This is a genomic window from Citrobacter sp. KTE151, assembly GCF_000398845.1.
GTDB classification, from domain to species: Bacteria; Pseudomonadota; Gammaproteobacteria; order Enterobacterales; family Enterobacteriaceae; genus Citrobacter; species Citrobacter braakii.
In genome coordinates this window covers 284746-400088 of record NZ_KB976064.1, presented here as the reverse complement: position 1 = coordinate 400088, position 115343 = coordinate 284746, and the positions used below count along the sequence as shown (strand labels likewise).

The following is a 115343-nucleotide window of genomic DNA, read 5'->3' as shown; positions in this document are numbered from 1 at the left end:
GAATAGCACCGTCAGCGACATACACATAAGCATGACAATGATGTCGTCTTTTGGCGCATGACGCAGCAGATCCACCACTTTATGCGCTTCACTCATGTTCCATGCCACCATCAGCAGCAGGGCGGCCATGGCGGAAAGCGGTAACCAGGAAAGCAGCGGCGCAAGCACCAGCAGGGCGAGGATCACCAGAATCGCGTGGATGACCGCTGAAATTGGTGAGGTCGCCCCGGCGCGGACGTTTGCCGCAGAACGGGCAATTGCCGCCGTGGCGGTGATACCACCGAAGAACGGTGCCACTATGTTACCCAGGCCCTGGCCAATCAGCTCACTGTTGGCTTTATGCTTGGTGCCGGTCATCCCATCGAGCACGACGGCGCACAGTAGAGATTCAATCGCCCCGAGCATCGCCATGGAGAAGGCGGCCGGTAACAGCGCCTGTAACGAACTCCAGCTCAGGGTAAAGTTTGACTCCGGCATGTCCCACGGTAATACCAGTTGCGGCAGCAACTGCGGGATACCGTTACCCTGCGAGCCGTCAGCCAGAATGTAGTGGAACTGAGAACCGATGGTAGCGACATGGCCGCCGGTCAGGTTCACAATCCCCATTACCGCACAGCCTGCCAGCAGTGCAGGAAGGTGGCCCGGCAGTCGGATCCCCAGGCGCGGCCAGAAAATCAGGATCCCCAGTGTCACCACGCCAATTGCGGCATCGCCAACGTTGAGGGTTGGCAGGGCCATAAACAGCGCGCCGACCTTTTGCAGGTAGTGCTCCGGGACATGGGCCATTTGCAGACCGAGAAAATCTTTAATCTGCATGGTACCGATGGTGATACCAATACCCGATGTAAAACCTAACGTAACGGATACCGGGATATATTCGATCAGGCGACCAAAACGGGCGAGGCCGAAAAGGATCAGGAATATCCCGGACATTAGCGTTGCGACCAGCAGGCCTGCCAGCCCAAACTGTTGCGACACCGGATACAGAATCACCACGAAGGCGGCGGTTGGGCCAGATACGCTAAAACGTGAACCCCCGGTAAGGGCGATAACAATCCCAGCCACGGCTGAGGTATACAAGCCGTACTGCGGCGCCACGCCACTGCCTATTGCCAGGGCCATCGCCAGCGGAATGGCAATGATCCCAACGGTTATCCCGGCGATCAGGTCGCGGGTAAAGCGAGAAGCGGTATATTTTTCTTTCCAACAAGCGTCGATGAGGGCGCGGAAAGGCATCACATGTGAGGAAAATAATCTGTTCACAATAATGTTTCATCCATGAGCGCATCATCTGTCAACTAAATGGCAGGTGAAGGAGGCATAAGTCATACAAATAGATGTTGCAGATAAAAAAACCCGCCGCAGCGGGTTTTTGAGCCGGGCTCGATTAATGCTCGAACATAGCAGAGATGGATTCTTCGTTGCTGATACGACGAATCGCTTCGGCCAGCATACCCGACAGGGTCAATGTACGCACGTTTGGCAGTGCTTTGATTTCGTCAGTCAGTGGAATAGTGTCACAGACAACGACTTCATCAATCACTGAATTGCGCAGGTTGTTTGCCGCATTACCTGAGAAGATCGGGTGGGTAGCGTAAGCAAATACGCGTTTTGCACCACGTTCTTTCAGTGCTTCTGCTGCTTTACACAGCGTACCGCCAGTATCGATCATATCATCAACCAGCACGCAGTCACGACCTGCAACGTCACCAATAATGTGCATCACCTGAGAAACGTTCGCGCGCGGGCGTCGTTTGTCGATGATAGCCATGTCGGTATCGTTCAGCAGTTTAGCGATAGCGCGGGCACGCACGACGCCACCGATGTCCGGAGAAACCACAATCGGGTTGTCCAGATTCAGCTGCAGCATGTCTTCTAACAGGATCGGGCTACCGAATACGTTATCAACCGGTACGTCAAAGAAGCCCTGGATCTGTTCAGCATGCAGGTCAACGGTGAGGACGCGGTCAACGCCAACGCTGGACAGGAAATCAGCGACGACTTTAGCAGTAATCGGTACACGAGCGGAACGTACGCGACGATCCTGACGTGCATAGCCGAAGTAAGGAATAACGGCGGTGATACGGCCTGCGGAAGCACGGCGCAGCGCATCAACCATAACGACCAATTCCATCAGGTTGTCGTTAGTAGGGGCACAAGTGGACTGGATGATGAAAATATCACCACCGCGTACATTTTCATTAATTTGTACGCTGACTTCGCCGTCGCTAAAGCGACCTACAGCGGCGTCGCCGAGTGAAGTGTACAGGCGGTTGGCAATACGTTGTGCTAGTTCCGGGGTGGCGTTACCAGCAAAAAGCTTCATATCAGGCACGAGAAGAACCTCAGGCATGCGTCCATTGGTGGAAAGAATCTGCCGAAAACTGTGCGGGCCAGGCAGTATCCTCTCCATGCGGTGTATTAAAGAGCGCGATGCAACGTCTGGAACAGGGTGACGTTGTCACCGCAACTCAGCTTGCCCGGCTTACTCGTCATCTTTCACGTTTCATGTGTGCTGGCATATTTCGCCATCTTCCTGAAACCCGAATGATTTAGAGTAACGCTCTGTGCAATGGGGAGAGGTTGACACCTTTCGCCACAAAGCCTTTGAGCCATTCCGGGGCTTGCTCAAGCACCTGGCGAGCACGAGACTCAGTGTCAAATTCAGCAAAGACACAAGCCCCTGTACCAGTCAGGCGCGACGGCGCGTATTCTAACAGCCAGGAAAGCGCCGCATCAACCTCGCGAAAACGTTTTCTTGCGATAACCTCGCAATCATTGCTGAATTCACATTTTAGTAACGTTTTTATTGACCTTTTTGGCGTGTTGCGCGGGAGGTCGGGATCTTTAAAAATCACTGGCGTCGGAATACTGACTCCCGGGTGGGCGACCAGATACCATTTTTCCTCTGGCTCGACCGGGGTCAGAATTTCACCTACGCCTTCAGCAAAGGCCGCATGGCCGCGCACGAATACGGGAACGTCCGCCCCCAGCGTTAAGCCGAGTCCTGCCAGTTCATCAACCGAAAGTCCGCACTGCCAAAGGTGATTCAGCGCCACCAGGACGGTAGCCGCATTCGACGAACCTCCGCCAAGACCGCCGCCCATCGGCAGGCGTTTTTCGATACTGATGTCGGCGCCGCTCCCTTTGGGAAGGCGATCGCTTTCAGACGCCGCCTTCATCAGCAAGCGCGCCGCACGGACAATGAGATTGTCTTCATGTGCAACGCCTTCCACCGGCGTTAACAGGCGGATTTCGCCGTCGCCACGCAGCGCAATACCTATCGTGTCGCCATAATCAAGAAACTGGAATAGCGTCTGCAAGGTGTGATAACCGTCCGCACGCTGCCCGGTGATGTATAAAAACAGATTCAGTTTTGCCGGAGAGGGCCAGTGGGTCATCATTTCACAATCCAGTTATCCATTTTCAGCTTAATACGCTGATCGCCGTCGGACAGTTCCATGTTTGCCGGCATCGCAGGCTTAATTTTGCTGTCGTAGGCGCTATAGACCACTTTCCAGTTTTTACCGTCTTTGCTGTAGTTCACTTCACTCAGTCGATACTGGCCGTCGAGTTTGTAATCGCTGGCGTCTCCCGGCAGGCCAAGGATCCACTGGCGCAGGCTGTTCAATGGAATAGGCATGCCGGTCAACTTACCAATCATCTCTTCGGCGTCGTCAGCGGTGTAGTGCTTGCCTTTGTTATCGACAAGTTCGACGTTGCCCGGCTGGGCATTGAGTTCCAGTTCAGTGCTGCCCAGGGGATTGGTCAGCAGGAGACGGTAGCGATCCTGTCCGGTTTGTTGCCAGAAAAAGCGGGCATAGACTTTCTGTTGATCGGAAATATACGCAAACGCACCGCGCGTCTGATATTGGTTCAGGGCGCGTACTTCCTGCTGGTGCTGGCGCCACTGTGGAGAGTCAGGGCTTTTGCCGGGACCTTTCGGCGCGTTGAGCGTACAGGCGGTAAGAGCCAGGGCCGCCAACGGCAGCAGGCGAATCAGGCGAAAATCAGGCAGGGTCATAATGATGACAAATCCTTGAGATACGTTGCAGTTATAACTCTTAATGCTAGCGCCGCCATCATACATCGTCTACGTTCAAGTTATCTTAAATCGCTCAAATTTGTGCACTAAGCTATTACTCCAAAAGGGGGCAGTCTCTTTTATTGACCGCACGCATCCTGTATGATGCACCCAGTCTAACCTTATCAACGCTGGTACTATTCCCGCACACATGACCCTTTTAGCGCTTGGTATTAACCATAAAACGGCACCTGTATCGCTGCGAGAACGCGTAACGTTTTCGCCGGATACGCTCGATCAGGCGCTGGACAGCCTGCTTGCGCAGCCAATGGTGCAGGGCGGGGTGGTGCTGTCGACGTGTAACCGTACGGAACTGTATCTCAGCGTTGAAGAGCAGGATAACCTGCAAGAAGCGCTGGTTCGCTGGCTGTGCGATTACCATAATCTTAATGAAGAAGACTTGCGCAATAGCCTGTACTGGCACCAGGACAACGACGCCGTCAGTCATTTGATGCGTGTTGCCAGCGGTCTGGATTCGCTGGTGCTTGGTGAACCGCAGATTCTGGGGCAGGTGAAAAAAGCTTTTGCGGATTCGCAAAAAGGTCACCTGAACGCCAGTGCGCTGGAACGCATGTTCCAGAAATCATTCTCTGTCGCTAAACGTGTACGAACAGAAACAGACATCGGTGCCAGCGCCGTGTCCGTAGCTTTTGCCGCCTGTACGCTGGCGCGGCAGATATTTGAATCGCTCTCCACGGTGACCGTGCTGTTAGTGGGCGCAGGCGAAACCATTGAGCTGGTGGCGCGACACCTGCGTGAGCATCAAGTGAAGAAGATGATCATCGCCAACCGTACCCGCGAGCGGGCGCAAGTGCTGGCGGATGAAGTCGGCGCCGAAGTGATTTCGCTGAGTGATATCGACGCGCGTTTACAGGATGCCGATATTATTATCAGTTCTACCGCCAGCCCGCTGCCGATTATCGGCAAAGGAATGGTGGAGCGCGCGCTTAAAAATCGCCGTAATCAACCTATGCTGCTGGTGGATATCGCCGTACCGCGCGATGTCGAGCCGGAAGTGGGTAAGTTGTCCAACGCCTATCTGTACAGCGTTGACGACCTGCAAAGCATCATTTCGCATAACCTGGCCCAGCGCAAAGCGGCGGCCGTGGAAGCCGAAACCATTGTGGCGCAGGAAACCAGCGAATTTATGGCCTGGCTACGCGCTCAGGGCGCAAGTGAAACTATCCGCGAGTATCGCAGTCAGTCAGAACAGATCCGTGATGAACTGACTGCCAAAGCGTTGGCCGCTCTTCAACAGGGTGGTGATGCGCAAGCCATTATGCAGGATTTGGCCTGGAAACTGACCAACCGCTTGATCCATGCACCAACCAAATCACTTCAACAGGCCGCCCGTGACGGGGATAGTGAACGCCTGAATATTCTGCGCGACAGCCTCGGGCTGGAGTAGCAGCACACCAATCTTATTTTTTACAGGGTGCATTTACGCCTATGAAGCCTTCTATCGTTGCCAAACTGGAAGCCCTGCATGAACGCCATGAAGAAGTTCAGGCGCTGCTCGGGGATGCGGGTACTATCGCAGACCAGGAACGCTTTCGTGCACTGTCGCGCGAATATGCGCAATTAAGCGATGTATCTCGCTGTTTTACGGACTGGCAACAGGTTCAGGAAGACATCGAGACGGCTCAGATGATGCTCGACGATCCTGAAATGCGTGAAATGGCGCAGGATGAACTGCGTGAAGCAAAAGATAAATGCGAGCAGCTGGAGCAACATCTGCAGGTTCTGCTGTTGCCTAAAGATCCTGATGACGAACGTAACGCCTTCCTCGAAGTGCGTGCGGGAACCGGTGGTGATGAGGCCGCGCTGTTTGCCGGCGATCTGTTCCGCATGTACAGCCGTTACGCTGAATCGCGTCGCTGGCGGGTAGAGATCATGAGCGCCAGCGAAGGCGAACATGGCGGGTTTAAAGAAGTCATTGCCAAAATTAGCGGCGAAGGCGTGTACGGTCGACTGAAATTTGAGTCCGGTGGGCATCGTGTGCAACGCGTACCTGCGACGGAGTCACAGGGCCGTATTCACACTTCTGCCTGTACGGTCGCGGTCATGCCGGAACTGCCGGATGCCGAACTGCCGGACATCAACCCGGCCGATCTGCGTATTGATACCTTCCGCTCATCAGGCGCAGGGGGTCAGCACGTTAACACCACCGACTCCGCAATCCGTATTACCCACTTGCCGACCGGTATCGTAGTGGAATGCCAGGACGAACGTTCGCAGCATAAAAACAAAGCGAAAGCGATGTCGGTGCTGGGGGCGCGAATTCGTGCCGCCGAAGTGGCAAGACGTCAACAGGCAGAAGCCTCTGAGCGTCGCAATCTGTTGGGCAGTGGCGATCGCAGCGATCGCAACCGTACCTATAACTTCCCGCAGGGTCGCGTGACCGATCACCGCATTAACCTGACGCTCTACCGTCTGGATGAAGCGATGGAAGGCAAACTGGATATGCTCATTGAGCCAATTGTCCAGGAATACCAGGCCGACCAATTGGCGGCGTTGTCCGAGCAGGATTAATGGATTATCAGCACTGGCTGCGTGAAGCGATAAGCCAATTACAGGCAAGTGAAAGCCCACGCCGTGACGCCGAGATTTTGCTCGAGTTTGTTACCGGTAAGGGACGCACCTTTATTTTGGCTTTCGGTGAAACGGTATTAACCGAGGCGCAGCGTCAACAGCTCGACACATTACTGGAGCGCCGTCAGCGGGGTGAGCCGGTGGCGCATTTAACCGGCGTGCGGGAGTTCTGGTCACTGCCGCTGTTTGTGTCTCCGGCTACGCTTATTCCTCGTCCGGATACAGAGTGTCTGGTGGAACAGGCGCTAGCTCGCCTGCCGGCCTCAGCGTGCCGCATTCTCGATTTGGGAACCGGCACGGGCGCCATTGCGCTGGCGCTGGCAACCGAACGTCCGGATTGCGCGGTAACGGCGGTTGACCGGATGCCGGATGCCGTTGCGCTGGCCACTCGCAACAAACAGCATCTGGGCATCGACAATGTTTGCGTGCTGCAAAGCAACTGGTTCAGCGCTTTGCAGGGACAGCAGTTTGACATGATTGTCAGCAATCCGCCGTATATCGACGAAGGGGATCCGCACCTGGCGCAAGGCGATGTACGCTTTGAACCTTTGTCGGCACTGGTGGCGGGCGATCGGGGACTGGCGGATATTGTGCATATCATTGACCAGTCTCAGCGCGTGTTAACGCCCGGCGGCTATCTGTTGCTGGAACATGGCTGGCAGCAGGGGCAGGCCGTCCGGGACGTCTTTACTCGTGCGGGTTACCAGACGGTTGAAACCTGCCGTGATTATGGCGGCAACGAGCGAATTACGCTTGGACGCATCCCATCATGAGTACCTTCAGTGTGTTACTCAACATTCATCTCATCAGTATTGCGCTTTCCGTTGGCTTGCTGACGCTGCGTTTTTGGTGGCGTTACACCGACTCGCGTCTTGCCTGCGCACGCTGGACGCGCATTGTGCCACCCGTTGTGGATACCGTTTTATTACTCAGCGGGGTGGCGCTAATGGTTAAAGCGCACATCTTGCCATTCACTGAGCACGGGACATGGCTGACTGAAAAGCTGTTTGGGGTTATCATTTACATCGTTTTGGGTTTTATTGCGCTCGATTATCGTCGGGCGCGCAGTCAGCAGGCGCGATTAGTCGCATTTCCGCTGGCGCTGGTGGTGCTGTACATCATCATTAAACTCGCCACCACAAAAATACCGTTACTGGGGTAAGCATGAGGTCGTTAGCTGATTTCGAATTTAATAAAGCGCCATTGTGTGATGGGATGATCCTGGCGTCGGAGTCTATCCGTCTGGATTTTCCAACACAAACTGTCTATGACGAACTGGAACGTCTGGTCAGTCTGGCGCAAGAAGAAATTAGCCAGCTCCTGTCTCAGGATGAGCAACTGGAAAAACTGCTGGCACTTTTTTACGGCGAATGGGGATTTACGGATACCCACGGCGTCTATCGTCTTTCTGATGCACTCTGGCTTGACCAGGTACTGAAAAATCGGCAGGGTAGCGCCGTGTCTCTGGGGGCGATCTTATTGTGGATTGCCAACAGACTGGAGCTGCCGCTGGTACCGGTGATTTTCCCGACGCAACTGATCCTTCGTATTGAGTCGCTCGATGGTGAAATGTGGCTAATCAATCCATTCAATGGCGAAACGTTAAATGAGCACACGCTGGAAGTGTGGTTGAAGGGGAACATCAGCCCGGTCGCGGAGCTGTTTAACGAAGACCTGGATGAAGCGGATAACGCGGAAGTGATCCGCAAACTGCTCGACACGCTGAAATCATCACTGATGGAAGAGCGGCAAATGGAGCTGGCGCTGCGTGCCAGTGAAGCACTATTGCAGTTTAATCCTGAAGATCCGTATGAAATTCGCGATCGTGGTTTAATATACGCGCAACTCGAGTGCGAACATGTTGCGCTGACAGATTTAAGTTATTTCGTTGAACAGTGTCCGGAAGACCCGATCAGCGAAATGATTCGTGCGCAGATTAATACTATTTCGCACAAACAAATTGTATTGCATTGATTAATGACACTTTACCTACCGTTTAAGGCGATCCTATGAAACAAAAAGTGGTTAGCATTGGCGACATCAACGTGGCAAATGACCTGCCGTTCGTGCTGTTTGGCGGAATGAACGTGCTGGAATCCCGCGATCTGGCGATGCGCATTTGTGAGCACTACGTAACCGTTACTCAAAAGCTGGGTATCCCTTACGTGTTCAAAGCCTCCTTTGATAAAGCCAACCGTTCTTCCATCCACTCTTACCGTGGACCGGGCCTTGAAGAAGGGATGAAAATCTTCCAGGAACTGAAACAGACTTTTGGCGTAAAAGTGATCACCGACGTTCACGAAGCCAGCCAGGCACAGCCTGTTGCTGATGTGGTGGATGTGATTCAGCTTCCGGCATTCCTCGCTCGTCAGACCGATCTGGTGGAAGCGATGGCGAAAACCGGTGCCGTTATCAACGTGAAGAAACCGCAGTTTGTAAGCCCGGGCCAGATGGGCAATATCGTGGATAAATTCCATGAAGGCGGCAACGATAAGGTTATTCTGTGTGACCGTGGTGCGAACTTTGGTTATGACAACCTGGTGGTGGACATGCTGGGCTTCAGCGTGATGAAGAAAGTCTCCGGCAACTCACCGGTGATTTTTGACGTTACCCATGCGCTGCAGTGCCGCGATCCGTTTGGCGCAGCAAGCGGCGGTCGTCGTGCGCAGGTTACCGAACTGGCGCGTGCCGGTATGGCGGTTGGTCTGGCAGGTCTGTTTATTGAAGCGCATCCGGATCCAGCCAATGCGAAATGCGATGGCCCATCCGCGTTGCCGCTGGCGAAGCTGGAACAGTTCCTGACGCAGATTAAAGCGATTGATGACCTGGTGAAAAGCTTCGACGAGCTGGATACCGATAACTAAGTGAGTGTGACAGGCCGGAGTTTCCCTCCGGCCTGCTATTTGAAAAGGGTGTCAAGGTCGTCGTCAGGCACCAGACGCGCCATCAATTGTGTTATATCGGCAGAAAAGAAAACGGTCCTGAAGAGGACCGTGGGGTACGTCTAAAATAATAATCAGGCAAATATTGTCATCAGATAGGCGATAAACAGTGCCAGATGCGCTGCACCGTTAAGCACATTGGTGCGTCCGGTGGAGAAAGAGATCTGACACAGAACCAGTGATGAAACCATCACAATCATCTCTGGCGCCCCCAGCGCAAACATCAAATCATTCCCGGTTGCCCATGCAATCAGCGTCACCACCGGTACGGTCAGCGAAATTGTGGCTAACACCGAACCGAAGAATAAATTCATTGCCCGCTGTACCTGATTGCTCAGAACCGCTTTCAGTGCGCCCAGTCCTTCAGGCGAGAGGATCAGTAACGCGACCAGGAAACCCGTAAATGCGACTGGCGCATTCAGTTCAGTCAGCAAGGTCTCAAGCGGGCTGGCGTTCATCTTGGTCACGGCGATAACAGCGATCAGATGAATGATAAGCCAGGCGGCGTGCCACAGATTGCTGTGCGCTGACGGCTTACCGTGATGCGGGTCATCGTCGTCACCCTCGTCTTCATGCTCGTAAATGAACAGACTTTGGTGCGTTTTAGTTTGAATCAGCAAAAATACGCCGTACATCGCCGCAGAAATTAACGCCACCAACAGCGCCTGCGCGGTAGTGAAATTTGCCCCCGGCAACGCCATCGGGAATACCAGTACAATAATGGCCAGTGGGAACAGGGCGATTAAATACTGCTTAATACCAAATAGGTTCATATACTGAGTGGCAAATTTACGGCCACCTAACAGTAATGAAAAACCGACCAGACCCCCGGTTACGATCATAATGATTGAATACAGCGTATCGCGCATGAGCGTAGGTGCGGCATCGCCGGTTGCCATTAATGCGGAGATTAAGCTGACTTCAAGAATAACAACGGACAAACTGAGGATCAGCGACCCATAGGGTTCGCCAAGTCGATGCGCTAATACGTCCGCATGACGGACAACGCTGAATGCGCTGCTTAATATACCAATAAGGGCCAGCGCATTAATACCGATGACCACTGGTAGTGACTGACTGCTCCCCCAGAAGAACAGTACTACCAGCGCCAAAATCGGGAAGACGAGAGAGGTCTCCTTGTGGCGGGTTTTTACCGCCTCATGTGCTTGTGTCATTGCATTAATTCTCCATCTCTGCAGGTATTTATAATTATAAAAAGTATTAAAGAATGTAAAAAATAACAGAAAACGTGGTTTTGTAGGTGACATTTTACGAAATTTTACTACATCACCTGTTTTCCCTCTCAAAGCGGCCAAAAACCAATTTCTTGTTTATAGACTGTTTAATTAACAGAAGGTTAGGTAAAGAAAATTTTTAAAAATGTCCATTATTGGCGTCTCGCCGCATTGTTAACCACACTTAAGGTTTAGCCTAAAAAGAGGAGTTCACAATGCCCTATAAATCTAAAAGCGACCTGCCTGACAGCGTGCAGCACGTTCTGCCAGCCCATGCTCAGGACATTTATAAAGAAGCTTTCAACAGCGCCTGGGAACAGTATAAAGACAAATCTGACCGCCGTGACGATGCCACCCGAGAAGAGACTGCACATAAGGTGGCGTGGGCCGCGGTTAAAAATGATTACCAAAAAGGTGATGATGGTAAATGGCATAAAAAGACGTAACAGTATCAATTATAATGCCTTTATAAACTCGCTTGCATCAGGCGTTAGCGAATCGTGCTACGCCGCGCGGTTACTGGCTTGCAAGCGAGCGGTGAATTGCCTATTGTCCAGCTATTGGTTTCGAAATGAGCAGTAAAAAAGCCCGGAAGGCGTCAAAAAAGTTGTCGCAGGGAAGCAGCAGTGGCGGAGGTGTAAGGTGTTAACGCGTGATTTTTTATTGAATGCCGACTGTAAGACGGCATTTGGTGCTATTGAAGAATCACTACTCTGGTCAGCGGAACAACGTGCAGCCTCACTGGCCGCCACGCTCGCTTGTCGACCAGATGATGGACCGGTGTGGATCTTCGGTTATGGATCGTTGATGTGGAACCCGGCCTTAGAGTTTGAAGAGTCCTGTACCGGCACATTAGTCGGCTGGCACCGTGCATTTTGTCTGCGCCTGACGGCGGGGCGAGGAACGGCGTGTCAGCCAGGACGCATGCTGGCCCTGAAAGAGGGCGGACGTACCACCGGTGTGGCCTACCGCTTGCCGGACGCGTCGCTGGAACAAGAGCTTTCTCTGCTGTGGAAGCGAGAAATGATCACCGGATGCTATCTGCCGACCTGGTGCCAGCTGGCGCTTGATGACGGCCGTACGGTGAACGCGCTGGTGTTTATTATGGATCCGCGCCATCCGCTGTTTGAGTCAGACACGCGCGCGCAGGTGATCGCGCCGCTTATCGCCACGGCCAGCGGACCTTTAGGCACCAATGCCCAGTATCTGTTCTCGCTGGAACAAGAGCTGGTCAAGTTGGGTATGCAGGATGATTGTCTTAATGATCTGGTGATCACGGTCAAACGATTGTTGGGAGAGAACCTGCCGGAAGGCGTTATGCGGCCAGGGTTTGCCTGAACCCGGTGTGGAATTGCATGCCCGAAAGCCAGGTGCTTTTCGGGCATGTCACGCTTAGGCTGCAATATAACTTATTGAATGCTCAAGCGACTGACTGTGGCTGTCGATCAGCACGTTCCAGACGCCGGTATAGGGCACGGTCAACCATGCGTTATCACGATCCTGCACGCTTAAGATGTCGGACTGCGTGTCTTTGACGTGATTTTTTTCGCTCATCAGATGGATGTGACAGCGCTCGGAACAGCGCACAACCACCGTATCGCCACCAAATAACTTTAAACTTGCCTTCACTAATGCCATTTTTTACCCCGTTCTTGAAAACAACGTACTTTCTGTCGAAAGTGCTGCGTGATGTTGTTCACATTTCACTCATTGCATAACACCAAAGGGGGAGCAACAGGATGCTGATTTTGATCAAAAAATGGCATAACGATTAAACAAAAGTGACAAAACACCTCAAAAGGGTTGAACGGGCGTGTTAACGTTCAACGAAACCGCGCCCATCAAATATTAAATCCGGAAATTATCGACACTTTCAGTGCGCTTGCCTGAAAACGGTATATCAGAAGGTCAACACTTTATCTGCAGCCAGCGTCCATTGAGCCAGTTCTACCAGCGTGCCGACGGCCACTCCGTCAACTAACGGCAGCGCCGTGATCCCACGACCATCGGTGCAGGTTTTGCACAGTTTTACCGGAACATTTTGCGCTGTCAGGATCTCCAGCATTTGCTGAATATTGTAGCCCTCCGCGGGTTTCTGACCACGTAATCCTGCGGTTACGGCGTCAGACATTAAAAACAAACGCAGGTCGAGACCGGCTTCCTGTTCGCGCAGGGCGATAGCCAGACGCAGGCTGTTAAATAACGATTCGCTTCCATAAGCCGCTCCGTTCGCGACGATCACTATCTTTTGCATTTTTACTCCTGTTACTGCATGTAAGTGTTAATAACCGACACGTATGTTACACCTATTTCTCAATGCCAGGATAATCCCGAAAAAAGGGGGAGGGGCTGAAAATCAACGCTGAAAACGTTATGGTTTAAGATAACTATGCCACTGTGGCTAATTGATGTAAGAAACCACTAACGATTTGAGCCGTATTATCTGTTCTTCTCTTGCTGTATTCGCACTCTTGCCGCTGGCAGGCGGTACTGCTAACGCGCAGTCGTGCTTTGTGCACCAGGCTGAAAACCCTTTCGATAACAATAGTGATGGCTTGCCCGACCTTGGCATGGCCCCGGAGTCGCGGGCAGGCGAAAAGCATTTTGCCGAAATGGTCAAAGCGTTTGGTGAAGCCAGCATGACTGATAACGGGCTTGATACCGGTGAACAGGCGAAGCAGTTCGCGTTTGGCCAGGTGCGTGATACGGTCAGCGAACAGGTGAATCAGCAACTGGAATCCTGGCTCTCTCCCTGGGGAAATGCCAGCATCGGGTTGCAGGTTGATAACGAAGGCAGTTTTACCGGGAGTCGGGGAAGCTGGTTTGTGCCGTGGCAGGACAATCAGCGTTATCTTACCTGGAGCCAGCTAGGAGTGACGCAACAGGACGACGGCTTAGTCAGTAATGCGGGGATTGGGCAACGTTGGGTACGCGACGGTTGGTTACTGGGTTACAACACCTTTTATGACAACTTACTGGATGAAAATCTGCCCCGCGGAGGCCTCGGCGCGGAGGCATGGGGCGAATATTTGCGCTTATCCGCTAACTATTATCAACCGTTGTCTTCCTGGCAGGATCGTTTTGCAACCCAGCAACAACGGATGGCCCGCGGCTACGATCTGACCGCGCAAATGCGGATGCCGTTCTATCAACATCTCAATACCAGCGTCAGCGTGGAACAGTATTTTGGCGACCGGGTGGATCTATTTCATTCGGGAACCGGGTATCACAATCCGGTGGCGGTGAACCTCGGGCTGAGCTATACACCGGTGCCGCTGATCACGGTGACAGCGCAGCATAAGCAGGGTGAAAGCGGCATTAGCCAGAATAACCTCGGCTTAACGCTTAGTTACCGTTTTGGCGTGCCGTTAAAAAAACAGTTGATGGTCAGTGAGGTGGCGAACAGCCGTTCACTGCGCGGTAGTCGTTATGATGATCCGCAGCGTAACAATTTGCCGACGCTGGAGTATCGCCAGCGTAAAACGCTGTCGGTATTTTTGGCCACGCCGCCCTGGGATCTCAAACCGGGAGAGACGGTGGCGTTGAAGCTGCAGGTGCGTAGTTTGCATGGGATCCGCCACCTGACGTGGCAGGGCGATACTCAGGCGTTGAGCTTAACGGCCGGCAGCAATAACCGAAGCGCGCAGGGCTGGACGATTATTATGCCGAAGTGGGACAGCAGAGAAGGTGCGACGAACCGCTGGCGGTTGTCTGTGGTGGTAGAAGATGAGCAGGGCCAGCGTGTCTCTTCCAATGAGATCACGCTATCACTGACCGAACCGTTTACTAGCGTTTCGGAAAATGATCCTCGTTAACAATGACGCATGCGCGCGTTATCAGAAAATACGTTCCTGGTGCACCCATACCGCGGCTTCAACACGTGATTTGAGCTTCATTTTCTTCAGCATATGCTTCACGTGAACTTTTACCGTGCTTTCGGTGATGTCCAGGCGGCGGGCGATCATCTTGTTAGGCAGGCCCTGGGCGATGAGCTTAAGAATATCGCGTTCGCGCGGTGTCAGTTGGGTAACATCACGGTCGGACGTTGCGCGATTAGCGCGTAGGCTGGCGGCCAGAACCGGCGTTAAGGCTTCGCTCAGCACCATTTCACCGGCAGCCGCTTGCTGCAATGCTTTCAGCAAATCTTCCGGCTCCATATCTTTCAGCAGATAACCGTCGGCACCGCGCTTCAGTGCAGTAACCACGTCTTCTTCATGATTGGATACGCTAAACACGACGATACGGCCTGACAGTGATTTCTCACGCAGCTTGTCGAGTGTTTCCAGACCGTTCATGCCAGGCATGTTGAGATCAAGAAGGATCAGATCGGGATCAAGGGATTCTGCCAGCTCGATACCCTGCTCACCATTGCTGGCTTCGCCGACAACGGTGATATCGGGCGCCATGCTGACAAGCTGTTTTACACCGGTTCGCAGCATCGGATGATCGTCGATCAACAGGATGGTTGCCGGTTCCAGATTACTCATGGGTATCTCCTTGGACTTCTGTGAAGTTTGTTTCGGGAATAAAAGTGACAGCAACTTCAGTACCGCCTGTCTCGCGACGGCGTACACGGCAATCGCCGCGCAAGCTTTGCGCACGGTCGCGCATGATTATCATGCCGTAGTGGTTACTGCGTTCGGCGTTTTCCGGTACGCCGCAGCCGTTATCTTGCACTGTTAGTCTGACCTGCTTACCATTTTGCACCACCGTTACGACCACTTCATCGGCCTGAGAGTGTTTGAGGGCGTTGCTCAGGGCTTCGCGCGCAATTTGTAGCAGGTGAATCGCCTGATGCGAAGGGACCAGACGCGGTGGCAGCTGATAATCCAGCTTAACCGTAAAGCCAAAACGTGCGCTGTATTCCTGACAGCTGGCTTCCAGCGCCGGTCTCAATCCAGGTTCCGTCAGCTGTAAACGGAAGGTCGTTAACAGCTCGCGCAGTTGCGCCCAGGAGGCGTTTAGCTCGTTACGAATCTGACTGAGCAGCTCGCGGCAGTTATCTGAAAGCGCATCGCCCTGCATCTGCAAACAGCTCACCTGCATCTTCATACAGGAGAGCGATTGTGCAATAGAATCATGAAGTTCGCGCGCAATGGTGGCACGCTCTTCCATCACGATCAACTGCTGCTGACGCTCCTGATGCCTGTCGAGTGCAAGCGTTGCGGTCAGTTGCTCAACCAGGGTATCAACCAGTTGCTGCTGATCGTGGCTGAGATGGCGTCCGTACGGCAAAGTCGCGAGCAGGATACCATACTGGGTATGGGCGTCGGTTAGCCGCCATTTCAGCGTGATACCGCCGTCAATGGCGGGTAGCGTACCGCGCGGACACAACTGGCAGCCTTTCTCATCACAGCTGACATTGGACTGGCAGGTAAATTCCTGATGATTATCTTCATCTTCCAGGTCATAGACCCGCAGTTCAATATCATGCAGCAGGGTCAAATTTTGCAGACCGTTCAGTACCGGAGAGAGGCGTTCGCACAACGGCACCTGAGAGTGCAGACGGCGATTGGCTTGCCACAGGAAAGAGAGGATCTGATTTTTGTGCTCCAGACCCGCCGTTTTCTCCTGTACCCGCTGTTCCAGCACCGCGTAACTTTCGGCCAGTTCTTCCGACATATTATTCAGCGCCGAACCCAGCGCTGCCATCTCATTACGCCCACTGATATGTGCGCGTTGGGTAAAATCACGTTGACTGACGGCTCGCGCCATCGCCAGCAGTTGTTTCCACGGCTGTAACAGGCGCACGCGCAGCCAGATAATGGTGAAGACCAGCAGCAACGCCATAAATACGGCCATCAGGCGATGCAGCAAGACGACGCGTTCAATGCGTAACTCGGTGGTATGGTCAAAGGCGGTGACCAGCTTATCCAGTCCGCCCACAAAGCGCCTGACATCCTGCGCTACCGCATCGGGCGTTTGCGCATGCGCAAGCCCCGGTGCCAGTTTGGTGTGCCAGTAATCCTGTAAGGCTTTTAACTGCGCCTGTTGTCCGTCACGCTGCGCGGCACGCGTCAATTCCGGGCTAAACGCCGTTTGCTCCATTTCATCCAGCAGTGGTTGATCGTTGGCGTCCAGCGGTATGGCCGCCAGCAGGCGATAGCTTTGCATGCGTAGCGATCCCGCTTTGTTGATTGCATGCGCGCTACCCTGAACGCCCTGAACCAGCCAGCCAGAGACTGCCATACCCGCCACGCCGATGGCAGTAGACAATAAAACAATCAGCGCCACCTGGTTGACCAGCGTAAGCGGGGAAAGACAACGTTTAAACATGGTGACTTGTTCCTTCGGGTTTTCGTAAAGCCGAAAACCTTATTGAATGACGATTCTGCTGCAGGCAGTGGCGTTATTCTCGGCGATACACTGGAGTATACCCATACCTCAAACGGGCTACCCCTTAATTGCCGCCAGAGGGAGAGATCCTAAACGAGGGGGAGTAGGGGACGACAGAAGCGTGAAAAACCACATCTTTTTTACCGAAGTTATGTACTCATTTAGGATGATGATAAATTTCAGGCATCAATAATGACACCTTTTCCTTTGATTTATATCAACTTACCTCCAGCTGTAAACCCTAATGTGGCAGGCATCGAAACAAGTATCAGAGGTGTCTATGAGTCACTCATCTGCCCCGGAAAGGGCATCTGGAGCTGTAATTACTGAATGGCGGCCGGAAGATCCCGCCTTCTGGCAGCAGCGTGGTCATCGAATCGCCAGCCGTAACCTGTGGATTTCCGTCCCTTGCTTGCTGCTGGCGTTTTGCGTGTGGATGTTATTTAGCGCCGTGGCGGTGAACTTACCGAAAGTCGGATTTGATTTCACCACTGAACAACTGTTCATGCTGACGGCATTACCTTCGGTGTCCGGTGCGCTGCTGCGTGTACCGTACTCCTTTATGGTCCCCCTGTTTGGTGGACGTCGCTGGACGGCGTTCAGCACCGGTATCCTGATCATTCCTTGCGTATGGTTAGGTTTTGCGGTGCAGGATACCTCCACGCCATTTAGTACCTTTATCATTATCTCCCTGTTGTGCGGTTTTGCCGGTGCGAACTTTGCCTCCAGCATGGCAAACATCAGCTTCTTCTTTCCAAAACAGAAACAGGGCGGCGCGCTGGGTCTGAACGGTGGTTTGGGTAACATGGGCGTCAGCGTGATGCAGTTGGTCGCTCCGCTGGTGGTTTCACTGTCAATCTTTGCCGCATTTGGCAGCCAGGGTGTTGAACAACCGGATGGTACGCAGCTGTATCTGGCAAACGCTGCATGGATTTGGGTCCCGTTCCTGGCTGTATTAACGCTGGCCGCATGGTTTGGTATGAATGAACTGGCAACCTCAAAAGCTTCGCTGAAAGAGCAACTGCCGGTGCTGAAACGCGGGCACCTGTGGATTATGAGCCTGCTGTATCTGGCAACCTTCGGTTCATTTATCGGTTTCTCTGCCGGTTTCGCGATGCTGTCAAAAACGCAGTTTCCTGAGGTACAGATCCTGCATTACGCCTTCTTTGGACCGTTGATTGGCGCCCTGGCTCGTTCAGCAGGCGGCGCAATCTCTGACCGGCTGGGGGGGACCCGCGTAACGCTGGTGAACTTCGTGCTGATGGCTATTTTCAGTGCCTTACTGTTCCTGACGCTGCCATCAAACGGTGTCGGTGGCAACTTTATCGCCTTCTTTGCGGTGTTCCTGGCGCTGTTCCTGACGGCTGGTCTGGGGAGTGGTTCAACCTTCCAGATGATCTCTGTTATCTTTCGCAAGCTGACGATGGACAGAGTGAAAGCTGAAGGCGGTTCAGAAGAGAAAGCGATGCGCGAGGCGGCGACCGACACCGCGGCAGCGCTGGGCTTTATCTCAGCTATTGGTGCGATCGGCGGCTTCTTTATCCCGAAAGCATTCGGTACGTCCCTGGCATTAACTGGCTCTCCGGTCGATGCGATGAAAGTATTCCTGATCTTCTATGTCGCCTGTGTGGTTATCACCTGGGCGGTGTACGGACGTCATTCTAAAAAATAAAAAAGTAGTAACTGTTGATTATCCATTGCGCGGTGTTAGACCGCGCTTTTTTTTGCCCGCAATTAGTTACAACATACTTTTATGTTGTGGCACGACAACAGCCTGTTAGAACGGTGCTCGTAATATGCTAAACAGGGGGGATACCCCTTAATACCCACTTATAAAGAATTTAACATTTGTATGATAAGTGAGTTTAAAAAACTTAATAAAATTCAATATGTTGATTGATTTATCGATATCCCACTAAGGGGGTATGTGAAAATCGACCCTTAATTTTCATCCCTGCCTGCCTTGATCGTTATCAATTCTCACGCCCTTTCAGAGCGTTACCTTCGCTCTCAATCAAGCAATGTCGATTTATCAGAGAGCCGTCAGGCTCCTACAGGAGAAAACCGATGAGTAAATTCCTGGACCGGTTTCGCTACTTCAAGCAGAAGGGCGAAACCTTTGCCGATGGGCACGGCCAGCTTCTCAATACCAACAGGGACTGGGAGGATGGATACCGCCAGCGTTGGCAGCATGACAAAATCGTGCGTTCAACCCACGGTGTAAACTGCACCGGCTCATGCAGCTGGAAAATCTATGTGAAAAATGGTCTGGTGACCTGGGAAACCCAGCAAACTGACTACCCACGCACTCGTCCAGATATGCCCAACCACGAGCCTCGCGGCTGCCCGCGTGGTGCAAGCTATTCATGGTATCTCTACAGCGCTAACCGTCTGAAATACCCGCTGATGCGCAAACGTCTGATGAAGATGTGGCGTGAAGCAAAAAGACTGCACAGCGATCCGGTAGATGCATGGGCATCCATTATCGAAGACGCCGATAAAGCAAAAAGCTTCAAACAAGCGCGTGGTCGTGGTGGATTCGTTCGTTCTTCCTGGCAGGAAGTGAATGAGCTGATTGCCGCATCTAACGTTTACACCATCAAAACCTATGGTCCTGACCGCGTCGCAGGCTTCTCGCCGATCCCAGCGATGTCGATGGTTTCTTATGCGTCCGGCGCACGTTATATGTCGCTGATTGGCGGGACCTGCCTGAGCTTCTATGACTGGTACTGTGACCTGCCGCCAGCCTCCCCGCAGACCTGGGGCGAGCAGACCGACGTACCGGAATCTGCCGACTGGTATAACTCCAGCTACATTCTGGCATGGGGCTCTAACGTACCGCAGACCCGTACCCCGGATGCGCACTTCTTTACTGAAGTTCGTTATAAAGGCACCAAAACAGTAGCAATTACTCCGGACTACGCAGAAATCGCCAAACTGTGCGACCTGTGGCTGGCTCCGAAGCAGGGAACCGATGCGGCGATGGCAATGGCGATGGGTCATGTCATGCTGCGCGAGTTCCACCTCGATAACCCGAGCCAATATTTCACCGACTACGTACGTCGTTATACCGACATGCCAATGCTGGTGATGCTCGAAGAGCGCGACGGCTACTATGCTGCTGGTCGTATGCTGCGTGCTGCGGATCTGGTTGACTCTCTGGGCCAGGAAAATAACCCGGAATGGAAAACTGTCGCTATCAACAGCAACGGCGAAATGGTTGCGCCAAACGGTTCAATTGGTTTCCGTTGGGGCGAAAAAGGCAAATGGAACCTTGAGCAGCGCGACGGCACGTCCGGTGATGAAACCGAACTGCAGCTCAGCCTGCTGGGTAGCCAGGATGATATCGCTGAAGTGGGCTTCCCGTACTTTGGTGGCGAAGGCACCGAGCACTTCAGCACAGTCGAACTGGAAAACATTCTGCTGCATAAATTGCCCGTTAAACGCCTGCAACTGGCCGATGGCTCTACGGCGCTGGTGACCACCGTTTACGATCTGACTATGGCCAACTACGGCCTGGAACGTGGTCTGAACGATGAAAACTGCGCGACCAGCTACGATGACGTGAAAGCGTACACGCCAGCGTGGGCAGAAAAAATTACAGGCGTATCACGTTCTCAGATTGTGCGCATTGCCCGTGAATTTGCGGATAACGCAGATAAAACGCACGGTCGTTCGATGATTATCGTCGGCGCCGGTTTGAACCACTGGTACCACCTTGATATGAACTATCGTGGCCTGATCAATATGCTGGTGTTCTGTGGCTGTATCGGCCAGAGCGGCGGCGGCTGGGCCCACTACGTAGGGCAGGAAAAACTGCGTCCGCAAACTGGCTGGCAGCCGCTGGCGTTTGCTCTTGACTGGCAGCGTCCGCCTCGTCATATGAACAGTACCTCCTACTTCTATAACCACTCCAGCCAATGGCGCTATGAGACGGTGACTGCGCAGGAACTGCTGTCTCCGCTGGCAGACAAATCCCGCTATAGCGGTCATTTGATTGACTTTAACGTTCGCGCTGAACGTATGGGCTGGTTACCGTCTGCGCCGCAGTTAGGGACTAACCCGCTGTATATCGCGAAAGAAGCGCAGAAAGCAGGTATGACGCCGGTGGACTACACCGTTAAATCCCTGAAAGAAGGTTCTATTCGCTTTGCGGCAGAGCAGCCGGAAAACGGTAAAAACCATCCGCGTAACCTGTTTATCTGGCGTTCAAACCTGCTCGGTTCTTCCGGTAAAGGCCACGAGTACATGCTCAAGTATCTGCTGGGTACTGAACATGGTATTCAGGGCAAAGATCTCGGCCAGCAGAGCGGCGTGAAGCCAGAAGAAGTGGAATGGCAGGATAACGGACTGGACGGCAAACTGGATCTGGTCGTTACGCTGGACTTCCGCCTGTCGAGTACCTGTCTGTATTCCGATATCGTGCTGCCGACCGCTACCTGGTATGAAAAAGACGATATGAATACCTCGGATATGCATCCGTTTATTCATCCTCTGTCTGCGGCCGTTGACCCGGCCTGGGAATCGAAGAGCGACTGGGAAATCTATAAAGCCATCGCCAAGAAATTCTCTGAAGTTTGTGTGGGCCACCTCGGTAAAGAAACCGACGTCGTTACGCTGCCGATTCAGCACGACTCCGCCGCTGAACTGGCGCAGCCGCTGGACGTGAAGGACTGGAAAAAAGGGGAATGCGACCTGATTCCAGGTGTTACGGCGCCGCACATCATGACCGTTGAGCGTGATTATCCGGCAACCTACGAGCGTTTCACCTCCATTGGTCCGCTGATGGAAAAAATTGGTAACGGCGGTAAAGGGATTGCCTGGAACACCCAGAGCGAAATGGATCTGCTGCGTAAGCTCAACTACACCAAGGCTGACGGTCCGGCGAAAGGCCAACCGATGCTGGATACCGCAATTGATGCAGCTGAGATGATCCTGACGCTGGCTCCGGAAACTAACGGTCAGGTTGCCGTTAAAGCCTGGGCGGCGCTGAGTGAATTTACCGGTCGTGACCATACGCATCTGGCGTTGAATAAAGAAGACGAAAAAATTCGTTTCCGCGACATCCAGGCGCAGCCGCGCAAAATTATCTCCAGTCCGACCTGGTCAGGTCTGGAAGATGAACATGTGTCTTATAACGCCGGTTATACCAACGTTCATGAGCTGATCCCATGGCGTACGCTGTCTGGTCGCCAGCAGTTGTATCAGGATCACCAGTGGATGCGTGACTTCGGTGAGAGCCTGCTGGTATATCGTCCGCCAATTGACACCCGTTCGGTGAAAGCGGTGATCGGCGAGAAATCTAACGGTAACCCGGAAAAAGCGCTCAACTTCCTGACGCCGCACCAGAAATGGGGTATCCACTCCACCTACAGCGACAACCTGCTGATGCTGACGCTGTCTCGCGGTGGTCCGATTGTGTGGATGAGCGAAGTTGATGCGAAGGATCTGGGTATCGAAGATAACGACTGGATCGAAGTCTTCAACAGCAACGGTGCGCTGACGGCGCGTGCAGTTGTCAGCCAGCGTGTGCCGGCCGGGATGACCATGATGTACCACGCGCAGGAACGTATCGTTAACCTGCCGGGTTCTGAAATCACCCAGCAGCGCGGCGGGATCCACAACTCGGTAACCCGTATTACGCCGAAACCAACTCACATGATCGGTGGTTATGCGCAACTGGCATACGGCTTTAACTACTACGGTACCGTCGGTTCAAACCGCGATGAGTTCGTAGTTGTACGTAAGATGAAGAACATTAACTGGTTGGATGGCGAAGGCAATGACCAGGTACAGGAGAGCGTAAAATGAAAATTCGTTCACAAGTCGGCATGGTGCTGAATCTCGATAAGTGCATCGGCTGCCACACCTGTTCAGTGACCTGCAAAAACGTCTGGACCAGCCGTGAAGGTATGGAGTACGCCTGGTTCAATAACGTCGAAAGTAAGCCTGGCGTTGGCTTCCCGAATGACTGGGAAAACCAGGAAAAATGGAAGGGCGGTTGGATCCGTAAAATCAACGGCAAACTGCAGCCGCGCATGGGTAACAAAGCACTGCTGCTGGGTAAAATCTTTGCTAACCCGCATCTGCCGGGCATGGATGATTACTATGAGCCGTTTGATTTTGACTACCAAACGTTGCACAACGCCCCAGCAGACAGTAAGGCGCAGCCGATTGCCCGTCCGCGTTCGCTGATCACCGGTCAGCGGATGGATAAAATCACCAGCGGTCCGAACTGGGAAGAAATTCTGGGGGGCGAGTTCGAAAAACGCGCCAAAGACCAGAACTTCGAAAACATGCAGAAGGCGATGTACGGTCAGTTCGAAAATACCTTCATGATGTATCTGCCGCGTTTGTGTGAGCATTGCCTTAACCCGGCGTGCGTGGCGACCTGCCCAAGCGGCGCTATCTACAAGCGTGAAGAAGATGGCATCGTGCTGATCGACCAGGATAAATGCCGCGGCTGGCGTATGTGTATCACTGGCTGCCCGTATAAGAAGATCTACTTCAACTGGAAGAGCGGGAAATCTGAGAAGTGCATTTTCTGCTACCCGCGTATCGAAGCCGGTCAGCCGACCGTTTGTTCCGAAACCTGCGTAGGCCGTATTCGTTACCTCGGCGTACTGCTGTATGACGCAGATGCGATCGAAAGTGCGGCAAGCACGGAGCACGAGAAAGATCTGTACCAGCGTCAACTGGATGTGTTCCTCGATCCGAACGATCCGGCTGTTATTGAACAAGCGCTGAAAGATGGTATTCCGCTGAGCGTCATTGATGCCGCACAGCAGTCGCCGGTTTACAAAATGGCGATGGACTGGAAGCTGGCGCTGCCGCTGCATCCGGAATACCGCACGCTACCGATGGTCTGGTACGTGCCGCCTTTGTCACCGATCCAGTCTGCCGCCGATGCGGGTGAGCTGGGCAGCAACGGTATTCTGCCGGACGTTGACAGTCTGCGTATCCCGGTTCAGTACCTGGCGAACCTGCTGACCGCAGGCGACACTCAGCCGGTACTGTTGGCGCTGAAACGTATGCTGGCGATGCGTCACTACAAACGTGCGGAAACCGTTGACGGTAAAGTTGATACCCGTGCGCTGGAAGAGGTGGGCTTAAGCGAAGCGCAGGCACAGGAAATGTATCGTTATCTGGCGATTGCTAACTACGAAGATCGTTTCGTGGTACCGAGCAGCCATCGTGAACTGGCACGTGACGCGTTCCCGGAGAAAAGCGGTTGTGGCTTTACCTTCGGTGACGGTTGCCACGGTTCTGATACTAAATTCAATCTGTTCAACAGCCGCCGCATCGACGCTGTCGATGTGACCAGCAAAACGGAGCCGCACCAATGATTGAACTTGTCATTGTTTCGCGTCTGCTCGAGTACCCGGATGCTGCCTTGTGGCAGCATCAGCAGGAACTTTTCGATGCACTCGCGTCATCTGAGAACCTGGATAAAGAGGATGCCCAGACTCTGGGCATTTTCCTGCGCGATCTCACCGCGCAGGACATGCTGGATGTGCAGGCAAGCTATAGCGAACTGTTTGACCGTGGCCGCGCCACCTCGTTGCTGCTGTTTGAGCATGTACACGGCGAGTCCCGCGATCGTGGTCAGGCTATGGTTGACCTGATGGCGCAGTATGAACAGCACGGTCTGCAGCTCGACAGCCGCGAACTTCCCGATCATCTGCCACTGTATCTGGAATACCTTGCGCAGTTGCCGAAAAGCGAAGCATTAGGGGGGTTACAGGATATCGCGCCGATTCTGGCGCTGCTCAGCGCTCGCTTGCAACAGCGTGAAAGCCGTTATGCGGTGCTGTTCGATCTGCTGTTAAAACTGGCGAATACCGTTATTGACAGCGATAAAGTGGCTGAAAAAATTGCAGATGAAGCGCGTGACGATACCCCACAAGCGCTGGATGCGGTCTGGGAAGAAGAGCAGGTGAAATTCTTCGCCGATCAGGGGTGTGGTGAGTCGGAAATTTCCGCTCACCAGCGTCGTTTTGCCGGGGCCGTTGCGCCGCAGTATCTGAATATCACCACCGGAGGACAGCAATAATGCACTTCCTGAATACGTTCTTCTTTGACATCTATCCGTACATCGCGGGTTCTGTCTTTCTGATTGGCAGTTGGCTGCGTTATGACTATGGGCAATATACCTGGCGCGCGGCTTCCAGTCAGATGCTGGATCGCAAAGGGATGAACCTGGCGTCAAACCTGTTCCACATCGGGATCCTGGGGATTTTTGCCGGGCACTTCCTTGGCATGCTGACACCACACTGGATGTATGAAGCGTGGCTGCCGCTTGAAGTGAAACAAAAGATGGCGATGTTCGCGGGTGGTGCCAGTGGTGTGATGTGTTTGATTGGCGGCGTCCTGCTGCTGAAACGCCGCCTGTTCAGCCCACGTGTGCGGGCGACCACTACCGGAGCGGACATTCTGATCCTCTCCCTGCTGGTGATCCAGTGTGCGCTGGGCCTGCTGACCATTCCGTTCTCCGCCCAGCATATGGACGGCAGCGAGATGATGAAGTTGGTGAACTGGGCGCAAACAGTGGTGACCTTCCAGGGGGGGGCGTCTCAATATCTGGATGGCGTCGCGTTCATTTTCCGTATGCACCTGGTGCTGGGTATGACGCTGTTCCTGTTGTTCCCGTTCTCGCGTCTGGTACACATCTGGAGCGTTCCGGTCGAATATCTGACGCGCAAATACCAGATTGTTCGTGCGCGTCATTAATCGGTTATCTGTGTAAGACAAAACCCCGCTCCGGCGGGGTTTTTTTACGACTAATTGCCGGATAAGCATTGTGCATCAGGCAAATTGCCGACCCGAATTGGGCTTGATCGAGGGACATTACAGATGGATGGGATGCTGGTGCTTTATGAGGTGATGGTGGTGGGGGAAGGATTACTCAGCGCGGTGCGCTTCGCCCTTCGGGTCGTTGCCTGCGGCAACGCTTTCTCGCTAACGCTCGAATCGAACCTTAGTCGAGGCTTCTCATCCTTCCCGTCCGGGCAGAATATGAGGCATTACAGATGGATGGGATGCTGGTGCTTTATGGGGTGATGGTGGTGGGGGAAGGATTACTCAGCGCGGTGCGCTTCGCCCTTCGGGTCGTTGCCTGCGGCAACGCTTTCTCGCTAACGCTCGAATCGAACCTTAGTCGAAGCTTCTCATCCTTCCCGCTGGGGCAGAATATGAGGCATAACAGAGGGATTGGATGCTGGTGCGTTATGAAGTGATGGTGGTGGGGGAAGGATTCGAACCTTCGAAGTCGATGACGGCAGATTTACAGTCTGCTCCCTTTGGCCGCTCGGGAACCCCACCAGGGGTATACTAATTTTATGAATCTATCGAAATGAATGGTGGTGGGGGAAGGATTCGAACCTTCGAAGTCGATGACGGCAGATTTACAGTCTGCTCCCTTTGGCCGCTCGGGAACCCCACCACGGGGTAATGCTAGTTACTGGCCTGCTTCCGTTGGAAGCGGGGCGCATCATATCAAATGATGCGCCCCTGTAAAGTATTCCGTTGATAAAAAAGAACTGGTTGCCTGATTTTTACGCGTAAAGATGTAAAGGTAACCAATTCAATTATCAATCGATTACAGAATAATCGTTCGGTTACCGTAAACAAAGACGCGTTGAGCCAGAACCTGATACAGCGCGCGGCTTAATACATTTTTCTCAACGTCGCGACCCGCACGCATCATGTCTTCCGCGGTGTAGGTGTGATCCACATGAATTACGTCCTGCATAATGATTGGGCCTTCATCGAGGTTATCATTCACGTAGTGGGCTGTTGCACCGATGATCTTCACACCGCGCTCATAAGCCTGATGGTAAGGGCGAGCGCCAATAAACGCTGGGAGAAATGAATGGTGAATATTGATAATCTTATTCGGGAAGCGTGACACAAATGTTGGCGTCAGAACGCGCATGTATTTTGCCAGCACGACATAGTCAGGTTGGTGCGCGTCGATAGCGTCGGCCATTTTCAGGTCATGTTCGTCACGCGTTAAACCTTCGTGGCTGACCAGCTCAAACGGGATATCAAACCGCTCAACCAAAGGTCGCAGCGTCTCGTGGTTGCCGATCACAGCGGCGATTTCAACATCCAGCCCGCCATAATTGGCCTTCATTAACAGATCACCCAGACAATGTGCTTCCTTGGTGACCAAAATGACGATACGGCGGCGTCCTGCTGGCGTTAATTCACGAATGGAGCCATCTGGAAGGGCACTATCCAGATCGGCAAGCAGCGTGACGTCGTTAAAAATACCCTCCAGTTCGGTACGCATAAAAAAGCGCCCGGTACGGTGGTCCACGAACTCATTGTTCTGCACGATGTTCAGTTCATGCTTGTAACAGATATTCGTAATGCGCGCGATCAGACCTTTTTGGTCCGGGCAAATAGTACGCAGCACTTTTCGTTGTAATGAATGCATTTGCAGCGGTGATCCTGTTGAGAATGTTTGCAAAATTGATACTGTCGGGCGTTGATTAGCCGCAGCACTTTTTAAATTTTTTACCGGAGCCACAAGGGCAGGTATCGTTTCGTCCAATTTGAGGGCGTGTACCGTCTATATAGTACCACTGACCGTTTTCTTTTAAAAAACGAGAGCGCTCGATAATTGCACCTGTTTTACCTTGTTCAGAAAATCGCGCAACAAAGCTGACATAGCCGATATTTTCTGTGTCTGCCGTTTGTTGTTCAAAAACGGTCAGCCCGAGCCATTCGGTGTGGCTAAATCCTGCGATAATGTCGTCGCGAAACGCGGCTGCATGACAGTCCGGATGCCAGGTCTTGATAAGGTAATCTGCGTCTTTCATCACAAAAGCACAGTAACGAGAACGCATGAGGTGTGACGGCGTAGGTGCTACTTGCGCGCCGGACACATAACGGTAGCAACATAGGCTATACTCGACAGCGCTACCACAGGGACAAAGCTGAGACACAAAGTACTCCCTGGAATAAAAAAACGGCGTAAAAACGCCAGGGTAGCACTATGTTAACTGAGCGGTAGCGATGTTGCTACGTCTGCAAGCCAGGGGAAGTTTGTACGTACAATGAGAAAAATAAAAATTGGGCTGGCGCTAGGTTCCGGCGCGGCGCGAGGTTGGTCGCATATTGGCGTTATTAAGGCCCTAAAGCATATGGGCATTGATGTTGATATTGTGGCAGGGTGTTCCATTGGTTCGCTGGTTGGTGCAGCCTACGCATGCAATAAGTTACCTGCTCTCGAACAATGGGTTTGTTCTTTCAGCTATTGGGATGTCTTACGTCTGATGGATCTCTCGTGGCGCAGGGGCGGTTTACTGCGTGGTGAACGGGTATTCAATCAGTACCGTAATGTCATGCCGGTAGAAGCAATTGAGCAATGCACTCGCCGTTTCGCAACTGTGGCTACTAATCTGAGTACGGGTCGGGAGCTCTGGTTCACGGAAGGTGATTTGCACCTGGCTGTTCGGGCCTCCTGCAGTATTCCTGGTCTGATGTCCCCTGTAGCGCATAATGGTTACTGGCTGGTCGATGGCGCGGTGGTGAATCCCGTTCCTGTATCCTTAACTCGCGCGATGGGCGCTGATATCGTTATTGCCGTCGATCTGCAACACGATGCGCATCTTATGCAGCAAGATTTACTCTCCTTCAACGTCAGCAGTGATGCCGAAACGGGTGATGATGTCGACGCGCTTTCATGGCGTGCCCGACTGAAAGAGCGCTTGAGCAACATAACGGCCAGGCGTGCGGTAACCGCGCCGACGGCGATGGAGATCATGACGACTTCTATTCAGGTTCTGGAAAACCGTCTGAAACGTAACCGCATGGCCGGTGACCCGCCAGATATCCTGATTCAGCCGTTTTGTCCGCAAATATCCACGCTGGATTTTCACCGCGCCAGCGCAGCAATTGCTGCTGGACAACTGGCGGTCGAGAAGAAAATGGATGAACTTCTACCCCTGGTGAAAACCAACATCTAACGCATTTTTTATCAACACTTAAGCAAATTCTGACAGGCGTGAGTAGCAATAGCATGCCACTATTTACTAAAGCCAGTCAGGGGGGAGAATATGACGCAGCCATTGGTCGGAAAACAGATTCTTATCGTTGAGGATGAGCCGGTATTTCGCTCACTCATGGACTCATGGTTTTCCTCTTTGGGAGCGACAACGGCGGTAGCTGGCGATGGACTTGAAGCACTTGAATTACTCGGGCACTTTAACCCCGACCTGATTATCTGCGACCTGGCTATGCCACGAATGAACGGCCTTAAGCTAGTAGAGTATCTGCGTAATCGTGGCGATCAGACCCCCATCCTGGTGATATCAGCGACGGAAAACATGTCTGATATAGCCAAAGCACTGCGATTGGGTGTGGATGATGTGCTGCTAAAGCCGGTAAAGGACCTGAACCGCCTGCGCGAAACCGTCTTTGCTTGTCTGTATCCGAATATGTTTAATTCACGCGTGGAAGAAGAAGAGCGGCTGTTTCGCGACTGGGATGCGATGGTTGGTGATCCCGCCGCTGCAGCGAAGCTGTTACAAGAATTACAGCCTCCTGTGTCGCAAGTTATTTCACGATGTCGGATCAACTATCGTCAATTGGTAGCCGCCGATCAGCCGGGGCTGGTACTGGATATTGCACCGCTATCGGACCATGACCTTGCGTTTTATTGTCTGGATGTGACGCGGGCAGGGGATAATGGCGTTCTGGCAGCATTGTTACTGCGGGCGCTATTTAACGGTTTGCTGCAGGAACAGCTCGCGCATCAAAATCAACGATTGCCGGAGCTCGGTGCGTTATTGAAACAGGTTAACCATTTATTGCGCCAGGCTAATTTGCCCGGACAATTCCCTTTGCTGGTGGGTTATTACCACAGCGGATTAAAAAACCTGATTCTGGTATCAGCAGGGCTGAATGCGACATTAAATACAGGTTCCCACAATGTACAAATCAGCAATGGCGTTCCGTTGGGAACCTTAGGGAATGCGTATCTTAATCAACTGAGCCAACGTTGCGAATCCTGGCAATGCCAAATTTGGGGGGCCGGTGGTCGGCTGCGCCTGATGTTGTCTGCAGAATGAACAACCGAGTGGAGTGAGAATGAAATTGACTCACTCCCCTCATGCTGTGAGTGCTACTATCAGCGCCAGATTTATTCGTATTTATCTTAATTATACCGACGCGCGTCCTTTTCAGACCAGAAGCTTGTCGCGGTACTGATATACTTGGATGCGATACAGATTGATGAACACGTTCAATACATGAACAGTCCAGGAGAGTTTTAAATGGCTGCCCTTAATTCAAAAGTCAAAAAGGCCGTTATCCCGGTTGCGGGATTAGGAACCAGGATGTTACCGGCTACGAAAGCAATCCCGAAAGAGATGCTACCGTTGGTTGATAAGCCATTAATTCAGTACGTCGTAAACGAATGTATTGCTGCGGGCATCACTGAAATTGTACTTGTAACTCACTCGTCTAAAAATTCGATTGAAAACCACTTCGATACCAGCTTTGAACTTGAAGCTATGCTGGAAAAACGTGTAAAACGCCAGCTTCTGGAAGAAGTGCAATCTATTTGTCCGCCACATGTCACTATTATGCAGGTGCGTCAGGGACTGGCCAAAGGTCTGGGCCACGCGGTATTGTGCGCGCACCCGGTGGTTGGCGATGAGCCCGTTGCGGTTATCTTGCCGGACGTCATTCTTGACGAATACGAATCTGATTTATCACGCGACAACCTTGCCGAAATGATTCATCGTTTCGATGAAACAGGCAGCAGCCAGATTATGGTTGAGCCGGTAGAAGATGTTACCGCTTATGGTGTTGTTGATTGTAAAGGCGTTGAATTAGCGCCGGGCGAAAGCGTACCGATGGTTGGCGTTGTTGAAAAGCCGAAAGCGAATGTGGCGCCATCTAATCTGGCCGTCGTGGGGCGTTACGTCCTTAGCGCGGATATCTGGCCTCTGCTGGCAAAAACGCCTCCGGGAGCCGGTGACGAAATTCAGCTGACTGATGCTATCGATATGCTGATTGAAAAAGAAACGGTTGAAGCTTATCACATGAAGGGCAAAAGCCATGACTGTGGTAATAAGCTGGGCTATATGCAGGCGTTCGTTGAATATGGTATTCGCCATAATACTCTCGGCGCTGAATTTAAAGCCTGGCTGGAAGATGAGATGGGTATTAAGAAGTAACCTGCTGGTATTATCAGGTCTGAACGGTGCTGTTAATCCAGCACCGTTTTTTTATACCTAAACTGGGTAGGGACTGTGCGAAGTACAGGTAAAAAAAATCCCGCCAGTGGCGGGATTTTAAGCAAACTATTTCTGAATTATTCCTTGATTAAGAAATCGTCCAGTTGTTTACCTTGTTCTTCCATCGCTTTTTTGATCACTGCCGGCGTACGACCCTGACCAGTCCAGGTTTTAGTTTCACCATTTTCGTCAACATAGCTATATTTAGCCGGACGTGCAGCGCGTTTAGCTTTGGTGCCAGATTTAACAGCAGCCATGCTATTCAGCAGTTCGTTCGGGTCAATGCCGTCAGCGATCAGCATTTCACGATATTGTTGCAGTTTACGAGTACGTTCTTCAACTTCAGCAGCTGCAGCGCTTTCTTCTTCACGGCGCTCGCTAACAACAACTTCTAATTTTTCCAGCATTTCTTCAAGCGTTTCCAGAGTACATTCTCTTGCCTGCGCACGAAGAGTACGGATGTTGTTCAGAATTTTAAGTGCTTCGCTCATTGTAGTAATCTCAAACTTATATTGGGGGTGGTTTGTTGAGCTAATAATAGAGCGATAAATTCAGTTGTGCAATAGCCAGGAATGTAAGGAATTCAAAATTGCGCTTTATTTAGTATCAGAATTAATTTATCTGTCTTAAATTCACCGCGACGTTGGGCATAAAAAAGGCTTATTGGTGAGGGGGCTTCTCAGCAGCTGAGAGTAAAAATTCAAGATTCAGGTCACATTTCATGGTGTACAAATAGTATCTCTTTGCAGTGATTTCAACCTTTTGTATTAGTTTTGCTTACATGAATTCGCTAATACATGGCGACAGTGGGTAGATTCAATAACAATAAGGGAAGGGTTTCTTTATTGTCGTAAGAAGATAAGCGGTATGGATAAACTTCATGAGCACTATTTGTGAAAGAGTGTGTATATACCCGTCCAGTTTCAGGCTACCTGGGCTATGACTGGAGTGTACTAGCGCTCCCATGTCACTTAAAGGATCGGTTATTTAGGCGACACTGAGCGAGTCTGAACGCCTATTTATACGCCTATGCAGGCAACGCTACACCGACACGTTCGTGAAATATGGTACAATCCTGCCCATATTTATTTCCCCGGGTGAGGGCCTACGGTCAATGGCACAGCTATATTTTTACTATTCTGCAATGAATGCCGGTAAGTCGACTGCATTGCTGCAATCTTCGTACAATTATCAGGAACGTGGGATGCGTGCCGTGGTATATACAGCGGAAATTGATGACCGCTTTGGTGCTGGAAAAGTAAGTTCACGTATAGGTCTGTCGTCACCTGCAAAATTGTTTAACCAAAATTCATCATTGTTCGAAGAGATTCGGGCTGAGAATGAGCAGCAAAGAATTCACTGTGTACTGGTTGATGAGTCGCAGTTTCTGACTCGACAGCAGGTTTATGAATTATCTGAAGTTGTCGATCAGCTGGATATTCCCGTGTTGTGCTACGGCTTGCGTACCGATTTTCGTGGTGAGTTATTTGGCGGCAGCGAATACCTGTTGGCGTGGTCAGATAAACTGGTTGAATTAAAAACCATTTGTTTCTGTGGGCGTAAGGCCAGCATGGTGTTGCGTCTTGATCAGGCAGGACGACCTTATAACGAGGGCGAACAGGTGGTGATTGGCGGGAACGAACGCTATGTATCGGTATGCCGTAAACATTATAAGCAAGCACAGTCTGAGGGCTCTCTGACGGCGATACAAGAACGACACAACCACGACTAACTCTACGCGCTTCTGGGCGCTTATTAGCACAGGGTAGGCTGCGACATTCGCTAATGTTCGCTACCCTGTCAGACACTCTCCTGACGCTATTCTCGCATCCTCCTAAGCATCCTTTTACAGGTTCACCCTTTAAACGTCGCTGAATTGGTCATGTATCGATTCTGATAACGTAAGATGTAAAAAAACGGCCCCAATTCGGGACCGTTTATGGTGAAACTAAAACTTATCTGGATGAATTAAGCGGATTTCTTCGCTTTCTTCTCAGCTTTCGGAGCAGCTACTGCTTCAGTCTTAACGGCGGTTTGATCTTCGCTGTATTCACGACCGTAGTAGGTATCCATCAGGATCTGTTTCAGTTCAGAAATCAGCGGGTAACGCGGGTTAGCACCAGTACACTGGTCATCAAACGCATCTTCAGACAGTTTGTCCACGTGTGCCAGGAAGTCAGCTTCCTGAACGCCAGCTTCACGGATAGACTTAGGAATACCCAGTTCAGCTTTGATTTCGTCCAACCAGCCCAGCAGTTTCTGGATTTTTGCAGCAGTACGGTCGCCCGGTGCGCTCAGACCCAGATGGTCTGCGATTTCAGCGTAGCGACGACGAGCCTGCGGACGGTCGTACTGGCTGAATGCAGTCTGTTTAGTCGGGTTGTCGTTCGCGTTATAACGAATAACGTTGCTGATCAGCAGGGCGTTCGCCAGACCGTGAGGAATGTGGAACTGAGAACCCAGCTTGTGCGCCATTGAGTGACATACACCCAAGAAGGCGTTAGCAAACGCAATACCGGCGATGGTTGCTGCACTGTGTACACGCTCACGCGCTACCGGGTTCTTAGAACCTTCGTGGTAGGACGCTGGCAGGTTTTCTTTCAGCAGTTTCAGCGCTTGCAGAGCCTGACCGTCGGAGAACTCAGAAGCCAGCACGGATACGTAAGCTTCCAGAGCGTGAGTGACGGCATCCAGGCCACCGAACGCACACAGGGACTTAGGCATATCCATCACCAGGTTGGCGTCAACAATAGCCATGTCCGGAGTCAGCGCATAGTCTGCCAGCGGATATTTCTGACCAGTTGCATCGTCAGTAACAACCGCAAACGGAGTAACTTCAGAACCGGTACCAGAAGTGGTGGTGACGGCAACCATCTTCGCTTTTACGCCCATTTTCGGGAACTTGTAGATACGTTTACGGATGTCCATAAAGCGCAGTGCCAGTTCTTCGAAGTGGGTTTCTGGGTGTTCGTACATAACCCACATGATTTTCGCGGCATCCATCGGGGAACCGCCACCCAGCGCGATGATCACGTCTGGTTTAAAGGAGTTAGCCAGCTCAGCACCTTTGCGTACAACGGTCAGAGTTGGGTCAGCTTCCACTTCAAAGAACACTTCGGTTTCAACGCCAGCAGCTTTCAGCACGGAGGTGATCTGGTCAGCATAGCCATTGTTAAACAGGAAGCGGTCGGTCACGATCAGAGCACGTTTGTGACCATCGGTAATCACTTCATCCAGTGCGATTGGCAGAGAGCCACGACGGAAGTAGATAGATTTCGGAAGTTTGTGCCACAACATGTTTTCAGCTCGCTTAGCAACGGTTTTCTTGTTGATCAGGTGCTTAGGACCAACGTTTTCAGAGATGGAGTTACCACCCCAGGAACCACAACCCAGAGTCAGGGAAGGCGCGAGTTTAAAGTTGTACAGGTCACCGATACCACCCTGAGAAGCTGGGGTGTTAATCAGGATACGTGCGGTTTTCATCATCTGACCAAAGTATGCAACACGTTCAGGCTGGTTGTCCTGGTCGGTGTACAGGCAAGAGGTATGACCGATACCGCCCATCGCAACCAGTTTTTCAGCTTTAATAACGGCGTCTTCGAAGTCTTTCGCACGGTACATTGCCAGCGTCGGAGACAATTTTTCGTGAGCGAACGGTTCGCTTTCGTCAACAACTGTCACTTCACCGATCAGAATCTTAGTGGTTTCTGGTACGGAGAAGCCTGCCAGTTCAGCAATTTTGTATGCCGGCTGACCAACGATAGCCGCGTTCAGCGCGCCATTTTTCAGGATAACGTCCTGAACGGCTTTCAGCTCTTTGCCTTGCAGCATGTAGCCGCCGTGAGTCGCGAAACGCTCACGTACTGCGTCGTATACAGAGTCAACGACAACAACGGACTGTTCAGAAGCACAAATTACGCCGTTATCGAAGGTTTTAGACATCAGAACAGATGCAACAGCACGCTTGATATCAGCGGTTTCATCGATAACCACAGGGGTGTTACCTGCGCCTACACCGATTGCCGGTTTACCGGAACTGTATGCTGCTTTAACCATGCCTGGACCACCGGTCGCAAGGATCAGGTTGATGTCCGGGTGGTGCATCAGCGCGTTTGACAGTTCTACGGAAGGTTGATCGATCCAGCCGATCAGATCTTTCGGTGCGCCAGCAGCAATTGCTGCTTGCAGAACGATATCAGCCGCTTTGTTAGTGGCATCTTTAGCACGCGGATGCGGAGAGAAGATGATGGCGTTACGCGTCTTCAGGCTGATCAGTGATTTGAAGATTGCAGTAGAAGTCGGGTTAGTGGTTGGAACGATACCGCAGATGATACCAATCGGTTCAGCGATGGTAATGGTACCGAAAGTGTGGTCTTCAGCCAGCACACCACAGGTTTTTTCGTCTTTATATGCGTTATAAATGTATTCGGAAGCAAAGTGGTTTTTAATCACTTTATCTTCGACGATGCCCATGCCAGATTCGGCAACGGCCATTTTCGCGAGAGGGATTCGAGCGTCTGCGGCAGCCAGAGCGGCGGCACGGAAGATTTTGTCAACCTGTTCTTGAGTGAAACTGGCATATTCACGCTGGGCTTTTTTTACGCGCTCTACAAGTGCGTTAAGTTCAGCGACATTAGTAACAGCCATAATGCTCTCCTGATAATGTTAAACTTTTTTAGTAAATCATCTGCTCGATACGAGAGTATAGACAGATCGACGAAAATTTGTGTAACGTTTTGAAAATCAAACGGTTAATTAACGTCCACTTTACCTTGATTTACTAAAAGAGCTTATACGCTAGCGCCACTTAATTCTAACGCGCTACCTCCAGGTGGTGTAAGCAGATTACTCACTTCTGAGTAGTAATTGCGTGATCTGGATCAAAATTTCGCAAAGCTGACACCTTTCAGCAGGCCCTTTTAGCGTTTATCGGTAAGTGTTAATGAATTGGTGGGGTGAATGCTATTAACATTAGCATATTTAATACATATTAATAACACTAAGTATTAGAAGTGTATTTACGTAGATATACACAGATAGAAGGTGAAGTATGCTGACAAAAGGCGTATCTTCAGCGCGGATTTTATCAATTTTTATGACTCATTTTATCCGGCTAACGCTTCGGAGCTAACCGTGATCCAAACGCTATTTGATTTTCCTGTCTATTTTAAATTTTTCATTGGGTTATTCGCATTGGTTAACCCGGTCGGGATCATCCCTGTCTTTATCAGTATGACCAGCTATCAAACGGCTGCTGCGCGAAATAAAACCAACCTTACGGCAAACCTGTCGGTTGCCATCATCCTGTGGACTTCGCTGTTCCTTGGTGACGGTATTCTGCAGCTCTTCGGAATCTCGATAGATTCGTTCAGGATTGCCGGCGGCATTCTGGTGGTGACTATCGCAATGTCGATGATTAGCGGAAAACTGGGCGAAGATAAGCAAAACAAACAGGAAAAATCAGAAACAGCAATCCGCGAAAGTATCGGCGTAGTGCCGCTGGCATTGCCGTTAATGGCGGGGCCGGGGGCGATAAGCTCAACTATTGTTTGGGGTACGCGTTATCACAGTGCGATTAACCTGTTTGGTTTTTTTGTGGCGATTGCGTTGTTTGCCCTGTGCTGTTGGGGACTGTTCCGCATGGCACCGTGGCTGGTACGGCTGCTGGGCCAAACCGGTATCAACGTCATTACGCGTATTATGGGATTGTTGTTAATGGCCTTAGGGATCGAATTCATTGTGACTGGAATCAAGTCCATTTTCCCCGGTTTACTTGCCTGATATTCCTCTTCGGCATCAACGGAGCCTCTTTCGGCTCCGTTTCCTTTCGTTATTAGTAAAACTTCTCACTAAAGTTGAAAATCAGTATAGAAATATAAAAATACCTGATGGTTATTCATTGATTTATTCATCCATTTTATGGATATAACACTCAATGGTCCATCAGAGGGATCCCGATGTCACTGTTATTTTATTAACATCATACTCTGGGGCTTGCTGAAGGATTATCGAAATGTTATTAGTTATTTCAGCGTTTTTTTTAGATGAATGTGCTAATTAATAACCAATTGTTAAATTTATGTGTATTTTGGCGTGGTGTTGACACAGGACTGGGGGGTTAACACTGCGTGTGATGCAATATATTGATTTTTATCGTTTTATTGTCACAATCTTTCATTCGTAAGACTTTTTTAGTGAGATTTATTTCCAATAAAAGAGAATTGGTTAACAAATTTGTAAAATGTATTGGCGGTTAAGAAACGCATTTGATACTTTCCGGCCAGGTATTATGCAGAAGAATTCACGTTGATGAGAATCATTTTCAATTAGTTTCTCTCAACAGGGTAATAACGTGTTTCCGGCAGGGGAGGCACGTAGATAATCGACGCAAGGCGGTCATACGAATCGCCAGAAATAAATAAAGTCGGTGATAGCAAGCAGTAAAACAAGAAACTACCTGACGGCAGAAAATCTCCGGTGCCGTACAGGGATCCTGACAGGATTAACAGTCTGGTTAAAAAACCAGCCATAATAATGAGGGAGTACAAACACAATGACTAACATCACTAAAAAAAGTTTAGTAGCTGCGGGGATCCTAACTGCGCTAATCGCTGGGAATGTTGCTACGGCGGCAGTTGTGCCAGCAGGTGTGCAGCTTGCTGAAAAGCAGACTCTGGTGCGTAATAACGGTTCGGAAGTTCAGTCACTCGATCCACATAAAATCGAAGGTGTACCTGAATCCAATATCAACCGTGACCTGTTTGAAGGTTTATTAATCAGCGATGTCGATGGCAAACCATCGCCTGGCGTGGCTGAAAAGTGGGAAAATAAAGACTTTAAGGTGTGGACATTCCATCTGCGTAAGGACGCTAAGTGGTCTGACGGCACGCCTGTTACCGCGCAAGATTTCGTGTATAGCTGGCAACGCCTGGCTAATCCAAATACCGCGTCACCGTACGCCAGTTATTTACAGTACGGTCACATTGTCAATATTGACGATATTATCGCCGGCAAAAAGCCGATCACCGATCTCGGTGTCAAAGCTCTCGACGATCATACATTTGAAGTCACCCTGAGCGAGCCGGTTCCTTATTTCTACAAATTGCTTGTGCACTCATCCGTTTCTCCGGTTCCTAAAGCAGCGGTTGAAAAATACGGTGAGAAATGGACCCAGCCCGCTAACATCGTCACCAACGGCGCCTATAAGCTGAAAGACTGGGTGGTCAACGAGCGCATTGTACTTGAGCGTAACACCAACTACTGGGACAACGCCAAAACGGTTATTAACCAGGTTACCTACCTGCCAATTTCTTCTGAAGTGACTGACGTTAACCGCTATCGTAGCGGCGAAATCGACATGACCTATAACAACATGCCGATCGAGTTATTCCAGAAACTGAAAAAAGAGATCCCGAACGAAGTTCACGTTGACCCGTATCTGTGCACCTATTATTACGAAATCAACAACCAGAAAGCACCGTTCAACGATGTTCGTGTTCGTACCGCCCTGAAACTGGCGTTGGATCGTGACATTATCGTCAACAAAGTTAAAAACCAGGGGGACCTGCCGGCGTATAGCTTTACCCCTCCTTACACCGATGGCGCGAAACTGGTTGAACCAGAGTGGTTCAAATGGTCTCAGGAAAAACGCAATGAAGAAGCGAAAAAACTGCTGGCTGAAGCCGGGTATACCGCTGAAAAACCGTTGACCTTTGACCTGCTGTATAACACCTCAGATCTGCATAAAAAGCTGGCCATCGCTGCGGCATCTATCTGGAAGAAAAATCTGGGCGCCAACGTGAAGCTGGAAAACCAGGAATGGAAAACATTCCTCGATACGCGCCATCAGGGTAACTATGATGTTTCGCGTGCAGGCTGGTGTGCGGATTACAACGAACCAACATCCTTCCTGAATATGGTGCTGTCTGACAGCTCCAACAACACCGTCCACTATAAGAGCCCGGCGTTTGATAAGCTGATTGCGGATACGCTGAAAGTGACTGATGAAGCGCAGCGCAGCGAACTGTATTCGAAAGCGGAACAGCAGTTGGATAAAGATTCTGCGATTGTACCGGTTTATTACTATGTTAACGCCCGCCTGGTGAAACCATGGGTTGGCGGATACTCCGGTAAAGACCCGATGGATAATATCCACGTTAAAGACTTGTATATTATCAAGCATTAATGGCAAGACGTGGGGCAATCATTTTGCCCCACAGTGTCTTTTTTCTTCGAACTATTAACACCGCTTTACCTGAACGTCGGGCTAGAAGAGGTGTAAAGGCACACGCCAGAAGGTACGGGCAATGTTAAAATTTATATTACGTCGCTGTCTGGAAGCGATTCCGACGCTGTTTATACTTATTACGATTTCATTCTTTATGATGCGCCTTGCGCCGGGAAGCCCATTCACCGGGGAACGCGCGTTACCGCCAGAGGTACTGGCTAATATCGAAGCGAAATATCATCTTAACGATCCTATCTCGACGCAGTACTTCAGCTACCTCAAGCAGCTGGCGCATGGCGATTTTGGGCCATCTTTTAAATATAAAGACTATACAGTAAACGACCTTGTGGCCTCGAGCTTTCCGGTTTCTGCGAAGCTGGGAGCTGCGGCCTTTATTCTGGCGGTCCTCGTTGGCGTTAGCGCAGGGGTGATAGCCGCGCTGAAACAAAATACGCGTTGGGACTACACGGTGATGGGGGTGGCAATGACCGGGGTGGTTATCCCCAGTTTCGTGGTCGCTCCCTTATTGGTCATGATATTTGCTATAACCTTGAAATGGCTGCCCGGAGGCGGCTGGAACGGCGGGGCGTTGAAATTTATGATCCTGCCGATGGTGGCCTTGTCACTGGCTTATATCGCCAGTATCGCCCGTATTACCCGCGGTTCGATGATTGAAGTGCTGCACTCTAACTTTATTCGTACCGCGCGCGCTAAAGGGTTGCCGATGCGGCGGATTATTTTCCGCCATGCGTTAAAACCTGCGCTGTTGCCCGTGCTGTCCTATATGGGACCAGCATTTGTCGGCATTATTACCGGTTCGATGGTTATTGAAACCATCTATGGTTTGCCGGGCATTGGCCAGCTGTTCGTCAATGGCGCGTTAAACCGCGACTATTCGCTGGTCCTGAGCCTCACCATACTGGTAGGGACGCTGACCATCGTGTTTAACGCGATTGTTGACGTGCTGTATGCCGTTATCGACCCGAAAATTCGTTACTGATACTGGAGCTCGCTATGATGTTAAGTAAGAAAAACAGCGAAGCGCTGGAGAATTTCAGTGAAAAGCTGGAGGTCGAGGGCCGCAGTCTGTGGCAGGACGCGCGTCGACGCTTTATGCATAACCGCGCGGCGGTAGCAAGCCTGGTCGTGCTGGTGATTATTGCGCTGTTTGTGACGCTGGCGCCGATGCTGTCGCAGTTTACCTACTTCGATACCGACTGGGGTATGATGTCCAGCGCGCCGGATACAGAATCTGGACACTATTTCGGCACCGACTCGTCAGGTCGAGACCTGCTGGTTCGTGTGGCGATTGGCGGTCGCATCTCGCTGATGGTCGGCATTGCCGCGGCGTTGGTCGCGGTAGTTGTCGGCACGCTATACGGTTCTCTGTCGGGCTACCTCGGCGGTAAAATCGACTCCGTGATGATGCGTCTGCTGGAAATCCTCAACTCCTTCCCGTTCATGTTCTTCGTGATTCTGCTGGTCACTTTCTTTGGGCAAAATATCCTGCTGATTTTTGTCGCTATTGGGATGGTATCCTGGCTGGATATGGCGCGTATTGTGCGTGGGCAAACGCTGAGTCTCAAGCGCAAAGAGTTTATTGAAGCAGCGCAAGTGGGTGGGGTATCTACCGTGCGCATCGTTATCCGTCATATTGTGCCGAACGTGCTGGGCGTGGTGGTGGTGTACGCTTCGTTGCTGGTGCCCAGCATGATCCTGTTTGAATCCTTCCTGAGCTTTTTGGGTTTAGGGACGCAGGAGCCGTTAAGTAGCTGGGGGGCGTTGCTGAGTGATGGTGCCAACTCGATGGAAGTCTCACCATGGCTGCTGCTGTTCCCGGCAGGCTTCCTGGTGGTCACTTTGTTCTGTTTTAACTTTATTGGCGATGGCCTGCGTGATGCCCTCGACCCGAAAGACCGTTAAGGAGTGCAGCCATGAGCGTAATTGAAACCTCAACCGCGCCGCTCGCGCAACAACAGGCTAACGCACTGCTGAACGTTAAAGATCTGCGCGTGACGTTTGCCACTCCCGACGGCGATGTGACTGCGGTAAACGATTTAAACTTTTCTCTGCGAGCTGGAGAAACGCTGGGTATTGTTGGGGAATCCGGTTCAGGGAAATCGCAAACGGCCTTTGCCCTGATGGGCCTGCTGGCGGCAAATGGCCGTATCGGAGGTTCCGCAACCTTCAACGGACGTGAAATTCTGAATTTACCGGAACGTGAGTTGAACAAACTGCGCGCCGAGCAAATCTCGATGATTTTCCAGGACCCGATGACCTCTCTCAATCCGTACATGCGAGTCGGTGAGCAGTTGATGGAAGTTCTCATGCTGCATAAAGGCATGAGCAAAGCGGAAGCCTTTGAAGAATCTGTAAGAATGCTGGATGCGGTGAAAATGCCGGAAGCGCGTAAGCGTATGAAAATGTATCCGCATGAATTCTCCGGCGGGATGCGTCAGCGCGTAATGATCGCCATGGCACTGTTGTGCAGGCCTAAATTACTGATAGCCGATGAGCCGACTACCGCGCTCGATGTTACGGTACAGGCGCAAATCATGACCCTGCTGAATGAACTGAAAAGCGAATTCAACACTGCGATTATCATGATCACCCACGATCTGGGAGTAGTTGCCGGTATTTGCGATAAAGTTTTGGTGATGTACGCCGGACGTACCATGGAATATGGCAGTGCGCGGGATGTCTTTTATAAGCCCGTTCATCCGTATTCGATTGGTTTGCTGAATGCCGTACCTCGTCTGGATGCCGAAGGGGAAGAGATGCTGACTATTCCGGGCAACCCGCCGAACCTGTTGCGTCTACCAAAAGGCTGTCCATTCCAGCCGCGTTGCCCGCATGCGATGGAAATCTGTAGCAGTGCTCCGCCACTGGAAGAGTTTAGTCCGGGCCGCCTGCGCGCCTGCTTTAAACCGGTGGAGGAACTGGTATGAATGCGGTCACCGAACAACGAAAAGTGCTCCTTGAAATTGCCGATCTTAAAGTCCATTTCGACATTAAAGACGGTAAGCAGTGGTTCTGGCAGCCGTCTAAAACCCTGAAAGCGGTTGATGGCGTGACTCTGCGACTGTATGAAGGTGAAACCCTGGGCGTGGTCGGCGAATCAGGCTGTGGAAAATCGACTTTTGCCCGTGCGATTATTGGCCTGGTGAAAGCCACCGATGGAAAAGTCGCCTGGCTGGGTAAAGATTTGCTGGGCATGAAACCCGATGAGTGGCGGGAAGTGCGTAGCGATATTCAGATGATTTTCCAGGATCCGCTGGCATCACTGAACCCGCGCATGACCATCGGTGAAATCATTGCCGAACCGCTGCGGACTTATCATCCGAACCTGTCTGGTCAGGAAGTCCGCGACCGTGTGAAGACGATGATGATGAAGGTAGGGTTGCTGCCAAATCTGATTAACCGCTACCCGCATGAGTTTTCCGGCGGTCAGTGTCAGCGTATTGGTATTGCCCGGGCGCTGATCCTCGAGCCGAAGCTGATTATTTGCGATGAACCGGTTTCGGCGCTGGACGTATCCATTCAGGCCCAGGTGGTGAACCTGTTACAACAGCTCCAGCGTGAAATGGGATTATCGTTAATCTTCATTGCTCACGACCTGGCGGTGGTGAAACATATCTCCGATCGCGTGCTGGTCATGTATCTCGGACACGCGGTGGAATTAGGGACTTATGATGAGGTGTACCATAATCCGCTGCACCCTTATACCAAAGCGTTGATGTCTGCAGTGCCGATTCCCGACCCGGATCAGGAAAGGAACAAGGTTATCCAGTTGCTGGAAGGCGAATTACCGTCGCCGATTAATCCTCCTTCCGGCTGCGTGTTCCGTACGCGCTGCCCGATTGCCGGACCGGAATGCGCAAAAACCCGCCCGGTTCTCGAAGGAAGTTTCCGTCACGCAGTTTCCTGCCTGAAAGTAGACCCGCTATAATCCTGAGGGCTGACAAAGGTCAGCCCTTCTTTTTGGTGAGGTATATGTGTCAGGTTTAGTCTCTTCTGTCCGCCGCGCGCTCTATCGCAAATTATTCGATTTAAACACCCGTTCAGGGCGTCGCTTTGAAGGTATGTGTGCGCTGTTCGCCTTGCTCAGCGTTATTGTTATCTTCATTGAGTCCGGCGTCGGGACGCAATACCATTTAACCTTCGAGGAATGGCGCATTTTTGTCTGGCTGGAGGTCTTTATTACTCTGGTCTTTACTCTCGAATATTTTCTTCGCTTATGCAGCTGGGCCAATCCCGCTAAATATGTGTTTAGCTTCTGGGGGATTATCGATCTGGCCACCATTCTACCGCTATACGTGATGTGGCTATGGCCTGAAATCAGTTTGAGCTATGTCTTCGCCTGGCGAGCGATGCGTGTCCTGCGCGTCTTGCGTATTCTCAAGCTGCTGCGTTTTATGCCTTCTCTGCGAGTGTTCTGGTATGCGTTAAAAAGCGCCCGTCATCAACTGATGTTGTTCTATTCCTTTATTGCCATTCTGATGGTTGTTTTCGGCGCGATGATGTATCTGATAGAAGGGCCCAAATATGGCTTTACTACGCTGAATGCGTCTGTGTATTGGGCAATTGTTACGGTCACCACCGTCGGCTACGGTGACATTACACCGCACACGCCGTTGGGACGCATGGTGGCGTCAGTGCTTATCCTGATTGGATACTCTGTGATTGCGATACCGACCGGATTGATAACCACACACATGAGCAGTGCATTCCAACAGCGAGGATATCAGCGTAGATGCCCGCAGTGTCAGCAGGCGCAGCATGAACATAGTGCGCAGTTTTGTAACCGCTGCGGAAGTAAACTGCCGGGCTAAAAATGAAAAAAGCTGCGAGAGCAGCTTTTTTGTTTGTTACTCGCGCCAGAGAATATGGCAGAGTTTGTGATCTTTTTCGCGACATAATAAAACGCGCGCAAAAATATCGTTAATCTCGCCGTCTTCTGTATCTGCCAGACCAATCACCACTTCAGCAAAGAAGTCAGGGTTCAGGTCAAAATCAACATGCTCCTGCCAGTCTTCTGCAGGGTCGAATAACTCGGCACCACCGCGCTCTTCAAACTGTAAATTAAACAGAATGATGTCGGCTGGATCCAGGTTGTCCGCAGCCAGTTCGAGAAAAATATCGTAAGCCTGCTCAAGCGTTTCGTCTTCAGTCAGGCGATTGTTCAAATCCATATCCATAGTGACTACCTGTTTACTGTCTGATGGGCACGTTTTACAGCAACGGACTAAAGAAGTAAAACAGTCGCTCAGCGATCCGCTGCCAGAGTGGTCGTTTTACCCACAAACGGGCATCAAGCAGACGAGAACGTGAAATATAATCATCCTGTACTGCTGCGAGATCGCCACCGAATCCGGCATCATCAATGACCAGCGTGATTTCAAAATTGAGCCACAGACTGCGCATATCCAGGTTAACGGTACCGACCAGGCTCAGCTCGCCATCGACCAGTACGCTCTTGGTGTGCAGTAAGCCACCTTCGAACTGATAGATTTTAACGCCAGCCGCCAGCAGCTCAGTGAAAAAGGCCCGGCTTGCCCAGCCAACCAGCAGGGAATCATTCTTGCGTGGAAGAATAATACTGACGTCGACCCCGCGCTGTGCCGCCGTACAGATCGCGTGCAGCAGATCGTCGCTGGGAACGAAGTAGGGCGTGGTCATAATTAAATATTCACGTGCCGAATAAGCCGCGGTTAACAGCGCCTGATGAATCAAATCTTCAGGGAAGCCAGGTCCCGAAGCGATTGTGTGAATGGTGTGGCCGCTGGCCTGCTCAAACGGCATGATATTGACGTCTGGCGGCGGGGGCAGAATGCGCTTGCCGGTCTCAATTTCCCAGTCGCAGGAATAGACGATGCCCATAGCGGTGGCTACCGGGCCTTCCATTCTCGCCATCAAATCCACCCATTGCCCGACGCCTGCATCTTGTTTGAAGAAACGGGGATCGACCATGTTCATGCTGCCGGTATAAGCAATATAGTTATCGATCATGATCATTTTGCGGTGCTGACGCAGGTCCATACGGCGTAAAAATACACGCATCAGGTTTACTTTCAGCGCTTCAACAACCTCGATACCCGCGTTACGCATCATCGCGGCCCATGGGCTGCGAAAGAACGCCACGCTACCCGCGGAGTCCAGCATCAGGCGGCAGTGAATTCCACGCCTTGCGGCAGCCATTAATGACTCGGCGACCTGATCGGCCATACCGCCTGGTTGCCAGATGTAGAACACCATCTCGATGTTGTGACGCGCCAGTTGAATATCACGGATCAATGCCTGCATCACGTCATCTGAACTGGTGAGCAACTGCAGTTGATTTCCTTTAACGCCAGCGATTCCCTGACGACGCTCGCACAGCTTAAATAAGGATGACGCGACGCTGCTGTTTTCCTGCGCAAAAATATGCTTACAGGCTTTTAGATCGTTCAGCCACTTGGCCGTTGACGGCCACATTGCCCGGGCGCGTTCGGCGCGACGTTTACCAAGGTGGAGCTCACCGAAGGACAGATAAGCAATGATCCCTACCAATGGCAGAATATAGATGATCAAAAGCCAGGCCATTGCGGAGGGCACTGCGCGTCGTTTCATTAGAATGCGTAATGTTACGCCAGCAATGAGTACCCAGTAACCCAGAATGACCAGCCAACTCACCACGGTGTAGAAGGTTGTCATAAATTTAAAAATCCTTTTGAAAGCGTATTGTTAAGAGTTTACGCATCAGGATTAATCTGGCAAATAAAAACACGGGAAAACCACTGGTCTGCATTCGGTGTGGCGTTATAATGGCCGTTCAGTGACTGAAAGAGTAGTAAACATGAAGCGTAGTAGAACGGAAGTGGGACGCTGGCGGATGCTGCGTCAGGCTAGCCGCCGTAAAGCACGTTGGCTTGAAGGACAATCGCGCCGTAATATGCGTATCCATACCATCAGAAAGTGTATTCTCAACCATCAACGTAACTCGTTGCTGTTTGCGATCCACAACATCTGATCTCAAAAGGGCACCGCTGGCGGTGCCCAATGTCTGCTTTTCGTTTTGTTTTTAAAATACTTTTTTGTACGGTTTTACTGAGACCTGCGCATAAACACCTGCCGCTACGTAGGGATCGGCTTCCGCCCACGCCTGCGCGGCTTCTAAAGATTCAAATTCTGCGATCACCGTTGAGCCGGTAAAGCCTGCGGCGCCCGGGTCGTTACTGTCAACCGCTGGCATGGGACCCGCCGTGAGCAAACGGCCTTCGTCATGAAGGAGTTGCAGACGAGCCAGATGAGCAGGGCGTACGGAAAGACGTTTTTCGAGAGAGTCTGCGATATCTTGAGCGTAAATAACGTACAGCACGGGTAGAGCTCCTTGAACGGTAAAAGGTCATATTTACGTTATTGGAAAGGCCTGGTAACTGCAACGGAAAGATAACTAATATGTTAAGGCCATACTTTGAAAATGGTTTTTTATCATAAAATCGCGTTTTAAATGCCAGTTAGCTTCACGGTCTTATTGAATATGATTGCTATTTGCATTTAAAATCAGGGCCTGGTTTTTTTACTGAAACGATTATGACTTCAATGACCCTTGATTTACCTCGTCGCTTTCCCTGGCCTACGTTACTTTCTGTCGGCATTCATGGTGCTGTAGTGGCAGGTTTGCTGTATACCTCGGTACATCAGGTTATTGAACTGCCTGCGCCAGCGCAGCCGATCTCCGTTACGATGGTTGCGCCTGCCGATCTTGAACCGCCTCAGGCCGTTCAGCCGCCGCCGGAACCTGTCGTCGAGCCTGAACCGGAGCCAGAACCGATCCCCGAACCGCCAAAAGAAGCGCCGGTAGTGATTGAGAAACCGAAGCCCAAACCTAAGCCGAAGCCAAAACCGGTGAAAAAGGTGGAAGAGCAGCCGAAGCGTGATGTTAAACCAGCAGAGCCGCGTCCGGCATCCCCGTTTGAAAATACGGCGCCTGCTCGTCCAACAACCAGTACCGCTCCGGCAACCACTAAACCGGCGGTGAGCGTACCATCGGGTCCGCGAGCCTTAAGTCGTAATCAGCCTCAATATCCGGCACGTGCACAGGCGTTGCGCATTGAAGGCCGTGTGAAGGTCAAATTTGACGTGGCCTCGGATGGCCGGGTTGAAAATGTGGAAGTTCTGTCCGCACAGCCTGCGAATATGTTTGAGCGTGAAGTGAAAAATGCGATGCGCAGATGGCGTTATGAAGCCGGTAAGCCAGGTTCCGGGCTGGTGGTGAATATTGTTTTCCGCCTGAACGGCACAACACAGATCGAGTAAGCATCAGGCCGGATTTGGCGTTACGACGCCAAATCCGGCAGAATGATTGCCGGATGGCGATGCTTGCGCGTGCTATCAGGCTAGGGAGGGAATCGGCCGCGGTTTACCGTCTTTATCAACGGCAACGTAGATAAACAGGGCTTCGGTAGCTTTATAGCGCTGGCCGATAGGTTCTGAAGCGACTTTCTTCACCCAGACTTCAATATTAATGCTGATCGAGGTCGTCCCGCGTTTCACGCAGCGTGCATAGCAACAAACCACATCGCCCACGGCAACCGGGCGCAAAAAGCTCATTCCTTCAACCCGCACCGTTACCACGCGACCATGTGCGATCTCTTTGGCCTGAATAGCGCCACCTATATCCATTTGCGACATCAGCCAGCCGCCAAAAATATCACCGTTCGCGTTGGTATCGGCAGGCATAGCCAGAGTGCGTAAAACCAGTTCGCCCTGGGGAGTGTTATTCGTTGTTGTCATTGTAGAACCGACTATAGAGAAAGATTACAGGCGCGATGCTACTAGAATTTACGCGCTGAGAACAGAGGGGATGCGGCCTGCGGGGCGGAAGTAAGCCTGGTTGCTGGCAACAAGGAACGCGAAGGGATAAAAATTCGCCAGATCCGGAGATCTGGCGAGCATTTATTACGATTTATCTTCCTGCGGAAGGTGGCGGTAAATATAGACTCCGCTCAGTAACGTAAATAGTAAAGTCAGGGCGGTCAGGCCGAACACTTTAAAGTTGACCCAAATATTCTGCGGTAGCCAAAACGCGATATAGATATTCGCCAGACCGCACAGGATAAAGAAGACGGCCCAGGCGAAGTTAAGTTTTGTCCAAACCGGCTGTGGCAAGCTCAGCTCTTTACCTAACATGCGCTGAATCAGCGGCTTTTTCATTACCCATTGGCTAACCAGCAGCGCACCGGCAAACAGCCCGTAAATCACCGTTACTTTCCACTTAATGAATTCATCATTGTGGAAGAAAATGGTCAGGCCACCGAACACGGCTACCAGAACAAAAGTGATTAATGCCATCTTCTCGACCTTGCGATAGCGGACCCAGCTGTAAATCAAAACCACAGCCGTCGCAACAATCAGCGCCGAGGTCGCCGCGTAGATGTCATAGAGCTTATAAAAAGCAAAAAAGACAACCAGCGGTAAAAAATCAAGAAACTGCTTCATTCTTCGATTCCGTCATCAAAAGCACCGGGTACAAGCCCGGAATGCGTTCAGGGTTTATTGGCGAATTAGCATGTACAGGCGGAACAAATAGATCAGCAATACGGCGGAGATCATATTGCTCAGCGTATTCGCCAATACCGCGCCTACATTTGGCGTAAGTACCGCAAAACTTGGCGCAAAAAGCAACAACAACGTTTTTGCCAACAGCCAACCGATCACTGCTGGTGCAACCAGACGCATATTCGACCACGCCAGACGCATACTGTTGCGCATCGCGGCAAAGACACCCATTTTGTCCTGTACTAACATCACCGGTGCAAGTGCCAGCAGGATAGCCAGCAGAATACCGGGTACTACCACCAGCATAATACCGATTTGCACCAGCAGAGTAGTCAGAAAAATCAGAATAAACAGCTTCGGCAAAACCGGCGCGCTGGCACCGATGGCGCGTAACGCGCTGACCCGATGACCGGCTGAAATCAGCTGAATCATCAGGATAATGCCTCCGGCGAGGATGGCATTACCAATCAGACCGGAAAACGTCGACGCCGCGGAAGCGCGTAGCAAAATTTGCTGTTGCTCCGGGGTCATGTTTTGCACCAGATCGAACAATCCCACGCTGCTGGTTAACTGATCGCCTTCACTAAGTTGCGCAATTTGTGCGTCGGTGGGAGAAAAGGCATGCCCTAACACCACCGTGATAAACGCGCACAACAACGATACCAGCAAGATGGTAATGAATTGATTACGGAAAAAGTTTCCCGTGTCACGGTAAACGGATTTCGCCGTGATAGACATGCACTCTCCTTGAGTTTTGCAGGTGTTCATTTGTGGGCAATTGTACCCTGGATAACTCTACAGTGGCAGCATCGCGCGGTGTATGGAAAAGCATATCTTTGTAAAGCCCCGGTAATTTTTGACTATGACTTCAGCGTCATGCAAGAACGTTGGTTGTTCTCTGCGCATCACGAACAAATAACCATCGCTATTCTGCAACGGAGGTCAGGTACTTGCGTGGCGAAAATATATCAAAATTGATCTGAATTAGGTTAACCAGGATTTTGAATGCAAGTTCTAACTTAATCTGGATCAATAAATGTTAAATTATCAAAGTCAATGTGATCCAGGTTAGATCACTTATTACTCCAATGTGGGTATATTCGTTCCGCTTTTATAACCATAACGATGGAGCGGACATGAAAAAATTAACAGTTGCAGCAGTGGCTTTAACAACTCTTCTCTCTGGTAACGTATTTGCGCATGAGGCCGGAGAATTCTTTATTCGTGCAGGTTCTGCCACCGTCAGACCGACGGAAGGCGCGGGTGGTACGCTGGGAAGCCTGGGTGGCTTTGATGTCAGCAATAACACGCAGTTGGGTCTGACATTTACCTACATGGCAACCGACAATATCGGTGTTGAATTACTGGCAGCCACGCCGTTCCGCCATAAAATTGGCACTGCCACAACAGGTGATATTGCGACCGTTCACCATTTACCACCAACCTTAATGGCACAGTGGTATTTCGGCGATTCCAGCAGCAAACTGCGTCCGTACGTTGGTGTCGGTGTGAACTACACCACCTTCTTTGACGAAGGCTTTAACAATAACGGCAAAGAAACCGGTTTATCTGACCTGAGCCTGAAAGACTCCTGGGGCGCAGCAGGGCAAGTGGGTATGGACTATCTGATTAACCGCGACTGGCTGATTAACATGTCGGTCTGGTACATGGATATCGACACCACCGCGAGCTACAAACTGGCTGGCGCGCAACAGCATGACAGCGTCCGCCTCGATCCGTGGGTGTTTATGTTCTCCGCGGGTTATCGCTTCTAAGTCCGTGATTAAAATACGGAAAAGCTGATCGTTCCACGGTCAGCTTTTTTATTACCAGTTTATTTCTTCCTGCCTTTCTCCCCGTCGATGTAATGCTACTCTTTAAGCAAACTGGCTTTGAGGGTATTGACGATGATGTTGACTCGCCACCTGCTACAACAAAAAATCACACTTTTGGAACCTTTCACCGGAGATGAAACGGCAGAGTTCGCCGTGAGTGCCGCGCGTGATTTATTGAATTTTATGGATAAAATTGAAGTGCTGGAGAAACGCATTGCGACTCCGGTTAAACTACCTTATTGCAGCGCCAGTCCTGTTTGTGAGATCGAAGCGGGCTACGCTGCAGGCGTGAGCGATTGTCGTGAGGCCATTCGTCGGGCGGGGTATCCGATTGAGGGTGATGATTAGTTTGCATTTATGTTAACAAAAATGTGCTTTTATTGTATAAGTCTGTAACGCACACAACGGCGGGCTTCTAAGGCATCAGCTTAGGGACGGTTAACATTCTCAATCAACATACAGCGCAGTTATGCAACGACATAAACGGGTAACCGGTTTGGCAATATGTTAACTATCAGGGTGAACTCGTGAAGATTGTGCAGGACAAGCTCAGAAACAGGCAGGCACTGCTGGTATCAGGGCTCATTACGTTGATATTTACGTCGTTGTTTCTGTTTATAATTTATGAGCAGCGGATGGCTGCAGTCAGTGACGGTGTTAACCGCATGCAAGCGCGCATGATGGACATTTTTAACGATAATGAGCTGATCGCCGATGCGATTGGTGAGCGCTATCACCATATTAAATCGGGTGAGCAATGTGGCGATATTTCACAATTTGTTCCCCGCAATGAGATTGAATGGGGAATTAACGCCGACCCAAAGCGTCTGCATTCGGTAACGGGGACAATTATTGCCCAGCAAGCCAGCCACAACGCGCTGTGTATGTATACGGCGGCGGAGTTTATTCGCGGTATGGTTAACGAGCTAAATCCGGGCAGCTTCGATGCTCATCGTTATATTATCGCCAAAAATTCAGATTATTTTTACTGGTTTATGGCTTCCGATTCGCGCAACTTCAGTTTCTCAAATTCTGAAATGGCGCGGGATCTCACCAACTTTTTCTATCCGCCGGTCGATTTCTATACCCGACTGTTGCAAAAAAACGTCAAAAACAAAGCCCTTAGTTCAACGAACTTCTATACCGATAAAATTACCGGTGAAAAAGCTTACAGCGTGGTGAGCTATATCTACGATCTGTCTGGCAAAGAGATATCAGACCAAATCGTGGCCTATCTGGTTTATGACCATTCAAAGCCCGAATTGCAGGAAGCGTTGGCTCAAGCATTTGACTACCAGCTCCCACCAGAGCTGAATGTGGAATTGGTAAATTTGACCAACAATGAAAGTCTCTGTTTATCCGGTAAATGTACAGGTCAATCCCGTTTTTTAGTGCGCAATTTTTCGGAGAAATATGCGCTGCACTATTCGCTTTCATTAGGCCGTTTTATGACGCGCGATACCCATGCCGGGATCGTGATCCTGCTGGCGCCGTTCTTTTTCATCATGATTAGTTTCTCGCTAAAATCATGGCTGAACGAAAGCGACCTGAAGGTGTATATAGACACCCTGACTGGTTGCTTTAATCGCCGAATACTCGACATCATCAAGCGCCGAGATTTATCACACTGTTCGGTGGTGCTACTGGACTGCAATAAGTTCAAGGCCGTCAATGATACCTGGGGTCACGCGGCAGGCGATCGTGCGCTGCAAATTATCGCCAACAGGATGTTATCAAACACCCGCACCAGTCACGATATTGTGATTCGTACCGGCGGGGATGAATTTATGATCCTGCTGTTTCGCTCGCAGGCAACTGATGCCATCGCAATTGCTCAACGTATCAGCGGGCAGGTGACCAGCCATGTATTTGTAGTGGACGGTCATACCGTGCCATTGTCAGTATCGTGGGGGATTGCAGAGGTGAACGGTGAACTGGATGTGGCTATTCAGAATGCAGATAGCGCCATGTATAAAATGAAGCACACGAAAGAAGCGTAAAACCGCCAGAAGTCTCTGGCGGTTGTTTTAGCTTACTGCCGGGTGGCGGCTTTCATCGCGCTGACAAAAGCTTTCAGCTCAGCCAGCATCTGTTCCGGTGCCGCAACATTTTTCTCAATAATTTTCACAATTGCCGAGCCGGAAATAGCGCCAGCAGCGCCAGCGTCAATCGCGCCGGTTACCTGTTCAGGTGCAGAGATACCAAACCCCTGTAAAGAAGGCGGAGCATCATATGCTTTCAACTTTTCGACCAGGTGATGCAGCGGTAACGCCGCTCGATTTTCTGCACCGGTCACGCCCGCACGCGAAAGCAAATAGGTATAGCCGCGGCCATGAGAGGCTATCTGGCGCAGCAGTTCTTCATCAGCGTTCGGTGGGCAGATAAAAATTGGCGCAATGTTGTGGCGGAGCGCCGCAGCTCTGAATGGTGCGGACTCCTCAACGGGAACATCGGCCACTAACACGGAATCCACGCCCACTTTTTCACACTGGGCGTAAAACTCGTCAATGCCCTTGCTAAACACCAGGTTGGCATACATCAGCAAGCCAATGGGAATCGTAGGGTGCTTCTGGCGAATCAGCGCCAGCATTTCAAAGCATTGCGACGGCGTGACGCCGGTGGCAAACGCACGCAGGGTAGCTTCCTGAATGGTTGGACCATCAGCCAGCGGATCGGAGAACGGAATACCGAGCTCAAGGGCATCAGCACCGGCTTCAATCAGCGTATCAATGATTTTCAGTGACTGCTCAACAGACGGATCGCCCAGGGTTACGAAGGGGACAAAAGCACCTTCTTTGCGGTCCTTCAGCTGTGCAAACAGGTTTTCGTAACGTTCCATCAGATTTCCCCTCGCGCTTTCAGAATATCGTGTACGGTGAAAATGTCTTTGTCGCCGCGACCGGAGAGATTAACCACCAGTAACTGCTCTTTTTCCGGGTTTTCACGCATCATTTTCAATGCGTGAGCCAGGGCATGGGAGGACTCCAGCGCCGGAATAATCCCCTCGTGCAGACACAGCGTTTTGAAGGCCTCGAGCGCTTCGTCGTCGGTGATCGAAACATAATCGGCGCGACCAATGCTGTTCAGATACGCATGCTGCGGCCCGACAGACGGGAAATCCAGCCCCGCGGAAATAGAGTAAGACTCTTCAATCTGTCCTTCTTCGGTCTGCATCATCGGGGACTTCATGCCGAAGTAAATCCCGACACGACCATGCTTCAACGGTGCGCCATGTTCCCCTGATTCAATCCCATGGCCGCCAGGCTCGACGCCAATCAGACCGACGCTGGTTTCATTAATAAAGTCCGCGAACATACCGATGGCGTTAGAACCGCCGCCCACGCAGGCGATAACCGCGTCCGGCAGGCGACCTTCTTTTTCAAGGATCTGCGCTTTAGTTTCCTCGCCGATCATGCGCTGAAATTCACGAACAATGGTCGGGAAGGGATGTGGACCCGCCGCCGTACCGAGCATATAGTGCGCGGTATCGTAGCTGCCAGACCAGTCGCGCAGCGCTTCGTTACAGGCATCTTTCAGCGTTGCAGAACCGCTGTGAACCGGGATAACTTCAGCCCCCATCAGACGCATACGGAAAACGTTTGGCGACTGGCGTTCAACGTCTTTTGCACCCATATAAATACGGCATTTCAGCCCCAGCAGTGCGCTGGCGAGAGCTGATGCAACACCGTGCTGGCCCGCGCCGGTTTCGGCGATGATCTCCGTTTTCCCCATACGTTTCGCCAGTAATGCCTGGCCCAGCACCTGGTTGGTTTTGTGCGCGCCGCCGTGCAGCAAATCTTCACGTTTGAGATACAGCGTAGTGTTGGTGCCTTGAGTAATGTTCTGGCATTTGGTCAGGGCAGTTGGACGACCAGCATAGTTTTTCAGCAGGTCTGTAAACTGCGCCTGAAATTCAGGATCCTTTTGCGCGCTGACAAAAGCTTCTTCCAGCTGGCGCAGGGCAGGCATCAGAATCTGTGGCACATACATACCGCCAAATTCACCAAAATACGGATTGAGTAATGTTGTCATGTCCTTTTCCTTAATATGCGCGCAGCGTCTGAAAGACCGAAGCCAAAAGACGTGCATCCTTGATGCCCGGCTGTGACTCTACGCCAGAATTGAAATCGAGACCGGCACAGCCGGTTTTTGCCGCGTCAACGCAGTTATCAGCGCCGAGTCCGCCAGCCAGTAAAACGTTATCCAGCGATTGTCCGCCTAAAAGTGACCAGTCGAAGCGTTGACCGCTGCCGCCCTGACCATTGTCGAATACGTATTTATCGACGTGCTGATAATCACGAGCTGGCAACGTTTCGCTGACGCTTAAAGCCTTCCAGATTTGCACCTGTTCGGGTAGCGCGTCGCGCAGGGCGTCAACATAGGCCTGGTCTTCGCTACCATGCAATTGCACGGCTGTTAGCCCCAGAGCCACCGCTGTTTCACGCACGTCGGTGATCTCTGCGTTGCGAAATACCCCGACATATTGCAGCGGTGCGCCGGTCATGACCTCGCGCGCGTGTTCAATGCTGACCGCGCGTGGCGATGTGGACACAAAAATCAACCCGCCGTATATGGCACCCGCTTCGTATGCCGCGTTTGCATCCTGAGCCCGGGTTAAACCGCAGACTTTATTTTCGCCGAGCAGAACGCGACGCACGGCACCATGCAGATCATCATGCGACATCAACGCAGAGCCAATCAGAAAACCGTTGGCGAAGTGGCTGAGTTCTCGCACTTGACCATAGGTATTGATACCGGACTCGCTGATGACGGTTACGCCATGACCCAGTCGCGGCGCAAGTTGGCGGGTGCGATTCAGATCAATCGACAGGTCGCGTAAATCACGGTTGTTGATACCGACCACTTTGGCACCCAGTGCGATAGCACGCTCCAGCTCTTCATCGTTACTGACCTCGGTCAGTACGCCCATTTTCAAACTGTGGGCGACGGCGGCGAGTTGACGATATTGCTCATCATCAAGTACCGACAGCATCAGCAGACAGGCGTCCGCCTGATAGAAGCGCGCCAGGTAAATCTGGTAAGGATCGATAATAAAGTCCTTACACAGAATCGGTTGCGGTGCGATGCGGCTGACGATGGGCAGGAAATCAAAGCTCCCCTGGAAATATTTCTCATCGGTCAGTACGGAAATCGCGGAAGCATATTGTTTATATACGCCCGCAATCTGTGCCGGGTCGAAGTCATCACGGATCACGCCTTTTGACGGAGACGCTTTTTTGCACTCCAGAATAAAGGCGGTGCGTGCACCTTGCAGCGCATCGTAGAAATCACGAGAGCTGGGTTGAACATCATTCTGAAAGCTGGCCAGCGGTTGTTGCTGTTTGCGGGCTTCTACCCAAATCGCCTTGTCTGCGACAATTTTCGCTAAAACGGTTTGCATCATTTACCCTCTTGCTGCCAGTGCAGTGACACGGTCATAGGCCGCGCCGCTGCGCAGTACATTAATCACGGTTTGCGCATTGGCTTTTAAATCTTCTTCACCGTGCAGGCGCATTAACATGGCGACATTCGCGGCAACAGCAGCTTCATGAGCGGCTTCACCTTTACCTTGTAACAAGCGACTAAGAATGTCACGGTTTTCTTCCGGCGTGCCGCCAGCCAGCTGTTCCTGGTGGTAAGGCGTCAGGCCAAAGTCTTCCGCCGTCAGTTGATAGCTCTTGATTTCGCCATCATGCAACTCTGCCACAATGGTCGGTGCATGCAGGGAAACTTCATCCATGCCACCGCTGTGCACCACGGCTGCCCGCTGATACCCCAACACGCGCAGCGTTTCGGCAATCGGCAGCACCAGTTCCGGACTGTAAACGCCGATCAGCGCCAGCGGCGGATGTGCCGGGTTAATCAACGGGCCGAGGACGTTAAACAGCGTACGGGTTTTCAACTGTTGGCGTACCGGCATAGCATGGCGAAAACCGGTGTGGTATTTCGGCGCAAACAAGAAACACACACCGAGGTCGTCAAGTGCCTGACGGGATTTATCGGCGTTCATATCCAGATTGATGCCAAAAGCCGCTAACAGATCCGAAGAGCCCGACTTGCTGGAGACGCTGCGGTTGCCGTGTTTGGCGACTTTCAGTCCGCAAGCGGCCGCCACAAAGGCGCTGGCGGTGGAAATATTGATACTGTTGCTGCCGTCCCCGCCGGTACCGACAATATCGGCAAACAGATAATCAGGTCGCGGGAACGGGGCGGCGTTTTCCAGCAACGCGGTTGCCGCACCGGCAATTTCATTCGGGTGCTCGCCGCGAATTTTCATGCTCACCAGCGCCGCAGCCAGTTGTTCCGGCTTCAGTTCACCGCGTACCACGGCGGAGAACAGCTGGTGGCTTTCCTGCTGAGACAGCGTCTGTGCCTGATACAGTTTCTCCAGAATAGGTTGCAGGGTATTGGTCTGTTCGAGTTTCTGTTGCGCCCAGGCCAGCGTTTGCTCCAGCAGACGTGCGCCCTGGGTGGTGAGAATGGATTCTGGATGGAACTGGAAGCCACATACACGATCGGTATCGTGACGTACCGCCATCACCATGCCGTTAAAGTGGGCGTTGATGGTCAATCCGGCCGGAACGTTGCTGCCAACCAGCGAGTGATAGCGCGCCACCGGCAGCGGATTTGCCAGACCGGCGAACATTGCCTGACCATCGTGTTCAATGCTGGACGCTTTGCCGTGCAGGATTTCCCCCGCCTGTCCCACGTATCCACCATAGGCCTCAACAATGGCCTGATGCCCCAGACAAATGCCGATGATTGGCAGCTTGCCGCGCAGGCGGGTTAACAGCTCCGGCATGCAGCCCGCTTCGCTTGGCGCACCTGGACCTGGAGAGAGCATCAGCACCGGATTTTTCATGGTCGCTAAGCGGTCTATTAATGTCTGGGCCGGAATATGGTTGCGGTAAATCACCACGTTATGACCGTTTGTACGCAGCTGATCTGCCAGGTTATAGGTAAAAGAGTCGATATTATCGAGCAGCAGAATATCAGCCATTAGAAGGTCTCCTGTGCGTGGTGTGCGGTGGCGATAGCACGCAGAACCGCACGCGCTTTATTACGTGTTTCATCGGCTTCTGACTGCCCAACGGAATCCAGAACAATTCCGGCGCCAGCCTGTACGGTGGCAATACCGTCTTCCACGAGGGCGGAACGAATCACAATACAGGTATCCAGATCGCCATGGGCCGTGAAGTAACCTACTGCACCGCCATAGCTGCCGCGACGACGGCCTTCGGCCTCGGCGATAAGTTGCATGGCGCGAACTTTCGGCGCTCCGCTTAGCGTACCCATGTTCATACAGGCGCGGTAAGCATGCAGCACATCCAGATCGCTACGCAGCTCGCCGACTACGCGGGAAACCAGGTGCATAACGAAGGAATAACGATCCACTTTGGTGAGATCAGCAACGTAGCGGCTGCCGGGCGTACAGATGCGCGCCAGGTCGTTACGCGCCAGGTCTACCAGCATCAGGTGCTCGGAAAGCTCTTTATGATCGGTACGCATCTCCAGCTCAATACGGCTGTCGAGATCGCGGTCCAGTGAACCGTCCGCACGACGACCGCGTGGGCGGGTCCCGGCAATCGGATAGATTTCAATCTGCCGGCTGGTGGCATCGTATTTCAGCGAGCTTTCCGGAGAGGCGCCGAACAGTGTGAAATCGTTGTCCTGCATAAAAAACATGTACGGGCTAGGGTTACTTTTCTTCAGCACATAGTAGGCCGCCAGCGGTGACGGGCAGGGCAGCGAGAAACGACGGGATGGAACCACCTGGAAAATTTCGCCAGCGCGAATGGCTTTTTGCATACCACGAACCACGGCGGCAAACTCTTCATCGCTCTGATTGCATTCGCAGCGCATGTGCGGAACTTCAGTGACGGGCAGCGGCGGCGTAGGTTCGGTAAGCTGCTGGCTCAGTTGCGCCAGACGGGCATTAAGACGCTGTTTTTCTGCATCGCTGGGGGTAAATATGCTGGCCTGAATGCGGGTGCTTTTCTTCTGATGGTCGATGACCATGAGCGTTTCTGCCAGATAGAAGCAGTAGTCAGGGCAACGGTTGCCCGCTTCAAGCTGAGGTAAATCTTCAAAACCGGCAACCAGGTCGTAGGAAAACAGACCGCCGAAGAACATCGCTTCACGCTCTTGCGCAGGAACATGAACCAGCTCCTGCAATAAACGGAAGGCATCAAATACGGACAGGGAACATAAGCGGGCGTCTTCATCCAGCAGCGGGCTAACGGCAGGGAATCGCAGATGGCGACCATTCGGCTGTTGTTTGTTCTCAACACCCGCTGGCAGGGCAGCATCCAGCAGCGGCAGCAGCGATGCGCCGTTGGCGGATAATGCCTGAATGGTGACAGTGTCACCGATGGCGGTAATGCGTAATGCGCTGTCGACCAGCAGCAAGCTCTTCAGATCGTCTTTGCTGTCGATATCGGCAGATTCCAGCAGCAGCGTTGCCGGACGTGCGCCACACACCTGATGAAACAGCGCCGTCGGATTTTCACGGTAGGCGGCATCGCAGGCAAGCAGTTCAAGTGTCGGTTTTTGTGTTTGCATCGTTATTCTCATTAATTTTGTTCAAAAAAAAGCCCGCTCATTTGGCGGGCCGGGTATCTGGTTGCATATTGCAGACGTAAGACACTGCCCGAAATCAGGAAGTGCGCCACCAACCGTGCAGAACAAATGTTGCTTTCATCTCAGATACCTTCTTCATGTGAACTTGCGTACTAGTTAACTAGTTCGGTGGAATAAAGTCAACACCTGATTTCAGTATATTTGTCTAAACCGCTATGATGGGCGGGTTAAGACATTTAGTGAAACGGGAGCCGCATTGAGCGACACGAATTACGCAGTGATTTATGACCTGCACAGTCATACTACAGCCTCCGATGGGCGATTAACGCCAGAAGCCTTAGTACACCGTGCGGTAGAGATGCGAGTCGGTACACTGGCGATCACCGATCATGACACCACGGCGGGTATTGCGGCGGCAAGAGAAGAAATTTCACGTGCGGGTTTAGCGTTAAATTTGATCCCTGGCGTCGAGATATCAACAGTCTGGGAAAACCATGAGATCCATATCGTGGGTCTGAACATTGATATCGCCCATCCAATGATGTGCGAATTTCTGGCGCAGCAAACGGAACGTCGTCAGCAGCGCGCGCGCCTGATTGCTGAACGACTCGACAAAGCGCATATTCCCGGCGGGTGGGAAGGGGCATTACGCCTGGCTGATGGCGGGGCGATCACTCGGGGGCATTTCGCGCGTTTCCTGGTGGAATGCGGAAAAGCCAAAACCATGGCGGATGTCTTTAAAAAATATCTTGCTCGTGGGAAAACCGGTTACGTTCCGCCACAGTGGTGTACAATAGAACAAGCTATTGATGTCATTCATCATTCTGGCGGTAAGGCAGTTCTGGCTCATCCTGGGCGGTACGATCTTAGCGCTAAGTGGCTGAAAAGACTGGTTGCGCATTTTGCTGAACATCACGGCGACGCGATGGAAGTGGCACAGTGCCAGCAGTCTCCCAATGAACGCACCCATCTGGCGACGCTTGCGCGTCAGCATCAACTGTGGGCATCGCAAGGGTCTGATTTTCATCTACCCTGCCCATGGATTGAGCTGGGTCGTAAACTCTGGTTGCCCGCAGGCGTAGAAGGCGTCTGGCAACTTTGGGAACAGCCCGAGACCACAGAGAGGAAAGTATGAGCCAGTTTTTTTATATTCATCCCGAAAACCCACAGCAGCGACTGATCAATCAGGCCGTTGAAATCGTGCGTAAAGGAGGGGTGATCGTCTATCCAACTGATTCCGGCTATGCGTTGGGTTGCAAAATTGAAGATAAAGGCGCAATGGAGCGCATTTGTCGCATCCGTCACCTGCCGGACGGGCACAACTTTACGCTGATGTGTCGTGACCTGTCCGAACTGTCGACCTATTCGTTTGTCGACAACGTGGCCTTCCGTTTAATTAAAAACAACACGCCGGGCAACTACACGTTCATCCTGAAGGGGACGAAAGAAGTACCACGTCGACTGTTGCAGGAAAAACGTAAGACCATTGGTTTGCGTGTACCCTCGAATCCGATTGCGCTGGCGCTGCTGGAAGCGCTGGGCGAGCCTATGCTCTCTACATCACTGATGCTGCCGGGCAGCGAATTTACCGAGTCAGATCCGGAAGAAATCAAAGATCGTCTGGAGAAAGTGGTGGATTTGATTATCCACGGTGGATATCTCGGCCAGCAGCCAACCACGGTTATCGATTTAACCGATGATTCCCCGGTGGTATTGCGCGAAGGCGTTGGCGACGTTAAACCTTTCTTATAAGGGCGCGAACCGCTATACTACGCGGCCTTAAAATGGCGCTGACTGGCGCCGTTGATTCTCCTGTTCGACGCCTGTGAAGGCGACATCTAAAGGAAGCTCTATGAGCGAAAAGTTACAAAAAGTGCTGGCGCGCGCTGGCCACGGTTCTCGCCGTGAAATTGAATCCATAATTGCCGCGGGTCGCGTGAGCGTTGATGGCAAAATTGCCACGCTCGGCGATCGCGTTGAAGTTACGCCGGGTCTGAAAATCCGTATCGACGGTCATCTGATTTCGGTGAAAGAATCTGCGGAGCAAATCTGCCGTGTTCTGGCTTATTACAAGCCAGAAGGTGAACTGTGTACCCGTAACGACCCGGAAGGTCGTCCGACCGTGTTTGATCGTCTGCCAAAACTGCGCGATGCGCGCTGGATTGCCGTGGGACGTCTGGACGTGAATACCTGTGGTTTACTGCTGTTTACCACCGATGGCGAACTGGCGAACCGTCTGATGCACCCAAGCCGCGAAGTTGAACGTGAATATGCGGTGCGTGTGTTTGGTCAGGTTGATGACGCAAAACTGCGCGATCTGAGTCGTGGCGTGCAGCTGGAAGATGGTCCGGCCGCATTTAAAACGATCAAGTTCAGCGGCGGTGAAGGGATCAACCAGTGGTATAACGTCACGTTGACCGAAGGGCGTAACCGTGAAGTCCGTCGCCTGTGGGAAGCCGTGGGCGTGCAGGTAAGTCGTCTTATCCGTGTACGTTACGGTGATATCCCACTGCCGAAGGGCCTGCCGCGTGGCGGCTGGACGGAACTTGACCTCGCGCAGACCAACTATTTGCGTGAACTGGTGGAACTGAAGCCGGAAACCACCTCTAAAGTTGCCGTCGAGAAAGATCGTCGCCGTATGAAGGCAAACCAGATCCGCCGTGCGGTGAAGCGCCACTCTCAGGTTGGCGGCAGCCGTCGTCCTGGCGGTCGCAGCAACAACGGTTAATCATGAGTAGGCCTGATAAGCAACGCGCCATCAGGCGCGAGCGTGGAGCCGGATGCGGCGTAAGCGCCTTATCCGGCCTACTATCAGTAATCGATCCCCATCTGGGCTTTCACACCCGCTTCAAAGGCGTGCTTAACCGGCCGCAGTTCGCTGACCGTATCCGCTAACTCCAGAATATCGCGATGACATCCACGACCGGTGATAATGACCGTTTGATGGGCAGGGCGCGCGTTTAGGGCATTGATGACCTCGTCGAGCGGCAGATAGTCGTATGCAACCATATAGGTCAGCTCGTCCAGTATCACCATATCCAGCTCAGCGTCGGCCAGCATCCGCTTGCCGTGTTCCCATACGGCCATGCAGGCTGCGGTGTCGGACTCGCGGTTCTGCGTTTCCCAGGTAAATCCTGTCGCCATGACCTGAAACTCAACGCCGTGGGGTTCGAGTAAGTTTCGTTCACCGTTTGGCCACGTCCCCTTAATAAATTGCACTACGCCGACTTTTTTACCGTGGCCTACTGCGCGCGTGGCGGTACCGAACGCGGCGGTGGTTTTACCCTTACCATTTCCGGTGAACACAATAATAATCCCGCGCTCGTCTCTGGCGGCGGCAACACGGGCGTCAACCCGGTCTTTTACGCGCTGCTGGCGCTGCTGATAGCGTTCTTCACTCATTGGGCGATTCCTGGTTTACGGCCCGGCTGGGCATCGAAAGTCATACCGGTTTTACGGCGGCTGTCATCGCCCATCAGCCACAGGTACAGCGGCATAATATCGGCGGGGGTTTTCAATTTTTGCGGATCTTCCGTCGGGAACGCGCTGGCTCGCATGCCGGTACGCGTTCCACCAGGATTGATACAGTTTACGCGCAGGTGGCGGTGCTGATATTCATCAGCCAGAACCTGCATCATTCCTTCGGTAGCAAATTTGGAGGTGGCGTATGCCCCCCAGTTGGCGCGCCCCTGGCGACCGACGCTGGAGGAGGTAAAGACCAGCGATCCGGCATCGGATTTGAGCAACAACGACAGCAATGCCTGAGTCAGCATAAAGGTGGCGTTTACGTTTACCTGCATCACGTCCTGCCATACCTGCGGGTTTTGCTCGCTCATCGGGCAAATGTCACCGAGCAATCCGGCATTATGCAATACGCCATCCAGACGCGGGAAATGCGCGGCAATGCGCTGTGCGAGCTGGTGGCATTCGTCAGACGTACAGGTGAGCAGATCCAGCGTGAACCAGTGTGGTTGCGTACCTTTTTCTTCGGCGATGGAGCGGGCAACTTGACGCAACTTTTCTTCGTTACGCCCTAACAGAATCACGGTCGCGCCGTAACGCGCGTAGGTCTGTGCGGCTTCACGCCCGATACCATCGCTGGCACCGGTGACCAGAATAATGCGGTCCTGTAGAAGATCTTGTTTCGGTTGATAATGCACGGCTACTCCTCGGCGACGTCCTGGCCATCTCGTTCGCGATAACTTTTGGGCTTTATGCCTTAAACCCTGTTCTTTTTCAATCAGCCAAAGGCAATAACACCGCAAAATGAACGCGTTGTCATGCTTTTTACTGAATGGATGAAGCAAGACGGGTTAACAAGGCTGTTGTACACTGAGCGAAAGTAGCGTTGTTTAACCAAGGTGGGTCACGTGGAATTGTTGTCTGAATATGGGTTGTTTTTGGCAAAAATTGTCACTGTCGTGGTGGCTATTGCGGTGGTAGTTATGCTGATCGTAAACGCGACACAACGCAAACGTCAGCGTGGGGAATTGCGGGTCATTAATCTCAGCGATCAATATAAAGAGATGAAAGAAGACCTGTCGCTGGCCTTATTGGATGGGCATCAGCAAAAATTCTGGCATAAGGCGCAGAAAAAGAAACACAAGCTTGAGGCGAAGGCCGCTAAGGCAAAAGCGAAACTGGGAGACAGTACGTCATCTGATAAACCACGGGTATGGGTACTTGATTTTAAAGGCAGTATGGATGCCCATGAGGTCAGCGCATTACGCGAAGAGGTGACGGCAGTGCTGGCGGTCGTTAAACCCCAGGATCAGGTCGTGGTTCGTCTGGAAAGTCCGGGCGGCGTAGTACACGGCTATGGCCTGGCCGCGTCCCAGTTACAACGTCTGCGCGATAAGCAGATCCCGCTGACCGTTACGGTAGATAAAGTCGCTGCGAGCGGCGGATATATGATGGCTTGCGTGGCGGATAAAATTGTCTCGGCGCCGTTTGCTATTGTCGGCTCTATTGGCGTTGTGGCACAGATCCCGAACTTTCACCGCTTCCTGAAAGGGAAAGATATTGATATCGAACTGCACACAGCCGGACAGTATAAGCGTACGCTGACCTTACTTGGTGAAAACACGGAAGAAGGGCGGCAGAAATTCCGCGAAGACCTGAACGAAACCCATCATCTGTTTAAAGATTTTGTACAGCGCATGCGTCCGGCTCTGGACATTGAACAGGTTGCCACGGGTGAACACTGGTTTGGTCAACAGGCGCTGGCAAACGGGCTGGTGGATGAGATCAATACCAGTGATGAGGTGATCCTCGGACTGATGGACGGTCGTGACGTATTGAACGTACGTTATCTGCAGCGTAAAAAACTGATGGACCGTTTTACCGGCAGTGCCGCCGAGAGCGCCGATCGTTTACTGATGCGCTGGTGGCAGCGGGGGCAAAAACCGCTGATGTAAAATTGTAATTGCCGGATGAGGCGCAGCCGTCATCCGGCAAATCATTTCTCGTGTTAATCGATCAAGTGATACTTTTCAGAAAGTACGTGCGCCAGATGTTTAAACATATTAAACACCGCCGTACTTTTGGGCGTCGGTAGCCCTTGCTCGTCTAAAAAGTAATCTCCGCTGAAAACCAGCACGCCATTTCGCTGCGTTACGCCGGTGGCGACAATCCCCGCCAGCGTGTCCTCATGCTCACGAATGATTTTGTTGGCTTCAATCAGCAGTGTTTCGCGATCGATGGGTTGAGTGTCTTTATGCATTATTTACTCCTTAAACAAGGACATTAGTCTACGCCGAGCCCGGCTTATGGGCAAATATTCCCTGACTTAAATGAAGGTCTTACGTCAGTGTTGCAAGTGGCGAGATTTGTTTTTGCATGCTAATAAAGTTGCGTAACGCATTTTATCAGGTACAGTGTGACGCTTTCGTCAATCTGGCAACAGATTTGCTTGACATTCGACCAATACTCCGTCGTGCTATAGCGTTTGTGAGCGAAAAAGCCTGTTAACTCAGTTACATGAGAGTTACATTACAAGCGCGAATCAGTTTAAGGGTTGATATCCGCCGACGCAGAGACCATATCGATGTCTCGTCGCCAGTGGAAGGTGAATCAACGTGCGACGCATTCTGGAAGAATCAAATTAGGTAAAGGTGAATATGGGTAAAGCTCTTGTCATCGTTGAGTCCCCGGCAAAAGCCAAAACGATCAACAAGTATCTGGGTAATGACTACGTGGTGAAATCCAGCGTCGGTCATATCCGTGATTTGCCGACCAGTGGCTCAGCAACTAAAAAGAGCGCCGACTCAACCTCCACCAAAACGGCTAAAAAGCCCAAAAAGGATGAACGTGGCGCTCTCGTCAATCGTATGGGTGTTGACCCGTGGCACAACTGGGATGCGCGCTATGAAGTGCTGCCCGGTAAAGAAAAAGTTGTTTCTGAACTGAAGCAACTGGCTGAAAAAGCCGACCACATCTATCTCGCAACCGACCTTGACCGCGAAGGGGAAGCCATTGCGTGGCACCTGCGGGAAGTGATCGGCGGCGACGACACCCGCTACAGTCGCGTGGTGTTTAACGAAATTACCAAAAACGCTATTCGTCAGGCGTTTGAAAAACCGGGCGAACTGAACATCGACCGCGTCAATGCGCAACAGGCGCGCCGCTTTATGGACCGTGTTGTGGGCTATATGGTGTCGCCGCTGCTGTGGAAAAAAATTGCGCGAGGCCTGTCAGCAGGCCGCGTACAGTCGGTTGCCGTGCGTCTGGTGGTTGAGCGTGAACGCGAAATCAAAGCATTCGTTCCTGAAGAGTTCTGGGAAATTGATGCTAACACGACGACGCCAGGCGGCGACGCGTTACCGCTTGAGGTGACGCATCAGAATGATAAACCGTTCCGTCCGGTCAACCGGGAACAAACGCTTGCCGCCGTTAGCCTGTTGGAAAAAGCGCGCTACAGCGTTCTGGAACGTGAAGATAAGCCGACCAGCAGCAAGCCGGGTGCGCCGTTCATCACCTCCACCCTACAGCAGGCCGCCAGCACGCGTCTGGGCTTCGGCGTGAAGAAAACCATGATGATGGCGCAGCGCTTGTATGAAGCGGGCTACATCACTTATATGCGTACTGACTCAACCAACCTGAGCCAGGATGCGGTGAACATGGTTCGCGATTACATCAGCGATAATTTCGGCAAAAAGTATCTGCCGGAGAGCGCGAACCAATACGCCAGCAAAGAGAACTCGCAGGAAGCGCACGAAGCTATCCGTCCTTCCGATGTCGCCGTTCAGGCGGAATCGCTGAAAGATATGGAAGCCGATGCGCAAAAACTGTATCAGCTGATCTGGCGCCAGTTTGTTGCCTGTCAGATGACGCCTGCTAAATATGATTCCACCACGCTGACGGTGGGAGCGGGTGATTTCCGTCTGAAGGCGCGTGGTCGTATTCTGCGCTTCGATGGCTGGACGAAAGTGATGCCTGCGCTGCGTAAGGGCGATGAAGACCGCATTTTACCAGCGGTGGATAAAGGCGATACGTTGACGCTCATCGAACTGACACCTGCGCAACACTTTACCAAACCGCCTGCGCGCTTCAGTGAAGCTTCGCTGGTTAAAGAGCTTGAAAAACGTGGGATTGGTCGCCCATCCACGTATGCATCGATCATTTCTACGATTCAGGATCGCGGTTATGTTCGCGTTGAGAACCGTCGCTTCTACGCTGAAAAAATGGGTGAAATCGTCACCGATCGTCTGGAAGAAAACTTCCGCGAACTGATGAACTACGACTTTACCGCGCAGATGGAAGACAGCCTCGACCAGGTGGCAAATCACGAAGCCGAATGGAAGGGCGTACTCGACAACTTCTTCACTGATTTTACTCAGCAACTGGATAAAGCCGAGAAAGATCCTGAAGAGGGCGGTATGCGTCCGAACCAGATGGTGCTGACCAGCATTGATTGCCCAACCTGCGGACGCAAGATGGGTATTCGTACCGCCAGCACTGGCGTTTTCCTGGGTTGTTCTGGCTATGCGCTTTCCCCGAAAGAGCGTTGCAAAACCACCATTAACCTGGTGCCGGAAAACGAAGTGCTGAACGTGCTGGAAGGCGACGATGCGGAAACCAACGCTTTGCGCGCCAAACGTCGCTGCCAGAAGTGCGGCACGGCGATGGACAGCTACCTTATCGATCCTAAGCGCAAGCTGCATGTATGCGGTAATAACCCTACCTGTGATGGCTATGAGATCGAGGAAGGCGAATTCCGCATCAAGGGTTATGACGGTCCTATCGTTGAGTGCGAGAAATGTGGCTCTGAAATGCACCTGAAAATGGGACGTTTCGGCAAGTACATGGCGTGTACCAACGACGAGTGCAAAAATACCCGTAAGATCCTGCGTAACGGTGAAGTTGCTCCACCGAAAGAGGATCCGGTTCCGTTGCCGGAACTGCCGTGTGAAAAATCTGATGCGTATTTCGTGTTACGTGATGGTGCTGCAGGTATCTTCCTGGCGGCAAATACGTTCCCGAAATCTCGTGAGACACGTGCGCCGCTGGTTGAAGAGTTGTACCGCTTCCGCGATCGTCTGCCGGAAAAACTGCGCTATTTGGCAGATGCGCCGCAGACTGACCCAGACGGCAACAAGTCGATGGTTCGTTTCAGCCGTAAAACCAAGCAGCAATACGTTGCTGCGGAGAAAGACGGTAAGGCGACCGGCTGGTCCGCGTTCTTCGTTGACGGTAAATGGGTAGAAGGGAAGAAATAACAGCATTCCGGCTGAATTTCTCCTCAAAGGGTCGCGTAAGCGGCCCTTTTTGTTTCTGGCGTATTATTTTTTGTCATCCCTATACAGCTCACATAGAAATGATATAGTGGTTATAGTTAACACACTTTTTATTATTAAATCGTATTAGCAGCGCCAACGAGCCTGCTCTGAAACGATGATTTGATGGCGCAAATCGGGATGGCTTAACATGAAATTACAGCAGCTTCGCTACATTGTTGAGGTGGTGAACCACAACCTTAATGTCTCCTCAACGGCGGAAGGGCTTTATACCTCGCAGCCAGGTATCAGTAAGCAAGTTCGTATGCTGGAAGATGAACTTGGCATCCAGATTTTTGCCCGTAGCGGTAAGCACCTGACCCAGGTTACGCCAGCGGGGCAGGAAGTCATTCGAATCGCGCGAGAAGTTTTGTCGAAGGTGGACGCCATTAAGTCCGTTGCTGGCGAACATACCTGGCCGGACAAAGGCTCACTGTATATCGCCACCACGCACACTCAGGCGCGTTACGCTTTGCCGAACGTCATTAAAGGCTTTATTGAGCGTTATCCTCGCGTCTCATTGCATATGCACCAGGGGTCGCCGACGCAAATCGCCGAAGCCGTCTCGAAAGGGAATGCAGATTTTGCTATCGCGACGGAAGCCCTGCACCTGTATGACGATCTGGTGATGCTGCCTTGCTACCACTGGAACCGTTCGATTGTCGTTACGCCGGACCATCCGTTGGCGGGCAAATCCGCCGTATCCATTGAAGAACTGGCGCAGTACCCGCTGGTGACCTACACGTTTGGATTTACCGGACGTTCGGAACTGGACACCGCGTTCAACCGTGCGGGGCTTGAGCCGCGTATAGTTTTTACCGCGACCGATGCCGATGTCATTAAGACCTATGTACGCCTGGGCCTCGGCGTGGGGGTAATTGCCAGTATGGCGGTTGATCCTGTCTCCGACCCTGACCTGGTGCGCGTTGATGCCCATGATATCTTCAGCCATAGCACCACCAAGATTGGTTTTCGTCGCAGCACTTTTTTACGCAGTTACATGTATGATTTTATTCAACGTTTCGCGCCGCATCTGACGCGTGATGTGGTGGATACTGCGGTGGCGCTACGTTCCAACGACGATATTGAAGCTATGTTTAAAGATATTAAATTGCCTGAGAAATAATAACGGCTGTTACCTCGTCGGTATCCTCAAACATAAAGCGATACCGACGGCAGAGTCTGAATCTATTCAATATTTTTCCTCTATATATTAACCATATATTGTTTATGGTAAACACTTGCTAAAGTAGTTTCAAATTAGTAAGGTCGCCAAAAATCCCTCTCAAATATTTATAACCGATCAAATAATTAATTTATTTATCAGGTCGAGTATGAAAATTATCTGGCTTTTTTTGACCTTTTTTATTAGGATTCCTCCTATCTGATGATTAATTGTACCGATTGTTTGGTGCTTAAATGATAAGTGATTTCGATAGTATGAGGTTAGTGATGCCTTCAGGAAACCAGCCAGCACGCCGGGATCCCGTCATGAAACGTAAAGCCTGGTTCGCTGTGTTTCTTGGCTCTGCCGTGTTCTGGATTATTGTCGCGCTCGTGGCCTGGAATGTGTGGGGGTAGGTCATGTCCACACTGGAACAACGCTCCACCGTGATGCCATCTCCGGATGATCATGAACAAGAGAGTCAACGCAGCGCAGAGAATAAGCCGAATATTCCAGCGACCTGGAAACTCTCTCCTGAACAACGGGCGTTTATCGATCTGTTTGCGGATGATGATGAACAGAAACAATAATTGATACGAATTTTATAATTATTATTAGTCCGTTGTCTTGTACTGCAAATATTTTATTCCGGGCAATCGTGATAAGCCATGCTTATCACCGTATTAACCTTGACCGCTTAAACCTTTCTCCTCGCCAGATACTTCAGTTCCCCCTTTGTAGCTCTTCACTTTTATCAATTTGAGTTGTTATCAAAGCGTTACATTTTGTTTGTGTTATCTTTAATACTAACCCTGAGGAAAACCAGGGGATCCAACCCTGTCATTAAGGAGGAGCTATGTCGTCGACCCTACGAGAAGCCAGTAAGGACACATTGCAGGTTAAAGATAAAACCTACCGTTACTACAGTCTGCCGCTGGCCGCTAAATCACTGGGTGATATCACCCGTTTACCGAAATCGCTAAAAGTTTTGCTGGAAAACCTGCTTCGCTGGCAGGACGGTAATTCCGTTACCGAAGATGATATTCATGCGCTTGCGCATTGGCTGAAGACCGCCCATGCCGATCGAGAAATTGCCTATCGACCTGCTCGTGTTCTGATGCAGGATTTTACCGGCGTACCGGCGGTGGTCGATCTCGCCGCCATGCGCGAAGCGGTGAAACGTCTGGGTGGGGATACGGCAAAAGTGAACCCGCTTTCGCCAGTGGATCTTGTCATTGACCACTCGGTAACGGTGGATCGTTTCGGTGATGATGATGCTTTCGAAGAAAACGTGCGCCTGGAAATGGAACGTAACCATGAACGTTATGTGTTCCTGAAATGGGGACAGCAGGCATTTAGTCGCTTCAGCGTTGTACCGCCGGGTACGGGGATTTGCCACCAGGTTAACCTTGAATATCTTGGCAAAGCTGTCTGGAGCGAGTTACAGGACGGTGAGTGGGTGGCTTATCCCGATACACTGGTCGGTACCGATTCCCATACCACGATGATTAATGGTCTCGGTGTGCTGGGCTGGGGCGTTGGAGGCATTGAAGCTGAAGCGGCAATGCTGGGTCAACCGGTCTCAATGCTGATCCCGGATGTTGTGGGCTTTAAACTGGTGGGTAAACTGCGGGAAGGTATCACTGCCACCGACCTGGTTCTGACCGTCACCCAGATGCTGCGTAAGCACGGTGTAGTCGGTAAATTCGTTGAATTCTACGGTGATGGGCTGGACACCTTACCTCTGGCCGATCGAGCAACCATTGCGAACATGGCACCGGAATACGGTGCAACCTGCGGTTTCTTCCCGATCGATGACATTACCCTTGAGTATATGCGTCTGAGCGGGCGCAGTGAGGAACAGGTTGAGTTGGTCAATGCCTATGCCAAAGCGCAGGGAATGTGGCGTAACCCAGGGGATGAACCTGTGTTTACCAGTTCGTTGGAGCTGGATATGGGCAGCGTAGAGGCAAGCCTTGCTGGACCGAAGCGTCCGCAGGATCGGGTGGCGCTGGCTGATGTGCCGAAAGCCTTTTCGGCGAGTAATGAACTCGAGGTGAATAGCTCGCTGAAAGACCGTCAGCCAGTGGACTATACCATGAGCGGTCAGCAGTATAAGCTGCCGGACGGCGCGGTGGTGATAGCCGCTATCACCTCTTGTACCAACACCTCAAACCCAAGCGTATTGATGGCGGCGGGGCTGCTGGCGAAAAAAGCCGTCACGCTTGGTTTGAAACGTCAGCCATGGGTGAAAGCCTCGTTGGCGCCAGGATCGAAGGTGGTTTCCGATTATCTGGCAAAGGCTGGGTTCACTCCGTACCTTGATGAGCTAGGATTTAATCTTGTGGGTTATGGCTGTACCACCTGTATTGGCAACTCTGGACCCTTACCCGATCCTATCGAAACAGCCATCAAAAAAGGCGATCTTACGGTTGGGGCAGTGCTTTCTGGAAACCGTAACTTTGAAGGTCGTATCCATCCGCTCGTGAAGACCAACTGGCTGGCGTCTCCGCCGCTGGTGGTAGCCTACGCGCTGGCGGGGAATATGAATATCAACCTGACGAAAGATCCGTTAGGCCATGACAGAAAAGGCGATCCTGTTTATCTGAAAGATATTTGGCCGACAGCCAAGGAAATTGCCCGCGCCGTTGAGCAGGTCTCTACCGCCATGTTCCATAAAGAGTATGCTGAAGTCTTTGAAGGCACGCCAGAATGGAAAGCAATCCAGGTTGATCGCGCTGATACCTATGGCTGGCAGTCTGACTCGACCTATATCCGTTTGTCACCGTTCTTCGATGGTATGCAGGCTACGCCGGATCCGGTTCAGGACATTCACGGTGCGCGTATTCTGGCGATGCTCGGAGATTCTGTTACCACCGACCATATTTCTCCTGCCGGCAGTATTAAACCAGACAGTCCGGCGGGGCGTTATCTGCAAAGCCATGGCGTTGAGCGTAAAGATTTTAACTCCTACGGTTCGCGACGCGGGAATCATGAAGTGATGATGCGTGGTACCTTTGCCAATATTCGTATTCGCAATGAGATGGTACCTGGCGTGGAAGGTGGCATGACGCGTCATTTGCCGGGAACCGAAGTGGTGGCTATTTATGATGCGGCCATGCAATACCAGCAGGAGAACGTGCCTCTGGCGGTGATTGCCGGGAAAGAGTATGGTTCCGGCTCCAGCCGTGACTGGGCGGCGAAAGGCCCACGTTTGCTGGGCGTTCGCGTGGTTATCGCAGAGTCTTTTGAGCGAATTCACCGTTCTAACCTGATTGGCATGGGCATTTTACCGCTGGAATTCCCGCAGGGCGTCACGCGTAAAACGCTGGGATTAACCGGTGAGGAGGCGATCGATATTACGGACCTACAAAACATTAAACCGGGGGCGACAGTTCCGGTGAGTATGGTACGCGCAGATGGGCGTAAAGAGGTGATTCTATGCCGCTGTCGCATTGATACCGCGACGGAGCTAACGTATTACCAAAACGACGGCATTCTGCACTACGTGATTCGTAATATGTTGAATTAAAATGCAAAAAAGCCTGCGAGAGCAGGCTTTTTGATAGGCGGTGACAACGATTATTTGCCCAGCAAATGTCCCATCTTGGCGGCTTTGGTGTCCAGATAATGTTCATTTTTTGGATTACGGCCCACGATCAGCGGCACGCGTTCAACAATATTGATTCCCGCTTCGGTCAGGATTTCTACTTTCTTCGGGTTATTGGTCAGCAAACGTACCGCATCCACGCCCAGCAGCTTGAACATATCGGCACACAGCGTGAAATCGCGCTCGTCTGCCGCAAATCCCAACTGATGATTCGCTTCAACGGTATCATAACCCTGGTCCTGCAACGCGTAAGCGCGGATTTTGTTGAGCAGGCCAATGTTGCGTCCTTCCTGACGGTGATAAAGCAGAATACCACGCCCTTCTTCTGCAATGTGGGTGAGGGCCGCTTCGAGCTGGAAACCGCAATCGCAACGCAGGCTAAACAGCGCATCGCCAGTCAGACATTCGGAGTGGACGCGCGCCAGGACAGGTGTTTGGCCTGTGATATCACCAAAAACCAGTGCGACATGATCGTGTCCGGTTGCCAGTTCTTCAAATCCCACCATCAGGAAATCACCCCAGGGGGTTGGCAGTTTGGCTTCTGCCACACGTTTAAGCTGCATGTAATTCTCCAGATTATGCTGGCACTCGTCGTGCCTTCGCCTGTCGGCTTCTGTTCTGTATTACACTATTTTGCCATAAGGCAACGACGTTCACCTAATCGCGACCACGGATTCGCTTTTGGAATGGCACAAAATTGTCAATTTTCCCGACGTGTGAATTTTTCAGTTATGATTGTGATACTTATCGACGAAAGGAGAGGCAATGCTGTCTATTGCAAAGCGCACCGCAGTGGGGACCGGACTGCTACTTATCATGCCGGTTGCCGTATGGGTATCAGGCTGGAGCTGGCAGCCGGGGCACAATGTCTGGTGGTTAAAGTCCTTGTACTGGGTAACGGAAACGGTGACGCAGCCGTGGGGAATTATCACTCACGTTGCGCTTTGTGCATGGTTTCTGTGGTGCCTGCGTTTTCGTCTTAAAGCCGCGATAATGTTGTTTGCTATTCTGGCAGCGGCGATTTTAGTGGGACAGGGCGTGAAGTCCTGGGTAAAAGACAGGGTGCAAGAACCGCGACCTTTTGTCGTGTGGCTGGAAAAAACGCACCATATTCCGGTTGATGAGTTCTACACTTTAAAACGTAAAGATCGTGGGCATTTAGTCAAAGAACAATTGGCCGAACAGCAGGATATTCCAACGTTTTTACGCAAGCACTGGCAAAAAGAAACGGGTTTTGCCTTTCCGTCCGGACATACGATGTTTGCCGCCAGTTGGGCTTTACTGGGCGTAGGGCTGTTATGGCCGCGCAGACGAACGCTGACGATTGTGTTTTTGCTGATTTGGGCGACCGGCGTGATGGGCAGCCGCTTGCTGTTAGGCATGCACTGGCCCCGTGATTTGGTGGTGGCAACGCTGATTTCGTGGCTGCTGGTGACGCTGGCAACCTGGGTTGCACAGCGGGTATGTGGACCATTAACCCCACCAGTGCTGGAGAAAAAAGAAATCGCGCAGCGAGAACAAGAAAGCTAGCGATGATTGATTTTTCAAATTTTGCCCTCAAATCAGAAAGTGGAAAGCGCTTTTCCGTTTCGCACTCGTTGTGAAAATGGTAATTTAAAGGGCTCAACGCGGTAAGTTGGACACGATTTATTCGCTCAAACCACATAACGGGAAGTAATGTGAAATATTTACTCATTTTCTTACTGGTGTTGGCGATTTTTGTTATTTCGGTGACATTGGGTGCGCAAAACGATCAACAGGTTACGTTTAATTACCTGCTGGCTCAGGGTGAGTATCGTATCTCTACGCTGCTTGCTGTATTGTTTGCCGCAGGGTTTGCGATTGGTTGGCTAATTTGCGGCCTTTTCTGGCTGAAGGTTCGTGTGTCTCTTGCGCGCGCTGAACGTAAAATCAAACGACTGGAAAACCAGCTTGCGCCTGCGACCGACGTTGCGGTATCTGCCGATTCGTCGGTTGTGAAGGAATAATTATTTATGTTGGAGTTGTTGTTTCTGCTTTTACCTGTAGCTGCTGCCTATGGGTGGTATATGGGTCGCAGAAGTGCGCAACAAACCAAGCAGGATGAAGCTAACCGCCTTTCTCGTGACTATGTCGCCGGGGTTAACTTCCTCCTGAGCAACCAACAAGATAAAGCGGTGGATCTGTTCCTTGATATGCTAAAAGAGGACACAGGCACCGTTGAGGCTCATCTCACCCTCGGAAACCTGTTCCGCTCTCGCGGTGAAGTCGATCGCGCAATCCGCATCCATCAAACGTTAATGGAAAGTGCCTCGCTGACCTACGAGCAGCGTTTGCTGGCCGTGCAACAGCTGGGGCGCGACTACATGGCCGCAGGACTGTACGACCGCGCGGAAGACATGTTCAATCAGCTTACCGATGAAACTGATTTTCGGGTTGGTGCATTACAGCAACTGTTGCAAATTTATCAGGCCACCAGCGAATGGCAAAAAGCCATTGATGTCGCAGAGCGTCTGGTAAAACTCGGCAAAGACAAACAGCGTAATGAGATAGCCCACTTCTACTGCGAACTGGCCTTACAGCAAATGGGTAGCGACGATATGGATCGCGCCATGACGCTGTTGAAAAAAGGCGCCGCGGCAGACAAAAACAGTGCACGGGTATCCATCATGATGGGTCGCGTGTACATGGAAAAAGGTGATTACGCGAAGGCGGTTGAAAGCCTGCAACGGGTCATTTCCCAGGACAAAGAGCTGGTCAGCGAAACGCTGGAAATGCTGCAAAGCTGCTACCAGCATCTGGGGAAAAACGATGAGTGGGCGGAGTTTTTACGTCGGGCCGTCGAGGAAAATACTGGTGCCGCCGCCGAACTGATGCTGGCGGATATTCTTGAGGCGCGTGAGGGGGCTGATACCGCTCAGGTCTATATCACTCGTCAACTGCAACGTCATCCTACGATGCGCGTGTTCCACAAGCTGATGGATTATCATCTCCACGAAGCAGAAGAAGGGCGTGCCAAAGAGAGCCTGATGGTTCTGCGCGATATGGTCGGAGAGCAGGTACGCAGTAAACCGCGCTACCGCTGCCAGAAGTGCGGTTTTACGGCGTATACGCTTTACTGGCACTGTCCATCCTGCCGTTCATGGTCAACCATTAAGCCCATTCGCGGACTTGATGGGCTGTAATTTTCAAAAAAAACCTCATTTTAGTTACAACATACTATTGGTGTGTAATCGATCCATCCTCAACCTCCGCTGCCGGTTCGCCTGGCAGAAATGTAATCGCGCCTGTTAATTTTCTATTACCGCAGGTAGAATGCACGCCGTTTACCCATTTCGCGCCGCCGTGGGCGCCCATCCTCAAGAAGGTCTGGTCATGACGTTTACTGCTTCATCTTCTTCTCGTGCTGTTACCGATTCTCCTGTCGTTGTCGCTCTCGATTATTCTAATCGTGATAAAGCATTAGCTTTTGTCGACAGAATTGATCCTCGTGATTGCCGTTTGAAAGTGGGCAAAGAGATGTTCACGCTTTTTGGGCCTCAGTTGGTTCGCGATCTACAACAGCGTGGTTTTGACATCTTTCTTGATTTGAAATTTCATGATATTCCCAATACCACCGCGCATGCAGTTGCCGCTGCTGCCGAACTTGGCGTCTGGATGGTTAACGTTCACGCTTCTGGCGGGGCGCGTATGATGACTGCAGCCCGTGAAGCCTTAGTGCCTTTTGGCCAGGACGCGCCGCTGCTGATTGCCGTGACGGTTCTGACCAGTATGGAAGCCAGCGACCTCACCGATCTCGGCGTGACGTTGTCACCTGCGGATTATGCTGAAAGACTGGCGCGCTTAACCCAGAATTGTGGTCTGGACGGTGTCGTATGCTCAGCGCAGGAAGCGGTGCGATTCAAGCAGGCGTTGGGCCAGGCATTTAAGCTGGTGACGCCGGGGATTCGTCCTGAAGGCAGCGAGGCGGGCGATCAGCGTCGTATTATGACACCGGAACAGGCGCAATTAGCAGGTGTGGATTACATGGTGATTGGTCGTCCGGTCACCCAGTCGGCCGATCCCGCGCAGACGCTGAAGATGATCAATGCTTCCCTGAAACGAGGTGCGTAAATGAACGACTCAAACTCTCGTCTGGTCTACTCTACCGACTCCGGGCGTATTGATGAACCGAAAACAGCGCCTGAGCGTCCAAAAGGCGATGGCATTGTTCGTATCCAGCGCCAGACCAGTGGTCGCAAAGGGAAGGGCGTGTGCCTGATTACCGGTATTGATCAAGACGATGCCGAACTGACCAAATTAGCCGCAGAACTGAAGAAAAAGTGTGGTTGCGGTGGAGCAGTGAAAGATGGCGTGATTGAAATTCAGGGGGATAAACGCGACCTGATTAAATCGCTGCTGGAAGCTAAAGGAATGAAAGTTAAACTGGCTGGCGGTTAATAAAAAAGCCACGGAAAATTTCCGTGGCTTTTTTATAATACAGACCTGAAAAAGTAAACGTATTATTATATCGAGCCGTTTAACCGTAGATTATTTACCCACCTGGTGGCCAATAATACCACCTACTGCAGCACCACCCAGCGTACCCAGCGTGCTACCGTCAGTCAGGACTGCACCACCTATTGCACCTGCACCAGCACCGATTGCGGTGTTACGATCTCGTTTGGACCAGTTAGAGCAGGCACTCAGCGACATTGCCAGAGTAATCGCCAGAATGGCAGCGGTCATTTTTTTGCTCGTTACTAACATAATACTTTCTCCTGAATTATTGATTCACGGAATCCAGTGTTCTTTAAGGATAGCGTCAAATTAAGACTATCGAAGATATTTCCGTGAAACCGTTTAGCGAAGTCATTACAAACACTATCCTGAAGTTGGAGGTTCGTTCCTGTTATATCGCTAACATTAATTTTACGACTTTATCCTGTTAACGACAGGTAAAAAGTCTTAATTGGATTGTCAGATAACTCTCAGAGAGCAGATGATTTGTCTGCTGACAAACCATCTACTGAAGATTTTATGCGTGGGCATCAATGATATTGACGATTAATCCTGAATGTTCGAGCTGCATTTGTACGCTGGCGCTGAGTCTGGAGTCCGTTACTACGCGGCTGAATCGCTCTAATGGACCCAGCGTGTAAGGGTGAATGGCGTCGAATTTTGAGCTGTCGGTCAACACAATAACTTCTGCGCCTTTTTCCAGCACCGCGTTAACCACGTCAGAACGCATCATATCGCGTCCGGTAAAACCGGTATCAGCCTGCCAGCCGTCAATGCCGATAAAGGCCTTACTGAAGTGTACCTGCTGGATAAACTGGCGAGTTAAGGGGCCGACCATGCTCTCACTTTTTTTCTGGTAAATTCCACCGAGAAGAATCACTTCACAGGGCGTTTCTTTGAGCAGATGAGCAATGTAGCTGCTCACGGTGATGATGGTGACATCTTTTTGCTCGGCCAGCGTTCTGGCCAGAAGTGCATTGCTGCTGCCATTCTCAATGAATACGGATTCGCCTGGACTGACCAGAGATGCAGCGAATTCAGCCAGTTCACGTTTCAAAGTGAAATTGGTCATCATGCGCGTTTCAACATCATCGCTGTTCAATGAAACAGCAAAACCGTGGGCTCGGCGTAAGTAACTCTGTTTTTCCAGCGTGTTCAGATCCTGTCGAATCGTCACTTCGGAGACACCGGTGACTTTTGCCAGATCGGCGACGCTCATCTGACCTTTATCGGTCACCATCTGCAAAATAGATTGTTGTCGGGAATTCATAGTATTAATTTTATTGCGATATAGTATCGGAAATTAAACGGAAACTGCATTATCTGCAGTTTGCTGATAGCAGCGACATCAAAAGATCACTGTCATCAGATCTCCCATGGCGCCTTCTGCTTTTTCGCCAAAGATTCGGCATCTTCTTTGACCGTGTTTAACAGTTCAGCTTTCAAAATTTCAAGATTGTGGATGGCTGAGTGGTAATCACCTGCAACGAGGATATCCAGCACGGTATCAATACGTTCGGCCAGACGCTGAGCGTCGATATCAGACATGGTCGTCATCCTAATGGCAATAGAGTTTGAATTTCATGATGCAGAATTTCATGGCAAAAGAGAAGGGAAAAATAGTATTAACCTGAACGATTGAAGAATATTATATATTCTGTGATTACATGCGGATAGCGTCGTCATGTAATGTCCATTTATGGCTATTCATCACCTTCATTCCCTCTGCATTAGCGCATTTTTTTACTCAGATGGCGGCGATACCAACGTTCAAATGCGGCGGCTGGCATTGGTTTGGCGAATAAAAACCCCTGACGCTCATTGACGCCATTTTTGGTCAGAAACGCATCCTCTTTCGCGCTTTCCACGCCTTCGGCGATGACCTGCAGGTTGAGCGCCTGCGCTACCGCAACTATGGCCCGTACCAGCGATTGTGAAATGGGTTGTTTGTGGATCTCTCTGACAAAGGTCTGATCCAGTTTAATGGCATCTAGCGGGAAGCGGGCCAGTTGAGACAGCGACGAATAACCGGTACCAAAATCATCCAAATGGATTTGCGCTCCCAACTGGCTAAACTGCTGAATGACTGACAACGCCAGTTGCTCATTTTCTATCAAACTGCTTTCCGTTAATTCAACATCGATGGGGCAATACTCAAAGTTGAGCTCGTGAAGTACCTGCTTAAGTGCGGTAAAAAGCGTCTGATCGGCGAGCTGGCGGGCAGAAACGTTTACCGCCACGCGCAGGTTTATTCCCTTGTCGCGCCATTTCGCGACCTGGCGCACAACGTCGAGAATAACCCAACGCCCCAGCGGGACGATGAGCCCCGATTCTTCGGCGTAGGATATAAACTCCAGCGGTGGAATGAGGCCGCGTTCCGGAGATTGCCAGCGAACCAGCGCCTCCAGGCTGCGCACTTCACCGCGCCAGGTTATCTTTGGCTGATAATGGATAACCAGTTGATCGTTATCCAGCGCCTTACGCAGATTAGTATCCAGCCACAGATATTCAAATACCCGCTGATTCATTTCCGGAGAAAAAACACAAAACTGCCCACGGCCGCCTTCTTTCGCGGTGTACATGGCTGTATCCGCGTTACGAATGACGCTCTCGCAGTCCTGACCATGCTGAGGCGCGAGGGATATACCAATAGAGCATCCGGTATAGACTTCAATCAGACCGATGCGGAAGGGCTGGCGCAGGCGCGTCAGAATGCGCGATGCGGTGGCTTCCAGTGTGCCCTGGGATGTTTCGGTGGCAAGAACAATGAATTCATCGCCGCCAAACCGCGCCAGGATCTGGTTGTCTTCGAGGCAACTGAGGATTGCCAGCGACACGCTTTGTAGTAGCTGATCGCCAAACATATGCCCGTAGGCATCGTTTACCTTTTTGAAGTTATCCAGATCGAGGTACGCAATACCGACCTGCGTATCGCCCGCGTTCTCAATCGCATTGCTGATCAGTTCATGAATTGCGTTGCGGTTTGGTAATCCAGTGATGGAGTCGGTATTCGCCAACACCCGCAGTCGTTCCTGCGCGCGGCGTTCTTCAGTGATATCGGTCCCGGAACAGATCAGAAAAATTTCGTTCTTGCCGCTACCGTTATGCACAAATTTATTGCGAAAAAGAAACAGACGCTGGCCTTTGCAGGTCTTGACCCAGCGTTCAACCTCATACGAGTTACCTTCGCGAAAAAAGACCTCAATATTGCGCCGTGAAGCCGCCGCTTCACGACGGCTCATAAATAATGTGAATACACTTTGACCAATGACTTCACGTTCTTTGAGGCCGGTGTACTCCTCGCACAGGCGATTAAACCGCTGAATGTTGCCCATGCGGTCAAGAATGACAATAACGGAATTGGCTTCGGAAACGACTTGTTCGGCAAAAGAGAGGCCGTGGGCTAGATCGCGGGCGACGGAAGGGGTGTCATCCCAGGCTGATGCGCTACCAGCCCATTCGCGCTTATTGATTTTTCGACCGACCAGATGCACGGGAATGTCGTCATCTTCAATGGGCAACGTCATTAGCAGACTTGACGTGATCACCGTCAACTCGCGAATGCGATCGGCTTGTTCAGGTAATAATTCGATGGTCTGATCAGCTTCTGACGCTTCGTCGATAGAGAAATGCAGGATGTTGCAATCCTCTGACAAACGCCAGTAGGGGTTATGAGTGCCCACATAGCTATACAACGTAACCAGCTCCCGGACGTCTTTCATCATGTGTACTATCCCGTTTAAAGCGCATAGAGCCTCAAAAGTATGGGTAGCCATGATTCATTCGGGGTGATTATGGCTGAACGTATTGTTTTTTTTATATATTTATGTTTAATCCAGAATCCGTAAAAAGCAAAGCCAGCGGAACTGAAAAAAGTAAAAAAATAAAATTGACCGAATGAAAGAAGTGTAGTGCGGTGGTGGGAATTTGGGCGGGAAAAAGAAACGACCTTTCACAAAATGAGAAAGGTCGCTGGATTGATACGTGTTACGCGGCTGGACGCGCGATAACGCTGCGGGTTTCCATGCGAACTTCGGCGATGGTTACGTCAATCACATCCGTGACTTTGTAAACCACTTCACCTTTAATTTGCACCGTGCCGCTTTCCTGGCTGCATACCAGCTCGTCCCGAACGGCGTGCAGGAATGGGGCAGGAATAAATGCGACTGCGCCATTATCAACTAAACGTACGCGCATACCGCCGCGGCTGACGTCAATTATCTCGGCCGCAAAGCGGGTATCGGTCCCGGCTTTGTCACTCAGGAAACGGGCGTATAACCAGTCGCCCACATCACGCTCAGCCATCCGGTTCAGGCGACGACGTTCCGCCATTTGCACCGTGGTATCATCCCCAGGGCGGGCGATGGTTTCACCTTTGATGACGGCCTTAAGCAGACGGTGGTTAATCATATCTCCATATTTACGAATAGGAGAGGTCCAGGTGGCATAAGCCTCCAGACCCAGCCCAAAGTGCGGCCCTGGCTCGATACTGATTTCAGCGTAAGACTGGAAGCGGCGAATTCGGCTGTCGAGGAAACCAGAAGGCTGCGCATCCAGCTCGCGGCGCAGTTTGCAGAAACCTTCCAGCGTCAGGACTTCCTCGGCATCAACGTGCATACCATGGGTTTTTAGCAGCGCGGCCAGAGCGTCGGCGTTGGCCGGGTCGAATCCCATATGGACGTTATAAATCCCGAAGCCGAGCTTGTCGCGAAGCACGCGGGCGGCGCAAATGTTTGCCGCAATCATGGATTCTTCCACGATACGGTTTGCGATGCGGCGTGGCTCAGCGACGATGTCCAGGACTTCACCTTTTTCACCAAGAACAAAACGGTAATCCGGGCGATCTTTAAATACCAGAGCATGGTTATGACGCCATTCACCGCGGCTCAGGCAAATACGGTGTAGCAGACGGATTTGTTCAGCAATCGCGTCATTTGCAGGCTGCCAGTCACCGGCACCTTCCAGCCAGTCGGAGACGTTGTCGTAGACCAGCTTCGCTTTCGACTCAATCGTCGCTGCGAAGAAGGTGATGTTGTCTTCAATCGCGCCATCTGCGGTGATGGTCATACGACAAGCCAGAACCGGACGCACTTCGTTCGCGCGTAAAGAGCACAGATCGTCAGACAGTTCGCGTGGTAGCATCGGGATATTGAACCCCGGCAGATAGTTAGTAAACGCGCGAATTTTTGCTGTTTTATCCAGCTTGCTGCCTTCTGCAATCCAGGCCGTAGGGTCGGCAATGGCGACAGTTAATTGCAGTTTGCCGTCGGCCAGCTCTTCAGCATAAAGCGCATCGTCCATATCTTCGGTGCTGGCGCTGTCGATGGTGACAAAGTTGAGGGCGGTTAAGTCCTGACGAACCAGACCTTCATCCAGCATCTCAGTTGCCACACCGTCCGGCGCTTCTTTTTCGAGATTATGGCGTGCCAGCGTGACCCACCACGGGACAAAGTGGTCATCAGCAAAAGTGATAAATTGGGTTAACTCGGCATAGAAGGTGCGATCGCCTTTCAGCGGGTGGCGACGCATTTCAGCGACGGCCCAGTCACCTTCTTTAAAATCGTGCTCAACGCCGCGGGCGGCACGGCAAGGGATCGCTTCTTTCAGTAACGGATGATCCGGCACAATGGACAGACGATCATTTTTGCCCTGAACTTTACCCACGAAGCGCGTCAGGAAGGGTTCGATCAGTTCTTCCGGCTCGGCAGATTCACGATCTTTTTCTGTATGGATAACCGCAACAATGCGGTCGCCATGCATCACTTTTTTCATCTGCGGCGGTGGAATGAAATAGCTTTTTTGTGCATCGACTTCCAGGAAGCCAAAGCCTTTTTCCGTGGCTTTTACCACCCCTTCAGCACGTGGCGTCTGGGAATGCAGTTGCTGTTTAAGCTGCGCTAGCAGCGGGTTGTCCTGAAGCATAATTGTCTATTTTCGTGGCTAAAAGAGCGGCTGACAGTTTTACGCGATTCTCTCAGTTGCGGCAAGCGCTCTTTCAGTAAGTGGATCGGTTAATAAGTCTCGCCCAGCGCGATTTTCAAGCGATTCAACCATCCGCACAATCCGCTCCAGGCCAGCAGGTTAATCGCTTGTTCAGAAGAGATGCCCTGATCGAACAAAGGGGTTAACAGCGCGGCGCTAAAACGGTCGGGCGCTCGGGTTAGCCATTGTACCGCCTGCAGGGTGACGCGCTCAACCGGATGTCGCTGTTCCCAACGCTGTAATTCACGTTCCTCCTGGCGAAGCAGGGCGATAACGTTGGCTAATTCATTGGCTGTATGTGCCTGTTCATTAAAGCAGGCCACGCTGCCGTTAATCCGTGACGTCATTAGCGCCGCCAGTGAAAATGCCTGCACCGGTACTGCGCTGCGCCGGGTACTGGAAATCAGTGTCGTGAATAAATCTAAAATGACCGGTGAATGGATCAGTAATGGCACCAACGCTTGCAGTTCATCGGGAAAATGTCTGGCCGTCGTCTCGTCCTGATCAGGATATTTTTCGATTGGGAATGGCGCAGCGTGCCAGGTAGCGTTTGTTGCACTAAATGACGAAGCGTGAGCGAATTGCTGTATATCCAGCACCGGTATTCGGCGTACCGGATGTCCAAACCAGGCCTGAAACAGGGCCACGGTCCGGGCCTGAAAACCGACGAAGCCGATAATTTGATTCATCAAAATACTATCGCTGGTGGTCAGCCCGACCGCATCCAGATGCTGGCGATCGCGTGCGCCTATCACGTCAGGAGAGCTGGCAAGTTGGCGAGCATATTGGGTAATTTGCGCCAGCCGATGGTTACTTTCCCGTGACGAGTCAGGACCAGGAAGCGGTGTTAACCGCGCGGCATAGTGATTGCACAATCGCTGGACGCCATACACCTGAGCGACGGTTAGCGCCGTACTCATCCGTTCATAGGCGCTGAATGTGTGCATCTGATTCAGGTTTACGTGAACCGGGAAGAGAACCTGGGCAAGGTTACGGGCAGGGGTTAACCAGGATTGAAAAGGCAAAAGGGCGTCATCAGGTATCGCCAGATCCAGTAAAAAGCAGTCGTCGACATGAGCAGCTTCCGGCACCAGCGGCAGAATATCTTGCGGATGCTTGCTGGATTGCGTCTCATGATACCAGTGGCTTTTGCCTTCAATTCGGCGTTGTTCCATGGGCGGTCCTTGGTCTAAAAAGTGGCGACCCGGACACGTCGTCTACTACTACGCCGGATCGTTTGCGCTGCAATATCCTGACGTAAGCAGAAGAGTGGATGAAAGATTGTTCCGTGATAATAAATATCAGAAAAGCATATATGGCGGCGGGCAGAGGAGAGTCATGGGCGGGGCAAGACCGCCCATAGAAGACTTACGATTATTTCAGTTCCAGCTCGTTCATTGCCGCGATACTGAAGCCACCATCTACGTGAACGACTTCACCAGAGATGCCGGCAGCGAGATCGGAGCACAAAAATGCTGCGGAGTTGCCCACATCTTCAATGGTTACAGTGCGGCGAATCGGCGTAACCGCTTCACAATGCGCCAGCATTTTACGGAAATCTTTAATGCCGGAAGCGGCGAGTGTACGGATAGGACCGGCAGAAATAGCGTTCACACGCACCCCTTCAGGACCCATCGCATTAGCCATATAGCGGACGTTCGCTTCCAGTGAGGCTTTTGCCAGGCCCATCACGTTGTAGTTAGGGATGGCGCGCTCTGCGCCCAGATAGGATAGCGTCAGCAGCGCTGAGCCTGGGTTCAGCATGGAACGGCAGGCTTTTGCCATCGCCACAAAGCTGTAAGCACTGATGTCATGAGCAATTTTGAAGCCTTCGCGGGTGACTGCATTCACATAGTCGCCATCCAGTTGGTCTGCGGGCGCAAAACCAATGGAGTGCACGAAACCGTCGAATTTCGGCCAGGCTTTGCCCAGTTCGGTAAACAGTGCATCAATGCTGGCGTCTTCCGCCACATCACACTGCAGTACGATGCTGGAACCCAGTTGAGCTGCAAATTCTTCGACGCGGCCTTTTAGTTTGTCATTCTGGTAGGTGAGCGCCAGTTCAGCCCCTTCGCGATGCATTGCCTGAGCGATACCCCAGGCGATGGACAGTTTGCTGGCAAGACCCGTTACCAGAATGCGCTTACCGGAAAGAAAACCCATAGCTTTAATCCTTATGGTCATTGCTTATTTTTAGCAATCAATGAGTTATGATCACAATTTGAAGGTGTTTCGAAATGGGGCAGCAATTATATCCCACTCATTGTGCCTTGTAGAATAGTTATCATCCCTTACTGATAATCACTTTTCATTACACATGAGGGTTTTAACACTTTCCCTGGTTAAGTCTCATTCATTCTGCGAAGCGCGGGGGGATGGAGAAAATACAAGGCTTTAAAGGCATCTCAATGGTATTATTAACTGCTAGCTTATGTTTTAAAACATAGCAATGTAGGAACTTTCTTAAAACAAAAAATATGACCGTATTCAGTTCGTTATGATATATTGTTTTTATCGATCGATATTGATACATTGATCGTTATTATTGATTGATTGTGATTAAAAGTGCATTATCAGGAAGTTATGATCAATTGGAGTGGTCTTATGCACTATCATTTCATCGCGGAACCGATGAGAGACACAACTGATACGTTACTGGGTGTTGAGATGAGCGTCCGGTTTGCTTCAGATACGGTTTCGCCGATACATCCAGAGTTCATCATTTCAGCGTGGAATAGCGAACAAAAACGTAATTTCATGCTCGAGCAAATTCGATTAATTGCCGAAAAGCGTAATTGGTTTGAGAGCCACAACCTTTTCTGTACTCTGAACCTCATTGATGAAATGGCGCTGCTGGCAATTGGCGACCCGAGCGTCAAATCGGCGCTACATGCCATGCCTTTTGTTGCACTAGAACTTTCAGAGCGTTTTCTGACGAATACCGTATGTCTGAATAATCTGCTGATTAATTCACTTTGCGACGGTCCAAACGCATTATGGCTGGGCGATCTGGGCTCCGGCAGCATTGGGGCCAGTCCGCTGGTTTGCGGTCGTTTTGATGTTGTGAAGTTGGATCGTGGTTTTTTCCTGGATCAGGCTGAAAAACCGATGTTCCCGGTGCTAATTAAAAACATCCGCGAATATTGCGACCGCATTGCGGTGGAGGGCGTGGAAACCAAACAGCTTATCGACGAAGTAGGCGCGACTGGTGTTTGGGTGATGCAGGGATCCCTTTTCCCTTCGGTCGCGTTTAGCGAGGTTGATACACTGCTCTTACCAAATGTTTGTCACTGATTGCAAAATTGCCCTCCGGTTGAGGAGGGCTGCATCTGCTAGCGATCTTTTCGCCACGCGTCAGCGGTAAGCGCTTCGCCGAAATGACCGGCGATCAGGCGACGGGTCAACTCATGCAACGGCGAGGCCAAAACATCTGCTGTACTGCCGCGTTCAACCACTTCACCCTGGTGCATGACTAATACCTGATCGCTGATGTGCTTCATCATGCCGATGTGCTGAGTCACATAGATATATGAAATCCCCTGTTTTTCCTGTAGTTCCAGCATCAGATTGATGAGCTGCGAACGCATCGACATGTCCAGAGAGGCCAGGGCTTCGTCGGCGATAATGACTTTGGGTCGCAAAATGAGCGCTCGGGCAAGGCCCAGACGCTGTTTTTGTCCCGGAGCCAGCATATGCGGGTAATAACTCACATGGTCAGGCAACAGACCGACCATCCGCATGGTCTCGATGATCTGTTTGCGGCGCTGTTCAGGCTCGAGGTCGGTGTTCAGACGTAGCGGAAAATCGAGGATCTGCGAAATACGTTGCCGTGGGTTAAGCGACGTTGACGGATCCTGGAAAATCATACGGATACGCTGACTACGGAATGAATAATCACCATATTTTAACGGGTGATCGTCAATCAGCAGCTCACCGCTGGTGGGCTCAATCATACCGGCCAGCATCTTCGCCAGCGTAGATTTACCGGAACCATTTTCACCTATAACGGCGAGCGTCTGACGCTCGCGCAGGGTAAAGCTCAGGGGCTTAACGGCCTCAACGGTCTGACGGCGGAATAAACCCGTCCGGTAGCGAAAGGTTTTGCTCAGATTACGAACTTCGAGCAGGGTTTCTACCATCTCACTCTCTCTCCATGTTCAGCGGGAAATGACAGGCGTAGAGATGATTCTTTGCTCCGGTCAGTCTTGGGGTTTCGATACATTCGCGCTGAGCATAAGGGCAGCGCGGCCCCAGACGACAGCCTATAGGTAATTGTTCCAGCAATGGAATGGCTCCTGGCATGGTATTCAGGCGGCTTTTGTGCGGCATTGCGCTACCAAAATCAGGAATGGCGCGAATCAACGCTTGGGTATAAGGATGATGCGGAATAGTCACCAGTTCTTTACTGGGCGCAGTTTCCACCGTTTGCCCACAGTACATCACGTTAATTTTGTCAGCCCACTGGCTGAGCATTTGCAGGTCATGGCTGATCAACAAAATGGTGGTATTGCTGTTTTGGTTCAGTCGGGTCAGCAGGCGGAAAATTTGCGCCTGAGTGGTTGGCTCCATCGCGTTCGTTGGTTCGTCGGCAATCAGTAAACGCGGCTGATTAGCCAGGGCGATTGCGATCATCACTTTCTGGCATTCGCCGTCGGTCAGTTCATACGGGAAGCTGCGCATCGCATCTTTATGATCTTTTATCCCGACGCGGTGCAGGAGTTCAATCGCGCGGCGTTTACGCCAGCCGATACGCTGCCACCAGCGGCCTTTATAAGTCCATGCCGGAATATTTTGCATCAGTTGTCGTCCAATGCGCTCAGACGGATCGAGACACGATTGCGGTTCCTGAAAGATCATGGAAACGTTATGGCCGACCAGCTTGCGTCGTTCACGCGCGGAAAGGCGCAACAGATCGATATCATCAAAGCGCATGCGGTCTGCGGTTACGCGCCAGTTATCTTTCGCGACGCCGCAAATGGCCTTGGCGATCAGGCTCTTGCCGGATCCAGATTCACCAACCAGTCCGCGGATTTCACCTTCATTGAGGGTCATGCTGACGCGGTCAACCGCCTTCACCCAGTCGTCGCCGGTTCTGAATTCAATGGTCAGGTTGCGGATATCCAGTAATGGCATTATTCCACCCCCGCAATAATTGCCCGGCGCACGCCATCACCCAGCAGGTTAACCAGCAGCACGCTTATCATAATCGCCGCACCTGGCAGCATAACCGTCCACGGTGCGACATAAATCAGCTCCAGCGCGTCGCCAAGCATGGCTCCCCATTCTGGTGACGGCAACTGTGCGCCAAGGTCGAGAAAACCCAGCGCAGCGATGTCCAGAATCGCCATCGACAGCGCACGGGTGATTTCAGTGATAAGTCCGGCGGTAATATTGGGCAGAACGGCAAACCACAGGATATTGAGCGTGGTTGCGCCGTCCAGGCGAGCGGCGATAACGTACTCTTTTTCCAGCTCGTCATGCACCATGCTGTAGACGGAGCGTACCATGCGCGGCAGCAGCGCCAGCCAGACGGCAAACATCGCGTGTGTCAGATGCGGTCCGGCAAAGGCCACCACAATAATCGCCAACAGCAGCGAAGGGATCGAGAGCAGGGTGTCCAGAATGTGGTTCAGCACCGCGGAGCGCAAACCGTGCGTCGCGCCGGCAACCACGCCCAGTAACAGGCCACATAGTGTGGCGGCGAGGGTGACGACAAACGCGCCGCCAACGGTCGGGGCCGCGCCGCTGAGCAGGCGACTTAACACGTCACGCCCGAGATCGTCAGTTCCGAGGAAAAATGAGACTTCGCCATAGCGCGACCATGACGGAGGTAAAAGCTGATAGCCGAGAAACTGCTGGTCGATGCCATAAGGGGCAAACCAACCACCAAAAATACACAGAATCGCCAATCCTGCGCAGCCATACAGGCCGATCATCGCAGTCGCATCGCCGTAAAAATTGCGCCATGTGGTGCGCAGCGTACCCGGCGGGCGCTTTTCGCTGTAGACGCTATCGTAAGGCATACCATTCCTTATGTTTCAGAGGGTTAGCCATAGCACCCAAAATATCAGAGATGACGTTAACGATGATAACCAGTGAGCCAATCACCATGACGCCCGCCGAAATTGCCGCGTAATCCTGCTGGCGAATTGCGTTAATCAGCCAACGGCCAAGACCTGGCCAGCTAAAGACCATCTCGGTGATCATCGCCAGCGTCAGCATGGTGGAAAACTGTAAGCCCAGACGCGGGATCACCGGCGGAAGGGCGTTGTGCAGAACGTGACGGCGCAGAATGGTTAAGCGTGACAGACCGCGCGTGGCGGCCGCTTTAACGTAGTTTTGATCAAAGACCTCAATGGTGCTGATTCGCATCAGGCGAATAACTTCCGTGGTAGGGGCGACGGAAAGCGTCAATACCGGAAGCACCATGTGACGGATTGCGCTGACCAGCATTTCATCGCGCCAGGGCGAGTCGGAGATCCACGCATCAATAATGGCAAATCCGGTAACGGGCTTCACTTCATAGAGAAGATCAAAGCGTCCCGAAACGGGAAGCCAGCCGAGAGTCAGTGAGAAGAGCAACGTCAGCAACAGCGCCAGCCAAAAAACCGGAATGGAAAAGCCCATCAACGCTAAGGCGCTGATGCAGCGGTCCTGCCATTTGTTCCGCGTGATGCCAGCCAGCATACCAACGGGGATCCCAACCATCAGCGCAAAACCAAAGGCCAGAATGCACAGTTCCATCGTCGCCGGGAACACCTCCTTCAACTGTTCTGAAATCAACTGACCGTTAATACTGGATACACCAAAATCCCAGTGAATGAGGCCATTGAACCAGAATACCCAGGCGTTCCACAGCGATGCACCCTGTAACGGCGCATGAGGCGTGAAGTAGCTCAGGCTGAATCCAATAAAGGTCAGGAAGAAGAGGGTGACCAGCAGCAATAAAAAACGACGCAGGGTGAAGATAATCATGGCTTTTTCACCTCATCTTTCTTTTCCCTGGAAACCCCGGCAAAAGATGCATTGCCGAACGGACTCAACACCAGTCCTTTGATATCGTAACGATAAGCCTGTAGACGCAGTGAAGAGGCCAGCGGCAGGATCGGTAACTCTTTCGCGAGAATATTTTGCGCTTCGTCATAGGCATCAATTCGCGATGAGAGTTGCTGCGAAGAGAGGGCTTTGCGCAGAACACTGTCAAATTCCGGATTACACCAGTGGGCGAAGTTAGTCTGCGAGTTGATGGCGGCGCAGCTTAGCAACGGTCGGAAAAAACTGTCAGGATCGTTACTGTCCGTCGCCCAACCGGATAACGTTAGATCATGGTTCATATCCATTAATCGCGCCTCCTGAAAACGACCTTCAACCGGAATGATTTTAACTTTCACACCCACCTGAGCCATGTCAGCCTGAATCAGCTCGGCGGTTTTCAGTGGACTGGGGTTCCAGGCCTGAGAACTGGTGGGTACCCAAAGCTGTAATGTCAGGTTCTCCAGCCCCAGTGCTTTTAACTGCTCGCGCGATTTTGCCGGATTGTACTCTGTAATTTTAGCTTCGTTGTCATAAGCCCACGAGGCGCGAGGCAAAATAGATGCTGCGGTTTCCGCCGTCCCGTAGTAGATGGACTGCATCAGCCGTTGGTTATTAATGGCCAGCGCCAGCGCATGCCGCACGGCGGGATTATCCATCGGTGGTTTATTGGTATTGAATGCCAGATAGGCGATGTTCATCCCCGGGCGCAGGGTCAGACGCAGGCGCGGGTCATCACGCAAAATGCTGAGCTGACTGGCGGCAGGCCAGGCCAGAACATCACACTCACCGGTCAGGAGTTTCGATAGACGTCCGGTGCCACCAGAGCCGAGGTCCACAACCACCTGCGGCATCAGAGGAGTACCACGCCAGAATTTTTCATGGCGCTGCAGTCGAACATATTGCCCTGCGCGATTCTCCGAAAGCTGGTACGGTCCGGTGCCGACGGGTTGTCTGTCGAGCAGTTCCTGGCGATCCTGTTTTGCCAATTTAGCCGCATATTCTGCTGACATCACGGAGGCATAATGCGTGGCGAGGTGCCACATGAAGGAGGCGTCGGGCTGAGTTAAGCGGAACTCAACGGTGTTGTTGTCCAGCTTGCGTACGCTTTGGACGTTATCGGCGAACTGTAGGCTGTCGAAGTAGGGGAAACTGCTACCGTTTACATTGTGCCACGGATGCTGGCGATCAAAGATGCGCTCGAAGGTAAACACCACGTCGTCTGCATTCAGTTTGCGGGTGGGGGTGAACCAGGCCGTCTTCTGAAACTGGACGTCACGACGCAGATGGAAGCGGTAGGTTGCGCCGTTATCCAGCACCTCCCAGCTTTCAGCCAGCTCAGGCACCAGTCGATAGGTGTACGGATCGACATCGAGTAGTCGGTCATACAGCTGGGCTGCCAGGGTGTCGACGATAAGACCGCTGCTCGCTTTTTGCGGGTTAAACGTATTGACCTGCCCGCTAACGCAATAGACAAAGCCGCTGTCACGAATATCAGCATGCGAAGCCTGTTCAGGCGCGGCAGCAGCCTGACCACTCAGAAATCCAGCCATCACGATCAGAGATGATAAAACCAGGCGCATAATTTTAAAGGATTATAAATAAAGGGGCTATCTTACTAATATTTAATGACATTTGCCATTACCGTTTGTGTTTGGGAGTAACAGGCTCGATAAGCGCGAGTTCAACACCGCGACATGGTCAAAATTCATACCTGCTATCCACTTTGAATCTACTCTGTTAACTATCTTAGCATTTTCATGGCCCATCTGACTTGCTATAAACGCGGTGCAGGATGTGGACAGTTGGCGTAATTTGTTACGGTTTCCTCGCTGTGACAAAATGCATAAGCGATTACAATGCGTTAGTGTACGAATCAAAGGGAATATTTAATAAATGAGCAACTTAGCGGATTACGTCAATGCTATAAAAATAGGCAAAAATGTTATTTGTATTGAGGATGTCAGTAAACGGGATGACATGGCTGAAGTTGAGATTATAAATAAGACATGGCTTCATGATTCGGGAGTGGTTATTCGTTGTTCTCGCGAAAATGAATTGGTTATAAATTCATCAAGTTCCTGTCCAGAATGCAGCATTAGATGGCATGTCGTTGATGCGGCAGGTCAGGATATTTGTCCACTGGAGAAAACATTTCACAATGCTTGCCAGGAATCGTACTGGTTAAAAGTAAATCGTCAAACGCATCTCCCGGTGTAAACGCTGAGCTAACCAATCACAGCGATGCCAAGCCGCTCCATGAGCAACGATGCCTGGTAGTTGTCTAACTTAACGCCTTGTAAATCAACACCCCGAATATCTAAGTCACCTAACTCCGAATTGGTCAGATCGCAATGTGTGAAGTTTGCTGCTCGCCAGTCGAAAGTCGAAAACTCGCCGCCGGAGAGATCTGAACCACTGAACGTCGCACCCAGTACCTGAGTCCCCATCCAGCGGTTTTCCCATAGCTCACACTTTTCCAACACGACTTTCGAAAAATTGGCGTAGCTTAGATTGGTATTAGTGATATATGCGCTGCAAAACCAGGTGCGCGTGGTGATCATATTCATAAAGCTTGCACCGCGGAAATCTGCCATTGATAAATCACAGCTTTTGAAAATGGCATCTTTCAGCATTGCGCGACTAAAATTGCATCCTTTCTGACTTTCGCGATCATAGAACTGGCAGCCGATAAATTCAGTGCCGCTCAGGTCGGCACCTGAAAAATCGCAGTTAAAAAATGTACTATTTTCAACTTTCTCACCGGTGAAGCGATTTCTGTCAATTTTTTCGCCAACTAATGCCAGAGTCATATCTATGCCTGTGTTTTTATACAGTAATGACGCCATGGTAAACCTTATGACGTTATGCGTCAAACCCGCCAGTATGACACCTGCAAATGCGTATTAGATCTGATGTTTCTTAAGCAACGCGCGTAGCTGATGGTAAGTCAGACCCAGTAATTCAGCGGCTTTTTTCTGATTAAATTTCGCCTGCTGCAAACTGGTTTGTAGAAAGTCTTTCTCTTGTTGCTGCTGGAATTCACGCAGATCCAGCGGTAATGCTACAGATGTCTGCTTTGGTGGTGCTGCCTGTGGCTGCGCAACGTGGCGGCGGAAGGGGTCAATGATGATCTCATCCAGCGGGTAATCGCTGGTACCGTGCCGGTAAACGGAGCGCTCCACGACGTTTTTCAGTTCACGAATATTACCCGGCCAACGGTAATGGAGGAGGGTTTCTCTGGCCTCGGCGCTAAATCCAGGAAAAAGCGGTAACCCGATCTCGCGGCACATCTGAATGGCAAAGTGTTCGGCCATTAACATGATGTCGCTTTGACGCTCGCGTAGTGGGGGAAGTTGCACCACGTCAAAGGCCAGACGATCCAGCAGGTCCGCGCGAAAAGTGCCTTCACTGACCATACGTGGCAGGTCGGCATTGGTCGCGCAGACCAGACGCACGTTAACCTGCAAGGGCTGGCTGCCGCCGACGCGTTCCAGCTCGCCATACTCAATTACGCGCAGCAGTTTTTCCTGTACCAACATTGGTGCGGTCGCCAGTTCATCAAGAAACAGCGTGCCGCCGTCAGCGCGTTCGAAACGTCCTGGATGGCGTTTTTGCGCACCGGTAAACGCACCGGCTTCGTGACCAAACAGTTCGGAATCAAGTAAGTTCTCGTTCAGGGCCGCGCAGTTAAGCGAAATAAATGGGCCCTGCCAACGGCTGGAGAGGTAGTGCAGGCGGTTGGCAATAAGCTCTTTCCCCGTACCTCGCTCACCGATAACCAGTACAGGTTTATCCAGCGGCGCCAGATGAGAAACCTGTTCCAGCACTTCAATAAAGCTGTTCGCTTCGCCCAGAATATTGTCTTTGTATCCTGCCATGATGAAATTCACCACTTATTAGTGTTATTCACCAATTTACCCTAATTCCCCCGTCAGGTAAAATTAGATATTTACATTAAAATCAATCGTTTAAAAAGTTGGCACGCCAAGTGCATTACGAAAACAGCAGGGCATAGCCCGATATCAGAACAGTAAGTGAGGATTACATTATGGGTATTTTTTCTCGTTTTGCCGACATCGTGAACGCCAACATTAATGCGTTGCTGGAAAAGGCTGAAGATCCGCAGAAGCTGGTGCGGTTAATGATCCAGGAAATGGAAGATACGCTGGTTGAGGTGCGCTCAAACTCCGCACGCGCTCTGGCAGAAAAGAAACAATTATCTCGCCGTATCGAACTGGCCAGCGCACAACAGGCAGAGTGGCAAGAAAAAGCCGAGCTGGCGCTGCGTAAAGAGAAAGAAGATTTGGCGCGTTCTGCTTTAATCGAAAAACAGAAACTGACTGATCTGATTGCTTCTCTGGAGCATGAGGTGACGCTGGTTGACGATACGCTGGCGCGAATGAAAAAAGAGATCGGTGAGCTGGAAAATAAACTCAGTGAAACCCGTGCTCGTCAGCAGGCATTGATGCTGCGCCATCAGGCTGCGAGCTCTTCGCGTGATGTTCGTCGTCAACTGGACAGCGGTAAGCTGGATGAAGCGATGGCACGCTTTGAATCTTTCGAGCGTCGTATCGATCAGATGGAAGCTGAGGCCGAAAGCCATAACTTCGGTAAACAGCAGTCTCTGGATCAGCAATTTGCTGACCTGAAAGCAGATGATGAAATCAGCGAGCAGCTGGCGCAACTTAAAGCCAAAATGCAGCAAGATAAGCAATAATAACATCTGGCGGCGCCCGAACGCGCCGCCGCTCATCACCTGTAAGGAGTACTCATGAGCGCGCTATTTCTGGCTATCCCATTAACCATCTTTGTGCTGTTCGTTTTACCGATTTGGCTCTGGCTGCATTACAGCAACCGTTCCAGTCGTGGCGAACTGGCGCAAAGTGAACAGCAACGTCTGGTAGAACTCAACGATGACGCACAGCGGATGCGCGAGCGCATTCAGGCGCTGGAAGACATCCTTGATGCTGAACATCCAAACTGGAGGGACCGCTAATGGGAGGCGTTAATCTGAACAAAAAACTGTGGCGTATTCCGCAACAGGGCATGGTGAAGGGGGTTTGCGCAGGTATTGCGCATTATCTCGATGTGCCTGTGAAGCTGGTGCGGATCCTGGTGGTGTTGTCCGTCTTTTTTGGTCTGGCCTTTTTCACCTTCGTCGCTTACATCGTGCTGACGTTTGTGTTGGACCCGATGCCGGACAATGTGGTTTCCGGTGAGCAGCAGCCATCAAGCGGCGAGCTGTTGGATGCTGTCGATCGTGAGCTGGCGGCAAGTGAAAAGCGTTTGCGTGAAATGGAGCGTTATGTCACGTCTGATACCTTTTCATTGCGCAGCCGTTTCCGCCAATTGTGAGGATAGAAATGAACAATCGCTGGCAACGTGCCGGGCAAAGGGTTAAGCCGGGCTTTAAAATAGCAGGTAAGCTGGTGCTTTTAACTGCGCTTCGTTACGGCCCGGCGGGGGTAGCAGGGTGGGCGGTGAAGTCCGTCGCCCGACGCCCGCTTAAAATGCTGCTGGCGTTGGTCCTGGAGCCGGTTTTGAGTCGGGCAGCGGCAAAATTATCGAAACGCTATTCAGGTAATCAACCCTGAAATCCGAATCAGCAAAAGCAAGCAACAATTAATCAACATTCCCTCTGTTAATTTGCGGCAGCTCACAAATACGATTTTTTGGCTGCCGAAATTCTTTTATTATCCCCCTCCTGGCCACCTCAGCCGATTGACAGCTTATTTCCCGCAGAGTAGTCTCTTGACTCATGGGACCGCTACCACGAGAGTTGAAGGTGAACCAAAAAATCCAAAAATGCCTGGCAGAAGTTTATGGTGATACGTTTACTTCATGCCACTATGAAGCGCTGATTGCACGTTTAGAGAAATCACAGGGATTAATTAAAAAAATCCGTAAAGCGCATTGGGACGAGGGCGATGTAGTTCTTATTACCTACGCCGATCAATTCCACGGGGCAGGCAAAAAACCACTGCCGATGTTTAATCAGTTTTATAATGAATGGCTTAAGTCGACATTTTCTCATGTGCATCTTTTGCCGTTTTATCCGTGGTCATCGGATGATGGTTTTTCCGTAATTAATTACCATCAGGTTGCTGAAGAAACCGGTGACTGGAATGATATTAAGCAATTGGGTAAATCCAGTCGACTGATGTTTGATTTTGTTTGTAACCATATGTCAGCGAAAAGCGAATGGTTTAATAACTATTTGCAACAGCTTGACGGTTATGAAGATTTCTTTATTGCGATGGATCCTGATACGGACCTGAGCAACGTAACGCGTCCACGTGCCTTACCGTTACTGACGCCTTTTACGCTAAAAGATAACACCGTACGCTATTTATGGACGACGTTCAGCGACGACCAGATCGATCTCAACTATGCCAACCCGATAGTGTTACTGGCGATGGTCGATGTGCTATTGAGTTATCTTGAGCAGGGCGCTGATTATGTCCGCCTGGATGCAGTTGGCTTTATGTGGAAAGAGCCTGGAACGACCTGTATTCACCTGGAAAAAACGCATCAGCTTATCAAACTATTTCGCGCTATTGCTGACTGCGCGGCGCCTGGTACGGCGATTATTACTGAAACAAACGTTCCGCATAAGGATAATGTGTCCTACTACGGAAATGGCCGTGATGAAGCGCATATGGTGTACCAGTTCTCGTTACCGCCGCTGGTGCTGCATGCGGTACAACGCCAGGATACCTCAACCTTGTGCCAGTGGGCGCAATCACTGGAACTGCCGTCCAGTGAGACCACTTGGTTTAATTTCCTCGCATCGCATGACGGTATTGGTCTCAACCCATTACGTGGTTTGTTACCTGAAGACGAGATCGTGCGCCTGGTGACGGAATTACAACAGGAAGGCGCGCTGGTTAACTGGAAAAATAACCCTGATGGTAGTCGCAGTCCGTATGAAATTAACGTCACATATATGGACGCACTAACGCCAGGCAATTGTAGTGATGCCGAACGTTTTTCCCGTTTTATTCTCGCACATGCCATTTTGCTGAGTTTTCCGGGTGTACCTGCGGTTTACATTCAAAGCATTCTTGGGTCACGCAATGATTATAAAGGTGTCGAGGCGCTAGGTTATAACCGCGCGATCAACCGCAAAAAATATCAAATAAGCCAAATCGAAACGGAGCTGGCAGATGAAACCAGTTTGCGCCACGCTATTTATCATGAATTATCCCGATTAATTGTAATACGTCGTAGTAATAAAGCATTTCACCCTGATAGTGATTTTCAGATTAGCTGTGTTACACCGGCTGTAATGCAAATTAAACGTACGGCGGAAACAGGCGAAAAAATTACCGGATTATTTAATGTCAGCGGTCATACGCAAACCATTAGTATTGATGTTGAAAATGGATTTGATTTGATTAGCGGTAAAACTATTTCGGGTAAAGAATTAACGTTGAACGCCTGGCAGGTCATGTGGGTTAAGTAATAAAAAGGAACATTTCATGCTTAAAACTAAAATTGTGCTGATTTCAGCACTGGTTTCCTGCGCCCTGGTTTCCGGGTGTAAGGATGATAAAACGTCCTCTGTTGCGATTGAATTTATGCACTCTTCTGTTGAACAGGAGCGGCAGGCGGTTATTGCAAAACTGATTGAGCGTTTTGAAAAAGAGAACCCGGGGATCAGTGTCAAACAGGTTCCTGTAGAAGAAGATGCGTACAACACCAAGGTCATTACCCTGGCGCGGAGTGGTTCACTGCCTGAAGTCATTGAAACCAGCCATGACTACGCGAAAGTTATGGATAAAGAATCACTTATCGATCGTAAAGCCGTAGCGCAGGTCATCAACGCTGTAGGTGAAGGTACTTTTTATGATGGCGTGCTGCGTATTGTGCGCACTGAAGACGGTACTGCCTGGACCGGGGTTCCGGTTAGCGCCTGGATTGGCGGGATCTGGTATCGCAAAGATGTGCTGGCAAAAGCTGGGCTGGAAGAGCCAAAAGACTGGCAACAACTGCTGAGCGTGGCGCAGAAGCTAAACAATCCTGGTAGTAAGAAATATGGTATTGCGCTGCCCACGGCGGAAAGCGTTTTGACCGAACAGTCATTTTCCCAGTTCGCGCTCTCAAACCAGGCCAACGTTTTTGATGCGCAAGGAAAGATAACGCTCAACACACCTGAAATGGCGCAGGCGCTGCAGTATTACCGCCAATTGGCAATGAACACCATGCCGGGCTCAAACGACATCATGGAAGTCAAAGACGCGTTCATGAACGGCACGGCACCGATGGCGATTTATTCCACCTATATCCTCCCGGCGGTGATTAAAGAGGGCGATCCTAAAAATGTGGGCTTTATGGTGCCGACGGAAAAAAACTCTGCTGTTTACGGCATGCTGACGTCGTTAACCATTACCGCGGGTCAAAAGTCTGAAGAGACAGAAGCGGCAGAGAAATTTGTCACCTTTATGGAGCAGGCCGACAACATCGCGGACTGGGTCATGATGTCGCCAGGGGCGGCGCTGCCGGTCAACAAAGCGGTGGTGAATACCGCGACGTGGAAAGATAACACTGTCATCAAAGCGCTGGGTGAATTACCCGATCAGCTGATTGCCGAACTGCCGAATATCCAGGTGTTTGGTGCCGTCGGCGATAAGAACTTCACCCGCATGGGCGACGTCACAGGCTCCGGTGTTGTGAGCTCAATGGTGCACAACGTGACGGTAGGCAAAGCCGACCTCGTCACCACGATTGAAGCGAGCCAGAAAAAACTGGATGACCTCGTTGAACAGCGCTAATGGGGAAATGGAAAGCCGTGATGAATAAGTTCTTTTCAGGTCGATCTGATATGCCATTCGCCATGCTGCTGTTGGCGCCCAGCTTGCTGTTACTGGGCGGTTTAGTGGCGTGGCCGATGATATCTAACATCGAAATCAGCTTTATGCGACTGCCGCTGAATCCGCAAATTGAGTCTACGTTTGTCGGGCTGAGCAACTATATCCGTATCTTATCCGATCCCGGATTTTGGCATTCGCTGTGGATGACGGTCTGGTATACCGCGCTGGTTGTGGCAGGAAGCACGGTACTGGGGCTGGGCGTAGCGATGTTTTTTAACCGTGAGTTTCGTCTGCGGAAAACGGCGCGCTCACTGGTCATCCTCTCTTACGTGACGCCATCAATTTCGCTGGTGTTTGCCTGGAAATACATGTTCAACAACGGCTACGGCATTGTGAACTACCTCGGCGTGGATCTGTTGCATCTCTACGATCAGGCTCCGCTGTGGTTCGACAATCCCGGCAGCAGCTTCGCGCTGGTCGTGCTGTTCGCCATCTGGCGCTACTTTCCGTATGCCTTTATCTCGTTTCTGGCGATTTTACAGACGATTGATAAATCGTTGTATGAGGCGGCAGAAATGGACGGCGCGAATGCCTGGCAACGGTTTCGTATCGTCACGCTGCCAGCGATTATGCCGGTGCTGGCAACCGTGGTCACGCTGCGCACGATCTGGATGTTTTACATGTTCGCCGATGTTTATCTGCTGACCACTAAAGTCGATATTCTCGGGGTCTATCTCTATAAAACAGCGTTTGCATTTAACGACTTAGGCAAAGCGGCCGCTATTTCTGTCGTCCTCTTCGTCATTATTTTCGCTGTTATCCTGCTGACCAGAAAACGGGTGAACCTCAATGGCAACAAATAAGCGCACACTTGGCCGCATCGGCTTTTACTGTGGATTAATTGTCTTCCTGGGCATCACGCTATTCCCATTTTTTGTGATGCTGATGACCTCATTTAAAAGCGCCAAAGAGGCGATCTCGCTGCATCCGACGTTGTTACCGCAGCAATGGACGCTGGAACATTACATCGACATCTTCAACCCGATGATTTTCCCGTTTGTTGACTACTTCCGTAATAGCCTGGTGGTATCGGTCACTTCTTCGGTGGTGGCGGTGTTTCTCGGTGTGCTCGGGGCGTATGCGCTTTCCCGCCTGCGTTTTAAGGGGCGAATGACTATCAATGCCAGCTTTTACACGGTGTACATGTTTTCGGGGATCCTGCTGGTGGTGCCGCTATTCAAAATCATTACGGCACTTGGCATCTATGACACCGAAATGGCGTTGATTATCACCATGGTCACCCAGACGCTGCCGACCGCGGTGTTCATGCTGAAAAGCTACTTCGACACCATTCCGGATGAAATAGAAGAAGCCGCGATGATGGATGGATTGAACCGTCTGCAGATCATCTTTCGCATTACCGTGCCGTTGGCGATGTCCGGTCTGGTTTCGGTCTTTGTGTACTGCTTTATGGTGGCGTGGAATGACTATCTGTTTGCCTCGATTTTCCTCTCCAGCGCCAGCAATTTTACCTTACCGGTCGGTCTGAACGCGCTGTTCAGTACGCCTGACTATATCTGGGGACGCATGATGGCGGCATCGTTAGTCACCGCATTGCCGGTCGTCATTATGTATGCGCTTTCCGAACGTTTTATTAAAAGTGGTTTGACCGCAGGCGGCGTGAAAGGCTAAGCGGCCAGTTTAATTAAGGAGTTGTAAATGAAGAAGTTAGTTGCCACAGAACCGCGTGTTGCGGCGCTGGTGGAATATGAAGACAGAGCTGTATCCGCCAATGAAGTGAAAGTTCGCGTTCGCTTTGGTGCGCCAAAACATGGCACGGAAGTGGTCGATTTTCGCGCTGCCAGTCCGTTTATTGACGAAGATTTTAACGGCGAATGGCAAATGTTCATGCCGCGTCCGGAAGGGGCGCCGCGCGGGATTGAATTCGGCAAGTTCCAGCTTGGCAACATGGTGGTGGGCGATGTTATTGAGTGTGGCAGCGATGTGACCGAATACGCCGTTGGCGATTCAGTTTGCGGCTACGGCCCATTGGCAGAAACGGTTTTCTTTAATGCGGTGAACAACTACAAACTGCGCAAAATGCCGGAAGGTAGTTCGTGGAAAAATGCCGTGTGCTATGACCCGGCACAGTTCGCCATGAGTGGCGTGCGCGACGCCAATGTGCGTGTCGGCGACTTTGTTGTCATCGTCGGCTTAGGGGCGATTGGCCAGATTGCCGTCCAACTGGCTAAGAAAGCGGGAGCCTCGGTGGTCATTGGTGTGGATCCGATTGCCCATCGTTGCGATATCGCGCGTCGTCATGGCGCGGATTTCTGTCTGAATCCTATTGGCACCGATGTCGGCATGGAAATTAAGAAGCTGACCGGCAAGCAGGGCGCGGATGTGATTATCGAAACCAGCGGCTATGCGGATGCGCTGCAATCGGCGTTACGCGGTCTGGCCTATGGTGGAACCATCTCCTATGTCGCTTTCGCGAAACCTTTTGCTGAAGGCTTCAACCTGGGGCGTGAAGCGCACTTCAACAACGCCAAAATTGTCTTCTCCCGTGCCTGCAGTGAGCCAAATCCGGATTATCCGCGCTGGAGCCGCAAGCGTATTGAGGAGACCTGTTGGGAACTGTTGATGAACGGTTACCTGAACTGTGAAGAACTTATTGACCCGGTAGTGACATTTGCCAGCAGCCCGGAAAGCTATATGCAGTATGTCGATCGCCATCCGGAAAAGAGCATCAAAATGGGCGTGACGTTTTAATTAAGGAATGCAGAAGATGAAAATTGGAACACAGAACCAGGCTTTTTTTCCGGAAAATATTCTCGAGAAATTCCGTTACATCAAAGAGATGGGGTTTGACGGTTTTGAAATTGACGGCAAGCTGCTGGTTAACAACCTGGCAGAAGTGAAAGCAGCAATCAAAGAAACAGGCCTGCCCGTCACCACCGCCTGTGGAGGATATGACGGTTGGATCGGTGATTTTATCGAAGAGCGTCGTTTGAATGGCTTACAGCAGATTACCCGCATTCTCGAAGCGCTGGCCGAAGTCGATGGGCAGGGCATTATTGTACCCGCTGCATGGGGCATGTTTACCTTCCGCTTACCGCCGATGACCTCTCCGCGCAGCCTGGCGGGTGATCGTAAAGCAGTAAGTGATTCATTGATTTATCTCGATAAAGTTGCCGAGCGTACGGGGACGGTGGTGTATCTGGAACCGCTCAATCGCTATCAGGATCATATGATCAACACCCTGGCGGATGCCCGTCGCTATATCGTGGAAAACAACCTGAAGCATGTGCAAATCATTGGTGATTTTTACCATATGAATATCGAAGAAGACGATATGGCTCAGGCGCTGCATGACAATCGCGATCTGCTGGGACACGTCCATATTGCGGATAACCACCGTTATCAGCCGGGGAGCGGTACGCTGGATTTCACTGCGCTGTTTGATCAGTTGCGTGAAGATAATTATCAGGGTTACGTCGTGTACGAAGGGCGTGTACGGGCAGAGAACCTGCCGGAAGCGTACCGTCAGTCACTGGCCTGGCTGCGTACCTGCTAAGAGGATTTCTGTGAAAAGTGCACTGACAAGCTCTCCGCTACGCATCGCCATTATCGGCGCCGGGCAGGTGGCGGATAAAGTTCATGCTTCGTACTACTGCACCCGCAACGATCTGGAACTGGTGGCTGTCTGTGACAGCCGCCTGTCACAGGCGCAGGCGTTGGCAGAGAAATACGGCAATCCGCAGGTTTGGGACGATCCTCAGACGATGCTACGCGAGGCTAAGCCAGATATCGTCAGCATCTGTTCACCCAATCGTTTTCATTATGAACACACCATGTTGGCGCTGAACGCCGGATGCCATGTGATGTGTGAGAAACCTCCGGCGATGACGCCAGCCGAGGCGCTGGAAATGTGTAACACGGCGCGTCGAAGGGGGAAAGTTCTGGCTTATGATTTTCATCATCGTTTCGCACTGGATACGCAGCTGCTTCGTGAGCAGGTGATGGCCGGCGTGCTGGGTGAAATCTATGTCACCAATGTCCGCGCTTTGCGCCGCTGCGGCGTGCCCGGCTGGGGGGTATTTACCAACAAAGAACTGCAGGGCGGCGGGCCGCTGATTGATCTCGGCATCCATATGCTTGATGCCGCCATGTATGTGCTGGGGTTTCCGGCAGTAAAGCGTGTTAACGCACACAGTTATCAACGCATTGGCACGCGTAAAAACAGCGGCCAGTTTGGGAAATGGGATCCCGAGACGTATACCGTGGAGGATTCTCTGTTCGGGACGATTGAATTTCATAACGGCGGTATCCTGCGACTGGAAACCTCTTTCGCGCTGAATATCCCGGAACAATCGATTATGAACGTTAATTTCTGCGGCGATCTGGCAGGGGCGACGTTATTCCCGGCCCAGGTTTATACCGATCGTGAGGGGACGCTTGACGTACTGCTTCAGCGCGAAATGGCCGATGACAATCGTCATTATCGCAGCATGGAAGCTTTTGTGAATCATGTCCAGGGCGAGCCTGTCACTATTGCTGACGCAGAGCAAGGCGTCGTTATTCAACAACTGGTTGCCGCACTGTATCAATCGGCTGAAACAGGGACCTACGTAGACTTATGACGAGGCCAGTAATGCTAACTGAACCGGCTTTTTGCCCACACAACCTGAATAAATATGCGTCACTCATGACGACCGGTAACGGTTATATGGGGATTCGCGCCAGCCACGAGGAAGCCTACACCTTACAAACTCGCGGCATGTACATTGCTGGACTGTATCACCGGGCAGGGAAAGGCGAGATTAATGAACTGGTTAATCTGCCTGATGTGGTGGGGGTGGAGATTTCACTCAATGGTGAGATTTTCTCGCTCACCAGCGGCGTTATCGAAAGCTGGCAACGTGAACTGGATTTTGCCAGTGGGGAATTACGCCGTGCGCTTACCTGGCGTGCGTCTGGCGGGGCGCGTTTTGCCATTGAGAGCCGGCGATTTGTCTCGGCACAAAAACTGCCGCTGTTTGCGATGGAAGTTGTCGTCACGCCACTGGATGGCGATGCCAGCATTGGTATCTCGACCGGAATTGACGCCACGATGACCAATCATGGTCGTCAGCATTTGGATGAAACGCAGGTCCGGGTCTTTGGCCAGCATCTTATGCAAGGGATTTACACCACCCAGGACAACCGCAATGATATCGCTATCACCACGTATTGCGATGTAGACGGTGCAGCGCAGCGCTGCTTCACCGCGAAAGAACGTCGGCTGTTACAACACAACAGCGTGCAGGCGAAAGCCGGACAGCGCGTCACGCTGACAAAAATTAGCTGGGTAGACTGGGCGAGCGAACGCAGCCTGTCGCTTGAGACCTGGGGACGCCAGTCGCTGCGCAACCTGGAAGTGTGCGCGCAGCAGGGCTATGACGCTCTGCTGGCGGAGTCGGCTGCTAACTGGCATGCCTGGTGGCAAAATCGTCGCGTTCAGGTCACCAGCACTGATGCCAGCGATCAGCGAGCGCTGGACTATGCGCTCTATCATCTGCGTGTGATGACTCCTGACCACGATGAGCGCAGCAGTATTGCGGCCAAAGGTCTGACGGGGGAAGGGTATAAAGGCCACATATTCTGGGATACCGAGGTCTTTCTGTTACCGTTTCATCTCTTTACCGAGCCGAAAACCGCGAGAAGTTTGTTGCGTTACCGCTGGCATAATCTGTCGGGGGCGCGTGAGAAAGCCCGTCGTAACGGTTGGCAGGGAGCGCTTTTCCCGTGGGAAAGCGCTCGCAGCGGTGATGAGGAAACGCCTGAATTTGCGGCGATCAACATCCGTACCGGACTGCGTCAGAAAGTGGCCTCGGCGCAGGCTGAACATCACCTCGTGGCGGATATTGCCTGGGCGGTAATCAATTACTGGCATGCCTCAGGGGATCTAAACTTCATGTCCCGTGAGGGAATGACGCTGCTGCTGGAAACGGCGAAGTTCTGGATCAGCAGGGCGGTCATGGTTAATGATCGTTTAGAGATCCACGATGTGATAGGCCCGGATGAATACACTGAGCATGTGAACAACAACGCGTTCACCAACTACATGGCCTGGTACAACGTGGAACAGGCGCTGGGCTTTGCCCGTCGGTTGGGCTGCGGTGATGAGACGTTTATTCACCGCGCAGAGTATTTTTTACAGCATCTCTGGCGACCGCAAATTCAGCCCGATGGCGTGCTACCTCAGGACGATACCTTCCTGAGCAAACCGACTATCGATCTGTCACAGTACAAAGCCAAAGCGGGCAAGCAGACGATTTTGCTCGATTACTCCCGTGCAGAAGTCAATGAGATGCAAATTCTCAAACAGGCCGATGTGGTGATGCTGACCTACATGTTACCGGAGCAATTTTGCCCGCAAACCTGTCTGGCAAACCTGCGCTTTTACGAGCCGCGCACAATTCATGACTCCTCGTTGAGTAAAGCGATCCACGGGATTGTGGCAGCGCGTTGCGGTGATCCGGCACAGGGCTATCGGTTCTGGCGTGAAGGATCGCTTATCGATCTCGGGGAGGACCCACATAGCTGCGATGACGGCATTCATGCTGCGGCAACGGGCGCCATCTGGCTGGGCGCAATCCAGGGATTTGCTGGCGTGAATATTCGCCACGGGGAGTTACACCTTGCTCCTGCCTTACCGGCTCATTGGCAAACGCTGTCTTTCCCGCTGCGCTGGCAGGGCATCGATATGCAGGTAATCATTAATGCGGCTGAAATCCGTATTAACAGCACTGAGCAGATTGTCCTTTGGGTCAATGGTGAAAAGGTCTCCGTGCAGGGGGAAACCGTAATCCGCAATGACGCCATTATTTCGCCCACTTATGGGACCGCTACCACAAAAAGGGGCGATGAATGATACTCAAACCACAGGCCATCATTTTTGATTTGGATGGCGTGATTACCGATACCGCGCATCTGCATTTTCTGGCCTGGCGGCAGGTAGCCGATGAAATAGGGATTGTGATCGACGAAGCATTTAATGACAGCCTGAAAGGGATTAGTCGCGGCGAATCACTACAGCGTATTTTGCACCATGGTGGGAAGGCGGGGGCGTTTTCTTCCGGGGCCTGCGCACAATTGGCCGAGAGAAAAAACAGACTGTATGTCCATTCTTTGCGCCAACTGACGGTTAACTCGGTATTACCGGGAATACGTGAGCTGTTGATGACGTTGCGGGAAGAACGGATTCCGGTGGGGTTGGCCTCTGTGTCGCGCAATGCCCCGGCTATTTTACAAGCGCTTAATCTTAGCTCTTGCTTTGATTTTTGTGCGGATGCGGCATTGCTCACCCGCTCGAAACCGGATCCGGAAATTTTCCTGGCAGCCTGCGCGGGTCTTGGCGTTGACCCGCAACAATGTATTGGCATAGAAGATGCACAAGCGGGAATTGATGCAATCAACGCCTGCGGCATGCTTTCTGTCGGCATCGGTAAAGGGCTGAATGGGGCAGACTTGCTGCTTCCGGCAACCGAATTTCTGACGTGGCCGTGCTTATCGGCTTTCTGGCAACACGACAAGTAAAGGATTCAACATGGCACAGCTTTCGTTGCAACACATTCAAAAAATTTACGACAACCAGGTACACGTCGTTAAAGACTTCAATCTGGAAATTGAAGATAAAGAGTTTATTGTTTTTGTTGGACCTTCCGGCTGCGGGAAGTCAACTACGTTGCGCATGATCGCCGGTCTGGAGGAGATCAGCGGCGGCGATCTGCTGATTGACGGTAAACGGATGAACGATGTGCCGGCGAAATCACGCAACATTGCGATGGTTTTTCAGAACTACGCGTTGTACCCACACATGACCGTCTATGACAACATGGCGTTTGGTCTGAAAATGCAGAAAATAGCGCCTGCTGTGATTGAGGAGCGCGTCAACTGGGCGGCGCAGATCCTTGGTCTGCGCGATTATCTGCAGCGTAAACCCGGCGCGTTATCCGGTGGTCAGCGTCAGCGTGTGGCGCTGGGGCGTGCGATTGTACGTGAAGCGGGGGTCTTCCTGATGGATGAACCCTTATCGAATCTCGATGCCAAACTTCGCGTTCAGATGCGGGCTGAAATTAGCAAACTGCATCAGAAACTCAATACCACTATGATCTATGTTACCCACGACCAAACCGAAGCCATGACTATGGCGACGCGTATTGTGATTATGAAAGATGGCATCGTTCAGCAGGTTGGTGCGCCGAAAACGGTTTATAACCACCCGGCTAATATGTTTGTCGCCGGATTTATTGGCTCACCGGCCATGAACTTTATTCGTGGCGCGATTGATGGTGATAAGTTTGTTACTGAAACACTGAAATTAACGATTCCACAAAATAAATTAGCACAATTAAAAGCGCAGGGTTATGAACATCAGGCGGTCACTCTGGGAATTCGTCCTGAAGATATACACCCGCAGCTTAATAACGAAAATAGTATATCGGCAAAAATTAGCGTTGCAGAATTAACCGGCGCTGAATTTATGCTTTATACCATTGTTGGGGGGCATGAGTTGGTGGTCCGTGCTGGGGCAGTGAATGATTATCATGCAGGAGAAAATATCACTATTCATTTTGATATGGCGAAATGCCATTTCTTTGATGCTGAAACTGAAGTGGCTATTCAATAAAATTCCGGGGGGAATAAATCCCCCCCAAGCCTTGGGGCATTTTTGCGAGTATTTTAACAAGGAATAATAATGAAAACCCTACTGTCCGCTACTGCGCTGATTATGAGCGCAGGAATGGCCTGCGCGCAGGCTGCTGAAAATAATGACTGGCACTTTAATATTGGTGCTATGTACGAAATAGAAAACGTTGAAGGTCAGGGCGAAGATATGGATGGACTGGCTGAGCCGTCCGTCTATTTCAACGCATCTAATGGGCCATGGAAAATATCGCTGGCCTATTATCAGGAAGGACCGGTTGATTACAACGAAGGTAAGCGTGGTACCTGGTTTGATCGTCCGGAACTGGAAATTCGCTATCAATTTCTGGAAAGTGAGGATGTTAATTTCGGTTTGACCGGTGGCTTCCGTAATTACGGTTATCACTATGTCAATGAACCAGGAAACGACACCGCTAATATGCAGCGCTGGAAAGTTCAGCCGGATTGGGATGTTAAACTGACCGACGACCTGCGCTTTAGCGGTTGGCTGTCGATGTATCAATTCGTTAATGATTTGAATACTACTGGCTACTCCGATAGTCGTGTCGAAAGCGAGACCGGTCTGAATTACAGGTTTAACGAAACGGTGGGCTTAACGGTCAACTATTACCTTGAGCGCGGCTTTAACCTGGCTGATTCGCGCAATAATGGTGAGTTCTCAACCCAGGAAATTCGTGCATATTTACCGTTGTCTTTAGGCAATACCACCCTGACGCCGTATACCCGTCTGGGGCTTGATCGCTGGTCAAACTGGGACTGGCGAGATGATCCGGAACGTGAAGGCCATAATTTCAATCGTCTCGGTTTACTGTATGCATATGATTTCCAGAATGGTTTATCAATGTCACTGGAGTATGCCTATGAGTGGGAAGATCACGACGAAGGCGAAAGCGACAGATTCCATTATGCTGGTATAGGCGTGAACTACGCATTCTAAAATATACTGGGGCATTTATGCCCCAGTTTTTACACCAGTGAGTCGGCCAGCGATATTTGTGTGCTCACCGTGATATTTTGTAATCCTTTCTCGCCCGCAATCAGGTTAAATAATAAATTACAGCTTTGTTCACCCAACTGCTGGGTAGGCACATCAATTCCCCCAGGAACGGGCGTGAGCATAAAAGACAACAGCTCATTACTGTAGCCCACAACGGCAAGTTGTTGTGGGATGGTTATATTTTTCTCAGCCGCCACGCGATATAAGCTCATTAATTTCAAGCTGTCGGTGGCAAATACGGCGTCGGGTAACGGCTGCTGACTCAGTAATTTTCGTGAAGCAAGCAGGGCTGTTTCATGGGTATAGCCCCCGTCAACAATCCATTCATCGCGCATTTTAATATTATGCGCCTGAAGGCTGGCTTTATATCCGTTAACGCGATCGATAGAAACATGAACATCAAGCGGCGCGTGCAAACAGGCTATATTACGGTGTCCACTCTCAATCAGCGCATCAGTTAGCGTAATGCTGTCGCGATAATTATCTGTGTCTACAGAATAGACATTGGCGTAGTCGCCTTCAACCTTTCCAATAACCACAACCGGTACGTTGTATTTATCCAGCCTTGCAAAAAAAGATTCATCGGCGGGAGAACTCAGCATAATGATACCTTTGATCAATTTCTGCTTAATTTTGCTCTCACATTTTTGTAAATCATCTTCAGTGCTTCGCGACGTCTGTAATATGACATCAAAACCGACCTCTTCAGCCTTGGCAGTAATAGCATGCAGCACTTCAGAGAAAAACGGATTACCGGCGGTTGTTTTTGCTGAACGGGTAGATATCACCATTATTGCATCAAACCCGGAAGAGGTGAGTGCGCGAGCAAGTTTATTGGGCTGATACTGTAACTCATCAATAGCACGCAGCACTTTTTCAAGCGCTTCCGGCGAGATATTGGTTTGCTTATTAAGCACGCGCGACACCGTGGATTTTGATACGCCAGCGGCTCGTGCAATATCATAAATGGTAGGAGACATAGATCCCAAGCTCCGTCCGAGAGTCAATGGCGAACATATTATGGAGTTAATTGGCGAATGACAACAATATCGGAATGCGGGCAGAAAAATCAAAAAACTAACCGCAGTATGCGCAACCAGAGGAAGTCTCGTCCACGGGTGCCGAGGGTGATAATGCAATCGCAATATTTTCTTAAGAACTGGCGTATAGTGTGTTGGTTAAATCCAACTATCAGTCAGGAAGATATTATGTTGAAAAAAGGCGTATTAGCGTTGGCACTGGTCATCGGCATGCCGGTTTTTGCAGCCGAGCACTGGATTGATGTTCGCGTTCCTGAACAGTATCAACAGCAGCATATTCAGGGGGCGGTCAACATTCCATTAAAAGAGATGAAGGCGCGGATCGCTGCTGAAGTTCCTGATAAGACCGACACCGTGAAGCTGTACTGCAACTCCGGGCGTCAATCGGGGCAGGCGAAGGATATGTTGACGGAAATGGGCTACACGCAGGTGACCAACGAAGGTGGCATCAATCAGATAGCGCTTCCTAAAGTAGAGAATCAATAAACCGCCCGCATTCCTTCTGCACCAGGCGGTAAGAATAATGCCGCCTGTTACAGCTCAGGTAGTTGATAAGTAAGAATTGACCCCTATCTTTACTTCCTGTTTGTTATAATTTCTTCGGTTCCTTCAGCAAAACGGGATGGCGATGAAGCGACTTAAAAATGAACTCAATTCGCTGGTTAATCGCGGCGTAGACCGGCATTTGCGCCTGGCTGTCACCGGACTTAGCCGTAGCGGTAAGACGGCATTTATCACCGCGATGGTAAACCAGTTACTCAATATTCATGCCGGTGCGCGTCTGCCGTTGCTCAGTTGCGTGCGCGAAGAGCGTCTGCTCGGCGTTAAACGGGTTCCACAACGCGATTTTGGTATTCCGCGCTTTACCTATGATGAGGGACTGGCGCAGCTGTATGGCTCTCCGCCGACCTGGCCGACACCTACGCGCGGTGTGAGTGAAATACGCCTCGCGCTGCGCTACAAATCCAATGATTCTTTACTGCGCCACTTTAAAGACACCTCCACGCTGTACCTGGAAATCGTCGATTATCCGGGGGAGTGGCTGCTCGATTTACCGATGCTGGCCCAGGATTATCTCAGCTGGTCGCGGCAAATGACCGGATTATTACAGGGACAGCGGGGCGAATGGTCGGCAAGATGGCGGCAGTTATGCCAGGGGTTGGATCCGCTGGCGCCTGCTGATGAAAACCGTCTGGCGGAAATCGCTGCCGCCTGGACGGAGTATCTGCACCAGTGCAAGCAGCAGGGACTGCATTTTATTCAGCCGGGCCGTTTTGTTCTGCCTGGAGATATGGCGGGCGCGCCTGCGCTGCAGTTCTTCCCGTGGCCGGACGTTGATGCCTGGGGGGAATCGAAGCTGGCGCAGGCAGACAAACACACCAATGCGGGCATGCTGCGCGACAGGTTTAATTATTACTGTGAAAAAGTCGTGAAGGGATTTTATAAGAATCACTTCCTGCGCTTTGACCGTCAGATTGTGCTGGTCGATTGTTTGCAACCGCTCAACAGCGGGCCACAGGCGTTTAACGACATGCGTCTGGCACTCACCCAACTGATGCAAAGCTTCCATTACGGACAGCGTACGCTGTTTCGTCGGCTGTTTTCCCCGGTGATCGACAAACTGCTGTTTGCCGCCACCAAAGCCGACCACGTCACGGTCGATCAGCACGCCAATATGGTGTCGTTATTGCAGCAGTTGATCCAGGACGCCTGGCAAAACGCCGCGTTTGAAGGTATCAGCATGGATTGTCTGGGACTGGCATCAGTACAGGCAACCACCAGCGGCCTGATCGATGTGAAGGGCGAAAAGATCCCGGCGCTGCGTGGTCATCGTCTGAGCGATGGTGAACCGCTAACCGTTTATCCGGGGGAAGTGCCCGCGCGTTTACCTGGACAAGCATTCTGGGACAGCCAGGGCTTTCAGTTTGAAGCGTTTCGCCCGCAGGTTATGGATGTTGATAAACCCTTACCGCATATTCGTCTTGATGCCGCGATGGAGTTTTTAATAGGAGATAAATTGCGATGAGCGAGCCGTTAAAACCGCGTATCGATTTCTCAGGTCCGCTGGACGTGGAACAAAACGCGGCGTTTAAAGCGCAGCAGATGTTCAACGAAACGGAGGCGCAGACTTTTTCTCCGGCGACAGTGGATGAACCTCTGCAAGACGAAGGTCAGGCAGAAGCCGTCATTGATGCGGCCCTACGCCCCAAACGCAGTTTGTGGCGCAAAATGGTGATGGGCGGGTTGGCGCTGTTTGGCGCGAGCGTTGTCGCTCAGGGCGTACAATGGACCATGAACGCCTGGCAAACTCAGGACTGGGTCGCGCTGGGAGGATGTGCCGCTGGCGCATTGATTATCGGCGCAGGTGTCGGATCGGTTGCGACCGAGTGGCGTCGGCTATGGCGTTTGCGCCAGCGTGCGCATGAGCGTGATGAAGCGCGAGATCTGCTCCACAGCCATGGAACCGGAAAAGGTCGTGCATTTTGTGAAAAGCTGGCGCAGCAGGCGGGTATCGATCAGTCCCATCCGGCGCTACAGCGCTGGTATGCCTCAATTCATGAAACGCAGAACGATCGCGAAGTCGTCAGCCTGTATGCCCATCTTGTGCAGCCGGTGCTGGACGCGCAGGCCCGACGTGAGATTAGCCGTTCAGCGGCGGAGTCCACGCTGATGATTGCCGTCAGTCCGCTGGCATTGGTGGATATGGCGTTTATTGCCTGGCGAAACCTGCGGCTGATTAATCGCATCGCATCGCTCTATGGCATTGAACTCGGTTATTACAGCCGCCTGCGTTTGTTCCGCCTGGTGCTACTAAATATCGCTTTTGCCGGGGCCAGTGAGCTGGTGCGGGAAGTGGGAATGGACTGGATGTCGCAGGATTTAGCCGCTCGCTTATCGACGCGTGCCGCGCAGGGTATTGGCGCGGGATTATTAACGGCGCGTCTGGGTATTAAAGCCATGGAACTTTGCCGACCGCTGCCGTGGATCGATGACGATAAGCCACGACTGGGCGATTTTCGCCGTCAACTGATTGGTCAGGTGAAAGAAACCTTACAAAAGAACAAATCGCCGCGCGAAAGTTAGCTAAAAATTGGGCGCCAGTCGTTTAACTTTACGTCCCGGCGCCTGATTTTCCAGCGAGCTGTCAATATTTGTTGACAGAGTTCTTCCTGCAAACCCAATACTGTCTTATCATTTAATACATAATCCCTTGTCCAGGTGAAGGTTCCTATGCGTTTGGAAGTCTTTTGTGAAGACCGACTTGGTCTGACCCGCGAATTGCTCGATTTACTGGTGCTGAGAAGCATTGATTTACGCGGTATCGAGATTGACCCCATCGGGCGGATTTACCTCAATTTTGCGGAACTGGAGTTCACCAACTTCAGTAGTCTGATGGCTGAAATCCGCCGTATTTCAGGGGTTACGGATGTGCGTACCGTGCCCTGGATGCCTTCCGAACGAGAACATCTTGCGTTGAGCGCGCTGCTTGAGGCGTTACCAGAACCGGTCCTTTCTCTGGATATGAAAAGCAAAATCGAGATGGCGAACCCTGCGAGCTGTCAGCTTTTCGCGCACACTCAGGATCGGATGCGCAATCATACCGCCGCCCAGTTAATCAATGGGTTTAACTTCCAGCGCTGGCTCGAAAGCAATCCGCAGGATTCTCATAGCGAGCATGTCGTAATTAACGGACAGAACTTCCTGATGGAGATTACGCCTGTCCATTTGCAGGGTGAAAATCAGGAGCAGATGCTGACCGGTGCTGTTGTCATGCTGCGCTCCACCATCCGGATGGGGCGTCAGCTGCAAAATATGACTACGCAGGATCTGAGCGCGTTTAGCCAGATTATTGCCGTCAGCGCCAAAATGAAACACGTAGTGGAACAGGCGCGTAAGCTGGCGACACTGAGTGCGCCGCTGCTGATTACTGGTAATACCGGCACCGGCAAAGATCTCTTTGCCCATGCCTGCCACCTGGCAAGCCCGCGTGCGTCGAAGCCGTATCTGGCGCTGAACTGCGCGTCAATTCCTGAGGATGCGGTCGAAAGTGAGCTGTTTGGCCATGCCCCGGAAGGCAAAAAAGGCTTCTTTGAGCAGGCGAATGGCGGCTCGGTTCTGTTAGATGAAATTGGCGAAATGTCGCCGCGTATGCAGACCAAATTGCTGCGTTTTCTCAATGACGGCACGTTCCGCCGCGTGGGAGAAGATCACGAAGTTCATGTTGATGTCCGCGTGATTTGCGCGACGCAAAAGAACCTTGTGGAAATGGTGCAGAAAGGGCTTTTCCGTGAAGATCTCTATTATCGTCTGAATGTACTGACGCTAAATCTGCCGCCGCTACGCGATTGCCCGCAGGATATTATGCCGCTTACCGAACTGTTTGTGGCGCGCTTCGCCGACGAGCAGGGCGTGCCGCGTCCGAAGCTATCTGCCGATCTCAGCACGGTGTTAACCCGCTACGGTTGGCCGGGCAACGTGCGTCAGCTTAAAAATGCCATCTACCGGGCGCTGACCCAGCTTGAAGGCTATGAGCTGCGGCCGCAGGATATTTTACTGCCGGATTACGATGCGGCAACGGTTGCGGTCGGAGAAGAGGTGATGGAAGGATCGCTGGATGAAATTACCAGCCGCTTTGAACGCTCTGTGCTGACGCAGCTTTATATGAATTATCCCAGCACGCGCAAACTGGCCAAGCGCCTCGGCGTTTCACACACCGCGATTGCCAACAAATTGCGTGAATACGGCCTGAGCCAGCAGAAAAAAAGCGAAGAGTAACGCGGTAAATGAAAATGCCTCCTGGCCGGAGTAATACTTGTCAGTTAAGCATTATGGAGAACATGTGATTTCGGCTCAGGGTTCCGTTCACCTCAGTGGTATTACTTTTCTGAAGCGCAGATACCTGTGAACGTGCAAGGGAGGCTCACCGCCGCTTCCCTTGCAACCCAGGCTCCCGGCGGGAAAATCGTCGCTGCGCGATTCATTCGTCTTATGCCGTCTGCCTGTCGGGTCGGGGCCGAGCCTGCGTCCCTGCAGGCCGTCCCCTCTGCCCGCATCCCTGCGGGCAAACCCGGTCAGCCGTCAACGCCTCATCGATTTTCAGCCGGACGGGGTC

At 51.5% G+C, this 115343-nt stretch carries 109 protein-coding genes, 2 tRNA genes, 2 other RNA genes, 2 pseudogenes and 1 other annotated feature (1 of these 116 running past the window's edge); of the genes and pseudogenes, 66 read left to right on the top strand and 49 right to left on the bottom strand.

The genetic code is table 11. From position 1 onward, the window contains the following. The 4 genes from dauA to lolB all read right to left on the bottom strand — a co-directional run. On the bottom strand, nt 1-1263 hold the 5' portion of the coding sequence (gene dauA, locus WC7_RS12820; protein WP_029139565.1) for a C4-dicarboxylic acid transporter DauA. Its footprint begins 420 nt before the window's first position; 1263 of the gene's 1683 nt are visible here — the first part of the coding sequence; it begins with the start codon at nt 1261-1263; its stop codon lies off the left edge, out of view. A 124-nt stretch (nt 1264-1387) separates the two neighbouring features. Beyond that, nucleotides 1388-2335 carry a ribose-phosphate diphosphokinase gene (gene prs / locus WC7_RS12825; protein ID WP_001518537.1) on the bottom strand — a complete coding sequence of 316 codons (948 nt, stop codon included), beginning with the start codon at nt 2333-2335 and terminating at the stop codon, nt 1388-1390. 217 nt (nt 2336-2552) lie between these two features. Then, the gene (gene ispE / locus WC7_RS12830) at nt 2553-3404 is read right to left on the bottom strand and encodes a 4-(cytidine 5'-diphospho)-2-C-methyl-D-erythritol kinase (protein ID WP_016153296.1); all 852 of its coding nucleotides are present in this window, start codon (nt 3402-3404) and stop codon (nt 2553-2555) included. Continuing rightward, the gene (gene lolB, locus WC7_RS12835) at nt 3401-4024 is read right to left on the bottom strand and encodes a lipoprotein insertase outer membrane protein LolB (RefSeq protein ID WP_016153295.1); all 624 of its coding nucleotides are present in this window, start codon (nt 4022-4024) and stop codon (nt 3401-3403) included. The genes ispE and lolB overlap by 4 nt, the downstream gene beginning before the upstream one ends. 211 nt (nt 4025-4235) lie before the next feature. Between lolB and hemA the strand changes: the two genes are divergently transcribed. From hemA to kdsA, 6 genes are read left to right on the top strand one after another with little or no spacing between them, the layout of a single operon-like run. Continuing rightward, on the top strand, nt 4236-5492 hold the full coding sequence (gene hemA / locus WC7_RS12840; protein WP_016153294.1) for a glutamyl-tRNA reductase: 1257 nt from the start codon (nt 4236-4238) through the stop codon (nt 5490-5492). Nucleotides 5493-5533: 41 nt separating this feature from the next. Then, nucleotides 5534-6616: a peptide chain release factor 1 gene (prfA, locus tag WC7_RS12845; protein WP_016153293.1), complete on the top strand. Its 1083-nt coding sequence runs from the start codon at nt 5534-5536 to the stop codon at nt 6614-6616. Continuing rightward, a complete protein-coding gene (gene prmC / locus WC7_RS12850) occupies nt 6616-7449 on the top strand; it encodes a peptide chain release factor N(5)-glutamine methyltransferase (RefSeq protein WP_016153292.1) in 834 nt (277 codons plus the stop codon). The genes prfA and prmC overlap by 1 nt, the downstream gene beginning before the upstream one ends. After that, entirely contained in the window at nt 7446-7838 is a 393-nt protein-coding gene (gene sirB2 / locus WC7_RS12855; RefSeq protein WP_016153291.1) for an invasion regulator SirB2, read from the top strand. Before prmC ends, sirB2 begins: the two co-directional genes overlap by 4 nt. Before the next feature lie 2 nt (nt 7839-7840). After that, nucleotides 7841-8650 carry an invasion regulator SirB1 gene (gene sirB1 / locus WC7_RS12860; RefSeq protein WP_003020775.1) on the top strand — a complete coding sequence of 270 codons (810 nt, stop codon included), beginning with the start codon at nt 7841-7843 and terminating at the stop codon, nt 8648-8650. 35 nt (nt 8651-8685) lie between these two features. After that, nucleotides 8686-9540 carry a 3-deoxy-8-phosphooctulonate synthase gene (kdsA, locus tag WC7_RS12865; RefSeq protein ID WP_016153290.1) on the top strand — a complete coding sequence of 285 codons (855 nt, stop codon included), beginning with the start codon at nt 8686-8688 and terminating at the stop codon, nt 9538-9540. A gap of 152 nt (nt 9541-9692) precedes the next feature. Here kdsA and chaA read toward each other — a convergent pair whose 3' ends face one another. After that, nucleotides 9693-10793, bottom strand: a complete 1101-nt coding sequence (gene chaA / locus WC7_RS12870; RefSeq protein ID WP_016153289.1) for a sodium-potassium/proton antiporter ChaA — start codon at nt 10791-10793, stop codon at nt 9693-9695. A gap of 275 nt (nt 10794-11068) precedes the next feature. Between chaA and chaB the strand changes: the two genes are divergently transcribed. Next, nucleotides 11069-11299: a putative cation transport regulator ChaB gene (chaB, locus tag WC7_RS12875; RefSeq protein ID WP_016153288.1), complete on the top strand. Its 231-nt coding sequence runs from the start codon at nt 11069-11071 to the stop codon at nt 11297-11299. Between the two features lie 196 nt (nt 11300-11495). After that, nucleotides 11496-12191 (top strand): gamma-glutamylcyclotransferase, encoded by a 696-nt coding sequence (locus tag WC7_RS12880; protein ID WP_003833406.1) that lies wholly within the window; start codon nt 11496-11498, stop codon nt 12189-12191. Nucleotides 12192-12245: 54 nt separating this feature from the next. Here WC7_RS12880 and WC7_RS12885 read toward each other — a convergent pair whose 3' ends face one another. Together WC7_RS12885 and WC7_RS12890 are read right to left on the bottom strand one after the other, a co-directional pair. Then, entirely contained in the window at nt 12246-12491 is a 246-nt protein-coding gene (locus WC7_RS12885) for a DUF1883 domain-containing protein (RefSeq protein ID WP_003833405.1), read from the bottom strand. Nucleotides 12492-12753: 262 nt separating this feature from the next. Then, a complete protein-coding gene (locus tag WC7_RS12890) occupies nt 12754-13107 on the bottom strand; it encodes a DsrE/DsrF/TusD sulfur relay family protein (RefSeq protein WP_016153287.1) in 354 nt (117 codons plus the stop codon). 175 nt (nt 13108-13282) lie between these two features. On the opposite strand from WC7_RS12890, the gene WC7_RS12895 reads away from it, so the two are divergent. After that, nucleotides 13283-14668, top strand: a complete 1386-nt coding sequence (locus tag WC7_RS12895; protein WP_071601770.1) for a YchO/YchP family invasin — start codon at nt 13283-13285, stop codon at nt 14666-14668. Nucleotides 14669-14689: 21 nt separating this feature from the next. On the opposite strand, the gene narL is transcribed toward WC7_RS12895, so the two are convergent. Next, entirely contained in the window at nt 14690-15340 is a 651-nt protein-coding gene (narL, locus tag WC7_RS12900) for a two-component system response regulator NarL (RefSeq protein ID WP_003020756.1), read from the bottom strand. Then, nucleotides 15333-17129, bottom strand: a complete 1797-nt coding sequence (gene narX / locus WC7_RS12905; protein ID WP_016153285.1) for a nitrate/nitrite two-component system sensor histidine kinase NarX — start codon at nt 17127-17129, stop codon at nt 15333-15335. The genes narL and narX overlap by 8 nt, the downstream gene beginning before the upstream one ends. A 340-nt stretch (nt 17130-17469) precedes the next feature. Between narX and WC7_RS12910 the strand changes: the two genes are divergently transcribed. The 5 genes from WC7_RS12910 to narI all read left to right on the top strand — a co-directional run bounded on the left by WC7_RS12910 (nt 17470) and on the right by narI (nt 25919). Continuing rightward, a complete protein-coding gene (locus WC7_RS12910) occupies nt 17470-18861 on the top strand; it encodes a NarK family nitrate/nitrite MFS transporter (RefSeq protein WP_016153284.1) in 1392 nt (463 codons plus the stop codon). A gap of 395 nt (nt 18862-19256) precedes the next feature. Then, the gene (locus WC7_RS12915; protein WP_016153283.1) at nt 19257-23000 is read left to right on the top strand and encodes a nitrate reductase subunit alpha; all 3744 of its coding nucleotides are present in this window, start codon (nt 19257-19259) and stop codon (nt 22998-23000) included. Continuing rightward, nucleotides 22997-24535 carry a nitrate reductase subunit beta gene (gene narH, locus WC7_RS12920; RefSeq protein WP_003833388.1) on the top strand — a complete coding sequence of 513 codons (1539 nt, stop codon included), beginning with the start codon at nt 22997-22999 and terminating at the stop codon, nt 24533-24535. Before WC7_RS12915 ends, narH begins: the two co-directional genes overlap by 4 nt. Then, nucleotides 24532-25242 (top strand): nitrate reductase molybdenum cofactor assembly chaperone, encoded by a 711-nt coding sequence (gene narJ, locus WC7_RS12925; RefSeq protein WP_016153282.1) that lies wholly within the window; start codon nt 24532-24534, stop codon nt 25240-25242. Before narH ends, narJ begins: the two co-directional genes overlap by 4 nt. Then, on the top strand, nt 25242-25919 hold the full coding sequence (narI, locus tag WC7_RS12930) for a respiratory nitrate reductase subunit gamma (RefSeq protein ID WP_016153281.1): 678 nt from the start codon (nt 25242-25244) through the stop codon (nt 25917-25919). Before narJ ends, narI begins: the two co-directional genes overlap by 1 nt. Nucleotides 25920-26073: 154 nt before the next feature. Here narI and WC7_RS25550 read toward each other — a convergent pair. From WC7_RS25550 to WC7_RS12955, 6 genes are all read right to left on the bottom strand, one after another. Next, a non-coding RNA gene (locus tag WC7_RS25550) (RtT sRNA) lies at nt 26074-26205 on the bottom strand. A 44-nt stretch (nt 26206-26249) separates the two neighbouring features. Further along, nucleotides 26250-26381, bottom strand: a non-coding RNA gene (locus WC7_RS25545) — RtT sRNA. A 44-nt stretch (nt 26382-26425) separates the two neighbouring features. Further along, a tRNA-Tyr gene (locus WC7_RS12940) sits at nt 26426-26510 on the bottom strand. 36 nt (nt 26511-26546) lie between these two features. Beyond that, nucleotides 26547-26631: transfer RNA gene (locus WC7_RS12945), tRNA-Tyr, on the bottom strand. A gap of 156 nt (nt 26632-26787) precedes the next feature. Continuing rightward, entirely contained in the window at nt 26788-27630 is an 843-nt protein-coding gene (gene purU / locus WC7_RS12950; protein ID WP_016153278.1) for a formyltetrahydrofolate deformylase, read from the bottom strand. Nucleotides 27631-27685: 55 nt separating this feature from the next. Further along, the gene (locus WC7_RS12955) at nt 27686-28141 is read right to left on the bottom strand and encodes a YchJ family protein (RefSeq protein ID WP_016153277.1); all 456 of its coding nucleotides are present in this window, start codon (nt 28139-28141) and stop codon (nt 27686-27688) included. A 111-nt stretch (nt 28142-28252) separates the two neighbouring features. Between WC7_RS12955 and rssA the strand changes: the two genes are divergently transcribed. The 3 genes from rssA (at nt 28253) to galU (ending at nt 31381) form a co-directional block, all read left to right on the top strand. Next, nucleotides 28253-29164: a patatin-like phospholipase RssA gene (gene rssA, locus WC7_RS12960; protein WP_016153276.1), complete on the top strand. Its 912-nt coding sequence runs from the start codon at nt 28253-28255 to the stop codon at nt 29162-29164. A gap of 90 nt (nt 29165-29254) precedes the next feature. After that, nucleotides 29255-30268: a two-component system response regulator RssB gene (gene rssB, locus WC7_RS12965; protein WP_016153275.1), complete on the top strand. Its 1014-nt coding sequence runs from the start codon at nt 29255-29257 to the stop codon at nt 30266-30268. Between the two features lie 204 nt (nt 30269-30472). Beyond that, entirely contained in the window at nt 30473-31381 is a 909-nt protein-coding gene (gene galU, locus WC7_RS12970; RefSeq protein ID WP_016153274.1) for a UTP--glucose-1-phosphate uridylyltransferase GalU, read from the top strand. A gap of 137 nt (nt 31382-31518) precedes the next feature. Here the strand turns inward: galU and hns are convergent, their stop codons facing one another. Further along, the gene (gene hns / locus WC7_RS12975) at nt 31519-31932 is read right to left on the bottom strand and encodes a histone-like nucleoid-structuring protein H-NS (RefSeq protein ID WP_003020723.1); all 414 of its coding nucleotides are present in this window, start codon (nt 31930-31932) and stop codon (nt 31519-31521) included. A 623-nt stretch (nt 31933-32555) separates the two neighbouring features. Between hns and tdk the strand changes: the two genes are divergently transcribed. Continuing rightward, nucleotides 32556-33173 (top strand): thymidine kinase, encoded by a 618-nt coding sequence (tdk, locus tag WC7_RS12980; RefSeq protein ID WP_019076935.1) that lies wholly within the window; start codon nt 32556-32558, stop codon nt 33171-33173. A 236-nt stretch (nt 33174-33409) separates the two neighbouring features. On the opposite strand, the gene adhE is transcribed toward tdk, so the two are convergent. Further along, nucleotides 33410-36088, bottom strand: a complete 2679-nt coding sequence (gene adhE, locus WC7_RS12985) for a bifunctional acetaldehyde-CoA/alcohol dehydrogenase (RefSeq protein ID WP_016153272.1) — start codon at nt 36086-36088, stop codon at nt 33410-33412. A 486-nt stretch (nt 36089-36574) separates the two neighbouring features. On the opposite strand from adhE, the gene ychE reads away from it, so the two are divergent. The 7 genes from ychE to WC7_RS13020 all read left to right on the top strand — a co-directional run bounded on the left by ychE (nt 36575) and on the right by WC7_RS13020 (nt 44500). Then, nucleotides 36575-37222, top strand: a complete 648-nt coding sequence (ychE, locus tag WC7_RS12990) for an NAAT family transporter YchE (RefSeq protein WP_003020714.1) — start codon at nt 36575-36577, stop codon at nt 37220-37222. Nucleotides 37223-37994: 772 nt separating this feature from the next. After that, nucleotides 37995-39626, top strand: coding sequence for an oligopeptide ABC transporter substrate-binding protein OppA (gene oppA, locus WC7_RS12995; RefSeq protein WP_016153271.1), 1632 nt, complete (start codon nt 37995-37997; stop codon nt 39624-39626). A gap of 121 nt (nt 39627-39747) precedes the next feature. Continuing rightward, entirely contained in the window at nt 39748-40668 is a 921-nt protein-coding gene (gene oppB, locus WC7_RS13000; RefSeq protein ID WP_003020708.1) for an oligopeptide ABC transporter permease OppB, read from the top strand. Between the two features lie 14 nt (nt 40669-40682). Then, on the top strand, nt 40683-41591 hold the full coding sequence (oppC, locus tag WC7_RS13005) for an oligopeptide ABC transporter permease OppC (RefSeq protein WP_003020701.1): 909 nt from the start codon (nt 40683-40685) through the stop codon (nt 41589-41591). 11 nt (nt 41592-41602) lie between these two features. After that, nucleotides 41603-42616 carry a murein tripeptide/oligopeptide ABC transporter ATP-binding protein OppD gene (gene oppD / locus WC7_RS13010; protein WP_003833364.1) on the top strand — a complete coding sequence of 338 codons (1014 nt, stop codon included), beginning with the start codon at nt 41603-41605 and terminating at the stop codon, nt 42614-42616. Further along, entirely contained in the window at nt 42613-43617 is a 1005-nt protein-coding gene (gene oppF, locus WC7_RS13015; protein WP_016153270.1) for a murein tripeptide/oligopeptide ABC transporter ATP-binding protein OppF, read from the top strand. The genes oppD and oppF overlap by 4 nt, the downstream gene beginning before the upstream one ends. A gap of 46 nt (nt 43618-43663) precedes the next feature. Beyond that, the gene (locus tag WC7_RS13020) at nt 43664-44500 is read left to right on the top strand and encodes an ion transporter (protein ID WP_016153269.1); all 837 of its coding nucleotides are present in this window, start codon (nt 43664-43666) and stop codon (nt 44498-44500) included. Between the two features lie 36 nt (nt 44501-44536). On the opposite strand, the gene WC7_RS13025 is transcribed toward WC7_RS13020, so the two are convergent. Both WC7_RS13025 and cls read right to left on the bottom strand, forming a co-directional pair. Then, a complete protein-coding gene (locus tag WC7_RS13025; protein WP_003020691.1) occupies nt 44537-44866 on the bottom strand; it encodes an HI1450 family dsDNA-mimic protein in 330 nt (109 codons plus the stop codon). A gap of 34 nt (nt 44867-44900) precedes the next feature. After that, nucleotides 44901-46361 (bottom strand): cardiolipin synthase, encoded by a 1461-nt coding sequence (cls, locus tag WC7_RS13030; protein WP_003020687.1) that lies wholly within the window; start codon nt 46359-46361, stop codon nt 44901-44903. Nucleotides 46362-46503: 142 nt separating this feature from the next. Between cls and WC7_RS26700 the strand changes: the two genes are divergently transcribed. Beyond that, nucleotides 46504-46677, top strand: coding sequence for a YciY family protein (locus tag WC7_RS26700; RefSeq protein ID WP_016153268.1), 174 nt, complete (start codon nt 46504-46506; stop codon nt 46675-46677). Nucleotides 46678-46728: 51 nt separating this feature from the next. Here WC7_RS26700 and WC7_RS13035 read toward each other — a convergent pair whose 3' ends face one another. Next, nucleotides 46729-47025 (bottom strand): YciI family protein, encoded by a 297-nt coding sequence (locus WC7_RS13035; protein ID WP_003020675.1) that lies wholly within the window; start codon nt 47023-47025, stop codon nt 46729-46731. Nucleotides 47026-47249: 224 nt separating this feature from the next. Here WC7_RS13035 and tonB point away from each other — a divergent pair, with 224 nt between their 5' ends. Then, nucleotides 47250-47966: a TonB system transport protein TonB gene (gene tonB, locus WC7_RS13040; protein WP_016153267.1), complete on the top strand. Its 717-nt coding sequence runs from the start codon at nt 47250-47252 to the stop codon at nt 47964-47966. A 75-nt stretch (nt 47967-48041) separates the two neighbouring features. On the opposite strand, the gene yciA is transcribed toward tonB, so the two are convergent. The 4 genes and pseudogenes from yciA to WC7_RS27125 all read right to left on the bottom strand — a co-directional run. Then, nucleotides 48042-48443 (bottom strand): acyl-CoA thioester hydrolase YciA, encoded by a 402-nt coding sequence (gene yciA, locus WC7_RS13045; protein ID WP_016153266.1) that lies wholly within the window; start codon nt 48441-48443, stop codon nt 48042-48044. 165 nt (nt 48444-48608) lie between these two features. Further along, nucleotides 48609-49148: a septation protein A gene (locus WC7_RS13050; protein ID WP_016153265.1), complete on the bottom strand. Its 540-nt coding sequence runs from the start codon at nt 49146-49148 to the stop codon at nt 48609-48611. 54 nt (nt 49149-49202) lie between these two features. Then, the gene (locus tag WC7_RS13055; protein ID WP_016153264.1) at nt 49203-49946 is read right to left on the bottom strand and encodes a YciC family protein; all 744 of its coding nucleotides are present in this window, start codon (nt 49944-49946) and stop codon (nt 49203-49205) included. Nucleotides 49947-49974: 28 nt separating this feature from the next. Next, a pseudogene (locus tag WC7_RS27125) lies at nt 49975-50061 on the bottom strand (YkgJ family cysteine cluster protein); the annotation flags it as partial. Between the two features lie 283 nt (nt 50062-50344). On the opposite strand from WC7_RS27125, the gene ompW reads away from it, so the two are divergent. The 3 genes from ompW to WC7_RS13070 all read left to right on the top strand — a co-directional run bounded on the left by ompW (nt 50345) and on the right by WC7_RS13070 (nt 53043). Continuing rightward, nucleotides 50345-50983 (top strand): outer membrane protein OmpW, encoded by a 639-nt coding sequence (gene ompW / locus WC7_RS13060; RefSeq protein WP_016153263.1) that lies wholly within the window; start codon nt 50345-50347, stop codon nt 50981-50983. A gap of 132 nt (nt 50984-51115) precedes the next feature. Further along, a complete protein-coding gene (locus WC7_RS13065) occupies nt 51116-51391 on the top strand; it encodes a hypothetical protein (protein WP_016153262.1) in 276 nt (91 codons plus the stop codon). Nucleotides 51392-51570: 179 nt separating this feature from the next. Further along, complete coding sequence (locus WC7_RS13070; RefSeq protein ID WP_016153261.1) at nt 51571-53043, top strand: GGDEF domain-containing protein; 1473 nt, start codon at nt 51571-51573, stop codon at nt 53041-53043. A gap of 32 nt (nt 53044-53075) precedes the next feature. Here WC7_RS13070 and trpA read toward each other — a convergent pair whose 3' ends face one another. The 6 genes from trpA to trpL all read right to left on the bottom strand — a co-directional run bounded on the left by trpA (nt 53076) and on the right by trpL (nt 59744). Beyond that, on the bottom strand, nt 53076-53882 hold the full coding sequence (gene trpA, locus WC7_RS13075; RefSeq protein WP_016153260.1) for a tryptophan synthase subunit alpha: 807 nt from the start codon (nt 53880-53882) through the stop codon (nt 53076-53078). Next, nucleotides 53882-55075 (bottom strand): tryptophan synthase subunit beta, encoded by a 1194-nt coding sequence (trpB, locus tag WC7_RS13080; RefSeq protein ID WP_003020645.1) that lies wholly within the window; start codon nt 55073-55075, stop codon nt 53882-53884. The genes trpA and trpB overlap by 1 nt, the downstream gene beginning before the upstream one ends. Before the next feature lie 10 nt (nt 55076-55085). Continuing rightward, the gene (trpCF, locus tag WC7_RS13085) at nt 55086-56444 is read right to left on the bottom strand and encodes a bifunctional indole-3-glycerol-phosphate synthase TrpC/phosphoribosylanthranilate isomerase TrpF (protein ID WP_016153259.1); all 1359 of its coding nucleotides are present in this window, start codon (nt 56442-56444) and stop codon (nt 55086-55088) included. 3 nt (nt 56445-56447) lie between these two features. Next, nucleotides 56448-58043: a bifunctional anthranilate synthase glutamate amidotransferase component TrpG/anthranilate phosphoribosyltransferase TrpD gene (trpD, locus tag WC7_RS13090; RefSeq protein WP_003020639.1), complete on the bottom strand. Its 1596-nt coding sequence runs from the start codon at nt 58041-58043 to the stop codon at nt 56448-56450. Beyond that, nucleotides 58043-59605, bottom strand: coding sequence for an anthranilate synthase component 1 (locus tag WC7_RS13095; RefSeq protein ID WP_016153258.1), 1563 nt, complete (start codon nt 59603-59605; stop codon nt 58043-58045). Before WC7_RS13095 ends, trpD begins: the two co-directional genes overlap by 1 nt. A gap of 23 nt (nt 59606-59628) precedes the next feature. Continuing rightward, nucleotides 59629-59723: a sequence feature (Trp leader region), on the bottom strand. Beyond that, nucleotides 59700-59744, bottom strand: a complete 45-nt coding sequence (gene trpL, locus WC7_RS25535) for a trp operon leader peptide (protein WP_012905981.1) — start codon at nt 59742-59744, stop codon at nt 59700-59702. (Overlaps the previous feature by 24 nt.) A gap of 135 nt (nt 59745-59879) precedes the next feature. Between trpL and rnm the strand changes: the two genes are divergently transcribed. The 3 genes from rnm to rluB all read left to right on the top strand — a co-directional run bounded on the left by rnm (nt 59880) and on the right by rluB (nt 62351). After that, nucleotides 59880-60758 (top strand): RNase RNM, encoded by an 879-nt coding sequence (rnm, locus tag WC7_RS13100; protein ID WP_016153257.1) that lies wholly within the window; start codon nt 59880-59882, stop codon nt 60756-60758. Next, nucleotides 60755-61375, top strand: a complete 621-nt coding sequence (locus tag WC7_RS13105; RefSeq protein ID WP_016153256.1) for an L-threonylcarbamoyladenylate synthase — start codon at nt 60755-60757, stop codon at nt 61373-61375. The genes rnm and WC7_RS13105 overlap by 4 nt, the downstream gene beginning before the upstream one ends. Before the next feature lie 100 nt (nt 61376-61475). Beyond that, on the top strand, nt 61476-62351 hold the full coding sequence (gene rluB, locus WC7_RS13110; protein WP_006684306.1) for a 23S rRNA pseudouridine(2605) synthase RluB: 876 nt from the start codon (nt 61476-61478) through the stop codon (nt 62349-62351). Nucleotides 62352-62434: 83 nt separating this feature from the next. Here the strand turns inward: rluB and cobO are convergent, their stop codons facing one another. Further along, complete coding sequence (cobO, locus tag WC7_RS13115) at nt 62435-63025, bottom strand: cob(I)yrinic acid a,c-diamide adenosyltransferase (RefSeq protein WP_016153255.1); 591 nt, start codon at nt 63023-63025, stop codon at nt 62435-62437. Beyond that, a complete protein-coding gene (locus tag WC7_RS13120; protein ID WP_016153254.1) occupies nt 63022-63783 on the bottom strand; it encodes a YciK family oxidoreductase in 762 nt (253 codons plus the stop codon). The genes cobO and WC7_RS13120 overlap by 4 nt, the downstream gene beginning before the upstream one ends. 210 nt (nt 63784-63993) lie before the next feature. On the opposite strand from WC7_RS13120, the gene sohB reads away from it, so the two are divergent. Continuing rightward, the gene (gene sohB, locus WC7_RS13125) at nt 63994-65040 is read left to right on the top strand and encodes a protease SohB (RefSeq protein WP_016153253.1); all 1047 of its coding nucleotides are present in this window, start codon (nt 63994-63996) and stop codon (nt 65038-65040) included. 53 nt (nt 65041-65093) lie between these two features. Here the strand turns inward: sohB and WC7_RS13130 are convergent, their stop codons facing one another. Continuing rightward, a complete protein-coding gene (locus WC7_RS13130) occupies nt 65094-65345 on the bottom strand; it encodes a YciN family protein (protein WP_003020616.1) in 252 nt (83 codons plus the stop codon). Nucleotides 65346-65742: 397 nt separating this feature from the next. On the opposite strand from WC7_RS13130, the gene topA reads away from it, so the two are divergent. From topA to acnA, 5 genes are all read left to right on the top strand, one after another. Then, the gene (gene topA, locus WC7_RS13135) at nt 65743-68340 is read left to right on the top strand and encodes a type I DNA topoisomerase (protein ID WP_016153252.1); all 2598 of its coding nucleotides are present in this window, start codon (nt 65743-65745) and stop codon (nt 68338-68340) included. Between the two features lie 208 nt (nt 68341-68548). Further along, complete coding sequence (gene cysB / locus WC7_RS13140; RefSeq protein WP_016153251.1) at nt 68549-69523, top strand: HTH-type transcriptional regulator CysB; 975 nt, start codon at nt 68549-68551, stop codon at nt 69521-69523. A 326-nt stretch (nt 69524-69849) separates the two neighbouring features. Beyond that, nucleotides 69850-69978, top strand: a complete 129-nt coding sequence (locus WC7_RS25530) for a YmiA family putative membrane protein (RefSeq protein WP_016153250.1) — start codon at nt 69850-69852, stop codon at nt 69976-69978. Between the two features lie 3 nt (nt 69979-69981). After that, a complete protein-coding gene (locus WC7_RS26970; protein ID WP_016153249.1) occupies nt 69982-70152 on the top strand; it encodes a hypothetical protein in 171 nt (56 codons plus the stop codon). A 266-nt stretch (nt 70153-70418) separates the two neighbouring features. Next, nucleotides 70419-73094 (top strand): aconitate hydratase AcnA, encoded by a 2676-nt coding sequence (acnA, locus tag WC7_RS13145; RefSeq protein WP_016153248.1) that lies wholly within the window; start codon nt 70419-70421, stop codon nt 73092-73094. A 50-nt stretch (nt 73095-73144) separates the two neighbouring features. On the opposite strand, the gene ribA is transcribed toward acnA, so the two are convergent. Then, nucleotides 73145-73735, bottom strand: a complete 591-nt coding sequence (gene ribA, locus WC7_RS13150) for a GTP cyclohydrolase II (protein ID WP_016153247.1) — start codon at nt 73733-73735, stop codon at nt 73145-73147. A gap of 202 nt (nt 73736-73937) precedes the next feature. Here ribA and pgpB point away from each other — a divergent pair, with 202 nt between their 5' ends. From pgpB to yciH, 5 genes are all read left to right on the top strand, one after another. After that, complete coding sequence (pgpB, locus tag WC7_RS13155) at nt 73938-74702, top strand: phosphatidylglycerophosphatase B (RefSeq protein ID WP_016153246.1); 765 nt, start codon at nt 73938-73940, stop codon at nt 74700-74702. Nucleotides 74703-74851: 149 nt separating this feature from the next. Beyond that, nucleotides 74852-75160 carry a LapA family protein gene (locus tag WC7_RS13160; RefSeq protein ID WP_006684318.1) on the top strand — a complete coding sequence of 103 codons (309 nt, stop codon included), beginning with the start codon at nt 74852-74854 and terminating at the stop codon, nt 75158-75160. Between the two features lie 6 nt (nt 75161-75166). Beyond that, on the top strand, nt 75167-76336 hold the full coding sequence (gene lapB / locus WC7_RS13165; RefSeq protein WP_016153245.1) for a lipopolysaccharide assembly protein LapB: 1170 nt from the start codon (nt 75167-75169) through the stop codon (nt 76334-76336). A gap of 190 nt (nt 76337-76526) precedes the next feature. Further along, nucleotides 76527-77264 carry an orotidine-5'-phosphate decarboxylase gene (gene pyrF / locus WC7_RS13170; RefSeq protein WP_155849798.1) on the top strand — a complete coding sequence of 246 codons (738 nt, stop codon included), beginning with the start codon at nt 76527-76529 and terminating at the stop codon, nt 77262-77264. After that, nucleotides 77265-77591, top strand: a complete 327-nt coding sequence (yciH, locus tag WC7_RS13175) for a stress response translation initiation inhibitor YciH (RefSeq protein ID WP_016153243.1) — start codon at nt 77265-77267, stop codon at nt 77589-77591. A gap of 90 nt (nt 77592-77681) precedes the next feature. Here the strand turns inward: yciH and osmB are convergent, their stop codons facing one another. From osmB to fabI, 7 genes are all read right to left on the bottom strand, one after another. Then, nucleotides 77682-77900: an osmotically-inducible lipoprotein OsmB gene (gene osmB, locus WC7_RS13180; RefSeq protein ID WP_003020583.1), complete on the bottom strand. Its 219-nt coding sequence runs from the start codon at nt 77898-77900 to the stop codon at nt 77682-77684. Between the two features lie 268 nt (nt 77901-78168). After that, nucleotides 78169-78921 carry a DNA-binding transcriptional regulator YciT gene (locus WC7_RS13185; RefSeq protein WP_016153242.1) on the bottom strand — a complete coding sequence of 251 codons (753 nt, stop codon included), beginning with the start codon at nt 78919-78921 and terminating at the stop codon, nt 78169-78171. 95 nt (nt 78922-79016) lie between these two features. After that, nucleotides 79017-79199 (bottom strand): YciZ family protein, encoded by a 183-nt coding sequence (locus tag WC7_RS13190; protein ID WP_016153241.1) that lies wholly within the window; start codon nt 79197-79199, stop codon nt 79017-79019. 182 nt (nt 79200-79381) lie between these two features. After that, on the bottom strand, nt 79382-81373 hold the full coding sequence (pdeR, locus tag WC7_RS13195; RefSeq protein WP_032947122.1) for a cyclic di-GMP phosphodiesterase: 1992 nt from the start codon (nt 81371-81373) through the stop codon (nt 79382-79384). 265 nt (nt 81374-81638) lie between these two features. Continuing rightward, complete coding sequence (locus WC7_RS13200) at nt 81639-83573, bottom strand: exoribonuclease II (protein ID WP_016153239.1); 1935 nt, start codon at nt 83571-83573, stop codon at nt 81639-81641. Nucleotides 83574-83662: 89 nt separating this feature from the next. Further along, nucleotides 83663-84808: a carboxymuconolactone decarboxylase family protein gene (locus WC7_RS13205; RefSeq protein WP_016153238.1), complete on the bottom strand. Its 1146-nt coding sequence runs from the start codon at nt 84806-84808 to the stop codon at nt 83663-83665. Between the two features lie 199 nt (nt 84809-85007). Then, entirely contained in the window at nt 85008-85796 is a 789-nt protein-coding gene (gene fabI / locus WC7_RS13210; RefSeq protein ID WP_016153237.1) for an enoyl-ACP reductase FabI, read from the bottom strand. A gap of 441 nt (nt 85797-86237) precedes the next feature. On the opposite strand from fabI, the gene WC7_RS13215 reads away from it, so the two are divergent. Next, nucleotides 86238-86927: an EAL domain-containing protein gene (locus WC7_RS13215; RefSeq protein WP_016153236.1), complete on the top strand. Its 690-nt coding sequence runs from the start codon at nt 86238-86240 to the stop codon at nt 86925-86927. A gap of 38 nt (nt 86928-86965) precedes the next feature. On the opposite strand, the gene sapF is transcribed toward WC7_RS13215, so the two are convergent. Genes sapF through sapA form a run of 5 tightly spaced genes read right to left on the bottom strand, consistent with a single transcriptional unit; the run spans nt 86966 to nt 92248 of the window. Continuing rightward, complete coding sequence (gene sapF, locus WC7_RS13220; protein ID WP_016153235.1) at nt 86966-87772, bottom strand: peptide ABC transporter ATP-binding protein SapF; 807 nt, start codon at nt 87770-87772, stop codon at nt 86966-86968. 1 nt (nt 87773) lies between these two features. Beyond that, nucleotides 87774-88766 (bottom strand): peptide ABC transporter ATP-binding protein SapD, encoded by a 993-nt coding sequence (gene sapD / locus WC7_RS13225; protein ID WP_016153234.1) that lies wholly within the window; start codon nt 88764-88766, stop codon nt 87774-87776. After that, a complete protein-coding gene (sapC, locus tag WC7_RS13230; RefSeq protein WP_016153233.1) occupies nt 88766-89656 on the bottom strand; it encodes a peptide ABC transporter permease SapC in 891 nt (296 codons plus the stop codon). The genes sapD and sapC overlap by 1 nt, the downstream gene beginning before the upstream one ends. After that, entirely contained in the window at nt 89643-90608 is a 966-nt protein-coding gene (gene sapB / locus WC7_RS13235) for a peptide ABC transporter permease SapB (RefSeq protein WP_003020545.1), read from the bottom strand. Before sapB ends, sapC begins: the two co-directional genes overlap by 14 nt. After that, nucleotides 90605-92248 (bottom strand): ABC transporter substrate-binding protein SapA, encoded by a 1644-nt coding sequence (gene sapA, locus WC7_RS13240; RefSeq protein ID WP_016153232.1) that lies wholly within the window; start codon nt 92246-92248, stop codon nt 90605-90607. Before sapA ends, sapB begins: the two co-directional genes overlap by 4 nt. A 313-nt stretch (nt 92249-92561) precedes the next feature. On the opposite strand from sapA, the gene WC7_RS25520 reads away from it, so the two are divergent. After that, nucleotides 92562-92885 (top strand): hypothetical protein, encoded by a 324-nt coding sequence (locus WC7_RS25520; protein ID WP_016153231.1) that lies wholly within the window; start codon nt 92562-92564, stop codon nt 92883-92885. An 8-nt stretch (nt 92886-92893) separates the two neighbouring features. Here WC7_RS25520 and WC7_RS13245 read toward each other — a convergent pair whose 3' ends face one another. Together WC7_RS13245 and pspF are read right to left on the bottom strand one after the other, a co-directional pair. Continuing rightward, nucleotides 92894-93478: a pentapeptide repeat-containing protein gene (locus tag WC7_RS13245; protein ID WP_032947103.1), complete on the bottom strand. Its 585-nt coding sequence runs from the start codon at nt 93476-93478 to the stop codon at nt 92894-92896. A gap of 93 nt (nt 93479-93571) precedes the next feature. Beyond that, on the bottom strand, nt 93572-94561 hold the full coding sequence (gene pspF / locus WC7_RS13250) for a phage shock protein operon transcriptional activator (RefSeq protein WP_029139556.1): 990 nt from the start codon (nt 94559-94561) through the stop codon (nt 93572-93574). 155 nt (nt 94562-94716) lie between these two features. Here pspF and pspA point away from each other — a divergent pair, with 155 nt between their 5' ends. From pspA to WC7_RS13325, 15 genes are all read left to right on the top strand, one after another. Beyond that, nucleotides 94717-95385 carry a phage shock protein PspA gene (gene pspA, locus WC7_RS13255; RefSeq protein WP_016153228.1) on the top strand — a complete coding sequence of 223 codons (669 nt, stop codon included), beginning with the start codon at nt 94717-94719 and terminating at the stop codon, nt 95383-95385. A gap of 54 nt (nt 95386-95439) precedes the next feature. Next, a complete protein-coding gene (gene pspB / locus WC7_RS13260; RefSeq protein ID WP_016153227.1) occupies nt 95440-95664 on the top strand; it encodes an envelope stress response membrane protein PspB in 225 nt (74 codons plus the stop codon). After that, nucleotides 95664-96023: an envelope stress response membrane protein PspC gene (gene pspC / locus WC7_RS13265; protein WP_003020497.1), complete on the top strand. Its 360-nt coding sequence runs from the start codon at nt 95664-95666 to the stop codon at nt 96021-96023. The genes pspB and pspC overlap by 1 nt, the downstream gene beginning before the upstream one ends. A gap of 8 nt (nt 96024-96031) precedes the next feature. Beyond that, a complete protein-coding gene (gene pspD, locus WC7_RS13270) occupies nt 96032-96262 on the top strand; it encodes a phage shock protein PspD (protein ID WP_003833267.1) in 231 nt (76 codons plus the stop codon). A gap of 164 nt (nt 96263-96426) precedes the next feature. Continuing rightward, nucleotides 96427-98133 carry a sugar phosphorylase gene (locus WC7_RS13275; RefSeq protein WP_016153226.1) on the top strand — a complete coding sequence of 569 codons (1707 nt, stop codon included), beginning with the start codon at nt 96427-96429 and terminating at the stop codon, nt 98131-98133. Between the two features lie 16 nt (nt 98134-98149). Then, nucleotides 98150-99442 carry an ABC transporter substrate-binding protein gene (locus WC7_RS13280; protein WP_016153225.1) on the top strand — a complete coding sequence of 431 codons (1293 nt, stop codon included), beginning with the start codon at nt 98150-98152 and terminating at the stop codon, nt 99440-99442. A 20-nt stretch (nt 99443-99462) separates the two neighbouring features. Beyond that, on the top strand, nt 99463-100344 hold the full coding sequence (locus WC7_RS13285) for a carbohydrate ABC transporter permease (protein WP_003840754.1): 882 nt from the start codon (nt 99463-99465) through the stop codon (nt 100342-100344). After that, nucleotides 100331-101173, top strand: coding sequence for a carbohydrate ABC transporter permease (locus tag WC7_RS13290; protein WP_003020474.1), 843 nt, complete (start codon nt 100331-100333; stop codon nt 101171-101173). The genes WC7_RS13285 and WC7_RS13290 overlap by 14 nt, the downstream gene beginning before the upstream one ends. A 27-nt stretch (nt 101174-101200) precedes the next feature. Further along, a complete protein-coding gene (locus WC7_RS13295) occupies nt 101201-102253 on the top strand; it encodes a D-guloside 3-dehydrogenase (protein ID WP_016153224.1) in 1053 nt (350 codons plus the stop codon). A gap of 16 nt (nt 102254-102269) precedes the next feature. Next, a complete protein-coding gene (locus WC7_RS13300) occupies nt 102270-103058 on the top strand; it encodes a 3-dehydro-D-guloside 4-epimerase (protein ID WP_016153223.1) in 789 nt (262 codons plus the stop codon). Between the two features lie 10 nt (nt 103059-103068). Further along, on the top strand, nt 103069-104124 hold the full coding sequence (locus WC7_RS13305; protein WP_016153222.1) for a D-glucoside 3-dehydrogenase: 1056 nt from the start codon (nt 103069-103071) through the stop codon (nt 104122-104124). Beyond that, nucleotides 104121-106397, top strand: a complete 2277-nt coding sequence (locus tag WC7_RS13310; RefSeq protein WP_155849789.1) for a glycoside hydrolase family 65 protein — start codon at nt 104121-104123, stop codon at nt 106395-106397. Before WC7_RS13305 ends, WC7_RS13310 begins: the two co-directional genes overlap by 4 nt. Beyond that, nucleotides 106394-107062: a beta-phosphoglucomutase gene (pgmB, locus tag WC7_RS13315; protein ID WP_016153220.1), complete on the top strand. Its 669-nt coding sequence runs from the start codon at nt 106394-106396 to the stop codon at nt 107060-107062. Before WC7_RS13310 ends, pgmB begins: the two co-directional genes overlap by 4 nt. 10 nt (nt 107063-107072) lie before the next feature. Beyond that, nucleotides 107073-108155: an ABC transporter ATP-binding protein gene (locus WC7_RS13320; protein ID WP_016153219.1), complete on the top strand. Its 1083-nt coding sequence runs from the start codon at nt 107073-107075 to the stop codon at nt 108153-108155. Between the two features lie 69 nt (nt 108156-108224). Further along, nucleotides 108225-109130, top strand: coding sequence for an OmpG family monomeric porin (locus tag WC7_RS13325; RefSeq protein WP_016153218.1), 906 nt, complete (start codon nt 108225-108227; stop codon nt 109128-109130). Between the two features lie 29 nt (nt 109131-109159). On the opposite strand, the gene WC7_RS13330 is transcribed toward WC7_RS13325, so the two are convergent. Then, nucleotides 109160-110170 carry a LacI family DNA-binding transcriptional regulator gene (locus WC7_RS13330; protein WP_016153217.1) on the bottom strand — a complete coding sequence of 337 codons (1011 nt, stop codon included), beginning with the start codon at nt 110168-110170 and terminating at the stop codon, nt 109160-109162. Between the two features lie 228 nt (nt 110171-110398). Between WC7_RS13330 and pspE the strand changes: the two genes are divergently transcribed. The 5 genes and pseudogenes from pspE to WC7_RS27120 form a co-directional block, all read left to right on the top strand. Then, nucleotides 110399-110716, top strand: coding sequence for a thiosulfate sulfurtransferase PspE (gene pspE / locus WC7_RS13335; RefSeq protein ID WP_016153216.1), 318 nt, complete (start codon nt 110399-110401; stop codon nt 110714-110716). 142 nt (nt 110717-110858) lie between these two features. Continuing rightward, a complete protein-coding gene (locus WC7_RS13340; RefSeq protein ID WP_016153215.1) occupies nt 110859-112256 on the top strand; it encodes a YcjX family GTP-binding protein in 1398 nt (465 codons plus the stop codon). Continuing rightward, on the top strand, nt 112253-113314 hold the full coding sequence (locus WC7_RS13345; protein WP_016153214.1) for a YcjF family protein: 1062 nt from the start codon (nt 112253-112255) through the stop codon (nt 113312-113314). Before WC7_RS13340 ends, WC7_RS13345 begins: the two co-directional genes overlap by 4 nt. A gap of 147 nt (nt 113315-113461) precedes the next feature. Next, nucleotides 113462-115006: a transcriptional regulator TyrR gene (tyrR, locus tag WC7_RS13350; RefSeq protein WP_016153213.1), complete on the top strand. Its 1545-nt coding sequence runs from the start codon at nt 113462-113464 to the stop codon at nt 115004-115006. Nucleotides 115007-115132: 126 nt separating this feature from the next. After that, nucleotides 115133-115343: pseudogene (locus WC7_RS27120) on the top strand (hypothetical protein); the annotation flags it as partial.

Bases quoted from the DNA above. Each gene is read 5' to 3' on its own strand.
- sapB (WP_003020545.1), bottom strand. From the start codon at position 90,608: ATGATTATCTTCACCCTGCGTCGTTTTTTATTGCTGCTGGTCACCCTC.
- WC7_RS13290 (WP_003020474.1), top strand. From the start codon at position 100,331: ATGGCAACAAATAAGCGCACACTTGGCCGCATCGGCTTTTACTGTGGA.
- pgmB (WP_016153220.1), top strand. From the start codon at position 106,394: ATGATACTCAAACCACAGGCCATCATTTTTGATTTGGATGGCGTGATT.
- prfA (WP_016153293.1), top strand. From the start codon at position 5,534: ATGAAGCCTTCTATCGTTGCCAAACTGGAAGCCCTGCATGAACGCCAT.
- WC7_RS12910 (WP_016153284.1), top strand. From the start codon at position 17,470: ATGAGTCACTCATCTGCCCCGGAAAGGGCATCTGGAGCTGTAATTACT.
- sapD (WP_016153234.1), bottom strand. From the start codon at position 88,766: ATGCCATTACTGGATATCCGCAACCTGACCATTGAATTCAGAACCGGC.
- WC7_RS13300 (WP_016153223.1), top strand. From the start codon at position 102,270: ATGAAAATTGGAACACAGAACCAGGCTTTTTTTCCGGAAAATATTCTC.
- WC7_RS25530 (WP_016153250.1), top strand. From the start codon at position 69,850: ATGCCTTCAGGAAACCAGCCAGCACGCCGGGATCCCGTCATGAAACGT.
- WC7_RS13245 (WP_032947103.1), bottom strand. From the start codon at position 93,478: ATGACTCTGGCATTAGTTGGCGAAAAAATTGACAGAAATCGCTTCACC.
- sapA (WP_016153232.1), bottom strand. From the start codon at position 92,248: ATGCGCCTGGTTTTATCATCTCTGATCGTGATGGCTGGATTTCTGAGT.
- pgpB (WP_016153246.1), top strand. From the start codon at position 73,938: ATGCTGTCTATTGCAAAGCGCACCGCAGTGGGGACCGGACTGCTACTT.
- WC7_RS13215 (WP_016153236.1), top strand. From the start codon at position 86,238: ATGCACTATCATTTCATCGCGGAACCGATGAGAGACACAACTGATACG.
- WC7_RS13280 (WP_016153225.1), top strand. From the start codon at position 98,150: ATGCTTAAAACTAAAATTGTGCTGATTTCAGCACTGGTTTCCTGCGCC.
- WC7_RS13285 (WP_003840754.1), top strand. From the start codon at position 99,463: ATGAATAAGTTCTTTTCAGGTCGATCTGATATGCCATTCGCCATGCTG.
- WC7_RS13200 (WP_016153239.1), bottom strand. From the start codon at position 83,573: ATGCTTCAGGACAACCCGCTGCTAGCGCAGCTTAAACAGCAACTGCAT.
- trpB (WP_003020645.1), bottom strand. From the start codon at position 55,075: ATGACAACATTACTCAATCCGTATTTTGGTGAATTTGGCGGTATGTAT.
- pspE (WP_016153216.1), top strand. From the start codon at position 110,399: ATGTTGAAAAAAGGCGTATTAGCGTTGGCACTGGTCATCGGCATGCCG.
- WC7_RS13325 (WP_016153218.1), top strand. From the start codon at position 108,225: ATGAAAACCCTACTGTCCGCTACTGCGCTGATTATGAGCGCAGGAATG.
- WC7_RS12890 (WP_016153287.1), bottom strand. From the start codon at position 13,107: ATGCAAAAGATAGTGATCGTCGCGAACGGAGCGGCTTATGGAAGCGAA.
- ispE (WP_016153296.1), bottom strand. From the start codon at position 3,404: ATGATGACCCACTGGCCCTCTCCGGCAAAACTGAATCTGTTTTTATAC.
- fabI (WP_016153237.1), bottom strand. From the start codon at position 85,796: ATGGGTTTTCTTTCCGGTAAGCGCATTCTGGTAACGGGTCTTGCCAGC.
- narI (WP_016153281.1), top strand. From the start codon at position 25,242: ATGCACTTCCTGAATACGTTCTTCTTTGACATCTATCCGTACATCGCG.
- narJ (WP_016153282.1), top strand. From the start codon at position 24,532: ATGATTGAACTTGTCATTGTTTCGCGTCTGCTCGAGTACCCGGATGCT.
- topA (WP_016153252.1), top strand. From the start codon at position 65,743: ATGGGTAAAGCTCTTGTCATCGTTGAGTCCCCGGCAAAAGCCAAAACG.
- oppD (WP_003833364.1), top strand. From the start codon at position 41,603: ATGAGCGTAATTGAAACCTCAACCGCGCCGCTCGCGCAACAACAGGCT.
- rssA (WP_016153276.1), top strand. From the start codon at position 28,253: ATGAGAAAAATAAAAATTGGGCTGGCGCTAGGTTCCGGCGCGGCGCGA.
- oppC (WP_003020701.1), top strand. From the start codon at position 40,683: ATGATGTTAAGTAAGAAAAACAGCGAAGCGCTGGAGAATTTCAGTGAA.
- WC7_RS13295 (WP_016153224.1), top strand. From the start codon at position 101,201: ATGAAGAAGTTAGTTGCCACAGAACCGCGTGTTGCGGCGCTGGTGGAA.
- narX (WP_016153285.1), bottom strand. From the start codon at position 17,129: ATGTTTAAACGTTGTCTTTCCCCGCTTACGCTGGTCAACCAGGTGGCG.
- lapB (WP_016153245.1), top strand. From the start codon at position 75,167: ATGTTGGAGTTGTTGTTTCTGCTTTTACCTGTAGCTGCTGCCTATGGG.
- trpD (WP_003020639.1), bottom strand. From the start codon at position 58,043: ATGGCTGATATTCTGCTGCTCGATAATATCGACTCTTTTACCTATAAC.
- trpA (WP_016153260.1), bottom strand. From the start codon at position 53,882: ATGGAACGTTACGAAAACCTGTTTGCACAGCTGAAGGACCGCAAAGAA.
- tonB (WP_016153267.1), top strand. From the start codon at position 47,250: ATGACCCTTGATTTACCTCGTCGCTTTCCCTGGCCTACGTTACTTTCT.
- WC7_RS26970 (WP_016153249.1), top strand. From the start codon at position 69,982: ATGTCCACACTGGAACAACGCTCCACCGTGATGCCATCTCCGGATGAT.
- WC7_RS13095 (WP_016153258.1), bottom strand. From the start codon at position 59,605: ATGCAAACACAAAAACCGACACTTGAACTGCTTGCCTGCGATGCCGCC.
- narH (WP_003833388.1), top strand. From the start codon at position 22,997: ATGAAAATTCGTTCACAAGTCGGCATGGTGCTGAATCTCGATAAGTGC.
- trpCF (WP_016153259.1), bottom strand. From the start codon at position 56,444: ATGCAAACCGTTTTAGCGAAAATTGTCGCAGACAAGGCGATTTGGGTA.
- sapC (WP_016153233.1), bottom strand. From the start codon at position 89,656: ATGCCTTACGATAGCGTCTACAGCGAAAAGCGCCCGCCGGGTACGCTG.
- pspA (WP_016153228.1), top strand. From the start codon at position 94,717: ATGGGTATTTTTTCTCGTTTTGCCGACATCGTGAACGCCAACATTAAT.
- pspC (WP_003020497.1), top strand. From the start codon at position 95,664: ATGGGAGGCGTTAATCTGAACAAAAAACTGTGGCGTATTCCGCAACAG.
- cls (WP_003020687.1), bottom strand. From the start codon at position 46,361: ATGACAACCTTCTACACCGTGGTGAGTTGGCTGGTCATTCTGGGTTAC.
- WC7_RS13055 (WP_016153264.1), bottom strand. From the start codon at position 49,946: ATGTCTATCACGGCGAAATCCGTTTACCGTGACACGGGAAACTTTTTC.
- sapF (WP_016153235.1), bottom strand. From the start codon at position 87,772: ATGGTAGAAACCCTGCTCGAAGTTCGTAATCTGAGCAAAACCTTTCGC.
- hemA (WP_016153294.1), top strand. From the start codon at position 4,236: ATGACCCTTTTAGCGCTTGGTATTAACCATAAAACGGCACCTGTATCG.
- oppF (WP_016153270.1), top strand. From the start codon at position 42,613: ATGAATGCGGTCACCGAACAACGAAAAGTGCTCCTTGAAATTGCCGAT.
- prmC (WP_016153292.1), top strand. From the start codon at position 6,616: ATGGATTATCAGCACTGGCTGCGTGAAGCGATAAGCCAATTACAGGCA.
- sirB2 (WP_016153291.1), top strand. From the start codon at position 7,446: ATGAGTACCTTCAGTGTGTTACTCAACATTCATCTCATCAGTATTGCG.
- acnA (WP_016153248.1), top strand. From the start codon at position 70,419: ATGTCGTCGACCCTACGAGAAGCCAGTAAGGACACATTGCAGGTTAAA.
- narL (WP_003020756.1), bottom strand. From the start codon at position 15,340: ATGAGTAATCTGGAACCGGCAACCATCCTGTTGATCGACGATCATCCG.
- pspD (WP_003833267.1), top strand. From the start codon at position 96,032: ATGAACAATCGCTGGCAACGTGCCGGGCAAAGGGTTAAGCCGGGCTTT.
- WC7_RS13190 (WP_016153241.1), bottom strand. From the start codon at position 79,199: ATGTCTGATATCGACGCTCAGCGTCTGGCCGAACGTATTGATACCGTG.
- WC7_RS13345 (WP_016153214.1), top strand. From the start codon at position 112,253: ATGAGCGAGCCGTTAAAACCGCGTATCGATTTCTCAGGTCCGCTGGAC.
- purU (WP_016153278.1), bottom strand. From the start codon at position 27,630: ATGCATTCATTACAACGAAAAGTGCTGCGTACTATTTGCCCGGACCAA.
- ompW (WP_016153263.1), top strand. From the start codon at position 50,345: ATGAAAAAATTAACAGTTGCAGCAGTGGCTTTAACAACTCTTCTCTCT.
- hns (WP_003020723.1), bottom strand. From the start codon at position 31,932: ATGAGCGAAGCACTTAAAATTCTGAACAACATCCGTACTCTTCGTGCG.
- galU (WP_016153274.1), top strand. From the start codon at position 30,473: ATGGCTGCCCTTAATTCAAAAGTCAAAAAGGCCGTTATCCCGGTTGCG.
- lolB (WP_016153295.1), bottom strand. From the start codon at position 4,024: ATGACCCTGCCTGATTTTCGCCTGATTCGCCTGCTGCCGTTGGCGGCC.
- WC7_RS13105 (WP_016153256.1), top strand. From the start codon at position 60,755: ATGAGCCAGTTTTTTTATATTCATCCCGAAAACCCACAGCAGCGACTG.
- WC7_RS13185 (WP_016153242.1), bottom strand. From the start codon at position 78,921: ATGAATTCCCGACAACAATCTATTTTGCAGATGGTGACCGATAAAGGT.
- chaB (WP_016153288.1), top strand. From the start codon at position 11,069: ATGCCCTATAAATCTAAAAGCGACCTGCCTGACAGCGTGCAGCACGTT.
- WC7_RS26700 (WP_016153268.1), top strand. From the start codon at position 46,504: ATGAAGCGTAGTAGAACGGAAGTGGGACGCTGGCGGATGCTGCGTCAG.
- WC7_RS13025 (WP_003020691.1), bottom strand. From the start codon at position 44,866: ATGGATATGGATTTGAACAATCGCCTGACTGAAGACGAAACGCTTGAG.
- rssB (WP_016153275.1), top strand. From the start codon at position 29,255: ATGACGCAGCCATTGGTCGGAAAACAGATTCTTATCGTTGAGGATGAG.
- WC7_RS13205 (WP_016153238.1), bottom strand. From the start codon at position 84,808: ATGGAACAACGCCGAATTGAAGGCAAAAGCCACTGGTATCATGAGACG.
- WC7_RS25520 (WP_016153231.1), top strand. From the start codon at position 92,562: ATGAGCAACTTAGCGGATTACGTCAATGCTATAAAAATAGGCAAAAAT.
- pdeR (WP_032947122.1), bottom strand. From the start codon at position 81,373: ATGAAAGACGTCCGGGAGCTGGTTACGTTGTATAGCTATGTGGGCACT.
- WC7_RS13340 (WP_016153215.1), top strand. From the start codon at position 110,859: ATGAAGCGACTTAAAAATGAACTCAATTCGCTGGTTAATCGCGGCGTA.
- rluB (WP_006684306.1), top strand. From the start codon at position 61,476: ATGAGCGAAAAGTTACAAAAAGTGCTGGCGCGCGCTGGCCACGGTTCT.
- tyrR (WP_016153213.1), top strand. From the start codon at position 113,462: ATGCGTTTGGAAGTCTTTTGTGAAGACCGACTTGGTCTGACCCGCGAA.
- ribA (WP_016153247.1), bottom strand. From the start codon at position 73,735: ATGCAGCTTAAACGTGTGGCAGAAGCCAAACTGCCAACCCCCTGGGGT.
- kdsA (WP_016153290.1), top strand. From the start codon at position 8,686: ATGAAACAAAAAGTGGTTAGCATTGGCGACATCAACGTGGCAAATGAC.
- WC7_RS12915 (WP_016153283.1), top strand. From the start codon at position 19,257: ATGAGTAAATTCCTGGACCGGTTTCGCTACTTCAAGCAGAAGGGCGAA.
- yciH (WP_016153243.1), top strand. From the start codon at position 77,265: ATGAACGACTCAAACTCTCGTCTGGTCTACTCTACCGACTCCGGGCGT.
- WC7_RS13275 (WP_016153226.1), top strand. From the start codon at position 96,427: ATGGGACCGCTACCACGAGAGTTGAAGGTGAACCAAAAAATCCAAAAA.
- oppB (WP_003020708.1), top strand. From the start codon at position 39,748: ATGTTAAAATTTATATTACGTCGCTGTCTGGAAGCGATTCCGACGCTG.
- WC7_RS12885 (WP_003833405.1), bottom strand. From the start codon at position 12,491: ATGGCATTAGTGAAGGCAAGTTTAAAGTTATTTGGTGGCGATACGGTG.
- WC7_RS13065 (WP_016153262.1), top strand. From the start codon at position 51,116: ATGATGTTGACTCGCCACCTGCTACAACAAAAAATCACACTTTTGGAA.
- chaA (WP_016153289.1), bottom strand. From the start codon at position 10,793: ATGACACAAGCACATGAGGCGGTAAAAACCCGCCACAAGGAGACCTCT.
- WC7_RS13130 (WP_003020616.1), bottom strand. From the start codon at position 65,345: ATGCATAAAGACACTCAACCCATCGATCGCGAAACACTGCTGATTGAA.
- pspB (WP_016153227.1), top strand. From the start codon at position 95,440: ATGAGCGCGCTATTTCTGGCTATCCCATTAACCATCTTTGTGCTGTTC.
- tdk (WP_019076935.1), top strand. From the start codon at position 32,556: ATGGCACAGCTATATTTTTACTATTCTGCAATGAATGCCGGTAAGTCG.
- pyrF (WP_155849798.1), top strand. From the start codon at position 76,527: ATGACGTTTACTGCTTCATCTTCTTCTCGTGCTGTTACCGATTCTCCT.
- WC7_RS13330 (WP_016153217.1), bottom strand. From the start codon at position 110,170: ATGTCTCCTACCATTTATGATATTGCACGAGCCGCTGGCGTATCAAAA.
- WC7_RS13310 (WP_155849789.1), top strand. From the start codon at position 104,121: ATGACGAGGCCAGTAATGCTAACTGAACCGGCTTTTTGCCCACACAAC.
- WC7_RS13320 (WP_016153219.1), top strand. From the start codon at position 107,073: ATGGCACAGCTTTCGTTGCAACACATTCAAAAAATTTACGACAACCAG.
- yciA (WP_016153266.1), bottom strand. From the start codon at position 48,443: ATGACAACAACGAATAACACTCCCCAGGGCGAACTGGTTTTACGCACT.
- WC7_RS13050 (WP_016153265.1), bottom strand. From the start codon at position 49,148: ATGAAGCAGTTTCTTGATTTTTTACCGCTGGTTGTCTTTTTTGCTTTT.
- adhE (WP_016153272.1), bottom strand. From the start codon at position 36,088: ATGGCTGTTACTAATGTCGCTGAACTTAACGCACTTGTAGAGCGCGTA.
- cysB (WP_016153251.1), top strand. From the start codon at position 68,549: ATGAAATTACAGCAGCTTCGCTACATTGTTGAGGTGGTGAACCACAAC.
- oppA (WP_016153271.1), top strand. From the start codon at position 37,995: ATGACTAACATCACTAAAAAAAGTTTAGTAGCTGCGGGGATCCTAACT.
- osmB (WP_003020583.1), bottom strand. From the start codon at position 77,900: ATGTTAGTAACGAGCAAAAAAATGACCGCTGCCATTCTGGCGATTACT.
- cobO (WP_016153255.1), bottom strand. From the start codon at position 63,025: ATGAGTGAAGAACGCTATCAGCAGCGCCAGCAGCGCGTAAAAGACCGG.
- sirB1 (WP_003020775.1), top strand. From the start codon at position 7,841: ATGAGGTCGTTAGCTGATTTCGAATTTAATAAAGCGCCATTGTGTGAT.